This window comes from Reyranella sp., from assembly GCF_017305915.1.
In the GTDB taxonomy this organism is placed as follows: domain Bacteria; phylum Pseudomonadota; class Alphaproteobacteria; order Reyranellales; family Reyranellaceae; genus Reyranella.
In genome coordinates this window covers 1-114173 of the sequence record NZ_JAFKJN010000009.1, presented here as the reverse complement: position 1 = coordinate 114173, position 114173 = coordinate 1, and the positions used below count along the sequence as shown (strand labels likewise).

At 68.2% G+C, this 114173-nt stretch carries 102 protein-coding genes, 1 tRNA gene, 1 pseudogene and 1 riboswitch (1 of these 105 running past the window's edge); of the genes and pseudogenes, 54 read left to right on the top strand and 50 right to left on the bottom strand.

The window, feature by feature from the left end; all coding sequences use genetic code 11:
* The 5 genes in view from coaA to gcvT are tightly spaced (at most 23 nt apart) and all read right to left on the bottom strand, a layout consistent with a single transcriptional unit that may run on beyond the window.
* Positions 1-30: the start of a type I pantothenate kinase gene (coaA, locus tag J0J01_RS06920; RefSeq protein ID WP_296379515.1), read on the bottom strand. The gene continues 912 nt to the left of window position 1, outside the view; the window shows 30 of its 942 coding nt (coding positions 1-30); the start codon lies at positions 28-30; its stop codon lies beyond the left edge, outside the window.
* 23 nt (positions 31-53) lie between these two features.
* Positions 54-1625 carry an aminomethyl-transferring glycine dehydrogenase subunit GcvPB gene (gene gcvPB, locus J0J01_RS06915; RefSeq protein ID WP_296379514.1) on the bottom strand — a complete coding sequence of 524 codons (1572 nt, stop codon included), beginning with the start codon at positions 1623-1625 and terminating at the stop codon, positions 54-56.
* Positions 1625-2971, bottom strand: coding sequence for an aminomethyl-transferring glycine dehydrogenase subunit GcvPA (gene gcvPA, locus J0J01_RS06910; RefSeq protein WP_296379513.1), 1347 nt, complete (start codon positions 2969-2971; stop codon positions 1625-1627). Before gcvPA ends, gcvPB begins: the two co-directional genes overlap by 1 nt.
* 13 nt (positions 2972-2984) lie before the next feature.
* Entirely contained in the window at positions 2985-3359 is a 375-nt protein-coding gene (gene gcvH, locus J0J01_RS06905) for a glycine cleavage system protein GcvH (protein ID WP_296379512.1), read from the bottom strand.
* A 9-nt stretch (positions 3360-3368) separates the two neighbouring features.
* Complete coding sequence (gcvT, locus tag J0J01_RS06900; RefSeq protein WP_296379511.1) at positions 3369-4475, bottom strand: glycine cleavage system aminomethyltransferase GcvT; 1107 nt, start codon at positions 4473-4475, stop codon at positions 3369-3371.
* Positions 4476-4636: 161 nt separating this feature from the next.
* A riboswitch (glycine riboswitch) is annotated at positions 4637-4729 on the bottom strand.
* A gap of 141 nt (positions 4730-4870) precedes the next feature.
* Between gcvT and J0J01_RS06895 the strand changes: the two genes are divergently transcribed.
* Genes J0J01_RS06895 through J0J01_RS06885 form a run of 3 tightly spaced genes read left to right on the top strand, consistent with a single transcriptional unit; the run spans position 4871 to position 6719 of the window.
* The gene (locus J0J01_RS06895) at positions 4871-5059 is read left to right on the top strand and encodes a hypothetical protein (protein ID WP_296379510.1); all 189 of its coding nucleotides are present in this window, start codon (positions 4871-4873) and stop codon (positions 5057-5059) included.
* Complete coding sequence (locus J0J01_RS06890) at positions 5056-6120, top strand: acyl-CoA desaturase (protein ID WP_296379509.1); 1065 nt, start codon at positions 5056-5058, stop codon at positions 6118-6120. The genes J0J01_RS06895 and J0J01_RS06890 overlap by 4 nt, the downstream gene beginning before the upstream one ends.
* 23 nt (positions 6121-6143) lie before the next feature.
* Positions 6144-6719, top strand: coding sequence for a TetR/AcrR family transcriptional regulator (locus J0J01_RS06885; RefSeq protein WP_296379508.1), 576 nt, complete (start codon positions 6144-6146; stop codon positions 6717-6719).
* On the opposite strand, the gene J0J01_RS06880 is transcribed toward J0J01_RS06885, so the two are convergent.
* Together J0J01_RS06880 and J0J01_RS06875 are read right to left on the bottom strand one after the other, a co-directional pair.
* Positions 6706-7053: a hypothetical protein gene (locus J0J01_RS06880; RefSeq protein ID WP_296379507.1), complete on the bottom strand. Its 348-nt coding sequence runs from the start codon at positions 7051-7053 to the stop codon at positions 6706-6708. The two genes, J0J01_RS06885 and J0J01_RS06880, sit on opposite strands and share 14 nt — an antisense overlap.
* 59 nt (positions 7054-7112) lie before the next feature.
* Positions 7113-8453 carry a (Fe-S)-binding protein gene (locus J0J01_RS06875; RefSeq protein ID WP_296379506.1) on the bottom strand — a complete coding sequence of 447 codons (1341 nt, stop codon included), beginning with the start codon at positions 8451-8453 and terminating at the stop codon, positions 7113-7115.
* A gap of 105 nt (positions 8454-8558) precedes the next feature.
* Here J0J01_RS06875 and J0J01_RS06870 point away from each other — a divergent pair, with 105 nt between their 5' ends.
* On the top strand, positions 8559-8867 hold the full coding sequence (locus tag J0J01_RS06870; protein ID WP_296379505.1) for an NIPSNAP family protein: 309 nt from the start codon (positions 8559-8561) through the stop codon (positions 8865-8867).
* A 43-nt stretch (positions 8868-8910) separates the two neighbouring features.
* Here the strand turns inward: J0J01_RS06870 and J0J01_RS06865 are convergent, their stop codons facing one another.
* Positions 8911-9444, bottom strand: coding sequence for a hypothetical protein (locus tag J0J01_RS06865; RefSeq protein ID WP_296379504.1), 534 nt, complete (start codon positions 9442-9444; stop codon positions 8911-8913).
* An 88-nt stretch (positions 9445-9532) separates the two neighbouring features.
* Here J0J01_RS06865 and ispH (J0J01_RS06860) point away from each other — a divergent pair, with 88 nt between their 5' ends.
* The 3 genes from ispH (J0J01_RS06860) to rnhA are packed head-to-tail and all read left to right on the top strand — an operon-like array spanning position 9533 to position 11885.
* Positions 9533-10483, top strand: a complete 951-nt coding sequence (gene ispH / locus J0J01_RS06860) for a 4-hydroxy-3-methylbut-2-enyl diphosphate reductase (RefSeq protein WP_296379503.1) — start codon at positions 9533-9535, stop codon at positions 10481-10483.
* A complete protein-coding gene (locus tag J0J01_RS06855) occupies positions 10483-11433 on the top strand; it encodes a homoserine kinase (protein ID WP_296379502.1) in 951 nt (316 codons plus the stop codon). Before ispH (J0J01_RS06860) ends, J0J01_RS06855 begins: the two co-directional genes overlap by 1 nt.
* Complete coding sequence (gene rnhA, locus J0J01_RS06850) at positions 11433-11885, top strand: ribonuclease HI (RefSeq protein WP_296379501.1); 453 nt, start codon at positions 11433-11435, stop codon at positions 11883-11885. Before J0J01_RS06855 ends, rnhA begins: the two co-directional genes overlap by 1 nt.
* A gap of 172 nt (positions 11886-12057) precedes the next feature.
* Here rnhA and J0J01_RS06845 read toward each other — a convergent pair whose 3' ends face one another.
* Complete coding sequence (locus tag J0J01_RS06845) at positions 12058-12696, bottom strand: hypothetical protein (RefSeq protein ID WP_296379500.1); 639 nt, start codon at positions 12694-12696, stop codon at positions 12058-12060.
* Between the two features lie 134 nt (positions 12697-12830).
* Positions 12831-13646 carry a tetratricopeptide repeat protein gene (locus J0J01_RS06840; protein ID WP_296379499.1) on the bottom strand — a complete coding sequence of 272 codons (816 nt, stop codon included), beginning with the start codon at positions 13644-13646 and terminating at the stop codon, positions 12831-12833.
* 36 nt (positions 13647-13682) lie between these two features.
* Here J0J01_RS06840 and J0J01_RS06835 point away from each other — a divergent pair, with 36 nt between their 5' ends.
* Positions 13683-14543: an SDR family oxidoreductase gene (locus J0J01_RS06835; protein WP_296379498.1), complete on the top strand. Its 861-nt coding sequence runs from the start codon at positions 13683-13685 to the stop codon at positions 14541-14543.
* Positions 14544-14628: 85 nt separating this feature from the next.
* On the opposite strand, the gene J0J01_RS06830 is transcribed toward J0J01_RS06835, so the two are convergent.
* Positions 14629-15390: an alpha/beta hydrolase gene (locus J0J01_RS06830; RefSeq protein WP_296379496.1), complete on the bottom strand. Its 762-nt coding sequence runs from the start codon at positions 15388-15390 to the stop codon at positions 14629-14631.
* A gap of 21 nt (positions 15391-15411) precedes the next feature.
* Here J0J01_RS06830 and J0J01_RS06825 point away from each other — a divergent pair, with 21 nt between their 5' ends.
* The 5 genes from J0J01_RS06825 (at position 15412) to J0J01_RS06805 (ending at position 20754) form a co-directional block, all read left to right on the top strand.
* Positions 15412-16542, top strand: a complete 1131-nt coding sequence (locus J0J01_RS06825) for a glycosyltransferase (RefSeq protein ID WP_296379495.1) — start codon at positions 15412-15414, stop codon at positions 16540-16542.
* A 1-nt stretch (position 16543) separates the two neighbouring features.
* The gene (locus J0J01_RS06820; protein WP_296379494.1) at positions 16544-17014 is read left to right on the top strand and encodes a hypothetical protein; all 471 of its coding nucleotides are present in this window, start codon (positions 16544-16546) and stop codon (positions 17012-17014) included.
* A gap of 201 nt (positions 17015-17215) precedes the next feature.
* The gene (gene thrS / locus J0J01_RS06815) at positions 17216-19159 is read left to right on the top strand and encodes a threonine--tRNA ligase (protein WP_296379493.1); all 1944 of its coding nucleotides are present in this window, start codon (positions 17216-17218) and stop codon (positions 19157-19159) included.
* A 61-nt stretch (positions 19160-19220) separates the two neighbouring features.
* Complete coding sequence (infC, locus tag J0J01_RS06810) at positions 19221-19757, top strand: translation initiation factor IF-3 (RefSeq protein WP_296379685.1); 537 nt, start codon at positions 19221-19223, stop codon at positions 19755-19757.
* Positions 19758-19767: 10 nt separating this feature from the next.
* Positions 19768-20754: an alpha/beta hydrolase gene (locus J0J01_RS06805; RefSeq protein ID WP_296379492.1), complete on the top strand. Its 987-nt coding sequence runs from the start codon at positions 19768-19770 to the stop codon at positions 20752-20754.
* Here J0J01_RS06805 and J0J01_RS06800 read toward each other — a convergent pair.
* The 7 genes from J0J01_RS06800 to J0J01_RS06770 all read right to left on the bottom strand — a co-directional run bounded on the left by J0J01_RS06800 (position 20717) and on the right by J0J01_RS06770 (position 28266).
* On the bottom strand, positions 20717-21790 hold the full coding sequence (locus tag J0J01_RS06800; RefSeq protein WP_296379491.1) for a helix-turn-helix domain-containing protein: 1074 nt from the start codon (positions 21788-21790) through the stop codon (positions 20717-20719). The two genes, J0J01_RS06805 and J0J01_RS06800, sit on opposite strands and share 38 nt — an antisense overlap.
* Positions 21791-21888: 98 nt before the next feature.
* Positions 21889-22644: an SDR family NAD(P)-dependent oxidoreductase gene (locus J0J01_RS06795; protein WP_296379490.1), complete on the bottom strand. Its 756-nt coding sequence runs from the start codon at positions 22642-22644 to the stop codon at positions 21889-21891.
* Positions 22645-22654: 10 nt separating this feature from the next.
* On the bottom strand, positions 22655-23626 hold the full coding sequence (locus J0J01_RS06790) for an oligopeptide/dipeptide ABC transporter ATP-binding protein (RefSeq protein ID WP_296379489.1): 972 nt from the start codon (positions 23624-23626) through the stop codon (positions 22655-22657).
* Positions 23623-24597 (bottom strand): ABC transporter ATP-binding protein, encoded by a 975-nt coding sequence (locus tag J0J01_RS06785; RefSeq protein WP_296379487.1) that lies wholly within the window; start codon positions 24595-24597, stop codon positions 23623-23625. Before J0J01_RS06785 ends, J0J01_RS06790 begins: the two co-directional genes overlap by 4 nt.
* The gene (locus J0J01_RS06780; RefSeq protein ID WP_296379485.1) at positions 24594-25499 is read right to left on the bottom strand and encodes an ABC transporter permease; all 906 of its coding nucleotides are present in this window, start codon (positions 25497-25499) and stop codon (positions 24594-24596) included. Before J0J01_RS06780 ends, J0J01_RS06785 begins: the two co-directional genes overlap by 4 nt.
* A gap of 195 nt (positions 25500-25694) precedes the next feature.
* The gene (locus J0J01_RS06775) at positions 25695-26612 is read right to left on the bottom strand and encodes an ABC transporter permease (RefSeq protein ID WP_296379482.1); all 918 of its coding nucleotides are present in this window, start codon (positions 26610-26612) and stop codon (positions 25695-25697) included.
* Between the two features lie 13 nt (positions 26613-26625).
* The gene (locus J0J01_RS06770; protein ID WP_296379480.1) at positions 26626-28266 is read right to left on the bottom strand and encodes an ABC transporter substrate-binding protein; all 1641 of its coding nucleotides are present in this window, start codon (positions 28264-28266) and stop codon (positions 26626-26628) included.
* Between the two features lie 221 nt (positions 28267-28487).
* On the opposite strand from J0J01_RS06770, the gene rpmI reads away from it, so the two are divergent.
* The 5 genes from rpmI to lepA all read left to right on the top strand — a co-directional run bounded on the left by rpmI (position 28488) and on the right by lepA (position 34531).
* Positions 28488-28691, top strand: coding sequence for a 50S ribosomal protein L35 (rpmI, locus tag J0J01_RS06765; protein WP_296379478.1), 204 nt, complete (start codon positions 28488-28490; stop codon positions 28689-28691).
* A 6-nt stretch (positions 28692-28697) separates the two neighbouring features.
* A complete protein-coding gene (gene rplT, locus J0J01_RS06760; RefSeq protein ID WP_296379476.1) occupies positions 28698-29054 on the top strand; it encodes a 50S ribosomal protein L20 in 357 nt (118 codons plus the stop codon).
* A gap of 84 nt (positions 29055-29138) precedes the next feature.
* On the top strand, positions 29139-30218 hold the full coding sequence (gene pheS / locus J0J01_RS06755) for a phenylalanine--tRNA ligase subunit alpha (RefSeq protein ID WP_296379474.1): 1080 nt from the start codon (positions 29139-29141) through the stop codon (positions 30216-30218).
* Positions 30215-32611, top strand: coding sequence for a phenylalanine--tRNA ligase subunit beta (gene pheT / locus J0J01_RS06750; protein WP_296379473.1), 2397 nt, complete (start codon positions 30215-30217; stop codon positions 32609-32611). Before pheS ends, pheT begins: the two co-directional genes overlap by 4 nt.
* Before the next feature lie 117 nt (positions 32612-32728).
* Positions 32729-34531 carry a translation elongation factor 4 gene (gene lepA / locus J0J01_RS06745; protein ID WP_296379472.1) on the top strand — a complete coding sequence of 601 codons (1803 nt, stop codon included), beginning with the start codon at positions 32729-32731 and terminating at the stop codon, positions 34529-34531.
* A gap of 317 nt (positions 34532-34848) precedes the next feature.
* On the opposite strand, the gene J0J01_RS06740 is transcribed toward lepA, so the two are convergent.
* From J0J01_RS06740 to J0J01_RS06725, 4 genes are all read right to left on the bottom strand, one after another.
* The gene (locus J0J01_RS06740; protein WP_296379471.1) at positions 34849-35199 is read right to left on the bottom strand and encodes a hypothetical protein; all 351 of its coding nucleotides are present in this window, start codon (positions 35197-35199) and stop codon (positions 34849-34851) included.
* Between the two features lie 19 nt (positions 35200-35218).
* Entirely contained in the window at positions 35219-35980 is a 762-nt protein-coding gene (locus tag J0J01_RS06735) for an SDR family NAD(P)-dependent oxidoreductase (protein ID WP_296379470.1), read from the bottom strand.
* A gap of 4 nt (positions 35981-35984) precedes the next feature.
* A complete protein-coding gene (locus J0J01_RS06730; RefSeq protein WP_296379469.1) occupies positions 35985-37085 on the bottom strand; it encodes an LLM class flavin-dependent oxidoreductase in 1101 nt (366 codons plus the stop codon).
* Positions 37086-37149: 64 nt separating this feature from the next.
* On the bottom strand, positions 37150-37497 hold the full coding sequence (locus J0J01_RS06725; RefSeq protein WP_296379468.1) for a hypothetical protein: 348 nt from the start codon (positions 37495-37497) through the stop codon (positions 37150-37152).
* A gap of 106 nt (positions 37498-37603) precedes the next feature.
* Here J0J01_RS06725 and J0J01_RS06720 point away from each other — a divergent pair.
* Together J0J01_RS06720 and J0J01_RS06715 are read left to right on the top strand one after the other, a co-directional pair.
* Positions 37604-37693: transfer RNA gene (locus J0J01_RS06720), tRNA-Ser, on the top strand.
* Positions 37694-37755: 62 nt separating this feature from the next.
* Positions 37756-38022: a hypothetical protein gene (locus J0J01_RS06715; protein ID WP_296379467.1), complete on the top strand. Its 267-nt coding sequence runs from the start codon at positions 37756-37758 to the stop codon at positions 38020-38022.
* A 31-nt stretch (positions 38023-38053) separates the two neighbouring features.
* On the opposite strand, the gene J0J01_RS06710 is transcribed toward J0J01_RS06715, so the two are convergent.
* Entirely contained in the window at positions 38054-39031 is a 978-nt protein-coding gene (locus J0J01_RS06710) for a tripartite tricarboxylate transporter substrate binding protein (protein ID WP_296379466.1), read from the bottom strand.
* A gap of 222 nt (positions 39032-39253) precedes the next feature.
* Between J0J01_RS06710 and J0J01_RS06705 the strand changes: the two genes are divergently transcribed.
* Entirely contained in the window at positions 39254-40417 is a 1164-nt protein-coding gene (locus tag J0J01_RS06705; protein ID WP_296379465.1) for a glycosyltransferase family 87 protein, read from the top strand.
* On the opposite strand, the gene J0J01_RS06700 is transcribed toward J0J01_RS06705, so the two are convergent.
* Positions 40400-41146, bottom strand: a complete 747-nt coding sequence (locus J0J01_RS06700) for a DUF1849 family protein (RefSeq protein ID WP_296379464.1) — start codon at positions 41144-41146, stop codon at positions 40400-40402. The genes J0J01_RS06705 and J0J01_RS06700 overlap by 18 nt on opposite strands.
* A gap of 131 nt (positions 41147-41277) precedes the next feature.
* Here J0J01_RS06700 and J0J01_RS06695 point away from each other — a divergent pair, with 131 nt between their 5' ends.
* From J0J01_RS06695 to J0J01_RS06660, 8 genes are read left to right on the top strand one after another with little or no spacing between them, the layout of a single operon-like run.
* Positions 41278-42321, top strand: coding sequence for a hypothetical protein (locus J0J01_RS06695; RefSeq protein ID WP_296379463.1), 1044 nt, complete (start codon positions 41278-41280; stop codon positions 42319-42321).
* On the top strand, positions 42296-43309 hold the full coding sequence (gene hpnA / locus J0J01_RS06690; protein WP_296379462.1) for a hopanoid-associated sugar epimerase: 1014 nt from the start codon (positions 42296-42298) through the stop codon (positions 43307-43309). The genes J0J01_RS06695 and hpnA overlap by 26 nt, the downstream gene beginning before the upstream one ends.
* Positions 43306-44457: a glycosyltransferase gene (locus tag J0J01_RS06685; protein WP_296379461.1), complete on the top strand. Its 1152-nt coding sequence runs from the start codon at positions 43306-43308 to the stop codon at positions 44455-44457. Before hpnA ends, J0J01_RS06685 begins: the two co-directional genes overlap by 4 nt.
* A complete protein-coding gene (gene hpnC, locus J0J01_RS06680; protein WP_296379460.1) occupies positions 44454-45338 on the top strand; it encodes a squalene synthase HpnC in 885 nt (294 codons plus the stop codon). Before J0J01_RS06685 ends, hpnC begins: the two co-directional genes overlap by 4 nt.
* Positions 45335-46183 (top strand): presqualene diphosphate synthase HpnD, encoded by an 849-nt coding sequence (hpnD, locus tag J0J01_RS06675; RefSeq protein WP_296379459.1) that lies wholly within the window; start codon positions 45335-45337, stop codon positions 46181-46183. Before hpnC ends, hpnD begins: the two co-directional genes overlap by 4 nt.
* Positions 46180-47430, top strand: coding sequence for a hydroxysqualene dehydroxylase HpnE (hpnE, locus tag J0J01_RS06670; RefSeq protein ID WP_296379458.1), 1251 nt, complete (start codon positions 46180-46182; stop codon positions 47428-47430). The genes hpnD and hpnE overlap by 4 nt, the downstream gene beginning before the upstream one ends.
* Positions 47427-49358 (top strand): squalene--hopene cyclase, encoded by a 1932-nt coding sequence (gene shc, locus J0J01_RS06665; RefSeq protein WP_296379457.1) that lies wholly within the window; start codon positions 47427-47429, stop codon positions 49356-49358. The genes hpnE and shc overlap by 4 nt, the downstream gene beginning before the upstream one ends.
* A complete protein-coding gene (locus J0J01_RS06660) occupies positions 49358-50041 on the top strand; it encodes a phosphorylase (RefSeq protein WP_296379456.1) in 684 nt (227 codons plus the stop codon). Before shc ends, J0J01_RS06660 begins: the two co-directional genes overlap by 1 nt.
* Here J0J01_RS06660 and hpnH read toward each other — a convergent pair.
* The 3 genes from hpnH to J0J01_RS06645 form a co-directional block, all read right to left on the bottom strand.
* A complete protein-coding gene (gene hpnH / locus J0J01_RS06655; RefSeq protein WP_296379455.1) occupies positions 49964-51112 on the bottom strand; it encodes an adenosyl-hopene transferase HpnH in 1149 nt (382 codons plus the stop codon). The genes J0J01_RS06660 and hpnH overlap by 78 nt on opposite strands.
* Positions 51113-51123: 11 nt before the next feature.
* Positions 51124-52077 (bottom strand): 4-hydroxy-3-methylbut-2-enyl diphosphate reductase, encoded by a 954-nt coding sequence (gene ispH, locus J0J01_RS06650; RefSeq protein WP_296379454.1) that lies wholly within the window; start codon positions 52075-52077, stop codon positions 51124-51126.
* Positions 52078-52315: 238 nt separating this feature from the next.
* On the bottom strand, positions 52316-53218 hold the full coding sequence (locus J0J01_RS06645) for a hypothetical protein (protein WP_296379453.1): 903 nt from the start codon (positions 53216-53218) through the stop codon (positions 52316-52318).
* A gap of 146 nt (positions 53219-53364) precedes the next feature.
* On the opposite strand from J0J01_RS06645, the gene J0J01_RS06640 reads away from it, so the two are divergent.
* Positions 53365-55959 (top strand): MMPL family transporter, encoded by a 2595-nt coding sequence (locus J0J01_RS06640; protein WP_296379452.1) that lies wholly within the window; start codon positions 53365-53367, stop codon positions 55957-55959.
* Positions 55960-56070: 111 nt separating this feature from the next.
* A complete protein-coding gene (locus J0J01_RS06635) occupies positions 56071-57117 on the top strand; it encodes a hypothetical protein (protein WP_296379451.1) in 1047 nt (348 codons plus the stop codon).
* A 39-nt stretch (positions 57118-57156) separates the two neighbouring features.
* Here the strand turns inward: J0J01_RS06635 and J0J01_RS06630 are convergent.
* Positions 57157-57240, bottom strand: a pseudogene (locus J0J01_RS06630) (2Fe-2S iron-sulfur cluster-binding protein); the annotation flags it as partial.
* Between the two features lie 134 nt (positions 57241-57374).
* Here J0J01_RS06630 and J0J01_RS06625 point away from each other — a divergent pair.
* The 9 genes from J0J01_RS06625 (at position 57375) to J0J01_RS06585 (ending at position 71456) form a co-directional block, all read left to right on the top strand.
* The gene (locus J0J01_RS06625; protein ID WP_296379450.1) at positions 57375-58571 is read left to right on the top strand and encodes an efflux RND transporter periplasmic adaptor subunit; all 1197 of its coding nucleotides are present in this window, start codon (positions 57375-57377) and stop codon (positions 58569-58571) included.
* 9 nt (positions 58572-58580) lie between these two features.
* Positions 58581-61736, top strand: coding sequence for a multidrug efflux RND transporter permease subunit (locus J0J01_RS06620; RefSeq protein WP_296379449.1), 3156 nt, complete (start codon positions 58581-58583; stop codon positions 61734-61736).
* A 142-nt stretch (positions 61737-61878) separates the two neighbouring features.
* Complete coding sequence (locus J0J01_RS06615; RefSeq protein ID WP_296379448.1) at positions 61879-63039, top strand: phytanoyl-CoA dioxygenase family protein; 1161 nt, start codon at positions 61879-61881, stop codon at positions 63037-63039.
* A gap of 114 nt (positions 63040-63153) precedes the next feature.
* Positions 63154-65019 carry a dihydroxy-acid dehydratase gene (locus tag J0J01_RS06610; RefSeq protein WP_296379447.1) on the top strand — a complete coding sequence of 622 codons (1866 nt, stop codon included), beginning with the start codon at positions 63154-63156 and terminating at the stop codon, positions 65017-65019.
* Positions 65020-66480 (top strand): 4-hydroxyphenylacetate 3-hydroxylase N-terminal domain-containing protein, encoded by a 1461-nt coding sequence (locus J0J01_RS06605; protein ID WP_296379446.1) that lies wholly within the window; start codon positions 65020-65022, stop codon positions 66478-66480.
* 62 nt (positions 66481-66542) lie between these two features.
* Entirely contained in the window at positions 66543-67304 is a 762-nt protein-coding gene (locus J0J01_RS06600) for a dienelactone hydrolase family protein (protein WP_296379445.1), read from the top strand.
* 9 nt (positions 67305-67313) lie between these two features.
* On the top strand, positions 67314-67619 hold the full coding sequence (locus tag J0J01_RS06595; protein WP_296379444.1) for a DUF6295 family protein: 306 nt from the start codon (positions 67314-67316) through the stop codon (positions 67617-67619).
* Complete coding sequence (locus J0J01_RS06590; protein ID WP_296379443.1) at positions 67616-69673, top strand: hydantoinase/oxoprolinase family protein; 2058 nt, start codon at positions 67616-67618, stop codon at positions 69671-69673. Before J0J01_RS06595 ends, J0J01_RS06590 begins: the two co-directional genes overlap by 4 nt.
* A gap of 148 nt (positions 69674-69821) precedes the next feature.
* Positions 69822-71456, top strand: coding sequence for a hydantoinase B/oxoprolinase family protein (locus J0J01_RS06585; protein WP_296379442.1), 1635 nt, complete (start codon positions 69822-69824; stop codon positions 71454-71456).
* Here the strand turns inward: J0J01_RS06585 and J0J01_RS06580 are convergent.
* From J0J01_RS06580 to ppk2, 8 genes are all read right to left on the bottom strand, one after another.
* Positions 71444-71686: a DUF5681 domain-containing protein gene (locus tag J0J01_RS06580; RefSeq protein WP_296379441.1), complete on the bottom strand. Its 243-nt coding sequence runs from the start codon at positions 71684-71686 to the stop codon at positions 71444-71446. The two genes, J0J01_RS06585 and J0J01_RS06580, sit on opposite strands and share 13 nt — an antisense overlap.
* Positions 71687-71998: 312 nt before the next feature.
* On the bottom strand, positions 71999-73171 hold the full coding sequence (locus tag J0J01_RS06575) for an acetate/propionate family kinase (RefSeq protein ID WP_296379440.1): 1173 nt from the start codon (positions 73169-73171) through the stop codon (positions 71999-72001).
* 3 nt (positions 73172-73174) lie between these two features.
* Entirely contained in the window at positions 73175-74134 is a 960-nt protein-coding gene (locus tag J0J01_RS06570; protein ID WP_296379439.1) for a phosphate acetyltransferase, read from the bottom strand.
* Complete coding sequence (locus J0J01_RS06565) at positions 74127-74435, bottom strand: hypothetical protein (RefSeq protein WP_296379438.1); 309 nt, start codon at positions 74433-74435, stop codon at positions 74127-74129. Before J0J01_RS06565 ends, J0J01_RS06570 begins: the two co-directional genes overlap by 8 nt.
* Before the next feature lie 178 nt (positions 74436-74613).
* Positions 74614-75975 carry an OprD family outer membrane porin gene (locus tag J0J01_RS06560; RefSeq protein ID WP_296379437.1) on the bottom strand — a complete coding sequence of 454 codons (1362 nt, stop codon included), beginning with the start codon at positions 75973-75975 and terminating at the stop codon, positions 74614-74616.
* Positions 75976-76030: 55 nt separating this feature from the next.
* Positions 76031-76774, bottom strand: coding sequence for a Crp/Fnr family transcriptional regulator (locus J0J01_RS06555; protein WP_296379436.1), 744 nt, complete (start codon positions 76772-76774; stop codon positions 76031-76033).
* 84 nt (positions 76775-76858) lie between these two features.
* Entirely contained in the window at positions 76859-77245 is a 387-nt protein-coding gene (locus tag J0J01_RS06550) for a hypothetical protein (protein WP_296379435.1), read from the bottom strand.
* Positions 77246-77268: 23 nt separating this feature from the next.
* Positions 77269-78069, bottom strand: a complete 801-nt coding sequence (gene ppk2, locus J0J01_RS06545) for a polyphosphate kinase 2 (protein WP_296379434.1) — start codon at positions 78067-78069, stop codon at positions 77269-77271.
* A 101-nt stretch (positions 78070-78170) separates the two neighbouring features.
* Here ppk2 and J0J01_RS06540 point away from each other — a divergent pair, with 101 nt between their 5' ends.
* The 3 genes from J0J01_RS06540 to J0J01_RS06530 all read left to right on the top strand — a co-directional run bounded on the left by J0J01_RS06540 (position 78171) and on the right by J0J01_RS06530 (position 80765).
* Positions 78171-79253, top strand: coding sequence for an LLM class flavin-dependent oxidoreductase (locus tag J0J01_RS06540; protein WP_296379432.1), 1083 nt, complete (start codon positions 78171-78173; stop codon positions 79251-79253).
* Between the two features lie 434 nt (positions 79254-79687).
* The gene (locus J0J01_RS06535; protein WP_296379431.1) at positions 79688-80014 is read left to right on the top strand and encodes a hypothetical protein; all 327 of its coding nucleotides are present in this window, start codon (positions 79688-79690) and stop codon (positions 80012-80014) included.
* A 133-nt stretch (positions 80015-80147) separates the two neighbouring features.
* Complete coding sequence (locus tag J0J01_RS06530; protein ID WP_296379430.1) at positions 80148-80765, top strand: exopolysaccharide biosynthesis protein; 618 nt, start codon at positions 80148-80150, stop codon at positions 80763-80765.
* Between the two features lie 5 nt (positions 80766-80770).
* Here J0J01_RS06530 and J0J01_RS06525 read toward each other — a convergent pair whose 3' ends face one another.
* From J0J01_RS06525 to J0J01_RS06485, 9 genes are all read right to left on the bottom strand, one after another.
* Positions 80771-81064 (bottom strand): hypothetical protein, encoded by a 294-nt coding sequence (locus J0J01_RS06525; protein WP_296379429.1) that lies wholly within the window; start codon positions 81062-81064, stop codon positions 80771-80773.
* A 140-nt stretch (positions 81065-81204) separates the two neighbouring features.
* A complete protein-coding gene (locus J0J01_RS06520; RefSeq protein WP_296379428.1) occupies positions 81205-81495 on the bottom strand; it encodes a hypothetical protein in 291 nt (96 codons plus the stop codon).
* A 27-nt stretch (positions 81496-81522) separates the two neighbouring features.
* Complete coding sequence (locus tag J0J01_RS06515) at positions 81523-81768, bottom strand: hypothetical protein (RefSeq protein WP_296379427.1); 246 nt, start codon at positions 81766-81768, stop codon at positions 81523-81525.
* 177 nt (positions 81769-81945) lie between these two features.
* Positions 81946-83256, bottom strand: a complete 1311-nt coding sequence (locus tag J0J01_RS06510; RefSeq protein ID WP_296379426.1) for an amidohydrolase family protein — start codon at positions 83254-83256, stop codon at positions 81946-81948.
* 2 nt (positions 83257-83258) lie between these two features.
* Positions 83259-84257, bottom strand: coding sequence for a bile acid:sodium symporter family protein (locus J0J01_RS06505; protein WP_296379684.1), 999 nt, complete (start codon positions 84255-84257; stop codon positions 83259-83261).
* 106 nt (positions 84258-84363) lie between these two features.
* Entirely contained in the window at positions 84364-85389 is a 1026-nt protein-coding gene (locus tag J0J01_RS06500; RefSeq protein ID WP_296379425.1) for an LLM class flavin-dependent oxidoreductase, read from the bottom strand.
* Complete coding sequence (locus J0J01_RS06495; RefSeq protein WP_296379424.1) at positions 85386-86141, bottom strand: hypothetical protein; 756 nt, start codon at positions 86139-86141, stop codon at positions 85386-85388. The genes J0J01_RS06500 and J0J01_RS06495 overlap by 4 nt, the downstream gene beginning before the upstream one ends.
* Complete coding sequence (locus J0J01_RS06490) at positions 86142-87287, bottom strand: Gfo/Idh/MocA family oxidoreductase (protein ID WP_296379423.1); 1146 nt, start codon at positions 87285-87287, stop codon at positions 86142-86144.
* Between the two features lie 15 nt (positions 87288-87302).
* Positions 87303-88151: a 3-keto-5-aminohexanoate cleavage protein gene (locus J0J01_RS06485; RefSeq protein WP_296379422.1), complete on the bottom strand. Its 849-nt coding sequence runs from the start codon at positions 88149-88151 to the stop codon at positions 87303-87305.
* A 44-nt stretch (positions 88152-88195) separates the two neighbouring features.
* Between J0J01_RS06485 and J0J01_RS06480 the strand changes: the two genes are divergently transcribed.
* A complete protein-coding gene (locus tag J0J01_RS06480) occupies positions 88196-89752 on the top strand; it encodes a GMC family oxidoreductase N-terminal domain-containing protein (protein ID WP_296379421.1) in 1557 nt (518 codons plus the stop codon).
* Between the two features lie 62 nt (positions 89753-89814).
* Here J0J01_RS06480 and J0J01_RS06475 read toward each other — a convergent pair whose 3' ends face one another.
* Genes J0J01_RS06475 through J0J01_RS06465 form a run of 3 tightly spaced genes read right to left on the bottom strand, consistent with a single transcriptional unit; the run spans position 89815 to position 94141 of the window.
* On the bottom strand, positions 89815-91488 hold the full coding sequence (locus J0J01_RS06475) for an amidohydrolase family protein (protein ID WP_296379420.1): 1674 nt from the start codon (positions 91486-91488) through the stop codon (positions 89815-89817).
* Between the two features lie 32 nt (positions 91489-91520).
* Positions 91521-92825, bottom strand: coding sequence for an NtaA/DmoA family FMN-dependent monooxygenase (locus tag J0J01_RS06470; RefSeq protein WP_296379419.1), 1305 nt, complete (start codon positions 92823-92825; stop codon positions 91521-91523).
* A gap of 8 nt (positions 92826-92833) precedes the next feature.
* Positions 92834-94141, bottom strand: a complete 1308-nt coding sequence (locus J0J01_RS06465; protein ID WP_296379418.1) for an NtaA/DmoA family FMN-dependent monooxygenase — start codon at positions 94139-94141, stop codon at positions 92834-92836.
* Positions 94142-94208: 67 nt separating this feature from the next.
* Between J0J01_RS06465 and J0J01_RS06460 the strand changes: the two genes are divergently transcribed.
* From J0J01_RS06460 to J0J01_RS06425, 8 genes are all read left to right on the top strand, one after another.
* Entirely contained in the window at positions 94209-97352 is a 3144-nt protein-coding gene (locus tag J0J01_RS06460) for an alpha-1,4-glucan--maltose-1-phosphate maltosyltransferase (RefSeq protein ID WP_296379417.1), read from the top strand.
* Positions 97349-100648: a maltose alpha-D-glucosyltransferase gene (gene treS / locus J0J01_RS06455; RefSeq protein ID WP_296379416.1), complete on the top strand. Its 3300-nt coding sequence runs from the start codon at positions 97349-97351 to the stop codon at positions 100646-100648. Before J0J01_RS06460 ends, treS begins: the two co-directional genes overlap by 4 nt.
* Entirely contained in the window at positions 100648-102825 is a 2178-nt protein-coding gene (gene glgB, locus J0J01_RS06450; protein WP_296379415.1) for a 1,4-alpha-glucan branching protein GlgB, read from the top strand. Before treS ends, glgB begins: the two co-directional genes overlap by 1 nt.
* Positions 102826-102827: 2 nt before the next feature.
* Positions 102828-104927, top strand: coding sequence for a glycogen debranching protein GlgX (gene glgX, locus J0J01_RS06445; RefSeq protein WP_296379414.1), 2100 nt, complete (start codon positions 102828-102830; stop codon positions 104925-104927).
* Complete coding sequence (treZ, locus tag J0J01_RS06440) at positions 104924-106624, top strand: malto-oligosyltrehalose trehalohydrolase (protein WP_296379413.1); 1701 nt, start codon at positions 104924-104926, stop codon at positions 106622-106624. Before glgX ends, treZ begins: the two co-directional genes overlap by 4 nt.
* Complete coding sequence (gene malQ, locus J0J01_RS06435) at positions 106621-108456, top strand: 4-alpha-glucanotransferase (protein WP_296379412.1); 1836 nt, start codon at positions 106621-106623, stop codon at positions 108454-108456. Before treZ ends, malQ begins: the two co-directional genes overlap by 4 nt.
* Positions 108453-108659 (top strand): hypothetical protein, encoded by a 207-nt coding sequence (locus tag J0J01_RS06430; RefSeq protein ID WP_296379411.1) that lies wholly within the window; start codon positions 108453-108455, stop codon positions 108657-108659. Before malQ ends, J0J01_RS06430 begins: the two co-directional genes overlap by 4 nt.
* Positions 108660-108888: 229 nt before the next feature.
* Positions 108889-109635 carry a glutathione S-transferase family protein gene (locus J0J01_RS06425; RefSeq protein WP_296379410.1) on the top strand — a complete coding sequence of 249 codons (747 nt, stop codon included), beginning with the start codon at positions 108889-108891 and terminating at the stop codon, positions 109633-109635.
* Positions 109636-109806: 171 nt separating this feature from the next.
* Here J0J01_RS06425 and J0J01_RS06420 read toward each other — a convergent pair whose 3' ends face one another.
* The gene (locus J0J01_RS06420) at positions 109807-110673 is read right to left on the bottom strand and encodes an isocitrate lyase/PEP mutase family protein (protein WP_296379409.1); all 867 of its coding nucleotides are present in this window, start codon (positions 110671-110673) and stop codon (positions 109807-109809) included.
* A gap of 12 nt (positions 110674-110685) precedes the next feature.
* The gene (locus J0J01_RS06415) at positions 110686-111231 is read right to left on the bottom strand and encodes a nuclear transport factor 2 family protein (RefSeq protein ID WP_296379408.1); all 546 of its coding nucleotides are present in this window, start codon (positions 111229-111231) and stop codon (positions 110686-110688) included.
* A 63-nt stretch (positions 111232-111294) separates the two neighbouring features.
* Here J0J01_RS06415 and J0J01_RS06410 point away from each other — a divergent pair, with 63 nt between their 5' ends.
* Positions 111295-112944, top strand: a complete 1650-nt coding sequence (locus tag J0J01_RS06410; protein ID WP_296379407.1) for a GMC family oxidoreductase N-terminal domain-containing protein — start codon at positions 111295-111297, stop codon at positions 112942-112944.
* A 2-nt stretch (positions 112945-112946) separates the two neighbouring features.
* A complete protein-coding gene (locus tag J0J01_RS06405) occupies positions 112947-114050 on the top strand; it encodes a phospholipase (protein WP_296379406.1) in 1104 nt (367 codons plus the stop codon).
* Positions 114051-114173: the final 123 nt, after the last annotated feature.

Genomic DNA, 114173 nt, shown 5'->3' with positions numbered 1-114173 from the left:
CGTGAACGTCCGATAAGCGTCGGCGCGCATCTACCGCTCCGCGCGGCGGGTCCCTACTCCGCCGCCTGCTTGAAGCTGTTCGACGGCCGCCAGCGCAGCACCGGCTTGCGAGCGGCCAGGGTCTCGTCGAGGCGGCGGCGCGGAGCAAAGCGCGGGGCGGCCTTGAAGTCCTCGGCGGCCGTGCCGCTCTTGGCGCGCTCGGCGAGCGAGCGCAGCGCGCCGATGAACAGGTCGAGGTCTTCCTTGGCCTGGCTCTCGGTCGGCTCGACCAGCATCGCGCCGTGCACCACCAGCGGGAAGTACATGGTCATCGGGTGGTAGCCCTCGTCGATCATCGCCTTGGCGAAGTCGAGGGTGCTGACGCCGGTGTCCTTGAGGAAGCCGTCGTCGAACAGCGCCTCGTGCATGCACGGGCCCTCGAAGGCCGGCGTCATGACGTCCTTCAGCGCGGCCATCACGTAGTTGGCCGACAGCACGGCGTCCTCGGCCACCTGCTTCAGGCCGTCGGCGCCGTGGCTCATGATGTAGGCGAGTGCGCGCGTGAACATGCCCATCTGGCCGTGGAAGGCCTTGAGCCGGCCGAGCGGCGTGCCGTCGACCGTGCTGCCGTCCTCGGCCACCGACCACGTATCGCCGTTCTTCACGATCCAGGGGTAGGGCGCGTAGGGCGCCAGCGCCGCCGACAGCACGACGGGACCCGCGCCCGGCCCGCCGCCGCCGTGCGGCGTCGAGAAGGTCTTGTGCAGGTTGATGTGCATGCAGTCGACGCCGAGATCGCCCGGCCGCACCCGGCCGACGATGGCGTTGAAGTTGGCGCCGTCGCAGTAGAAGTAGGCACCCGCCTCGTGCACCGCCTGCGAGATCTCGATGATCTCCGATTCGAACAGGCCGCAGGTGTTGGGGTTGGTCAGCATGATCGCCGCCACCTCGGGGCCGAGCGCCGCCTTGAGCGCGGCGAGATCGACCCGCCCGCGATCGTTGGCAGGGATCGGCTTCACGATGAAGCCGAGCGCCGCCGCCGTCGCGGGGTTGGTGCCGTGCGCCGATTCGGGCGCGAGCACGATCTTGCGCTCCGCGCGCTCGCCCTTGGCCTCGAGGGCGGCGGCGATCGCCATCATGCCGCACATCTCGCCATGCGCGCCGGCGGCGGGCGACATCGCCACGGCCGGCATGCCGGTCAGGGTCTTGAGCCAATGCGCCAGCGCATCGATCAGCGCCAGCGCGCCCTGCACGGTGGAGACCGGCTGCAGGGGATGCAGGTCGCCGATGCCGGGCAAGCGCGCGACCTTCTCGTTGATTCGCGGGTTGTGCTTCATGGTGCACGAGCCCAGCGGGTAGACGCCCATGTCGATGGCGTAGTTCTTCTGGCTGAGCCGCGTGTAGTGCTGCACCACCTGCGGCTCGCTGAGGCCCGGCAGGCCGATCTCGCCGGTGCGACGCAGGCCGTTCAGGCGGTCCTTTACTTTCGGCGGCTCGGGCAGGTCGACGCCGCAGCGTCCCGGCTGGCCCATCTCGAAGATCAGCGGCTCCTCGATCTGCAGCGCCTTGTTGCCGGTGAAGGTGGCAGGCGCCGCCGACGCGCCGTCCGAGACGATGCCGCCAGTGCGGCCCTGGGAGCGGTCCATCACAGCACCTCCTTCAGGCCGGCGACCAAGGCGTCCATGCCTCGGTCGGTCGACGTCTCGGTAGCGGCGAGCAGCAGCAGGTTGGCGACCGAGGGGTCATCGGGAAGCAACCGCGACACCGGCAGGCCGCCCAGGATCTTCTTTGCCGCCAGCGCCTCGACCACCGGCGCGACGGGCTTCGGCAGGCGCACGGTGAACTCGTTGAACAAGCTGTCGTTCAAAACCTGCACGCCCGACACGCCCGCGAGCTTGTCGGCAAGCTGCGAGGCCTTGGCATGGTTGAGCTCGGCCAGGCGCTTGAAGCCCGCCTCGCCCAGCAAGGTCAGATGCACCGTGAAAGCGAGCGCACAGAGGCCCGCGTTGGTGCAAATGTTGGAGGTCGCCTTCTCGCGCCGGATATGCTGCTCGCGGGTCGAGAGCGTCAGCACGAAGCCGCGCTTGCCGTCGGCATCGACGGTCTCGCCGCAGAGGCGCCCCGGCATCTGGCGCATGTACTTCTCGCGCGTCGCGAACAGGCCGACATAGGGGCCGCCGAAGCCCAGCCCATTGCCGATCGACTGGCCCTCGCAGACCACGATGTCGGCGCCCATGTCGCCCGGCGGCTTGATCAGGCCGAGCGACACCACCTCGGTCACCACCACGATCAGCAGCGCGCCCGCCGCGTGGCAGGCCTCGGCGAGCTTCCCGAAGTCGCGGACATGGCCGAAGAAGCTCGGGTTCTGCACGACGACGCAGGACGTCTCCTTGTCGATCGCGGCGATCAGGTCCTCGAGGCCGTCGACATCGGGCTTGCCGACGACGGCGTGGAAGCCTTCCCACTTCGCGGTGGTCTCGATGATGCTGCGATACTGCGGATGCAGGCCGCCGGAGATCAGCGCCTTCTCGCGCCGCGTCACGCGGTTGGCCATCAGCACCGCCTCGGCCGCGCCGGTCGAGCCGTCGTACATCGAGGCGTTGGCCACCTCCATGCCGGTGAGCAGCGTGACCTGGGTCTGGAACTCGAACAGGTACTGCAGCGTGCCCTGCGTGATCTCGGGCTGGTACGGCGTGTAGGAGGTCAGGAACTCGCCGCGCTGGATCATGTAGTCGACGGTCGACGGCACGTGATGGCGATAGGCGCCGGCGCCGATGAAGAACGGCGCGCTGGCCGGCGACACGTTCCGCGCCGCATAGGCCTGGAAGGCGCGCTCGACCTCGAGCTCGCCGGCGTGATCGGGCAGGCCCGCGACCTTGCCGCCGAGCCGCGCCGACTGCGGCACGTCGCGGAACAGCTCGTCGACCGACCTGGCGCCGATCTTGGCCAGCATCTCGCGGCGGTCGGCTTCGGTGAGGGGAAGGTAACGCATCAGCCCAATCCTCTCAGGAAAGGCTCTTCACGAAGGCGTCGTACGCGGCCTGGTCCATCAGCCCGTCGAGATCGGCCGGATTGCCGAGCCTGAGCTTGAAGAACCAGCCCTTGCCCATCGGGTCGGCGTTGACGTCGCCCGGCGTCTCGGCGAGCGCGGCGTTGGCCTCGATCACCTCGCCTGCGGCCGGCGAATAGATGTCCGACGCGGCCTTGACCGATTCGACCACGGCCACGGATTCGCCCTTGGTCACCTTGCGGCCGGCCTGCGGCACGTCGACGAACACGACGTCGCCCAGTTGCTCCTGGGCGTATGGGCTGATGCCGACCGTGCCGACATCGCCCTCGACGCGGATCCACTCGTGCTCGTTGCTGTACTTGACGCTCATCGGAGTCTCCTATCCGCGGTAGTAGGCGTGCTTGACGAAGGGCATGGGCACGATCTCGGCCGGCACCGGCTTGCCGCGCACGACCAGATCGACCCTGGTGCCGTTGGCTGAAAGAGCTTTCTCGACGGTGCCCATGGCGACGGCGCGCCCGAGCGTCGGCGCGAAGCCGCCCGACGTGACCTTGCCGATCACCCGGCCGGCGAGCGCGATCTCCGCGCCCTCGCGCGCGATCGCCTTGCCTTCGGGCAGCAGGCCGACGCGCTTGCGCGGCGCACCCTCGGCGATCTGCTTCTGGATGACGCCAGCACCGGGGAAGCCACCTTGTGCGCGGCGCTCCTTGCCGATGCTCCACAGCAGCACTGCCTCGATCGGCGTGGTCGTGGTGTCGATGTCGTGGCCGTAGAGGCAGAGGCCGGCTTCGAGCCGCAGCGAATCGCGCGCGCCAAGGCCGATCGGCTTGACCTCGGGCTGTGCCAGCAGCAGCCGCGCGATCGCCTCGGCCTTGTCGGCCGGGGTCGAGATCTCGTAGCCGTCGCCGCCGGTGTAGCCCGAGCGCGTGATGTAGCACTCCGCACCGTCGACCATGACGAACGCGCCGGTCATGAACTTCATCGTCGCGACCGAGGGCGCGAGCCGCGCCAGCGCAGCCGAGGCCAGCGGGCCCTGTAGCGCAAGCAGCCCGCGGGAAAACATCGGCTCGATCTCGCAGGCGGCCGACAGGTGCCTGGCGAGATGCGCGAGGTCGTCGTCCTTGCAGGCGGCGTTGACGATCAGCAGCAGATGATCGCCGGTCGAGGTCACCATCAGGTCGTCGAGGATGCCGCCCGTCTCGTTGGTGAACTGCGTGTAGCGCTGCTGGCCGGGCTGCAGGCCCGCGATGTCGCCCGGCACCAAAGTCTCGAGTGCCTTCGCCGCGTCGTGGCCGGGCTTCGCGGTCAGCCGCACCTGGCCCATGTGCGAGACGTCGAACAGGCCGGCGGCGGTGCGCGTGTGCGCATGCTCGGCCAGGATGCCGATGGGATACTGCACCGGCATCTCGTAGCCGGCGAACGGCACCAGGCGCGCGCCCAGTTCCTGGTGCAATGCGTGAAGCGGCGTGCGTTTGAGGTCGGACAAACAGGTCTCCAGCGGTCGCCTTCACGACGCAAGGATTGCGCCGCTCGCGACCCCCTCTGTCCGGAGACCTGAAAGATTCGGCCAAGCCCCTTCCGAGGGGCGAAGAGCCTTACTTCGTCGGTGGGCCTGACCCGCGAAGGCCTGCCACTTTCCAGAGACCCAATCCTCCTGCGGTCCTTTTGCCTGAGAGTTTCCGGGGCCGGTTGCTCCTTCGGCGCCGCCGTTCGTTTGGCGGTCTCTTCCACAGGGATCGTCTGGGTGCCGCGACCTTACGGAGGCCCTCCCAGCCCGTCCACAGGGAAAATCGCGGTCGTTCCGGGCTTTGGTGTCCTCTTGAAATTGAGTGATTGCTCACTTACAGTTTTGAGCGGTCACTCACTTTTGAGGAGAGTCCGATGCTGCTGCGCAAGTCTTTCCAGGAGTTCCTCGTCCTGCACAGCGAGGCCGAGCCGATGCCGCTCTCGCAACCGCGTCCGCAACCCGCGCCACAACCCGCGCCGCAAGGCGAGGACCGCGAACCGGCACCGCCGCGCCGCCGAGTGATCGACTGGCGCTGGCTCGCGGCCCGCGAGGACGTGCCGTGAGGTTCGACCGACCGCGCGACGACCGCTTCTGGCGCGCGCTCAACGCCTGTATCGGCCCGGTGATGCGCGCGCCCTTCGCCCCGCCGGCGCAATGGGCCAAGGGCGCCCTCTACCTGGTGCTGGCCGCGACGGCCTACGGCTGGCTCGCCAGCGGCCCCGCGACCTTCGCCACGACGCTCGCGGCCTACAGCCTGTTCAACCTCGCGGCGCTATTGCTCGTGCTGAACCTCGGCCACGACGGCGCGCACGACGCGCTGACCCCGAGCCGTCTCGCCAACCGCGTCATCTGCGAGGCGACCTTCGCGCTGCTCGGCCTCGACGGCCATCTGTGGCGCATGCGGCACGTGCTGTCGCACCACGTCTTCCCCAACATCAACGGCTGCGACGCCGACATCGACCACAATCCGTTCCTGCGGCTGTCGCCCAATCATCCGTGGCGGGCGCGCCATCGTTGGCAGCATCTCTACGCGCTGCCCTTCTACCTGACCGTCCAACTGCACGCGATCGTCGTGCAGGACGCGATCTACATCAGGCAGAAGCAGCTCGCCAACCTGCGCGACATCCGCCATTCGCCGGCGCGCGTCGCAGGCTTCGTCGCGCTGAAGGTGCTGTATTTCACGGCCCTGCTGGCATTGCCGATCGCGCTGTCGCCGCTGCCGTGGCTCGAGGTCGTGCTGGCCTACGGGCTCGCGACCGCGGTCGCCTCGCTCGCCTTCGTGCTGCCGCTGGTCGGCACGCACTTCGCCGACGGCAACGTCTTCCCCGAGCCCGCGCCGGACGGCCGGCTCGGCTGCACCTATGTCGAGCACGTGCTGGCCTCCTCGCTCGACTGGTCGCCGACCAGCCGGCTCGCCACCTTCCTGATCGGCGGGCTGAACGCGCACGTGGCACATCATCTCTTCCCGCGGGTGAGCCACGCCCACTACCGGCGGATCTCCCCGGCGGTCGGTGAGTTGGCCGCGCGCCACGGCGTCGACTACCACTGCACCGATCCGCCGGGCATCGTCGCCGCCCATTTCCGCCATCTGCGGCGCATGGGCCAACCGGCCTTTCAAAAGTGAGCGACGCCTCATACACTGACGGGATGGGGAAAGCCGAGGACACCAAGGCGCGGGTCGAGCGCGCCGCGCTGACGCTGTTCGTGGCGCGGGGCGTGGCCGAGACGACGACCAAGGAGATCGCCATGGCGGCCGGGGTCGCCGAGGGCACGATCTACCGCTACTTCCCCAGCAAGGAGCAGCTCGCGCTCGACCTCTTCGTCGGCCATCACCGCGCGCTCGCCGAGGCGCTGACCGCCGCCCACAAGCCGCTCAAGGGGCTGAAGGCCAAGGTCGAGGCGATCGTCCGCTGCTATTGCGACTGGGCCGACCGCGACTGGACGCTGTTCGCCTATCACCTGCTGAACCAGCACTCCTTCCTGATCCAGGTGCCCGAGGGCACGCCCAGCCCAGTGAACGTGGTGCGCGAGGTGATCGCCCAGGCGATGAAGGCGGGCGAGATCCCGCGCCGCAACACCGACGTGGTCGCCGCCGCCGCGATCGGCGTGGTCCTGCAGCCCGCCGCCTACAAGGTCTATGGACGATTCAACGGGCCGCTCTCGGCCCATGTACGGTACTTCGCCGACGCCGCCTGGGCGGTGCTGTCGATCAAGGAGAAGTGAGCTTGTCGGTGAGCGGCGCGCAGGCCTGACGGCTGCCGTCGCGCACGAAGTCGGTCACCCGGCCCGCACCATCGACCGTCAGGATCAGCGTGCAATACGCGGTCTGCGGCTCGAACGTCGTGACGGGCACGACCGTCGGCACACCTCCCGACGCATAGCTGACGGTCGTCGTCGTGGTCGGCGCGCTGTTCTGGAGGACCGAGGTCCGCCAGCGATAGACTGCGCCGCCGCCGACGCTCGCCTGCGAGTCGGGCGGGCCAAGCTTGGCGAGGATCGGCTGGCCCGCCTGGCCCTTGAAATTGCCGACATCCGGCGGCGCATTGCCCGTCGTCACGCAGCCCCCCGTCATCCAGCCCATCGCGGCAAGCAGGACCACGAGGGCGGCGCGCCGGATCACGATTGCCGCGCCAGCCCGGTGAAGGCTTCGGCGAAGGCCTTGCGGCCGCCCGCCAGCCCGGTCTCGTTGAAGATGTCGGCGGTCAGCGACTGCACCGAGCTTTCGTCGACGCGCACGCCGTTGTCGGCGAGGAACTTCCGCGCCGCGGCAACCGCCTCGTCCATCGCTCCGCCCTTCTTGTAGAGCTGGTAGTAGTCGGGATGCCCGCCGCGGCCCAGCGCCTCGGCCAGCACGTCGGTGAAATTCACCACCCGCAGCGGATAGACCGCCTCCGCGCCCGAGAGAGCGCGATGGCAGGAGTGGTACATCGTGACGATGGTGTCGGACCCGGCCGCCACCGCGCCTTCGGCCAGCGCGCGATGGATCGCCTGCTCGCGGCCCTTGAACTTCGCCGCCTGCCCGCCGCAGGCATAGGAGAAGCCCGAATCCTGCGGCAGCTCGATCAGCTCGAGGTTGGGCACCGCCTTCAGCAGGGTCGCGATGCTCGAGAGCGTGGCGCCGATGCCGAGATGCTCGTGGATCACCACGCGGCGCTTCGGCTGGTCTGATTTGAAGCGCGCCTTGAGCGTCTCGAGGTTGCCGGCGAGGAACTCGCTGACATGGCCGAGATCGAAGCTCGCGGGCTCGGCCGCCTGCTCCAGCTCGTCGAAGTTCTTGGTGCAGGTCGGGCACCAGGTCAGCACCGTGGCGGCGCCGGACTGGCCGAAGCGCTGGAAGGTGCGATGGCCCATTCGCTCGTAGGTCGGCAGGTCGGCTTCCTGGAACTGGTAGACGCCGCAGCAATGCGCGGTGCCGCCGACCACGTCGAAGTCGAGCTCCAGCGCGTCGAGGATGTCCATCACGTTCAGCACGATGTGCGGCGTGCGCAGCACGTTGCAGCCGGTATAGAACAGCACCTCCGCGGTCCGCCGCTCGGCCGGCGCCAGGATGCGCTGCAGGGTCTGCGACGGCAGCTGCATGCTGGCCAAGAGCCGCACCGCCTGAGCCATGTGGCGGAAGCGGCCGGCGGCATTGGCGGCGCCCTCGGCCCGCGGCCGCGTCGCCTCCAGCGCCTTCATCTTGGCGATGGTCACCCACTGGCGGACGTTGATCTCCTCCGGGCAGGCGTCGCTGCAGCGGGCGCTGCCGTCGCAGGCATTCAGCCACTTCATCAGGCCCTCGGCCGGAGCCGCGCCATGCGTCAGTGCCGACAGCTCGCCGACGCGAAGCTTGGCCTCGCCGGCATCCATGCCGATCTCGCGCGCGGTCGGGCAGACCTCGAAACACCGGCCGCAGCCGGTGCAACGATCTGCCGCCTCGGCCGCCAAAGCCTCCAACCGGTCCGCGTAAGCGCTCACACCGCTCTCCTTGCGTAACCCGCACAGTGTAGCGCTTCGGCAGCCGCCGAAACATCCGCATGCAGGGTGAGTTTAGCTTGGGCACACCCCCAAAGGAGCCTGCCCATGACCGTCACCTGCGCCATCCGCTACGTGCTCGACCCGTTCAAGCGCGAGGCCTTCGAGACCTATGCCCGCAACTGGCTGACCATCATCCCGGCCTGCGGCGGCGACCTGATCGGCTATTTCATGCCGCATGAGGGCACCAACAACATCGCCCATGCGCTGATCTCGTTCGAGAGCCTGGCAGGCTACGAGGCCTACCGTATCCGGCTCAGGGCCGATCCGGCGGCGATGGCCAACTTCCGCTACGCCCAGGAGCAGCGCTGCATCCTGGTCGAGGAGCGCACCTGGCTGACGCCGGTGACGAAGTGACTCTTTCTCCTCTCCCCCTAGCGGGGGAGAGGAACATGAGTCGTTACCGCGCCTCGGCGCGGCGGTTGTACTGGAGCTCCTCCGGCGTCGGCTTCAGGCCGACGGCGATGCGGTAGGCGCCGAGATCGCGCACCTCGCTGAACGGCAGGGTTACCGCGACCGTCTCGTCGCTCACGCCGCGCGGGCTGGTGGTGCTGATCTTGTAGTCGGCCAGCTCGTCCTTGCCGACGATCACCGAGCCGCCGCCATCGAGCACTCGGACGAAGAACGGCACCCGGGTCACGCCGCCCGCGACCGACGGGCCGGCGTTGACAGCGATTCGCATCACTACCTCGACCTCGAGCTTGTTGCGGCCCATCGAGCAGGTCGTGCCGGCGCCCAGCATGCTTGCCTCGAACACCACGTCGCGGGGATCGCGGCCGGCGCCCTCCTTGAAACGGGTGATCCGCGAGGCGTCCTGCACCGTCAGCGGCTGCGGGCAATAGGCGGCGGCCGCCTGCTCCTTCGTCGACCGGCCTCCGCAGGCCGTCAAAACCAGGGCCACCACGGCCAAACCAGCGACTGTACGCAGCCTCATGCGCTCATAAACCCCGTTGCGTTGCGGCCGGACTCTAGGCAATGGTCCTTTGGCCCGCAAGGGAACGGGCCATACCACGCTTTTTCTCATGACCAACGCCAAGACGCCGCTCACGATCCTGCTCGCCAGTCCGCGTGGCTTCTGCGCGGGCGTCGACCGCGCCATCCAGATCGTCGAGCGGGCGATCGAACGCTACGGCGCGCCGGTCTATGTCCGTCACGAGATCGTGCACAATCGCTTCGTGGTCGAACGCCTGGAAGCCAAGGGCGCGATCTTCGTCGACGAGCTCGACGCGGTGCCCGGCGACCGGCCGGTGGTGTTCTCCGCCCACGGCGTGCCGAAGACAGTGCCGGCCGAGGCGTCGCGCCGCCAGCTGCTGTTCCTCGATGCAACGTGCCCGCTGGTCTCCAAGGTCCATCGCGAGGCCGAGCGCCATGCCGATCTGGGCCGCACCGTGATCCTGGTCGGCCATGCCGGCCATCCCGAGGTGATCGGCACCATGGGCCAGCTGCCGCCGGGCAGGGTGCTGCTGGTCGAGGACGTGGCCCAGGCCGAGGCGCTCGCGGTGCCCGATTCCGGCAATCTTGCCTACGTCACCCAGACGACCTTGTCGGTCGACGACACGGTCGGGATCGTCGCCGCGCTGCGCCGCCGCTTTCCGGCGATCCACGGCCCGAAGACCGAGGACATCTGCTACGCCACCACCAACCGCCAGGCCGCGGTCAAGGCGATCGCCGAGCGCTGCGATGCGCTGGTGGTGATCGGCGCACCCAACTCCTCCAATTCCATGCGCCTGGTCGAGGTCGCGGCCAGCCGTGGCTGCGTCCGGTCGCGGCTGGTGCAGCGCGCCGCCGACATGGACTGGGAGTGGCTGGGCGATGCGCGGCGGCTCGGCATCACCGCCGGCGCCTCGGCGCCCGAGCTGCTGGTCGAGGAGCTGATCGCCGCCTGCCGCGAGCGCTACGACGTCACGATCGAGGAAATCCGCACGACCGACGAAAGCGTGGTGTTCAAGCTGCCGCGTCAGCTGGTGGCCTGATGGCCGTCTACACGGAAGTCAGCGACGCCGAGCTCGAGGCCTTTCTCCAGGACTACGACATCGGACAGGCGCAGTCCTTCAAGGGCATCGCCGAGGGCGTCGAGAACACCAACTACGTGCTGGCCACGACGCGCGGCCAGTACATGGTGACGCTTTACGAGAAGCGCGTCGATCCCAAGGACCTGCCGTTCTTCCTCGGCCTGATGGATCACCTCGCCGAGCGCGGCATCAGTTGTCCGCGGCCGGTCCACGGCAGGGACGGCAATGCCTTGCGCACGCTTGCCGGCAAGCCGGCGGCGATGACCAGCTTCCTGCAGGGCATGTGGCCGCGCCGCATGACGGTGAAGCATTGCGGGCCGGTCGGCGAGGCGATGGCGGCGCTGCACCTTGCCGGCCGCGACTTCGCGATCAAGCGGCCCAACGCCTTGTCGGTCGGCGGCTGGCGGCCGGTGTTCGGCGGCTCGCGCCAGCACATCGACAAGGCGCTCGAGAGCGAGCTCCGCGCCGAACTCGACTTCTTCGACGCCAACTGGCCGAAGGACCTGCCGGCGGGCGTGATCCATGCCGACCTGTTCAACGACAACGTCTTCTTCCTCAACGACAAGCTGTCGGGGATCATCGACTTCTATTTCGCCTGCAACGACTTCCTGGCCTACGACGTGGCGATCTGCCTGAACGCCTGGTGCTTCGAGCCGGACAATGCGTTCAACGCCACCAAGGCGCGCGCGCTGCTGCAGGGCTACGACAAGGTACGCAGGCTCAACGAGGACGAACGGAAGGCCCTGCCGACCCTGGCGCGCGGCTCGGCGCTGCGCTTCATGCTGACGCGGCTCTACGACTGGGTGCACACGCCGGCGGGCGCGCTGGTGAAGCGCAAGGACCCCAACGAGTATCTCGCCAAGCTGCGCTTCCATCGCAGCGTGACCTCGCTCGCGGACTACGGCCTGTGATGCCTCCTGCAAGTGCGCCCGAGGTCGAGCTGTTCACCGACGGCGCCTGCAGCGGAAATCCAGGCCCCGGCGGCTGGGGCGCGATCCTGCGGATGGGCGAGAAGGAGCGCGAGCTGTCGGGCGGCGACCCGGCGACCACCAACAACAAGATGGAGCTGATGGGCGCCATCTCGGGTCTCGAGGCACTGAAGCGGCCGTGCGTGGTGCGGCTCTACACCGACAGCAAGTACGTGCTCGACGGCGCCACCAAGTGGATCCACGGCTGGAAGAAGAACGGCTGGCGCACCGCCGACAAGAAGCCGGTCAAGAACGTCGAACTGTGGCAGCGCCTCGAAGCCGCCGCCAAGCCGCACCGCGTGCACTGGTCCTGGGTGAAGGGCCACAGCGGCCATCCCGAGAACGACCGCGCCGATGCGCTGGCCAGAGGCGAGATCGAGAAGCTGAGGTCATAGCCCTCCCCTTCGCGGAGTCCGCGAAGGGGAGGTGCCCGCGTCATACGCGGGCGGAGGGGTCATGAGTCACGCACGTGATGCGACTCATGACCCCTCCGTCGCGGATAGGGCACTTTCGCACGAAGTGCGAAAGTGCCGACGCGCCACCTCCCCAGCAGACTGGGGAGGAGTTCTAAGTGCGCTTCCCCTGCGCCGGAACGGGCTTCTTCTCGGCCGGCTTGTCGTGGATCAGGTCGAACTGCTCCTGCGTGCCGTCGCACGGATTGTCGCCCTCGACCAGGCGCCAGACCTGCGACTTGCCGGAGCGGCGGAAGTGCATCGTGCCGGCGACCTTGCACGGTGCGCCGTTCATGATCTTGGCGACGCGGAAGGCGACCTCGCCGCGGATCTGCACCTTGCCGGCCTCGATGCGCTCGACCACGCCGTCGATCGACGCCCAGTCGCCCTCGGTGCCGGGGGCCACGCTCTCGAGCTTGCCCTTGATCGTCCACAGCGGCCCCTGTTTGGTCACGACCGCGGTGCCGGGCTTGGCGCCCTTGATCTTGCTGTAGCGACCCCAGCTCATCTTGGTCGCATAGAGGAAGAGCTGCGCTTCGGCTTCCGAATCGATCTTGGTTTGGGTCGGTTTGGTCTGGTCGGCCGCCAGCGGCGAGGTGAGATTGCCGACCGGCGCGCCCTTGTCGACCTCCGGCGCCTTCAACGGCGGCGGCGCGGGATACATGGGCGACGGCGCCTGCTCATTGGACGGCGTTTGGGCGACCGCCGCGCCGGCGATCATCAGGAGAGCGAGCGAGAGGGCGAGACGTTGCATTGCCTTCGGTCTTAACCCACGGTCTGACGGCTTTCTAGAGCACATTCTGTCCGGCCGATTCGGCCGGACAGAATGTGCCCTGTGAGATCAACATCGCGAGTACGCGCGTTTCCGGCCTCCGGCCGGAAACCGCCCTAGCGCTTGCTGGCCGCAGGCGGTGGCGCTGTGGTGGATGACCGCTCGCCATTCAGGGCGGCCTCGGCCCGCTTGGCCGTGTCCGAGCCGGCCTTGGCGACCTTCAGCACCTTGTTCAGATCGACGCTCGCGGCCTTGTGATTGCCCTGCGCCTGCAGGGCCAGGGCGCGCTCGAGCAGGATCTCGGGATTGTCAGGTGCGATGGTCAGCGCCCGGTCGGCGTCCGCCTGCGCCCTGGCCGGGTTGCCGGCGTTGCGCCAGGCAGCGGCGCGCAGCACGTAGATCTCGACCTTGTAGGGCTCGATGGTGAGTGCCTGGTCGAAATCGGAGATGGCGCGCGGCCAGGCGCGCATGGCCGCGTAGCTGAGGCCGCGATCGATCCACAGATCGGCATCCTGCGGCTTCAGGCCGAGCGCGCGGCTCTGCACCTTGGCGGCATTCTCCGCCTGATTGGCCTGGTTCCAGGCCTGCCCGGCCTGAGCCAGCAGCTCGGCACGCAGGCCGGGCCGCTCGGTGCCCATGTCGCGCTCGATCTGCTCGAGCTGCATCGCCGCCGGCACGTACTGTCCCGATTCGAACATCGCGATCGCCACGCAATGGCGCGCGCCCAGCCCGCCGCCCTCGGCCTTCCACTTCTCGGCCAGCGGCAGCGCCTTCAGCGGCTCGCGCCGCGCCTGCTGCATGCATTCGGCATAGCGGCGGGCGTGGTTGGCCGTCGGCGCGAAGGGGTCGAGCGGACCGACCGGCTCGACCTTCTTCTGCGCCAACGCGGGTGTCGCGAGTATCACGAGGAACAGGGCACGCCAGAACAACATGGTTGCAAAGAACCCTGCGCGAGCGATTCTGACAAGATGACCGGACGTCTTTTCATCTTCGGCCTGGGCTACAGCGGCCTTGAAATCGCCAAGCTCGCGCGGGCGGCGGGTTGGGAGGTCGCGGGCACCGTGCGCGATGCCGACAAGGCGGGGCAGTACACGGCCGAGGGGATCAAGACGCATCTGTTCGACGGCACGGCGCCGCTGGCGGCTGAGGGGCTTTCGAAAGCGACTCACGTGCTCTGCACCATTGCGCCCGGCACCACAGGCGATCCTGCGCTCAGACTCTGCGCGCCGCGCCTGCGCGAAGCGCGCTGGTTCGGCTACCTGTCGACGACCGGCGTGTACGGGGATGCCGGCGGCGGCTGGGTGGACGAGACCACGCCGGCGCGGCCCGGCCAGCCGCGCAGCCTCTCGCGCCTCGCCACCGAGCGCGCCTGGCAGGTGATGGCCTTCGAAGCGGGCGCGGCGCTCGACATCTTCCGGCTGCCAGGCATCTACGGTCCCGGGCGCAGCGCCATCGACCAGGTCAAGGCCGGCACGGCGCGCCGGATCGACAAACCCGACCATCCGTTCTCGCGTATCCATGTCGCCGACATCGCCAACACCGTGCTCGCCGCGCTGACTGCCTCGCGCGGCGCGATCTACAACGTCGCCGACGATCTCCCCGCGTCGACCGCCGACGTCGTCGCCTATGCCTGCGAGCTGCTGGCGATGCCCGTGCTGCCGCTGATCCCGTGGGCTGAGATCGCGCCGACCATGAGCGAGATGGCGCGCTCCTTCTACGCCGAAAGCCGCCGCGTGAAGAACGACCGCATCAAGCAGGAGCTCGGCGTGACCCTGCGCTACCCGACCTATCGCGAGGGATTGAAGGCGATCGCAACTACCTCACCCTGAGGAGCATCGCGCAGCGACGCGTCTCGAAGGGTGAGAACGAGCACCTTGCCTGCCGCCATCCTTCGAGACGGCGCTTCGCGCCTCCTCAGGATGAGGTGGTGAGCTCCTCGACCGTTGCGATCAGGCGGGCGATGTCGGCGGGCGTGCTGAGGCGATGGTCGCCGCCCTTGACGAACGTGGTGATCACCTCCGGCGCATCGAGATGCTGCGCGATCTGCAGCGAATATTCCCACGCCACGTCGGGATCGCTCTGGCCGTGCAGCAGCCGCACCGGGCAGGGCAGCGCGAGCGGCTTGTCGAGCACCAGGTGATGGCGCCCCTCCTCGATCAGCTTCCAGGTGAAGACCGAGGGTTCGGGCGAATATTGTGACGGCCGCTCCAGTCGGCCCTCGCGCTGCAGCGTCTCGCGATCGGCAGGCGACAGGCCCTTGAGCAACATGCGCTCGGTGAAGTCGGGCGCAGCGGCGATCAGCACCAGGCCGGCGAGCCGCTCGGGCCGCTGCAATGCGGCCAGCAGCGACAGCCAGCCGCCCATGCTCGATTCCACCAGCACCAGCTTGCCGTTCGTCTGCGCATCGATCACCGCCAGCGAATCGTCGAGCCAGCGGCCGATCGTGCCGTCTTCGAAGCGGCCCGAGGATTGCCCGTGGCCGAGATAGTCGAAGCGCAGATAGGCGCGTCCGGTGCGGCGCGCCCACGCCTCCAGCGCCATCGCTTTCGTCCCGGTCATGTCGGATCGAAAGCCGCCCAGGAACACAACCGTCGGCCCGCTTCCGTCGGTTTTTGCATAGGCCACCGTATTGCCATCGGGTCGGGGCAGCCGTTGCGTGCTATGTCCGTTGTCCATGTCGTGTTAGGTGCCATAGACGTGACGCCCCCGCACCTGCTTCAGATCGTGCCGTCGCTCGACAGCGGCAGCCTGGCCCGCGCCACGATCGATTCGGCCCAGGCCGCGATCGCCGCCGGCGGGAGCGCCACCGTCGCCTCGGGCGGCGGCATGCTGGTGCCGATGCTGCTGCGCCTGCACGGCAAGCACATCGACTTCCCCAACGACCGCAATCCCCTGTGGGCGCGCTATTGCCTGCCGGCGCGCCTGGTCGCCAGCCTGCGCGATACAGAGGTCAGCGTCGTGCAGGCCCGCACGCCGTCCACGAGCTGGATCGCGCAGTCGGTGGCGCGGCGGCTCAAGGTCCGGAGCATCGCCACCCTGCATCAGCCGTTCATCGGCACCACGCAGATCGCGCGCTTCGTCGAGCGCCGCCAGACCAATGCCGACGCGCTGGTCGCGGTATCCGACCACATCGCGACCGACGCGCTGGCCCGCCTGCCCGCGCTCGAGAGCAGGCTCGAGACGATCAAACCCGGCATCAACCTCGACCGCTTCGATCCTGCCGGCGTGCGCGCCGAGCGGTTGATCCGGCTCGCCGCTCAGTTGCGCGTGCCGGACGACTGCCATGTCATCCTGTGCGCGGCACGCGACGAGCCGGGGCGACTGACGCTGATCCAGGCGATCAAGCAGCTCAAGCGCGACGACGTGTTCTGCCTGATGCTGGGCCAGGTCGACGGCATGACGCCGTTCGAGAAGGAGCTGGAGCGCCAGATCGTGCAAGCCGACCTGCTGGGTAAGGTGCAGATCGGGCCCTACGTCGACGACATGCCCGCCGCCTACATGCTGGCCGACGTGGTCGTCGCGACCGGCGGCATTCGCCGCGGCTTCAGCCGCTCGCTGGTCGAGGCGCAGGCGATGGGGCGGCCGGTCATCGCCGAGGAAGGCGGAGGTGCTGCCGAGGCGGTGCGGCCGGGCATCACCGGCTGGCTCGCGGCGCTGGCCGACCCGGGCTCGCTCGCCCAGGCGATCGAGCAGGCGATCTCCCTGAGTAATGAGCGCCGTGCCGAGCTCGCTCGCGCGGCGCAGGAGCATACGCGGCAGAACTATGCGCTGGCGAGCAGCAACAAGCGGCTGCTGGCGCTGTACGATCGGCTGTCAGGGGGAGACTGACATGGACTTGCGTTCCGCATTGCTTGCCCCGCTGCTGGCGACGGTGCTGGCGACGGTGCTGGCGACGGCGACGGTGCACGCCCAGCTGTCCGGCCCGCCGGCCGGCGGGCCGACCGGCCAGTTCCTCGGGCCGCCTTCGGGCAGTGCCGGCAACTTCCTCGGCGTCTGGGACCTGACCTGGGTCGGCCCGATCGACGCGCGCTGCCCGTGCCGCGGCAGCCTCACCATCTCGACCAACGCGCAGGGCGAGCTGATTGGAACATGGAAGAGCAAGGGGCCGGCGGCGAACCTGAGCGGCTCGATCGGCTTCAACCAGGATGTCTGGATCGGCCGCTTCGCCCAGTCCGACGAGGCCGACTTCCCGCTGCGCGGGCATTTCCGGCTGGAGTACCGCGGCGAACGCTCGCTGACCGGCTCCTATCAGCCCGACGGCACGGCGATTCCCTTCCGCTGGGCCGGAACCCGGTTGTGAGCGTTGACTTGACGGGCCTGCCCTCGATCTCTATTTCCGAGCGCATGGACCGGATGTTTTTCCCCGTCCCGACGTTACTGACCACCGTTCGAACTTGATTCGGCCGGGCGCGCGCCTTCGTGCCGCCTCCCGGCCTGGCGCCGCCGACGTTTTGCGTCGGCCGCATGCCTCTGTTCGAATTCTTCTTTCCTAGTGGTAGCGATGATCAATATTTCCTTGCCGGACGGGTCGGTCCGGCAGTTCGACAAGCCGGTGAGCGGCGCCGCTATCGCGGCCTCGATCGGCCCCGGCCTCGCTAAGGCAGCCCTTGCCGTCAAGATCGACGGCAAGCTCAGGGACCTGTCCGCAGTGGTCGACCGCGACGCCAAGATCGGCATCGTGACGTCGCGCGATCCGGAGGCGCTCGAGCTGCTGCGCCACGACGCCGCGCACGTGCTCGCGCAGGCGGTTCAGGAGCTCTATCCCGGCACGCAGATCACGTTCGGTCCGGCGACGGAAGAAGGCTTCTACTACGATTTCGTGCGCGACCAGCCGTTCACGCCCGACGACTTCGCCAGGATCGAGCAGCGCATGGCCGAGATCGTCGACCGCGACCTGCCGATCACGCGCGAGGTGTGGGACCGCGCCAGGATCAAGCAGTACTTCGTCGACCACGGCGAGAAGTTCAAAGCCCAATGGGCCGACGAGCTGCCGAAGGACGAGGAGATCTCGGTCTACAAGCAGGGCGACTGGCTCGACATGTGCCTCGGCCCGCACCTCCCCTCGACGGGGAAATTGGGTAAGGCGTTCAAATTGACGAAGGTCTCGGGCGCCTACTGGCGCGGCGACGCCAAGAACGCCCAGCTGCAGCGTGTCTACGGCACGGTGTTCTTCACGACCGCGGACCTCAAGGCGTACATCAAACGCATCGAGGAAGCGGAGAAGCGCGACCATCGCCGCCTCGGCAAGGAGATGGGCCTCTTCCATCAGCAGGAAGAAGCGGCCGGCATGGTGTTCTGGCATCCCAAGGGCTGGACGTTCTGGCGCACGATCGAGGGCTATCTCCGGCGCAAGCTCGAGGCCGGCGGCTATGTCGAGGTGAAGACGCCGCAGCTCGTCGACCGCAAGCTGTGGGAGGAATCGGGCCACTGGGAGAAGTTCCGCGAGAACATGTATCTCAGCGAGAACGAGGAAGGCCTGAAGGAGTTCGTCGACGATCCGACGAAGCGCATCTTCGCGCTGAAGCCGATGAACTGCCCGTGCCACGTGCAGATCTTCAACCAGGGTCTGCGCAGCTACCGCGAGCTGCCGCTGCGCATGGCCGAGATGGGATCGTGCCATCGCTTCGAGCCGTCGGGGGCGCTGCACGGCATCATGCGCGTGCGCAACTTCACGCAGGACGATGCCCACATCTTCTGCAGCGAGGACCAGATCGAGGCCGAAACGATCCGCTTCTGCGAGCTGCTCGGCTCGATCTATCGCGACCTGGGCTTCCCGGACTACTTCGTGAAGTTCTCCGACCGGCCGCCGGTGCGCGCCGGCTCGGACGCGGTGTGGGATCAGGCCGAGGGTGCGCTCAAGTCGGCGTCGAAGGCGGCCGGGCTCGACCTCATCCTCAATCCCGGCGAGGGCGCGTTCTACGGGCCCAAGCTCGAGTTCGTGCTGCGCGACGCGATCGGCCGCGACTGGCAGTGCGGCACTCTGCAGGTCGATTTCGTGCTGCCGGACCGGCTGGGCGCGGAGTACGTTGCCGAGGACGGCGCGCGCAAGCGGCCGGTCATGCTGCACCGCGCGATCTTCGGCAGCTTCGAGCGCATGATCGGCATCCTGATCGAGCACTATACCGGTCGGTTCCCGCTGTGGATGGCGCCGACGCAAGCTGTGGTAGCCACGATCGTCAACGACGCCGACAGCTATGCCGAGGAGGTCGCTGCGAAATTGCGAGCCGCGGGCATGCGGGTCGACACGGACCTCAGCAACGAGAAGATCAACTACAAGGTCCGCGAGCATTCGCTGGCCCACGTGCCGCTGATCCTGGCGGTCGGCCGCCGCGACATGGAGAACAAGACGGTCGCGATCCGGCGTCTGGGCTCGGAAAAGCAGGAGGTCCTTGAATTGGGGGCCGCCGTCACTACACTTTCCAAGGAGGCCCAGCCGCCCTTCTAGGGGCGGTTGCGGCCTCGTTTTCCGCCCTCGGGAGAGGGCATCAACGAGGGAGAAGTTAGCCATAGCACGTCCGGCACAACAGAGCGCGCCGACCCGCGACGGTCCGCGCGTCAACAACGAGATCAAGGCACCACAGGTGCGATTGATCGACGAGAACGGCGACATGGTCGGCGTGCTCAGCACCCGCGAAGCGATCGAAATGGCCGAAGAGGCCAATCTCGACCTGATCGAGATCTCGCCCAACGCGGTTCCGCCCGTCGCCAAGATTTCCGACTACGGCAAATACAAGTACGAGGCGCAGAAGAAGGCGCACGAGGCCCGAAAGCACCAGAAGGTGATCGAGGTCAAAGAGATCAAGATGCGCCCGAACATCGACGACCACGACTACGAAGTGAAGATGAGGGCGATGAAGCGCTTCATCGAAGAAGGCGACAAGGTGAAGGTCACCCTGCGCTTCCGCGGTCGCGAGATGGTCCATTCCGAGCTCGGCCTGCAGGTCCTCAACCGCGTGCGCGGCGAGATGGATCCGCTCACCAAGATCGAATCGATGCCGCGCATGGAAGGCCGGCAGATGGTCATGGTGCTGGCGCCCAAGTAATGGCGGCCAGATGATCGCGGCTGCGGTTTGGCGGGCGATGGCGGTGGCCGTCGCGCTCGCCGCCGTTCCGGCATCCGCGCAACTCGGCGCCGATGCCCAGAAGACCTACGACGACTACCAGCGGCTCGGGCCGCACCGCGCGTTCGCTCTGGCCGCGGACGGCAAGGGCTACATCTGGGCGGGCTCGAGCGGCACCGACCCGGCGCGCGCCGTCGACGGCGCGATGAAAGCCTGCGAGGAGCGCAACAAATCCACGTGCACGCTCTACTCGATCAACAACATCGTGCTGGCGGGCCGCGACTGGAAAAGCGCGGCGCCGCCGCCGTTGCCGGCGATCGGGCGGCTCAGGCCCCAGCCCTACTGGGAGAACAAGGGCCCGCAGGCAGCGGCGGGCCTGATCGTCTGGAGCCACGGCTACATGTCGGGCAAGGACAGCACCGGAAGCGCGCCGCAGGGCCAGGTCGCCAACTTCACCCGCCAGGGCTACGACCTCTACCGCTTCGACCGCGAATGGATCCGCGACTGGCCGGGCGACGCCACTGCGCTGGTCGATGCCGTCAAGCAGGCCAGGGCGATGGGCTACAAGCGGGTCGTGCTGGCCGGCCAGTCGGCCGGCGCCTGGGTGTCGATGGCGGCGACCTTCCGCGGCGCCCCGGTCGACGGCGTGATCTCGGTCGCCGCCGCCCACCACGGCTACGTCAAGGACATGCGCGACGTCTCGGTCGCACGCTCGGAGTGGCAGCAGATCGTGCGCGGCATCAAGCCCGGCCCGCGCCTCGTCGTGGTCAACTTCGCGGGCGACGACTACGACGTCGGCGGCCGCATGGACGATGCCCGCGCCGCCTTCGCGGCCTCAGGCGTGCAGGCGCTGGTGATCTCCGATCCGCCGGGCTTCAACGGCCATGGCGCGGCGAACGCCAATACTTTTCCGCGGCAGTACGGCGCCTGCATCAACGCCTTCATTGAGACGGGGGCGCACCAACCTCCGTGTCCATGAGCCGTGCGCCGGCATCGCCCGCGGCGAGCGCCAGGCTTTCGTAATCCAGGATCTCGACCAGATTGCGCCGCGAGCGGATGGTCCGGCGCGATTCCAGCATGTGCAGCGCCACGGTGATGCCGGAGCGGCGCACCGCCAGCAGGCGAGCCAGCGCCTCGTGCGTCAGCGCAAGCTCGCGATTGCCGAGCCGCAGCGAGGCCATCAGCAGGCGGCGCGCCAGCCGCTGCTCGATCGTGCCGCTGCCCATCGACACGGCGGTGTCCGACATCTCGCCGACGAAGGCGTGCACCGCCGCCAGCAGCTCGGCGCGCAGGCCTGGCCGATCGGCCAGCAACGGCATCAGCTCGCTGGCCGCGATTCGCCAGGCCGTGCCGGCGACATGGACCACGCTCTCCAGCCCCGCGCTCTGCGTCTTGCCCAGGATCGGCGCGACGCCGGTCGCGCCTTCGCGGCCGACCAGCGCGACCTCGACCGCCTTGCCGCGGCCGTTGCGCGCGAACACCGAGACCAGGCCAGTGGTGGGAAAGTAGACGTGGCTCACGACGTCACCGGCGGCATTGAGGATCTCGCCGGCCGACAGGGCGACCTGCTCGAGATGAGGCTGCATCGCCGACCAGTCCTCGTCGCGCAGCCGCTCGAGGATCAGGTTGCCGCGGCTGCCTGGCGCGACGGCCGGACGAGCAAGGCCCGCCAGCGCGAGGCCGAGCTCGCGGTCATCGACCGGCTTGTGCAGCCACGGTGCGGTGCGGAACTCCTCCGGTCCGTCGAAGGCACCGGTGCCGGTGAGCACGAACGGGATGTCGCGCTTACGGAGCTGCTCGCAGATCGGGAAGCTCGCCGTGCCACGCAGATCGGTGTCGATCACTGCGCCATCCAGCGCGTTGTCGCGCGCGAAGGCGATCGCCTTGTCGAGCTCGCCGACCATGCCGGCGATGTCGCAACCGTGCTTCACGACCATGTCGCACACCGCGACGGCGGCCGGATAGCTGCTTTCCACCACCAGGATCTTCGGTCGGGACGGCTCGGCAATACCCATGCGATCCTCCTGGCGATACGCTTCCTGAGCGAAACAACGCCGGAACAGCACAAAAGGGACACCGCTGCGACAAAAACGGCGGCACGAACTGTGGCCGCTCAGGGCATGTACGAACCGCCGTTGACGTGCAGCACCTGCCCTGTGACCGCACTCGCTTCATCGGAAGCGAGAAAAACCGCGGTTTGCGCGATCTGGTCGGGGGTCAGCAGCTTGCCGCCGAGCGGAATGCTGGTCCGCGCCATCTCGATCAGCTCAGCGTCGGTGTTGCCATAGCGTGGCTGGGCGGTGTCGGTGGTCCCGGGCGCGATCGCATTCACCCGGATATTGTGGGGGGCGAGCTCGAGGGCCATGGCGCGGGTCATGGAGACGATGCCGCCCTTGCTCGTGCTGTAGTGCACACCGCGCACCGCGCCGCGGACCGCCTGCGAGGAGAGATTGATGATCGCGCCCGGCTTGTTGGCCGCGACCAGCGCCCGCGCGACCGCCTGGGCCGCGAACAGGCCGCCCTTGAGATTGATGTCGATCAGATAGTCCCAGTCGCTTTCGCGCATCTCCAGGAATTTCACACGCGGATAGACGCCCGCGTTGTTGACCAGGATGTCGATGGTCCCGAGCTGGCGAGCGGCCTCTGCCGCCATGGTCTCGACCTCTGGCAGCTTGCCGACGTCGGCCTTGATCAGGGCGGCGCGCCGGCCCTTGTCGCGGACACCCTTGGCGACGGCTTCGGCGTCGGCCTGGTTGTCCAGCCAGTTGACCGCCACGTCGGCGCCCTCGCTCGCCAGCGCCAACGCGATGGCCGCCCCGATGCCCTGCTGCGCGCCGGTCACCAGCGCCACTTTTCCTGTCAGCCGCATGTCGCTCTCCCTATTCGAACAGGTGACAGGCGACCGCATGGCCGCGCGAGACCTCGCGCAACGGCGGTTCGACCTCTGCACACTGCGGCATGGCATAGGGGCAGCGGGTATGGAAGCGGCAAGCGGCCGGCGGATCGAGCGGCGACGGCACCTCGCCCCGCAGCTCGATCTCGTCGGCCTGCCGACCCGGCTCCGCCATCAGCACGGCCGAGAACAACGCCTTCGTGTAGGGATGGCGGACCTCGGCGAACAGCGACGCGGTCGGCGCCTGCTCGACGATCCTGCCGAGATACATCACCACCGTGTAGTCGGCCATGTGGCGCACGGTGGCGAGGTCGTGCGCCACCAGGAGATAGGCCACGCCGTCCTCGGCCTGGATGTCCTTCAGGAGGTTCATCATCTGGGCGCGGATCGACACGTCGAGCGCCGAGACCGGCTCGTCGAGCACGATCAGCCGCGGCCGCGAGGCGAGCGCCGCCGCCAGCGCCACCCGCTGGCGCTGACCGCCGCTGAACTCGTGCGGATACTGCTCGGCCTGCTCGGGCCTCAGCCCGACCTGCAACAGCAGTTCGCGCACCCGCGCGGCGATCTTCGCCCGGTCGCCCCAGCGGTTGACGATCAGTGCCTCGGCGATCGTGCGTCCCACCTTCATGCGCGGGTTGAGCGACGACCACGGATCCTGGAACACCGCCTGCACCTTGGCCCGGTAGACCGCGAGCGCCTCGCCCTGCAGGCCGCTGATCGGCTCGCCCTCGAGCAGGATGCGGCCCTCGGTCGGCTCCTCGAGATTGAGGATCATGCGCGAGGTCGTGGTCTTGCCGCAGCCCGATTCGCCGACCAGGCCGAGCGTCTCACCGGCCCGGATCTCGAACGAAACGTCGTCGACCGCCTTGATGTGGCCGAGCGTCCGGGTGAACAGGACGCCCTTGGTCAGGGCGAAATGCTTGCGCAGGTTCTCGACCCGCAGCAACGGGGCGTTCATGCCGGCACCACCTTCCAGCAATCGGCGGTATGCTCGCGGCCGACCTGGACGGTGCGCGGATAGGCCTCGAGGCAGCGCGGCTCGGCCTGGACGCAGCGCGAGGCGAAGCGGCAGCCGACCGGCAGGTCCATCAGCGACGGCGGCTGGCCCTCGATCGTCGTAAGCCGGCCGATCGGACCGGTCATCTTGGGCACCGAGGCGATCAGCGCGCGGGTATAGGGGTGCTGCGGCGCCTCGAAGATCCGGCGCACCGGCCCGCATTCGACGATGCGGCCGGCATACATCACCGCAACCCGGTCGCACATCCGTCCGACGACGCCGAAATCGTGGGTGATGAACAGGATCGCCATGCCGGTCTCGACCTGCAGGCGCTTGAGCAGCTTGAGGTACTGGAGCTGGATGGTGACATCGAGCGCCGTGGTCGGCTCGTCGGCGATCAGCACCGCGGGCTGCCCGGCGATGGCGATCGCGCCGACCACCCGCTGCTTCATGCCGCCGCTCATCTGGTGCGGGTACTGGCCGAGCCGCTGCTCGGGGGCGGCGATCTCGACCCGCCGCAACGCCTCCACCGACTCCTGCGTGAGCTGCGGGCGTGGCGCACGATGGCGGCGCAGGAGGGCTTCGCGCAACTGGTCGCCGATCGAGAACACAGGATTGAGCGAGGTCTGCGGATCCTGCAGCACCATCGAGATCCTGCGGCCGCGAATCTCGCGCATCGCCGCCGGCGAACGCTCGAGGATGTTCTCGCCGTCGAGCAGCACCTCACCCTTGATCGTGCGCGCGCCGCCCTTGGGCAGCAGGCGCATCAGCGACAGCGCGGTGAGGCTCTTGCCGCAGCCCGATTCGCCGACCAGGCCCAGCACCTCGCCGCGCCGCAGCGAGAAGCTCACCCCGTCGACCGCCTTGACCACGCCGCGGCGCAGGAAGAAGTGGGTGTGCAGGTCGCGCACGTCGAGAACGGTCTCGCTCATAGCTGGCGCAGCCTCGGATCGAGCCGGTCGCGCAGCCAGTCGCCGAACAGGTTGACCGACAGCACCATCAGGGTGATGGCGATGCCCGGGATCAGGGCCACCCACCAGGCGTCGGTGAGGCGGCCGCGGCCCTCCGAGATCATCAGGCCCCAGGTCGGGGTCGGCGGCGGGATGCCGGCGCCGAGGAAGGAGAGCGTCGCCTCGGCGATGATCACCACGCCGATGTTGAGCGTCACCAGCACCATGAAGGTGTTGAGCACGTTGGGCAGGATGTGGGTCAGCATGATGCGCGGAGCGGAACAGCCCCGCACCTTGGCGAGCGCCACGAAATCGCGCTGCCGCAGCGACAGCACCTCGCCGCGGATGACCCGCGCGAAGCTCGCCCACAACAGCAGGCTGATGGCGATCACCAGGGTGCCCAGGCCCTGGCCCATGGTAACCGCCAGCAAGAGCGCGAACAGGATCGCCGGGAAGGTGAAGGCCGCGTCGACCAGGCGCATCAGCAGGCTGTCGACCGCGCCGCCGACATAGCCCGCCACGATGCCGACGAGCAGGCCGATGCCGCCGCCCGCGATCAGCGCCAGCAGCGCCACGATCAGGCTGACCCGCGCGCCGTAGATCAGGCGGCTCAGCACGTCGCGGCCGAAGGCGTCGGTGCCGAGCAGGTACTTCGGGCTGCCGCCGTCCAGCCAGACCGGCGGCAGCAGCTTGTCGCGCAGGGTCTGGTCGATCGGCGAATGCGGCGCCAGCAGCGGCGCGAACACCGCCATGGCGACGATCGCCGAGATGATGACGATGGGAATCCACGGCACGCGCGCGGTGCGCCGGAAACCGGCCGGCACCCGCGCCGGCCAGAGCAGGCGCCACAGCGACGCGCGCGAGGAGGGATCGACGACGGCCATGGCTACCTTTCCTCCCCATTCATATGGGGAGGTGGCGCGTCGGCACTTTCGCGCGAAGCGCGAAAGTGCCCTATCCGCGACGGAGGGGTCAGAGGCCTCAGTCCGGGACTCATGACCCCTCCGTCGGCGTAAGACGCCGACACCTCCCCATATGAATGGGGAGGAGATGACGCCGCGGGCACTCCATCGCCATGGTCACGCCAACCTGATTCTTGGATCGACATAGGCATAGAGGATGTCGACGACGAGGTTGATCGACAGGATGAGGATCGATTTCAGGATGATCACCGCCTGGAGCAGCGGAAAGTCGCGATAGATCACCGCCTCGTAGGTCAGCCGGCCGATGCCGGGCCAGGCGAACACGGTTTCGGTGACGATGGCGCCGGTGATCAGGTTGCCGACGAACACCCCCCACAGGGTCAGCACCGGGATCAGGGCGTTGCGCAGGCAATGCTTCCAGATCACCACGCCCTCGCTCAGGCCCTTGATGCGCGCGAGCTTGACGAACTCGCTCTCCATCACCTCGAGCATCGCCGAGCGGGTGATGCGCATGAAGCCCGCCACCAGAAACGTGCCGAGCGTGACGACCGGCAGGATGAAATGCTCCGGCCCGCCCATGCGGCCCGACGGCAGCCAGCCCAGCTCGACGCTGAACACGAAGATCAACAGCACGCCGAGCCAGAAGCTCGGTACGGCCACCCCCAGCACCGCGACCGTTCCGGCCGCGCGGTCGAGGAGGCCGCCGCGATTGAGCGCCGCCACCACGCCGAGCGGGATGCCGAGGATCATGCCGAGCAGCAGCGCCCAGGGGATCAGCACCAGCGTGTTGGGCAGCCGGTCGAAGAAGGCCTCCACCGCCGGCTGCTTCATGCGGATCGACCGGCCGAGGTCGCCGTGCAGTGCGTTGCCGACGAAGATCACGAACTGGTCGCCGAGCGAGCCGTCGAGCCCGAGCGTCTTGGTGAGGGCGGCGCGGTCCTCGGCGGTGGCGTCCTCGGGCAGCATCAGGTCGACCGGGTTGCCGGTCAGCCGGCCGAGAAAGAAGACGATCGTCGCGACCATGCAGATCAGGACCGCCCCCTGCATCAGGCGGCGCGCGATGAAGCGCTTCATGACGCGCCTACGCTCACTTCTTCCAGGGCTTCTGCTCGGGGCGCGGGATGCGCTCGAACACGTCGCCCAGCTCGTGCCGGCCGGCGATCGCCTGGAACTGCCCGACCTTCTTGGTGTTGATCGCGTAGTAGCCCATGCCCTCGATGATCGGGATCACGGTCCACGCGTTCGTCACCAGCTCGACCATGCGGTCGGTCAGCGCCGTGCGCTTCTCGCGATCGAGCTCGGCGAGAAGCGCGCGGTAGGTCTTCACGAACTCCTGGCACGTCTCCTGGCAATTCTCCTTGTCGCCCAGCAGGCGCTGCGTGCTCTCGGGCGAGAAGGCGCCGTCGTAGCGCCACGGCGCATCGGGCCGCCCGGCCGTGCGGTACATCGAGGCCCAGCCGACCAGCCCGGCCTGGTCGCCGCGCTCCATCGGCGCGAACGAACCCCATTCGTAATGCTTGATCGTCACCTTGACGCCGACCTTGGTCCACATGTCGGCGATCGCGGTGCCGATATCGACCATGAACTGCGTGCCGGGCAGAGCGGTGTTGGCGAACTTGAGCTCGAAGCCGTTGGGATAGCCTTCCTCGGCGAGGATCTTCCTGGCCAGCGCCGGATCGTAGCGATAGGCCTCGTCCGCCCACTTCTTCCAGCGATCGGCGCTGAGATAGTCGGTGTAGGCGAAGGTCGAGAACGGATACGGCATCTGCGCCTTGCCGTTCATGACGTGCTCGATCACCTGCTTGCGGTCGATCGCCAGCGACAGCGCCTGGCGCACGCGCACCTTGGCGATCGGCGAGTCCTTCACCTCCGGCTTGTAGGTGCCCCAGAACTGGAAGATCGCCTGCATCGTGCCCGGCACCGACAGCACCTCCAGGCCGGCCCGCGTGGCGCCCAGCATGGTCTCGGGACCGATCGACGCGATCGACGCCTCGCCGGTGCGCACCATCGCCACCCGCGTGCTCTCCTCCGGCACCAGCAGGATCGTCAGATCCTTGAAGTTGGGCCGGCCGCGCCAATGCGGCGTGGTCACCGCGGTGAACTCGATGCGGTCGCCGGGCACGTTGCGCACGAACTTCCAGGGGCCGCTGCCGACCGGCTTCTTGCGGAACTCCTCCTCGCCGACCTTCTCGATATAGGCCTTGGGCATGATCGCGCCCTCCGGCGCGACCGCGCGCGACAACCCCGCCGGCAGGCCGATCTGTGGGCTGGTGGTGTGCACCTTGACCGTCAGGTCATCGACCACCTCGATGCTCTTGATCGTGCGCCGCATGCTCGCCGCCGCGGCGGCGAGCGAGCCCGGCCCCATCTGGCGCTCGAGGCTGAACTTCACGTCGTGACCGGTGAGCTTGTCGCCGTTGTGGAAGGTCTGGCCCGGCCGGATATGGAAGGTCCAGGTGAGGCCGTCCGGGGCGAGTTCCCAGCGTTCGGCGACACCCGGCCCGACGCCGCCCTTCTCGAGATTGAAGCCGACCAGGGAATCGTACATCGCCGCCTGGTAGACGGCGTTGCCGGGACGGCCTTCGAGGATGGGATCGAGGGTCTGGGCGCCGAGCGTCTCGACGGCGAAGACAAGGGTGCCTTTCTGGTCCTGGGCGTTGGCGGGCGCCGCCCAGGCGAACCCCAGCAAAAGGACAAGCGTCGCCACTCTCGGCATCAGCCGCGCCATGCGAACCTCCCTACTGGCTCGATTATCTCGTTCTTGCTCTGCAGCCAGCGTGAATCGACTATCCGTCGCGTCCGAAGAAACTGCAATACGTCGCGACGCGGGTGCAGCTCACCCTGCTTGCACCGCGGGATTGCCATCGCTATAAGCGCGCTTCTTCCGGCGGTCTGGCCCAAAGGGCATTGCCTCGATCGCCTAACGTAACCCTTTGAAAAGGAAAGAAAATGCCCAAGATGAAGACCAAGAGCGGGGCCAAGAAGCGTTTTCGCTTCACGGCGTCCGGCAAAGTGAAGCATGGCGTGGTCGGAAAGCGCCACGGCATGACCAAGCGCAGCACCCGCTTCATCCGCCAGGCGACCGGCATGGCGATCGTCTCCGAGCCCGATACGCGCATCATCAAGCGCAACTTTTTCCCGTACGAGAGGTAATCCGCCATGGCACGCGTCAAGCGGGGCGTGGCTGCACACGCTCGTCACAAGAAGGTCCTGAAGCTCGCCAAGGGCTATCGCGGTCGCGCCAAGGCGGCGTTCCGCGTCGGCATCGAGAAGGTCGAGAAGGGCCTGCAGTACGCCTATCGCGATCGCCGCAACAAGAAGCGCGCGTTCCGCGGCCTGTGGATCCAGCGCATCAACGCCGCGGTCCGCGAGCACGGCATGACCTACTCGCAGTTCATGAACGGCATCCTGAAGGCCGGCGTCGAAGTCGACCGCAAGGTGATGGCCGATCTCGCCGCGCGCGAGCCGGCGGCGTTTAAGGCCCTGGTCGATCAGGCCCAGGCCGCCCTCAAGTAATCCGCGCGCGCCGCACGGCGCACCGGAAACGAAATCCAGAGGGAGCCTGTGCCACAGGCTCCCTCTTTTCGTCTGGAGTTGGCGATGGATGATCTTGCGACGATCCGTAACGAGGCGCTGAGCGCCGTCGAGCAGGCGGCCGATCTCGGCGCGCTCGACGCCGTGCGCGTCGCCGCCCTCGGCAAGAAGGGCAGCGTCACCGGCCTGATGAAGACGCTCGGCACTCTCGCCCCCGACCAGCGCAAGGAATTCGGCGCGCGCGTGAACCAGCTCAAGGGCGAGATCGAGGCGGCGATCGAGGCACGCAAGTCGACGCTCGGCAGCGCAGCGCTCGCGGCCAGGCTCGTCAACGAGAAGGTCGACGTCACCCTGCCGGCGCGGCCCGAAACCCGCGGCACCTTGCATCCGATCGGCCAGGTGATGGACGAGCTGGCGGCGATCTTCGGCGAGATGGGCTTCACCTGGGCCGAAGGTCCCGACATCGAGGACGACTGGCACAACTTCACCGCCCTCAACATCCCGCCCGACCATCCGGCGCGGCAGATGCAGGACACCTTTTATCTGCCGCCGCGCGCCGACGGCACGCCGATGGTGCTGCGCACCCACACATCGCCGGTGCAGGCGCGCACCATGCTCGACAAGGACGTGCAGAAGATGCTGTCCGACGGCGGGTCGCTCCGCATCATCGTGCCGGGCCGCACCTTCCGCATCGACAACGACGCGACCCATACGCCGATGTTCCATCAGGTCGAAGGCCTGGTGATCGACCGCACGACGCACATGGGCCATCTCAAGGGCTGCCTGTACGATTTCTGCCGCGCCTATTTCGAGGTCGACGAGCTGCCGATCCGCTTCCGCCCGTCCTACTTCCCGTTCACCGAGCCGTCGGCCGAGGTCGATATCGGCTGCTCGTGGAAGGACGGCGAGCTCCGGGTCGGTGCCGGCGATTCGTGGCTGGAGATCCTGGGCAGCGGCATGGTGCATCCCAATGTGATCCGCAGTTGCGGCCTCGATCCTGCGGTGTACCAGGGCTTCGCCTTCGGCATGGGCATCGATCGCATCGCCATGCTGAAGTACGGCATCCCCGACCTGCGCAGCTTCTTCGACAGCGATCTCAGGTGGTTGCGCCATTACGGCTTCTCCGTGCTGGAGGGCGTGCGATGAAGTTCACGCTCTCCTGGCTGAAGGAGCATCTCGACACCCACGCGACGCTCACGGAAGTGCGTGACGCGCTGACCATGCTCGGCCTCGAGGTCGAGGGCATCACCAACCCGGCGGAGGCCTTGAAGGGCTTCGTGGTCGGCTACGTGGTCGAGGCTATCCAGCATCCGAATGCCGACCGCCTGCGCGTCTGCAAGGTCGACACCGGCTCGGGCGTGCTCCAGGTCGTGTGCGGCGCGCCCAACGCGCGCACCGGCATGAAGGGCATCTTCGCGCCGACCGGCAGCTACATCCCCGGCACCGACCTGCACCTCAAGGCGAGCAAGATCCGCGGCGAGGAGAGCAACGGCATGCTGTGCTCCTCCCGCGAGCTGCAGCTCGGCGACGATCACAGCGGCATCATCGACCTGCCGCCCGAGACCAAGACCGGCCTCCCGGCCGCCGAGGCGCTCGGCCTCGACGATCCGGTGATCGAGATCAAGGTCACGCCGAATAGAGGCGATTGCCTCGGCGTGCACGGCATCGCCCGCGATCTCGCGGCGGCGGGCCTCGGCACCCTGAAGCCGTTCAAGACCGAGCGGGTGAAGGGCAGCTACGCGAGCCCGATCCAATGGACGCACGGCTACGAAGCCAAGCCCGACAGCCCCTGTCCGATCGTGGTCGGCCGCCATTTCCGCGGACTGAAGAACGGTCCCTCGCCCGACTGGCTGCAGCGCCGGCTGAAGGCGATCGGCCTGCGTCCGATCTCGACCCTGGTCGACATCACCAACCTGGTGACCTTCGACCTCAACCGTCCGCTGCACGTGTTCGACGCAAAGAAGCTCTCCGGCAACCTGGTCATGCGCCAGGCGCGCGAGGGCGAGACGATCCTGGCGCTCGACGGCAAGACCTACACGCTCGACCCGAGCGTGGCGGTGATCGCCGATTCCAAGGCGCCGCACGGCATCGGCGGCGTGATGGGCGGCGAGGAGACCGGCGTCCAGGCCGACACCACCGAAGTGTTCCTCGAGGTCGCCTATTTCACGCCGATGAACGTCGCCTCGACCGGGCGCAAGCTCGGCGTCCAGTCCGACGCACGCTATCGCTTCGAGCGCGGCATCGATCCTCAGTCGGTCGAATGGGGAACCGACGTCGCCACCCGCCTGATCCTCGAGCTGTGCGGCGGCGAGACGAGCGAGATCACGCGCAGTGGCGTGATGCCGAATTGGCAGCGCAGCTACGCCCTGCGCCCCGACCGCGTGAAGAGCCTGACCGCGATCGACGTGCCGGCTACCAAGACGACCGACATCCTGAGCAAGCTCGGCTTCGGCATCAGCGGCGATGGGCCATGGACCGCCGCGGTGCCGTCGTGGCGCCCGGACATCATCGGCGAGGCCGACCTGGTCGAGGAAGTGACGCGCGTGCACGGCTTCGACCACATCCCGACCACGTCGCTGCCGCAGCTCTCCGCCACCTCCAAGCCGGTGCGCACGCCGATGCAGCGCCGCGTGCCGCAGGCGCGCCGGGCGCTCGCCGGCCGCGGCATGAGCGAGGCCGTTTCCTGGTCCTTCCTGCCGCGCGCCAAGGCCGAGCGGTTCGGCGGCGGCGGCGAGGATCTGCGCCTCTTGAACTCGATCGACGCCACGCTCGACACCATGCGGCCGTCGATCCTGCCCAACCTGATCGATGCCGCGTCGCGCAACGAGGCGCGCGGCCTCGTCGATCCGGCGCTGTTCGAGGTCGGCCCGATCTACAAGGACGCCACGCCTACCGGCCAGCGCATGGTCGCCGCCGGCGTGCGCCACAACATGGCGGTGCCGCGCAACTGGGCGGGCCCGACCCGCACGGTCGATGTGTTCGACGCCAAGGCCGATGCGCTCGCGGTGCTCGCCGCGATCGGCGCGCCCGACAATCTCAGCGCCACGACCGGCGCGCCGGACTGGTATCACCCCGGCCGATCCGGCGTGATCAAGCTCGGCGATCGCGTGATGGCGCATTTCGGCGAGCTGCATCCGCAGATCCTGACCGGGACCGACCTCACGGGCCCGGTCGCGGCCTTCGAGGTGTTCATCGAGGCGCCGCCGCTGCCCAAGGCCAAGGCGACCAAGGCGCGGCCCAAGCTCGTGCTGTCGCCGTTCCAGCCGGTCGAGCGCGACTTCGCCTTCCTGGTCGACGCCGAGGTCGAGGCCGACAAGCTGGTCCGCGCCGCGCGCAACGCCGACAAGGCGCTGATCGCCGGGGCGCGCGTGTTCGACGTCTATGCCGGCAAGGGCGTGCCGGGCGGCAAGAAGTCGCTCGCCATCGCCGTCACGCTGCAACCGATGGAGCGCACGCTCACGGATGCCGAGATCGAGGCTGTTTCGAACAAAGTTGTCGCTGCCGTCGCCAAGGCAACGGGGGCAGTATTGCGTGGTTAGCCCTTGTCGTCCTGAGCGAAGCGAAGGACCTAAGGGTCCGACAACGCGGTGTCGAAGCGCTAGATCCTTCGCTTCGCTCAGGATGACAGAATTCCTTTGGTGTAAGTGCCCAGTCCAATGACCGACCTGTCGTTGATCCGCAATTTCTCGATCATTGCCCATATCGACCACGGCAAGAGCACGCTGGCCGACCGGCTGCTGCTGCGCTGCGGGGCGGTGACCGAGCGCGAGTTCCACGACCAGATGCTCGATTCGATGGACATCGAGCGCGAGCGCGGCATCACCATCAAGGCGCAGACCGTGCGGCTCAACTATCCGGCGCAGGACGGCAAGACCTACGTCCTGAACCTGATGGACACGCCGGGCCACGTCGACTTCGCCTACGAGGTCAGCCGCTCGCTCGCCGCCTGCGAGGGCTCGCTGCTGGTGGTCGATGCCTCCCAGGGCGTCGAGGCGCAGACCCTGGCCAACGCCTATCACGCGATCGACGCCAACCACGAGATCATCCCGGTCCTCAACAAGATCGACCTGCCGTCCGCCGATCCCGAGCGCGTCGCCAAGGAGATCGAGGACGTGGTCGGCATCGACACGTCGGACGCGGTCAGGGTCTCGGCCAAGACCGGCATCGGCATCGACGATCTGCTCGAAGCGATGGTCAAGCGCCTGCCGCCGCCCAGGGGCGACCGCAACGCGCCGCTCAAAGCCCTGCTGGTCGATAGCTGGTACGACCCGTACCTCGGCGTCGTAACGCTGGTGCGGGTGCAGGACGGCGTGCTGAAGAAGGGCCTGCGCATCCGCATGATGGCGGTCGGCGCGGCCTACGACCTCGACAAGGTCGGCATCTTCGCGCCCAAGCCCACGGACGTGGCCGAGCTCGGCCCGGGCGAGATCGGCTTCATCATCGCCGGCATCAAGACCATCGCCGACTGCAAGGTCGGCGACACGATCACCGACGACCGCAAGCCCGCGACCGAGATGCTGGCCGGCTTCAAGCCGTCGGTGCCGGTGGTGTTCTGCGGCCTGTTCCCGGCCGACGCCGCCGAGTTCGAGACCCTGCGCGAGTCGCTGAGCAAGCTCCGGCTCAACGACGCCTCGTTCCATTTCGAGCCCGAGACCAGCGCGGCGCTTGGCTTCGGCTTCCGCTGCGGCTTCCTCGGGCTGCTGCATCTCGAGATCATCCAGGAGCGGTTGGAACGCGAGTTCAACCTCGACCTCGTCACCACCGCGCCCTCGGTCGTCTACAAGGTCAAGATGACCGACGGCACGGAGATGGAGCTGCACAATCCGGCCGACTACCCCGATCCGATGAAGATCGAATCGATACAGGAGCCGTGGATCAAGGCGACCATCATCACGCCGGACGAACATCTCGGCTCGGTCCTCACGCTCTGCCAGGAGCGGCGCGGCCAGCAGATCGAGCTGACCTACGCCGGCACCCGCGCCATGGCGGTCTACAAGCTGCCGCTGAACGAGGTGGTGTTCGATTTCTACGACCGGCTGAAGTCGGTGACGCGCGGCTATGCCAGCTTCGACTACGAGATGATGGGCTACGAGGAGAGCGAGCTGGTGAAGCTCACCATCCTGGTCAACTCCGAGCCGGTCGATGCACTCTCGATGATCGTGCACAAGGCCGCCGCCGAAAGCCGCGGCCGCGCGCTGTGCGAGCGGCTGAAGGACCTGATCCCGCGCCAGCTCTTCAAGATCGCCATCCAGGCGGCGATCGGCGGCCGGGTGATCGCCCGCGAGACGATCAGCGCGCTGCGCAAGGACGTGCTGGCCAAGTGCTACGGCGGCGACATCAGCCGCAAGAAGAAGCTTCTGGAGAAGCAGAAGAAGGGCAAGAAGCGGATGCGCCAGATCGGCGACGTGGAGATTCCGCAGTCCGCCTTCATCGCGGCGCTGAAGATGGACAGCCGCTAGCGCCCGCTTAATCGGTGATGTCGCCAAAAACGGCGAAAACGGCTGAAACCGCTGAGGGGAAGCGCGTGAACGCATGCAGGCGCAGCGTACGCGCCCTCGCGTCGTTCCCCTATTATGGGCAATGGAACGCCAGAAAAGCCTCGAAAAACGTGGCAAAAATCGCGTTCTATTGCCCATAATGAGTTGCTGGGAGAGCGGCACTCCAGTGCCGCTCATGCCTTCGAACGCAAAACCCCAGCAATCACGCGGCTCGGGCGCCGACGATTTTCATTTCAACAAAAAGAAAAGAGCGGCACTGGAGTGCCGCGCTCCCGGCGTCAGAGCACCTGCCGCACGACGTGGCTGCGGTTGAGGGTGTAGGGCCGCACCTCTTTGGGCCAGCGGCCCTTCTCGCCGGCTTCCGCCCATTCCTTGCTGAGCAGCACGTCGGGGCTGTCGAGCTCGTAGATCGCGACGTAGTGCGCCATGCCGGCGCCGTCGAGCGTCTTGCGCTCGCCGCCGATGTTGAAGGCGGCCGGCACGGTCTTGAGCCGGGTGATCGCGCCGACGCCCGGCACCTTGCCGAGCAGCGGCACATGCTCCTTGTCGTAGACCTCGTTGAACAACGCTTCCTTGTCCGCCTGCACGTCCATGCTGACGATGAACAGGTACTTCTTGGCGATCGGCATGTTCAGTCCTCTTTTTGCGTTAGACGCCGCCGGTGACGTCGATCGTGAGTCCGGTGACGAAATCGGCATCGGCCGAGGCCAGGAAGCAGATCACCCGCGCCTGGTCCTCCGGCAGGGCGACGCGGCGCAGCGGCGTGCGCTCGATCTCCTCGGCCTGGGCCGCCTGCGAGCGCTTCTCCCAGTGCGGCCGGATGCGCTCGGTCAGCGTCACGCTGGGCGCGATCGCGTTGACGTTGATGCCCTCGGGCCCGAGCTCGTGCGCGAGCTTGCGGGTGAAGGCGATGATGCCGCCCTTGGCCGCCGCATAGGCGCTCGAGCTGTTGACACTGAGGCCGCGGCCGGCGATCGAGGCCAGGTTGACGATCTTGCCGCTGCGCTGGCGCTTCATCACCGGGATGACCGCGTGCGTCACCAGGAAGGTGCCGTCGAGATTGAAGGCGATCAGCTTCTGCCAGTCGGCGAAGCTCATCTGCTCGGTGGTCGCCTGCGGGTTGGCGATCACCGTGCTGCCGCCGACCGCATTGACCAGGATGTCGATCGCCCCGTGCTGCTTGGCGACGTCCGCCACCAGCGCATCGACCTCGGCCGGCGCCAGCGCGTCGGCCAGCCGGCCCTCGGCGCGGCCGTGGCGCTTCAGCGACGCCATCGCCTCCTCGAGGCGATCCTGGTGGTTGTCGACGGCGACCACCGTGGCGCCCTCGCGGACCATGATCTCGGCGGTCGCGCGGCCGATGCCGTTGGCCGCCGCGGTGATCAGCGCGACCTTGTTGGTGAAACGCATGGTGTTACTCCGCCGCCTGGGCGGTCGCCTTGGCCGGACCCCACTTCTTGACCACCGGCAGCACTTCCTTGGCGAACAGTTTTAGCCCGCGCTCGGCCACCTCGTAGGGCGTGCCGCCGAAGCGGAAGGCGACGTTCATCTCGAAGTCGCCGAGCAGCTTCCGCCGCGCCTCGAGCCCGCGCAGGATCTTGTCGGGCGTGCCCCAGGACGCGGCCTGCATGAAGCCGGCGATCGCGCCCTCCAGCCCGCCGCCCTTGCGGGCGAGATCGGCCTTCTGCTGGTAGGAGTCGTAACCCTTCACCGTCTTGAAGTGCTCGCCGAGGAATTCGTAGTGGTGGAAGTTGCTCTCGACGAACTTGCCCTGGTAGCGCCGCGCCTCGTCTTCCAGCCCGATCGGGTTGGGGCCGCAGACGCAGAACTCGGTCAGCATCGCCGTCGGCGGCTCGGTGCCGTGATACTGGCGATGCAGGGCGCGGCCGCGCTCGATGTTGGGCGCGCGCATCTCCCACGGCCGGTCGGCGAACATCACCATGTGGGCGCCTAATTTGGCCGCCGAGTCGATGGAGTCCTCGCTCGAGGCAACGGCATAGATGCGGCCGTCGAAGGAATGCTGCGGCCGCGGCCGGATCTCGGTGCGCGGCTGCCGGTAGTACGGGCCGTTGCCCTCGATGAAGCCGGTCCGGAGCGCATTGACGATCATCGGCGCAGCTTCGTCGAAGCGGCCGCGCGATTCGTCCATGTTCTGGCGGAACACCGCGAACTCGCGCCGCGCCAGGCCGCGGCCCATGCCGAAGCGCAGCTTGCCGCCGCTCAGCAGGTCGAGCACGGCGGCGTTCTCGGCGACGCGCAGCGGGTCGTGCCACGGCAGGATGACGGCGGCCGTGCCGACATCCATGTGCGGATGGCGCGCCGTCAGGTAGCTCATGAGCTGCAGGTTGTCGGGCACGAAGGAGTAGTCGTTGAAATGGTGCTCGGCCGACCACAGGCAGTCGAAGCCGCTATCGGCGGCCAGGCGGGCGAGGCGGATCTCTTCCTTCCAGACGCGATCGTCGGAGCAATCCTCCCAGCCGTAGCTGGCGAAGACCATCATCATGCCTACGTCCATGGTGCTTCCTCCGCGTCGTTCTTGACCCGGAGGGTTTCACGGACGGCCGATCAAGACAATCGGCTCAGGAGAGGCCGCGGCTCCGTTTCCGTCTCGGCGGGCGGCTGCCGCCCAGGAAGCTCGGCTCGGCCCGGCTGCCGACGCGCCGGCCGAGCCACAGGAAGAGGACGCCGGCGATCACGAAGGCCGGCAGCGCAGGCACCCTGAGGATCGGCATCAGCAGCCGGCTCCAGACCGCGCCCGAGAGATCCTGCTGCAGGGCGTTCAGCGAGCCGAGATCGAGCCGCGACCACAGGTCGCCCAAGGCCAGCAGCCGGAAGGCGCCGTCGGACCACCAGCTGAGGGCGTCGAAGACGACCGCGCTGATGGCCAGTGCCAGCAGAATCCATCCCAAGGCCCGGAACAGGACCATTACAACTCCCCAAAACCCCGTGGCGACAGGGTACCCCAGGCGGCGGCATGGGGGGAAGATGGCGTTGCCCCCAGCCCCGGCCGCGCTATAAGAGCGGCCGTTACCGGGACAGGTGGCCGAGTGGTTTAAGGCACACGCTTGGAAAGCGTGCGTGGTGTAACAGCCACCGCGGGTTCGAATCCCGCCCTGTCCGCCATTTCAGAACCGAACTGCGAACGCCGGCCTTCGGCGGTATACGGTGCAGATCCGGGGCCAACCATGATCCTGACCGACTGGCGGTACGCGGCCATTGCGATATTCGTCGTGATGGCGATGCCGGGGCCGGCAATGCTGCTCGGTCTGGCGGTCGCTACTCAGCACGGCGTTCGGCGCAGCCTGTACGTCGGAGGCGGAATACTCGCTGCCTTCTCCGTCTTTGCAGTCATCCGCGAATACGTTCGCCATTCATCGGCAACGAGGTGGCTGCATTTGTTGAGCGGCACCGTCTACTTCGCGGCGGCCGGTATGTTGGGGCTCAGGCGATGACAGACGCCGGTTTCGCAACCGGCGACCCGGCCTATTCCGCCTTGATGCCCGCGACCTTGATCACCTTCGCCCACTTTTCGGTGGCCTCCGAGATGATCGTCCCGAATTCCGCGGCCGAGCCCCCGATCACCGTGCCGCCCAGCTCGACGATCCGTTCCTTGATCCTGGCGTCGGCGAGGGCGGCATTGATCTCCTTGTTCAGCCTATCGATGATTTCGGGCGGCGTGTTCTTGGGCACGCCGATGCCCGCAAAGCCGCTGGCCTCATAACCCGGCAGGAAATCTCCGATCGGTGGCAGGTCCGGCAACACGTCCAACCGTTTCGCGGTCGTTACCGCGAGCGCCCGCAGCTTGCCGGCCTTGACGTGCTGGATCGCTTCCGACACCGGTGCGAAGATCACCTGCACCTGGCCGGCCATCAGATCCTGGACCGCAGGCGCGCCCCCGCGATACGGGACGTGCACCAGATTCACCCCGGCCATCATCTTGAAGAGCTCGCAGGAAATGTTCTGCGGCGTGCCCTGGCCGGCCGACCCGTAGTTGATCTTGCCCGGGTTGGCCTTGGCATAGGCGATGAGCTCGGGGATTGTCGTGACGGGGACCGACGGATTCACCACGACGATGTAAGCCAGCCGCGCGACATAGACGACCGGCGCGATGTCCCGGATGAAGTCGAACGTGAGGTTGCTGTAGAGCGCCGAATTGATCGCGTGGGGGGTCACGACCTGCAGCAGCGTGTAACCATCCGCGGGCGCCTTGGCGACCGTATCGGTTCCGATGTTGCCGCTGGCACCGGGCTTGTTCTCGACGATGAATTGCTGGCCGAGGCGCCCGGTCAGCCATTCGCCCATCAGGCGCGCCTGGATGTCGGTCGCCCCGCCGGGGGGAAAGCCGACGACGATGCGTACCGCCCGTGACGGCCAGGCTTGCGCCTGCGCAAGACGGGACAGGCCCGGCAACGCCGCTGCACCCGCAGCCAGATTCAAGAATGTGCGGCGGGTAAACTTCACGATGCGCCTCCCCTGTCTGCGCTACCTCGCGGACTTGCCATCCATCTGAGCGCACGACGGAAAAAGATTACACCCGGTGCGCGAGAAAGTAGAAGGGGCTCGCTCTTCCAGGCGGAATGACTTGAGCGGATGAAAAACCTGCGGGAATGTCCGCCTCACATGCAGTCCGCGGCAACCCGCTATCCGATCGCCTCCAGCCAACGCCTCTTGCGGATGATGGCTATGGCCGGGGTCCTGTTGATGGTGGTGTCGGCCATTCTTTTCCAGGCACCGCAACTGCTCGGACGCGAAAAGGACCTCAACGACTTCGACGCCTTCAGCATTTCCGGACGGCTGGCGCTGGAAGGGAAGACCGAGCAGGCCTACTCCACGCAGCTCCTCTTCGACGCCCAGAAGCGGATGATCGGGCGCGCCGAGTTCATGCCCTGGACCTATCCGCCGCAATTCACCGCCGTCGCCATGGCGCTCGCGATCCCGCCGGTCGGTGTGGCCTTCGGCCTGTTCACCGGGCTCACGCTCGCGCTCTATCTGCTGGTGCTCTCGCGACTAGCGGGACCGCTGTTGCCCGGTGTCGCCATCGCCACGGTTATGACGTTCGTCCTGCTGATCCGGACCGGGCAGAACGGTTTCCTGACCGGCGCCTTGATCGGCTGGTTCCTCCTGGCGTTCGACAAGCGCAAGGCCAGCGCCGGCATTCCGCTCGGCCTCATGGTGATCAAGCCGCATCTCGCCGTCGGCAGCGCGCTGCTGGCTCTCCTGGGCAAACGCTTGGCCGCCCTGGCCATCGCGGCCGCGGTGGTGATCGTCACCTCCCTGCTGTGCACGGCGATGTGGGGCGCCGGCATCTGGACGGCGTTCGCGAATGCGGCGCGCGAATCGACCGCCCTCCTCGAAGCGGGTCACTATCCCCTCTTCCGGATGACCTCGATCTACGCGTGCGTTCGGTCCTTCGGGCTCGATGCCGCAACCGCACTCGGCGTTCACGCCCTCGGCGCTCTCGTTGCGGTGTTCGGCATCGTCGCGCTGTGGTTCAGGGCCACGGACACCCGGCTGGTCATGGCCGGGACGACGGTCGGCTCCCTGTTCATCAGCCCCTACAACTACGACTACGATCTTGCGATCCTGGGACTGGCGATCGCCTATGTCCTGCCCGACCTGCTGGCGCGGACGAGAACGTGGGAGAGTGTCCTGCTGTGCGGCCTGACCTGGCTGACGACCGGCTGGGGAATCCTCATCTATTCGATCGTCCTGTCCGGCGGCCGAACCGACCCTTCGGGGATCGGCAACGACACCGTGTACTGGTCGCTCCCCGCCATTGGCCTGATCGTTCTCGTGATCGCCGCCGCCGCGATCCTGCGGCGCAAGCCTTTAGCGGCAGCGGGGTAGCGGGCGCATCTCCAGCGCCTGCAGATCGGCCGACACCGTGACGACGTCGGCGTTGACCGTCACGTGGTCCAGCACGCCCGAGTCGAAGAGCCGCGCGCTGAAGGCGAAGAGCGGCTTCTGCTGCTCGTTGACGCCTTTCGTGAAGCTCATCGACACCGGCCACGACCGTCCCGGCACGACGACCGGCTTGTCCGCCGGCGGCCGGCGGCGAATGGCGCTGTCGTCGATCTGCGTGACGTCGACGCGCGAGGCGTCATTGGTCCCCTGGGCATCGAACGTCAGCGCGGGAAACGCCCCCGTGCCGGTGCGCAGCTTGTCGATGATGTAGTCGATCGACGCGACCGGCATCATGGTGAGCGGCGGCAGCCGCAGGTGCGCCGGGCCGTCCGGCGACGTGATCTCGGCGCGCAGCTCGCCGTTGGCGCGCCGCACCGTGCCGCGCACCTCACGCTCGGTGCCGTTCTGGACCTGCAGCGCGCGGTAGCGCAGGTCGTCGCCGGAGCGGCGCTCCTCGCTGTCGAGCAGGGAGACGAGGCTGAATTTCCATGTCGAGGTCAGGGGCACCTCACCCTTGACGTCGCGCTTGAGATGCCAGCCAGCGCAGTCGAGCGCGAGATCCTGCGTCGCGGTGCCGACGCGCGGCGCGTTGATCGCCGAACCCAGTCGCAGGACGTATTCCGCCCGGTGTGGCTGCACCTGGGCTGCGGCACCTTGCGCAAGAAGCAGCATGGCCACCGGGAGGACGCACAACAGCGCTCGCATCGAGGTTTACGATGAGGGTGGGATGCCGACCGGTCAATGCCGGCATATCCTCGAGCAGACTGGACGTTCCGGCCGCGAATGCTCACATTCGTACCGACATGACCGATAACAGCGACCTTTTCACCGCCAAGATGGCGGCGATCGGTTTTGCGCCTCCCGAGCTGCCGGATGGACTGCCGCCGCCCGAGGCTCTCGAGGCGGCGGATCGCACTTCGCGCTTCTGGACCAGCGACCATGCCGGAGAGTTGCGCGTGGGCACGCCGGACCATCGGCGCGAAGCGTGCAAGATGTTTCGCGAGACCTTCAATCCGTATCGGCCGGCCGTCATCGCCTGGCCCCAGCTCAGCCCCGACATGCTGCGGCGGGTGACGTCGCTGCCGATCTGGGACATCGCCGTGCATACGGAGGGCCGCGCGCGGCTGCGCTTCGCGTCGTACGCCGCCATCACTCCGACACCCGAGATCCGCGACGCCCTGATGCTGAACGCCTGGGAGGAGAACCGGCACAAGGAGGTACTGTCGAATCTGGCCAAAACCTACGGCATCGCGCTCGGCCCCGAGCCCGCCTATCGCGTGCCGCGCGATCCGGAGTGGATGTATCTCGTCACCGGCTACTGCGAATGCATCGACAGCTTCTTCGCCTTCGGCCTGTTCGAGCTCGCGCGACGGTCGGGCTTCTTCCCTCTCGCGCTGGTGCAGACCTTCGAGCCGGTGATCCAGGAGGAGTGCCGCCATATCCTGCTGTTCGCCAACCTGGTGGCCTGGCAGAGGGCCTCTTTGCCGTGGTGGCGGCGCATCGTCTTCGAGCTTCGCGTCGCGGCCGCCTGGGTCTACATCGCGTGGGAGCGGCTGGTCCTCGCGCGCAGCATGAAGTCGAACGGCATGGGCACCGGCCAGGACAGCAATTTCACCATGAGCAGCGCCCAGGCCGTCACGCCGGTCGAGATCGGGGTGCGCGATCTGATGACCATCTGCCTGGAAGAGAACGACCGTCGCTTCGCCGGGTATGATGCGCGCCTCGTGCGGCCGAAGGCGATCCCGGCTCTCGTGAGACTAGGTCTCTTCCTGACGAGGCCATGGACGCGCAAAAGGCGGAGCGACGACGCAGGTCGGATCGATGAAGGCAGCCCTGCAGGCGGGTGATCGCGTCCTGGTGACGGGAGCGTCCGGCTTCCTCGGGTCGGCGGTCGCGCGCGCGCTGGTTGCCCGCGGCGCCGAGGTGCGCGCGCTCGTCCGTCCGACCAGCCCGCGCGACAACCTTGCGGACCTGGCTTGCGAGATCGTGGCCGGCGACCTCACCGACCGGCCGTCGCTCGGCACTGCGCTGCAGGGAGTGCGCTATCTCTTCCATGTCGCGGCCGACTATCGGTTCTGGGCGCGCGATCCCTCGGTCATCCTGCGCGTCAACGTCGAGGGCACCCGCACCCTGATGCAGGAAGCGCTGGCCGCGGGCGTCGAGCGCGTCGTCTACACCAGCAGCGTCGCCGCCCTGAAGGTGGCGGGCGCAACGAAACCGGTCGATGAAAGCGCGCCGCTTTCCCCCGACGAGGCGATCGGCACCTACAAGCGGAGCAAGACCCTGGCGGAGCGCGCGGTCGAGGCCATGGCCCAGCGCGACAGGCTGCCGGCCGTCATCGTCAACCCGACGACGCCGATCGGCCCGCGCGACATCAAGCCGACGCCGACGGGGCGCATTCTTCTCGATGCGGCGCGCGGCCGGATCCCGGCCTTCGTCGACACCGGCCTGAACTTCGCGCATGTCGACGACATCGCGGAGGGCCATCTGCTGGCCTTCGAGCGCGGCCGGATCGGCGAACGCTACATCCTGGGCGGCGAGAACGTGCCGCTGCGCAAGTTGCTGGCGACGATCGCCGATGCCGCCGGTCGGCGCGCGCCGCGCATCCGCCTGCCGCGCGCGCCGCTCTTTCCCCTCGCCTACGGCGCCGAAGCGTTCGCGCGCATCACCGGCAAGGAACCGCTGCTGACTGTCGATGCCCTGCGCATGTCGCGCTATCACATGTTCTTCACCTCGGCGAAGGCCGAGCGCGAGCTGGGCTATCGCGCCCGCGCCTATCAGGAGGGCGTGATCGACGCGCTCGCGTGGTTCCGCAAGGCCGGTTACCTGACATGAGCGCGGTGACGGCTCTTGGCCTGCTGGCGTTCGCGATCTGGCTCTGCCTGGTGGCCGCGCGCGGCGGCTTCTGGCTGACGCGCGAGCGTGACGACCGCGAGAACCTTCCGCCGCCGGCGCGATGGCCGAGCGTCGTGGCCGTCGTGCCCGCCCGCAACGAAGCCGACGTGATCGCGCACTCGATCTCGAGCCTGATGCGCCAGGACTATCCCGGTTCCTTCCGCATCGTGCTGGTGGACGACGGCAGCGAGGACGGCACCGCGGCCAAGGCCCTGGCTGCTGCCGGCAACGATGAACGCCTGCAAGTTCTACGCGGGTCGGCGCTACCGGCGGGATGGACCGGCAAGCTGTGGGCCCAGCAGCAGGGCGTGCAGCAGGCCACCGCGTCGGGCGAACCGGACTACATTCTGCTGACCGATGCCGATATCGGCCACGCGCCCGATGCGCTGCGCTCCCTGGCGGCCCGCGCCGAGCGCGATGGCCTCGTCCTGGTGTCGCTGATGGCCGAGCTCTCCTGCCGAAGCTGGGCCGAACGTTTTCTGATCCCCGCCTTCGTCTTCTTCTTCCAGATGCTCTACCCCTTCGCCTGGGTGAACGACCGGAAGCGGCACCTCGCGGCCGCTGCCGGCGGCTGCATGCTGGTGAAGCGCGACGCGCTGCAACGGGCCGGCAGCATCGCGGCGATCCGCGCCAATATCATCGACGACTGTGCGCTCGCCCGCCAACTGAAGGCCGAGGGCCCGATCTGGCTCGGCCTGACGCGGCGCGCCACGAGTCTCAGGCCCTACGGCGGGCTATGGGACATCGGCCACATGGTCTCGCGCTCCGCCTACGCGCAGCTCGACTACTCGCCGCTGCTGCTGGCCGGGACCGTCGCCGGCATGGTCGTCACCTATCTGGTGCCGGTCCTCCTGGCGCTGTTCGGCTCCGGGCTCGCGCAGATGGCCGGACTTGGCGCCTGGCTGCTGATGGCGGTGGCCTTCCAGCCGATGCTGCGCTTCTACCGCATCTCGCCGCTCTGGGGACTTGCGCTGCCGGCGACCGCCGCTTCCTACACGCTGTTCACCGTGCAGTCCGCGCTGGCGGTCTGGCGCGGTCGCGGCGGCATGTGGAAAGGCCGCGCCCAGGCGATGGTGAGCGAGCCGTGACGTCCGCCGATTTCGCTTCGGGTAAGGGCCATCGGGACGAGAACTTCCCGGTCGCCTCGTGGCTCGTGCGCCGCGAGCTGCGGGCGCCGATCCTGGCCTTCTATCGATTCGCGCGCGCCGCCGACGACGTCGCGGATCATCCGCAGGCCGACGAGCGGCAGAAGCTCGACCAGTTGGCGCGCATGGAAGCCGCGTTGCGCGGCGATGCCGGCGCCAACGCAGAAGGCGCGGCGCTGCGCGTCGTGCTGCAGGCGCGCGGCGTCACCGACCAGCACGCGCTCGATCTCCTGGAGGCGTTCCGCCGCGACGTCACCAAGCGGCGCTACGCCGACTGGTCCGAGCTCATGGACTACTGCCGCTATTCGGCGTCGCCGGTCGGGCGTTTCGTGCTCGACCTGCACGGCGAGCCGACGACACTGTGGCCCGCCAACGACGCGCTCTGCACTGCTTTGCAGGTGATCAACCACCTGCAGGATTGCGCCAAGGACTATCGCGCGCTCGATCGCGTCTACATCCCGCTCGATGCGCTGGCGGCGCAGGGCGAGACCGTCGAAGCTCTTGCAGCCGCGCAAGCCTCGACCGGATTGCGGCGCACCCTCTCGGCCCTGGCGAACCGCACCGGCAGCCTGCTGGAACAGTCGCGCTCCTTTGCCGGTGGAATCGCCGACCGGCGCCTGGCCCTGGAGGTCGGCGTCATCCAGGCTCTGGCGGAGGACCTCGTCGTTCGCCTCAGGCGCCGCGATCCGCTGTCGGAGCGTGTCCATCATCGCCCGATCGAGGCCGTCGGCCTCTCCCTGCGCGGCGCGTTCGGCGTCGCGATCGGCTGGCTCGGCGGGATAGGGCGCCACAAGCAACCCCGGTTGCGTGGTGGGCGCGGATGACCATCCAGCAGGCCGACGCCGATGACCAGGCGCTGCAGGCGCAGGTGTCCGGCAGCTCCTTCTACCTCGCCATGCGCATCCTGCCGAAGGCCGAGCGCGCAGCGATGTTCGCCATCTATCGCTTCTGCCGCATGGTCGACGACATCGCCGACGACGGCACACGCCCCAGGCCGCTGCGCGCGGTCGAGCTCGACGACTGGCGCACCGACCTCGCCGCGCTCTACGACGGAAAGCCGGCGGGGCGGGCCGCGTTCCTCGAGGAGGCCGTGCGGGCCTTCGGCCTGCAACAGGCGGATTTCCTGGCCGTCGTCGACGGCATGGAGATGGACGTTGCCGCCGACATCCGGGCGCCCGATCTCGCCACGCTCGATCTCTACTGCGACCGGGTGGCGTCGGCGGTCGGCCGCCTGTCGACGCGCATCTTCGGCATGGAGACCCAGCCCGGCCTCGAGCTGGCGCATGAGCTGGGCCGGGCCCTGCAGCTCACCAACATCCTGCGCGACCTCGACGAGGATGCCGCCATCGGCCGCCTGTACCTGCCGCGCGAGCTGTTGAAGCAGGCCGGCATCGCCACGACCGATCCGCAGGCCGCGATCGGCGACGCAAGGGTCGACGGCGCCTGCCGCGCCTTGGCCGCACGGACCCTCGATCACTTCGCGGCCGCCGGCCGGCTGATGCGCGGCAGGCCGAAGGGCCGGCTGCTGGCGCCGAGACTGATGGCCGCCGTTTACGGCACGCTGCTGCAGGACATGCTGGCGCAGGGCTGGGCGCCGCCGCGCCCGCATCTCCGCATCGGCAAGCCGCGGCTGCTGTGGATCGTCGCGCGATGCAGCTTGCTGGGATGACCTCCAGGCCCGGCTGCGTCCATGTCGTGGGAGCGGGACTGGCCGGATTGTCGGCGGCGGTCGCGCTCGCGGACCGTGGCGTGCGCGTCGTGCTGTCGGAAGCGGCGCGACAGGCCGGCGGACGCTGCCGTTCCTATCACGACGGCCAGCTCGGGATGGTGATCGACAACGGCAATCACCTCGTGCTGTCCGGCAACCCGGCTGTCGGCCGCTATCTGCGCGCCATCGGGGCAGAGGATCGGATCATGGGGCCAGCCACGGCCGCCTTTCCTTTCTTCGATGTCGCCGCGCGCCGCACATGGACGCTGCGTCCCAACGACGGCCTCCTTCCCTGGTGGATCCTGGATGCCAAGCGACGCGTGCCCGCCACGCGTCCCTCCGACTATCTCGCCATCGCCAGCCTGATCCGGCGCCATCCCGGCCGGCGCATCGACGAAGTGCTGCCGTGCCGCGGAGTCCTCTGGGAGAAGTTCCTGCGGCCGCTGCTGGTGTCCGTGCTCAATACGCCGCCCGAAGACGCATCGGCGGATCTCGCCGGCGCGGTGATGCGCGAGACCTTCGCCAAGGGCGGCCGCAGCATCCAGCCCCGTGTCGCCACGCCGAGCCTGGCCGCGGCGTTCGTCGACCCGGCGCTGCAGCACCTCGCCCGATCGGGAGCGGACGTCCGCCTCGGGCGTCGCCTGGCCGCGCTGAAGCTGAAGGATGGCAAGGTAGCGGGTTTGGCTTTCGCAGACGGCGAAGAGGAACTGGGACCGCACGATCGCATCATCCTCGCGGTGCCGCCCTGGACCGCCCAGGAGCTGCTGCCCGGCCTCGTCGCGCCCGACGCGTTCTGCGCCATCGTCAATGCGCATTTCAAATCGGTTCCGCCGGCCGGGACACCGCTCATCACCGGCCTGATCGGCGGCACCGCGGAATGGGTCTTCGCCTTCGACGACAGGCTGTCCGTCACCGTGAGCGCCGCCGACCGCCTGATCGACACCGATACACAGGCCCTGGCCGACCTGCTGTGGCAGGACGTCGCTGCGGTTCATGACCTGCCCCGCACGACGCCGCCTTGTCGCATCGTCAAGGAGAAGCGCGCCACCTTCGCCGCCACGCCGGCGCAGGAGGTGCGACGCCCTGCATCGGCCACACGCTGGTCCAACCTCTTCCTCGCAGGCGATTGGACCGCTACAGGGTTGCCGGCGACGATCGAGGGCGCTCTGCGTTCCGGAGAGCGTGCCGCAGCACTTGTTTCATCATGAACGACAAACCCGACGATCTCGAATTTGCCATCGGCCGTGCGACGCAGGCGCTGCTCGGAGAACAGCGTGGCGATGGGCATTGGGTATTCGAGCTCGAGGCCGACGCGACGATTCCCTCGGAGTACGTCCTGCTGCGCCAGTATCTCGGCGAGCCGGACGACCCGGAGCTCGAGCGCAAGATCGGCGTCTACCTGCGCCGCATCCAGGGCGGCCATGGCGGCTGGCCGCTGTTCCATGGCGGCGCCTTCGACATCAGCGCGTCGATAAAGGCCTATTTCTGCCTGAAGACGATCGGCGACAGCTCGGACGCGCCGCACATGGTGCGGGCGCGCGACGCGATCCTGGCGCATGGCGGCCTGCTGCGGGCCAACGTCTTCACGCGCATTCTGCTGGCGCAGTTCGGCGAGCTCTCGTGGAACGACGTGCCGACCATCCCGGTCGAGCTGATCCTGCTGCCGCGCTGGTTCCCCATCCACCTGTCGCGCATGTCCTACTGGGCGCGCACCGTGATGGTGCCCTTGCTGGTGCTGGCCGCGCTCAAGGTGCGGGCGCGCAACCCGCGAGGCGTGCGCCTCCCCGAGCTTTTCGTGCCGGCCGACAAGCTGCCGCCCAAGCCGCCGAGCCATCAGAAGCGCGGCTGGGCTCTCTTCTTCAACGGGCTGGATCGCGTGCTCAAGGTGGTCGAGCCGTTCTGGCCCAAGTCGATGCGCCGTCGCGCGATCGACCGCTGCCTGCAGTTCGTCACCGAGCGGCTCAACGGCGAGGACGGGCTGGGCGCTATCTATCCCGCCATGGCCAACGCGGTGATGATGTACGACGCCCTGGGCTACCCGCCGGAGCATCCTGACCGCGCCATCGCCCGCCATGCGCTCGACAAGCTTCTGGTGATCCGCAAGGACGAGGCCTATTGCCAGCCCTGCGTCTCGCCGGTGTGGGATACGGCGCTGGTCAGCCACGCCCTGATGGAGGTCGGCGGCAAGGATGCGGTCGCCGCCGCGCAACGCGGCCTCTCCTGGCTGCTGCCGCTGCAGGAGTGCGAGGTGAAGGGCGATTGGGCCGAGCGGCGGCCGGAGGTGCGGCCGGGCGGCTGGGCCTTCCAGTACCGCAACGCGCACTATCCCGATCTCGACGACACCGCCGTGATCGTCATGGCCATGGACCGCGCGCGCTGCGACTTCGCGGCCGGCACCGGCTACGACGAGGCGATCGACCGCGCCACCGAATGGACCGTCGGCCTGCAGAGCCGCAACCGCGGCTGGGCCGCCTTCGACGCCGACAACGTCGACCATTACCTGAACAACATCCCGTTCGCCGATCATGGCGCGCTGCTTGATCCGCCGACCGCCGACGTGAGCGCGCGCTGCATCAGCATGCTGGCGCAGCTCGGCGAATCCGACAGCGCACGCATGCGGGACGCGCTCGGCTATCTCGAACGCGAGCAGCTGGCCGACGGCAGCTGGTTCGGCCGGTGGGGCGTCAACTACATCTACGGCACCTGGTCGGCGCTGTGCGCGCTGAACGCCGCCGGCCTCGACGCCACCGCGCCGAGCGTCGCCAAGGCCGTAGACTGGCTCGTCTCGATCCAGAATGCCGACGGCGGCTGGGGCGAGGACTGCTCCAGCTACAAGCTCGACTATCGCGGCTACGAACCGGCGCCGTCCAACGCGTCACAAACGGCCTGGGCATTGCTGGGACTGATGGCGGCAGGGCAGGTCGCGCATCCCGCCGTCGAGCGCGGCATCGCCTGGCTGCAGCGCACGCAGGATGGGTCGGGCCTGTGGCCGCAGGACGCCTATACCGGCGGCGGTTTTCCGCGCGTGTTCTATCTGCGCTATCACGGCTACCCGAAGTTCTTCGCGCTCTGGGCGCTGGCGCGTTATCGCAACCTGCGGCGCAGCAACGTCCAGCACGTCGCGCACGGCATGTGATGATCCTCGCTGCCACCGGGCTGCAACGCGAACGGCGCATCGTCGCCGGACCGGACATCGAGGCGGTGGCGGGCGGCGGCGATCAAAAGCGGCTCGAGGCCACGCTCGACGCGCGCGCCGCCGCGGCACGGGGCATCATCAGCATCGGCATCGCCGGCGGCCTCGCCCCCGGCTTGCGCGCGGGCGACTGGGTGCTGGCCGACAGCGTGCTTGTCGACGGCCAATCGATTGCAGCCGATTCCCGTTGGACGGAGCGCCTCGCGGCGCGCCTGCCCGAAGCCGTCCGGGGCCTGCTGCTCGGCGTCGACACCATCGTGGCGGATGTCACGCAGAAGGCCGCGCTGCATCGCGCGACCGGCGCGCTTGCCGTGGACATGGAATCGCACGTCGCGGCGCGCGTGGCCGCGCGCCATCGCCTGCCCTTCGCGGTGGCGCGCGTCGTCTGCGATCCGGCGCACCGCACGCTGCCGCCGGCCGCACACATCGGCATGAAGCCGGACGGTCGGATGGATCTGCCCGCTGTCCTGCGCAGCCTGCTGGCGCAGCCGGGCCAGCTTCCCGGCTTGATCGTCACGGCCTGGGAGGCCGAACGGAGCTTTCGCGCGCTACTCCGCGGGCACCGCCGGCTTGGACCCGGACTCTGCGGTCCGGATCTCGGCGAGCTTGTGCTCGACGTGCCGTGAGAAGACGAATTCCGCCGGCCGCTGACGGTCGATCGGAATGTCCTTCGCCATCGGCCCGTCGGTGCGCACGCCGCGCAGGGCGATCGCCGCCGCCTTAACGGGGTGACGCATCATGTCCTTCACCGCCGAGGCCTCGAAGCCGGAATGGACCATGCAGTCGGCGCACTTCTCGTAGTTGCCGACGCCGTACTTGTCCCACTCGGTGTCTTCCATCAGCTCGCGGAAGGTCTTGGCGTAGCCTTCGCCCAGCAGATAGCAGGGCTTCTGCCAGCCGAACACGGTGCGCGTCGGGTTGCCCCACGGCGTGCAGTGATAGGCCTCGTTCCCCGCGAGGAAGTTCAGGAACATGATCGACTGGCTGAACGGCCACTTCCGCCCGCCCCGCCCGCGCGCCAGGACACCGCGGAACAGCTCCTTGGTCTTGGTGCGGTTGAGGAAGTGCTGCTGGTCGGGCGCGCGCTCGTAGGCATAGCCCGGCGAGACGGTGATGCCGTCCAGCCCCAGCGTCTTCATGTCGTCGAAGAAGGCGGCGACCGCCGCCGGATCGGCATCGTTGAACAACGTGCAGTTGATGCTGACTCGGAAGCCCTTCGACTTGGCGAGCCGGATCGCCTCAACCGCCTTGTCGTAGACGCCGCCCTGGCAGACCGACTTGTCGTGCATCGCCTGGTTGCCGTCGAGATGGATCGACCAGGTGAAGGACGGATGCGGCTGGAAGTCGTCGATCTTCTTGGCCAGCAGCAGCGCGTTGGTGCACAGGATCACGAACTTCTTGCGCGCAAGGAAGCCCTTGACGATCTGCGGCATCTCGCGATGGAGCAGCGGCTCGCCGCCGGCGACCGAGACCACCGGCGCGCCGCATTCGTCGATCGCCTCCATGCACTCGTCGTACGACAGGCGCTGATTGAGGATCTCATCGGGGTAGTCGATCTTGCCGCAACCGGCGCAGGCCAGGTTGCAGCGGAACAACGGCTCCAGCATCAGCACCAGCGGATAGCGCTTGCGCCCGACAAGATGCTGGCGCAGCACATAGGCCCCGATGCGGGCCGCCTGCAGCAGAGGAATTCCCACGACGCCGCTCCTTACCGGTCCGTCACCAAAGCTTCATCGGCAGGCTCGCGCAGCTCCCGGGGCAACCGGAACTCGAGCGTCTCGCGCACGCCGTCCATTTCCTCGACCTCGACCGGGCCGTGCCGGCGCAGCGCCTCGATGACGTCGAGCACCAGCTCTTCGGGCGCCGAGGCGCCGGCCGTCAGGCCCACGGTCTTCACGCCCTCGAGCCATGCCGGATCGAGCACGCTGCCGTCGGCTATCAGGTAGCTCGGAATGCCGCGCTCCACACCGATCTCGCGCAGGCGGTTGGAGTTGGAGCTATTCTGGCTGCCCACAACCAGCAGCAGTTCGACCATGTCGCACAACTGCCGCACGCCCGACTGGCGATGCTGCGTGGCATAGCAGATGTCCGCGACATCCGGGCCCTGCAGATCGCTGAACCGCGCCTGCAGCGACGCGATGACGCCGCGGGTATCGTCGACGCTGAGCGTGGTCTGAGTGACGTAGGCCACCGGCGCATCGTTGGGAATGTCGAGACGCACCACGTCCTCGATCGTGGAGACGAGGTGAACCGGCCCGCCGACCTGCCCGATCGTGCCCTCGACTTCGGGATGGCCGGCATGGCCGATCAGGATCAGGGTCCGGCCGCGCGCGACATAGCGCTTGCCCTGGATATGCACCTTGGTAACCAACGGACAGGTCGCGTCGAGCACCGGCAGGCCGCGACCCTTGGCCTCGTCGATGATCGACTGCGCCACGCCGTGGGCGCTGAAGATCGTCACCGCCCCGTCCGGAATCTCCTCGAGGTTCTCGACGAACACCGCGCCCTTGCGCTCGAGCGTTTCAACCACATGCCGGTTGTGGACAATCTCGTGACGCACATAGACCGGCGGCCCGAACTTCTCGAGCGACCGGTTGACGATATCGATTGCCCGCACGACGCCCGCGCAAAAGCCCCGAGGTTGAGCCAGAAGAACCCGCATCCAGATCGACTCCTTAGATGGGCTGTCGTGGTCGAACTACGACTAGATGGGATGCTTTTCCCAGAGTCGCAATTGCAGATCTGCCAATTACCCATGGTCTTCGGGCCGCGCGAGGTCCTGGATCAGGCCTCGCCCTACCAATACCAAATATTCCGATACCGCTGCTTCAGATACAAGCCTCGGGGTGACGGGACGGTATGCGCATTTGGCATACAAAGCGCACAAAAAGCAGGCGCGGCTAGAAGTCGGTCTTCTCCCGGATGCGGGCGCCGCGCAGGGGCGGCAACGAGACGGTGTTGGGCTCGACCTCGGCACGCACGCTCCACAGGCGCAGCGCCTTGAGGGCCACTTCCGCGAGCTGCGGCAGGAAGCTCGGCCGCAGCAACTCCGGCTCGAACACGCTCATGCGGCGGCGATTCTCGGCGTAGCAATCTTCGAGGAAGCGCCGGAAGTTGAAACCGTCCAGGAACATGCCGACCTGCGTGGCGGCGAAGTTCTTGCCGTCATTCAACTGCTTGCCGCGGTGCGCCAGGCCCGCCATGCGATTCAGGGCCCGCAGATAGTAGTGCAGGCTGGTCAACGGCGAGACCGTGCGGGCGAGCCAGCCGCGCCGCGCTTCCGTATAGGCCATCCAATTGATGAAGAAGACGATATGGCGCGTCTCCTCGAACATCAGCGTCTCGAAGATCTTCAGCAGCTCACGCGGCAGGAACTCGGCCTGCCACGCGATCTTGAACAGGCCGAAGCCCAGGAATGAATCGAGGCATTCGCCGAAGCCGAAGTCCTTGAAGCGTGTCTCGATGTCCGAGCCGAGATTCTCCATCGGCCGCTCCGGCGCATCGAGGCCGTAGCGGTCGATCATCACCCGGATCAGGTTGGCATGCCGCGTCTCCTCCTCGCCCTGCAAGGCCAGCGCCTCCTTGAGGACGGGATCGCTGACGGTTTCGGTGAAGGCAGCGACGATCGCGCCGGCACGGCGCTCGGTATAGAAGACCTCCTCCCAGAACGGCACGGCCTGCAGGCGGCGCAGCCCGTCCGCATCCAGCTCCGGCCAGGGCAACGTCTTGGGATCATAGTCGATGTAAGTCTGCATGAAGTGCGCGCAGAACGCATCGCGATGTTCTTGCGAGCCAATTTTCATGCTAACTCACCTTGCTTCGCTGCTGCCATTGAAAGCCGCCGGTTTGGTCTTGTCCATGCACGGAACCGCCGTCAACGACTCTTGACAGGTCCGGTGCACGGACTTGGCTCAACCCAGCCCCATCGCATCCCCTCTCGAGGCTCTTCTTGTCCACCCCTATCCCGCTGATCGGCCGTATCGTTGCCGTCAGCACCCGTCGTCCGGCAATCGTCGTGCTCGTCGCCGCCCTGCTGACGGCCGTCGCCGGGGTTTACGCCGCGCGGCATTTTACCATGACGGCCAATACCGAAGAGCTGATCTCGCCCAGGATCGATTGGCGGCAACGCGTCCTCGACTTCCAGGCGGCTTTCCCGCAGCTCGGGGGCCTGACCATGGTCGTGGTCGACGGCAAGACGCCGGAACTGGCCGATCGCGCCGCCGCGCGCCTGACCGAGGCGTTGAGGGCCAAGCCGCATCTGTTCAAGAGCGTGGAGCAGCCGCAGGGTGGCCCGTTCTTCGCGCAGAACGGACTGTTGCTGCCGCCGCTGGCAGAGGTTCGCGCGAGGACCGAAGGCCTCGCGCGCGCGCAGCCGATGCTGGCGGCGCTGGCGGCCGATCCGAGCCTCCGGGGCGTGCTCGCCACGCTGTCCGGCGGCCTGCAGGGCGTGAAGTACGGGCAAGTGAAGCTCGCCGACCTCGAGCCCACGATGACGGCGCTGGCAGAGACCTTCGAAAAGGTCGCCGCCGGACAGCCCGCCTTCCTGTCGTGGCGACGATTCCTGATGGGCACCGCCACCGACCTCGCGGACACCCGACAGGTCATCCTGGTTCAGCCCGTCCTGCAATTCGCCGAATTGCAACCGGGCGCCGCGGCAAGCGCCGTCATTCGCGAGACGGCCCGCTCGCTGGGCCTCGATCCGGCACATGGCGTCACCGTGCGCCTCACCGGCCAGGTGCCGCTGGCGGACGAGGAGTTCGGCTCGCTGGCCTCGGACGCCGACACGCTGATGGGCGGCATGGTCACGGCGTTGCTGGTCATCCTGTGGCTGTCGGTGCATTCGGCCCGCACCGTCATCGCCATGCTGCTGACCACCTTCATCGGCCTGGTGATCACCGCCGCCATCGGCCTGCTCGTGATCGGCCGCTTCAACCTGATCTCGGTCGCCTTCATCCCGCTCTTCGTCGGCCTCGGCGTCGACTTCAACATCCAGTACAGCGTGCGCAGCCGTGCCGAGCGGCTCACCCATCCGAAGCTTGCCGGCGCGTTGATTGCCGCCGCCGGCGGCGTCGGGCCGGCGCTGGCCCTTTCCGCGGCGGCGATCAGCGTCGGCTTCTTTTCCTTCCTGCCGACGACCTATGTCGGCGTGGCCGAGCTCGGCGCGATCGCGGGCCTCGGCATGGTCGTGGCCTTCGTGCTGACGATCGTCCTGCTGCCGGCACTGCTGATGGTGCTGCGCCCGTCCGGCACGGGCATGGCCGAGGTCGGCTTTCCGATGCTGGCGCCCGTCGACACCTTCATCCAGCGGCGCCGCCGCGCCGTCCTCGGCGTGGCGGTCGCGGCGGCGGTGGGCTCCCTGGCCCTGCTGCCGTGGCTGCGCTTCGACTTCGATCCGCTCAACCTCAAGAGCCGCACCGTCGAGTCGATGACGACGCTCGACGCGCTGGCCGACGATCCGGAATGGACGCCCAACGCGATCAGCGTGCTCGCGCCTTCGCTGGACGACGCAAAGCGCCTGGTGCCGCGGCTCGCGGCCCTGCCCGAGGTTTCCAGGACGGTGACGCTCTCGACCTTCGTTCCAACCGAGCAGCCGGAGAAGCTGGCGCTGATCGGCGACGTCGCCAAGCGCTTAGAGCCGGTTCTCGCCGTGCCGCCGCGCGCACCGCCGTCGGATGCGGAGGTGCAGGAGGCCTTGTCCGCAACCGCGACGGCGTTGCGGCAGGGGACGGACGAGGTGAACAACAGCGGTGCGATCGCTGCCCGCCGTCTCGCCGATGCCCTGGAAAAATTGCGGGGCGCAGCGCCTGAAGCCCGCGCCGCGGCAGCGTCGGCCGTGGACACGCCGCTGAAGGTCCTGCTCGATCAGGTCCGGGCGATGCTCAAAGCCCAGCCGATCACGCCCGAAAACCTGCCGCGCCAACTGGTCGCCGACTGGGTCGCCAAGGACGGCCGGGTCCGCATCCAGGTCCTGCCGCGCGGCGGCCAGGACGAAGCGTCCCTGCGCCGCTTTGCCCTGGCCGTGCAAAGCGTCGCGCCCGATGCGACCGGCTCGCCGATCGACACCCGAGCCTCGGGCAACAGCGTGGTCCGCGCGTTCCTGGAGGCCGGCGTCTATTCGCTGGTCTCGATCACGGTGATCCTCGTGCTGGCGCTGCGACGGGCGCGCGACGTCATCTTGACGCTGATCCCGGTGCTGCTGAGCGGCCTGTTGACCTTCGCCACCTGTGCGGCGCTGGACCTGCCGCTGAATTTCGCCAACATCATCGCCCTGCCGCTGCTGTTCGGCGTCGGCGTGGCCTTCAACATCTACTTCGTCCTGGCCTGGCGCGCCGGCGAGACGGCGATGCTGCAGTCGAGCCTGATGCGCGCCGTGGTCTTCAGCGCGCTCACGACCGCCACGGCGTTCGGCGCGCTGTGGCTGTCGAGCCATCCCGGCACCGCCAGCATGGGCCGGCTGCTGATGATCTCGCTCGGCTGGGAACTGCTGGTCACCTTGCTGGTCCGCCCGGCGCTGCTCGCGCGGCCGCCGTCCTTCACACAGTGAGCAGCGGCGCGCCGTTGCGACGGTATGCGCCAGGATTTTGCACATGCAGTCCCGCGTGATCTTTGCCAGCCTGCAACCCATGCGGTCTAAGGTAGACTTCGCATGAGAGTGGTGGCGCGCGTAGTCCGGCAGGTCTTCGCCGTTCTGCTGATCACGCTGGCTCTCGACTACCTCCTGCTGGCCACGGTGTTCTCGGACCTGAAGCGGAATTGGTCGGACTCGGCGACGGCCTACACGCGCTCCTACATCTCGGTGCCCTGGCATCACGACCTCGCCCCCAACGTCTCGTCGGAGCGCGCCTGGGGCGACATCGTCTATCCCTTTCAGACCGATCGCTACGGCTTCAGGACCGGGCAGTGCGCGCCCGGCGAGGGCCAGAAGAGCTGGCCGGCCATCTTCGTGATCGGCGATTCGTTCACCGAGGGCATCGGCACGAGCTACGAGAACAGCTTCGTCGGCCACATGGCGTGCTACGCCGGGAAGCACGGCCGGGCGGTGTGGAATCTCGGCGTCACGTCGTACAGCCCGCTGATCTACTATCGCAAACTCCGTTCAGCCGCCGAGCGGCTGGGCATCACACCCGCCGAGGTCTACGTCTTCATCGATCTTTCCGACATCGACGACGAGGCCAACGTCTATCGCGTCAAGGACGACGGCACGGTCACCATGGCGCCGACGCGTCACTGGTTCGATATCGGCCAGTTCCTGCTCGGCAATTTCGCGACCTTCAGGCTGACCTACGACCTGTACCTCGCCTCGCCGTTCAGCACCGCGGGCTCCTTCGGACGCGAGCGCGCGGCCTGGTCGCTGGATCCCGAGGCCATGGAGGAATGGGGCCGCCGCGGGCTGGCGCTGGCCGATGCCAACATGAACAAGATCGCGGGCCTCTGCCGGGAGTGGAAGTGCGCCCTCACGGTCGTCGTCTATCCCTGGCCGGACAACGTCGCGGCAGGCGACCGCAACAGCATCCAGGTCACCCACTGGCGGCAGTGGGCGGCCGCGCGCGGTGTCCGCTTCATCGACGGCTTTGCCCCGTTCTTCCGCGAACCCGCCGCCGTGGCGGTGCCCAAGTATTTCATCCGCGGCGACGTGCATTTCAGCGAGCTCGGCAATCGCCTGCTGTTCGAGGAGGTGAGGAGCGCCCTCGGCGACTATTGACGAGGGCGATAGCCAGGCGCGGAAGACGACGAATTCTGCGATGGCGGCGCGGATGCGCGGACAGGTGCCGCAGCGGCAGACGTTGCCCGACATCGCATCGTCGATGTAGGCGTCGGTCGGCTTGGATTGTCGGTCGGCAGGGCGGTCACGGTGTGATGAAGGCAAGTTTGTTCACGGATGCATGACAAGATATCGTGGTGTCGCATCGTCGACGCTGACCTGCGCCACCGCAATTTAAGGGCACGAGGAGACGAACGATGTCCTACGCATCCCCATCGCCGCGCGCCCGCCCCCGCTGGCTCATGATCTCCGGCATCGTCGTCGCTGGCATCGTCGTGCTGGGCGGCGTGGCCTGGTTCACCCTGGGGGCGACAAGCAAGCCCGCCGCCAACGCCACGATGGCGCCGCCACCGGCGGTCGGCGTCCGCCTGGTCACCCAGCGCGGCGTCACCCGCTCGTTCGAGTTCGCCGGCCGCATCAAGGCGGTGAACAAGGTCGAGGTGCGGGCGCGCATCGAGGGCTTCCTCGACAAGGTGCTGTTCACCGAAGGCCAGGACGTCAAGGCGGGCGACCTGCTCTATCAGATCGAGAAGGTGCAGTTCCAATCGGCGCTCAGCCAGGCCGAAGGCAATCTGCTGATCGCCGACGCCACGGAGACCAATGCCAAGCTGGACTACAGCCGCCAGGTCGACCTGGTGAAGCGGCAGTACACGCCGCAGTCGGTGCTCGACAAGGCCAAGGCCGATCTCGATTCGGCGGCCGGCAAGGTCAAGCAGACGCGTGCCGCCGTGATCCAGGCGCAGGCCAACCTCGACTACACCGACATCAAGAGCCCGATCGACGGCCGCATCGGCCGCACCATGTACACGCAGGGCAACCTCGTGAACCCGGCGAGCGGCGTGCTGGCGACCATCGTCAGCCAGGACCCGATCTACGTCCTGTTCCCGGTCAGCATGAAGGACCTCGAGACGATCCGCGAAGCGCGCCGCCAGGAAGGCGGCGGCCTCACCAAGATCGACATCCGCGTACGCCTCGCCAACGGCTCGGAATACCCGCTGCGCGGCACCTGGAACTTGACCGATCCGCAGGTCGACGAGACGACCGACAGCCTGATCATGCGCGCCACCATGCCCAATCCCGAGCGTACGCTGGTCGACGGGCAGTTCGTCACCGCCATCATCCGCGAGCGCGCCGAGCAGCCGCGGCTGGTCGTGCCGCAGGCCGCCCTGCAGGTCGACCAGTCGGGCTTCTACGCGCTGGTCGTCGACAGCCAGCACAAGGTCGAGCGGCGCCAGCTGCAGACCGGGCCGAACAGCGGCACCGACATCGTCGTCACCTCGGGCATCAACGAGGGCGACAAGGTGATCGTCGACGGCATCCAGAAGGTCCGCGCCGGCATCGTCGTGCAGGAGACCGTCCTCGCACCGGCCGCTCCGGCGTCGAGCAATCGCTAGGAGGCAGCCATGATCTCCGACATCTTCATCGACCGGCCGCGGCTGGCCTTCGTCGTCTCGATCGTGATCACGCTGGCGGGCCTGCTGGCGATCGCCGCGATCCCGGTGGCGCAGTTTCCCGACATCGTGCCACCGCAGGTGTCGCTCACCACGCTCTACCCGGGCGCCGACGCCGAGACGGTCGAGCGCACCGTGGCCCAGCCGATCGAGCAGCAGATCAACGGCGTCGACAACGCCCTCTACTACCAGTCGGCGAGCGGCGCCGACGGCAGCTACACGCTCACCGTCACCTTCGCGCTGGGCACCGATCCCGACATCGACACCGTGAACGTGCAGAACCGCGCCCAGCTTTCCACGCCGCAACTGCCGGTCGAGGTGCAGCGCCAGGGACTGGTGATCCGAAAGAAGTCGGCGGCGCTGCTGCAGATCGTCACCATCAACTCGCCCAAGCACAGCCGCGACGCGCTCTTTCTCAGCAACTACGCCACCATCAACGTGGTCGACCCGCTGGCGCGCATCCGCGGCGTCGGCCAGGCGATCCTGTTCGGGCCGCTCGACTATTCGCTGCGCGTCTGGGTCGACCCCGACAAGCTCACCAACTTCAACCTGACGCCGGCCGACGTGGTGAACGCGATCCAGAGCCAGAACCTGCAGGCGGCCCTCGGCCGCATCGGCTCGGCGCCGCCGCCGAAGAACCAGCAGCTGCAGCTCACCATCAACACCGAGGGCCGGCTGACCGATCCCAAGGAGTTCGAGAACATCATCGTGCGCGCCAACCGCGACGGCTCGATCGTTCGCGTCAAGGACGTGGCGCGGGTCGACATGGGCGCCAAGACGCAGGAGCGCTACAGCCGCTTCAACGGCGTTCCCACGGCCGCCATCGGCATCTACCAGTCGCCCGGCGCCAATGCGGTCGACGTCGCGAACCAGGTGCGCCAGACGATGGAGGACCTGAAGAAGGCCTTCCCCGACGACGTCTCCTACGACCTGCTGTGGGACAACACGGTGTTCGTGACCGCCACGGTGACCGAGGTCGCCCACACGCTGGTCATCGCCTTCGTCCTGGTTGCGATCGTGGTGTTCCTGTTCCTCGGACGCCTGCGCACGACGCTGATCCCGCTGGTCGCGGTGCCGGTGTCGATCGTCGGCACCTTCGCGGTGATGCTGGCGATGGGCTACACGGCGAATACCGTGTCGCTGCTCGCCCTGGTGGTCGCCATCGGCATCGTGGTCGACGACGCGATCGTGGTCATCGAGAACGTCGAGCGCGTGATCGAGGAGCGGCCCGACCTCTCGATCCCGGAGGCCACCAAGCTCGCGATGGCGGAGATCACCGGGCCGGTGATCGCCATCACCCTGGTCCTGCTGTCGGTGTTCGTGCCGGTGGCGTTCATTCCCGGCCTGAGCGGCCAGCTGTTCCGCCAGTTCGCGGTCGCCGTCTCGACCTCGATGGTGATCTCGGCGATCAACGCGCTGACGCTCTCGCCCGCGCTATGCTCGGTGCTGCTGAAGCGCGGCGACGGCAAGCGCGGCATCATGCGCTACGTGCTGGGCGCCATCGACAAGACCCGCGACGGCTATGCCGCCGTCGTCCGCCGCCTGGTCCGCTGGTCGGTGGCGGGGATCCTCATCGTGCTGCTGGTCGCCGCGGGGGCGTTCGGCGTCTACAGGATGACGCCGCAGGGCTTCCTGCCGTCGGAGGACCAGGGCGGCTTCTTCGCCGCGCTGCGCCTGCCGGAAGGCGCCTCGCTCAACCGCACCGAGACGATCGTCGCCCAGGTCGAGGACATGATCAAACCGATCCCCGGGGTGCAGGGCGTGCTGTCGGTGGTCGGGCTGAACTTCATCGACTACGTGGCCGCCCCCAACCAGGCCTTCTTCGTCGTCCGCATGAAGCCCTACGACCAGCGGGCCGACCCGTCGCAGAGCGTCGACGCGGTGATCGCCAGGTTGCGGCCGCAACTGGCAGCCGTCCAGGGCGCTATCGTCTTTCCGTTCAACCTGCCGCCGATCTTCGGCCTCGGCAACGCCGGCGGCTTCCAGTACGTGCTGAAGGCACTGCAGGGCCAGTCGCCGACCGATCTGGCCGCGGTCATGCGTTCGCTGCAGGTCGCGGCCAACGGGCAACCCGAGCTCGCCGGCGTGTTCAGCACCTACGCCGCCGAGACGCCGCAGATCCATCTCGACATCGATCGCGACAAGGCGCAGGTGCTGGGCGTCAAGATCAGCGACATCTTCAATGCCCTGCAGTCGACCCTGGGCGGCTTCTACATCGACGACTTCAACCTTTTCGGCCGTACCTGGCAGGTGAACATCCAGGCCGATGCGGGCTTCCGTGACGCGATCGAGGACATCTACCGCGTCTATGTCCGCACCGGCTCGGGCTCAATGGTGCCGATCCGCGCCTTCGCCCAGGCGCGGCTGGTGCAGGGGCCGCAGGCGGTGATCCGCTACAACGGCTCGCGCGGGGCCATCATCAACGGCGGCCCCAAGCCCGGCTTCAGCTCGGGCGAGGCGATCGCCGCCATGGAGCGTCTGTCGGCAACGACCCTGCCGCTCGGCTACGGCTACGAATGGACGGGCACGGCCCTGCAGGAAAAGATCGCCGGCGGCAAGGCCGGCATCGTGCTCGGACTTGCGGTGCTGTTCGCCTACCTCTTCCTGGTGGCGCTGTACGAAAGCTGGAACATCCCGCTGCCGGTGCTGCTGTCCGTCGTGGTCGGCCTGCTGGGCGCGATCACCGCCACCCTGGTGGCGGGCCTGGCGTTCGACATCTACGCCCAGATCGGCCTGGTCGTGCTGGTGGCGCTGGCCGCCAAGAACAGCATCCTGATCGTCGAGTTCGCGGTGCAGCAGCGCCACGCCGGCAAGTCGATCGTCGAATCGGCGATCGACGGCGCGCGGCTGCGCTTCCGGCCGGTGATGATGACCAGCTTCGCCTTCATCCTCGGCCTGCTGCCGCTGGTGATCGCGGTCGGCCCCAGCACGCTCAGCCGCCGCGCCATCGGCACGCCGGTGTTCGGCGGCTTGATCGGGGCGGCGGCGTTCGGGATCTTCCTGACGCCGATGCTGTACGTCGTGTTCCAGGGCCTGCGCGAGCGCTTCGCGCCCAAACGCGAACCGGCCAAGCCCGAGCCGGCCGCCGAACCCCGCCCGGCGCCCTGAGGGGCGCGGGGCGGGCGGGCACCCTTCATGCCCGTGATGAAGGCCGACAACGCCCGCCATTCACGGACTTAAGGCAGGTGGGTTGGTCGGCGGTCCCCGGCTGCGGTATCGTCTGGGAAGGCTATTTGCCGGGAGCCCTGACATGTCCCTCGCCACCGCATCGCCGCTCAGTGCCGCCGACCATGGGCGCGCCATGGGCGAATACGGCCGCCGCGCCGAAGCGCGCGCCCATGCCCTCGGCAATCGCGGCCCGATCCGCACCGGCGCCGACGGCAAGCTGCTGCCGGAGATCGTGGAGTCGTACGGGACGCACGGCTTCTACGTCTTCCAGGGCGTCGTCGGGCCCGAGGAGCTGGCCGAGCTGCGCGCCGACATCGACGCCGTGCTGTCGCGCGCGCCGGTGGCGCCCGACGCGACGGTCGACTTCCGCGGCCGGCCGGTGATCGACCACGGCATCATCAAGCCGCCCTACCGCTGGGCCCGGCCATTGAGCGATCCGGTCGGCGGCACCGACGCCAACAACGGCCGCCATCCGGCGGAGATGCTGCAGCCTGTGCCGGACGGCGATGCGCCGGCCTGGACCGTCGAGCTGCTCGACGGCAACCTCCATCTCAGCGACGCCTGCCTGCGGCTCTATGGCCATCCCGGCCTGCTGACCGTGGCCGCCTCGATCCTCGGCGACGACTTCGTGCCCTACAACGAAGTGACCTTCGTGAAGGAGCCGGGCCTCGGCCCGTCGGTCGCCTGGCACCAGGACGGCACGACGCACTGGACCGCGCCCGACTGGGACCAGGGAGCGCACGGCTTCAACTTCATGACCCAGCTCTATCCCAGCACGGCGGCGAACTGCGTCTGGGTGCTGCCCGGCAGCCACCGGCGCGGCAAAGCCGACATCCGGAAGATGGTGGCCGAGGCCGGCTCCGACCGCATCGAGGGCGCCGTGCCGATGCTGTGCGACGCCGGCGACACCATCGTCACCAACCGGCAGATGGTGCACGGCTCGTTCGCCAACAGCTCGCTCGACCGGCGCATCACGCTCAACGAGGGCTTCTTCCCGCGCAAGCGCGTGCTGAACGTCACGGCGCGGCGCCTCACCGGCAAAACCGAGACCTACGACCAGGCCCGCATCGATGCGCGCACCCGCATCCTCCAGATCGCGATCGACGCGCGCCGCCAGCGCTTCCCGCAGGAGCGCGCCTACGTCTACCGGCCGCTCGCCGGCCGCGAGGACGAGAACCGCTGGAACGAGGCGACCCGCGCCGGCGTGCTCAAGAACTACAACCAGCTCGACATGTTCATTTGAGCGCCTGCCGCCGTCGTCCCGACCGAAGCGACGGAGGGAGTAGGCCCGCGATTTCGCTTCTCTGACGTCTTTTGCTAGAAGGACGGCGACACGTCCTGCACGAGAAATTGCCAGATGAAATCGCCCACCGTCCTCATCGACCGCCATCCCGGCCGCTCCACGCAGACAATCGGCATTGCGCGTGCGATCGGCACCGACCCCGACCTGATCCATGAACCGTCGATCGGCGTCGTCGGCACCAAGGGCGACAGCCAGTGCTACCTGGGCGTCATGGCCAAGGTCGAGGCCATCCATGACAAGCTCAAGAGCCGCGTCGGCGCGGGCCAAGGCCAGCTCAAGCTGCGGCTGGTGCAGCCCGAGTACACGATCGCCACCTCCGACGGCATCCGCAACGGCACGCGCGAGATGCGCTACTCGCTGATCGGCCGCGAGGTGACCAACGACGCGCTGTGCGAGCATCTCAGCGCCACCGGCCTGCTCGGCACCATCGCGGTCGTCGCCTGCGACAAGCCGCCGGTCGGCACCCTGTCGGCCCTGCTCGAGCACAACCGGCCCTCGATCATCATGTCGGACGGCCCGATCCATCCCGGCAAGGACCCCAAGACCGGCGAGGCGCTCGACATCGTCAGCGCCTACCAGGTCGCCGGCCATCCCGACGCCGAGTACCGCCATCACATCGCCTGCCATGCCTGCCCCGGCATCGGAAGCTGCGGTGGCATGTTCACCTACAACACCATGCAGACCTTCATCGGCGTGGTCGGCATGGAGCCGCTGCACATGGTGGCGCCGCCGTCCGACGACCCGCGACGCACCAATCAGTTCGCCGGCGAGCTGGTCGACCTGCTGGCCAACCTGATCGACAAGGACCTCAAGCCGCGCGACATCGTGGTGCGCGATTCGATCCGCAACGCGGTGATCGTCGCCATGTCGATCGGCGGCTCGACCAACGTCACCCTGCACGCGCCGGAGATCGCGCGCGCCGCGGGCTACGGCGACTTCTGGAAGGACATCATGACGCCGGAGGAGTTCAACTACCTCTCGCAGCATATCGTCCCCGTGCTCACCGATGCGCGGCCCTACGGCAAGTATTCGATGGTCGACATCGACGCGGTCGGCGGCGTGCAGGTGATCGTGCGCGAGCTGCTCGAGGCCGGGCTGCTAAACGGCGACGTGCTGACCTGCACCGGCGAGACGCTGGCCAGGCAGGTCGAGCGGCTGGGCTCCAAGAAGGCCGACGGCAAGGTCGTCTACACCGTCGACAAGCCCTACAAGCCGACCGGCGGCCTGCGCGTGCTGGGCGGCAACCTGTCGCCCGACTTCTCGGCGATCCTCAAGCTCGCCGGTGTCGAGGGCGGGCTGGAGAACAACACCTTCCGCGGCAAGGCGCGCGTCTTCGAGGGCGAGCAGGCGCTGCTCGATGCGCTCGACCGGCATCCCGAGAAGTTCCAGAACCACGACATGGTGATCGTGCGCTACGAGGGTCCGAGCGGCGCACCGGGCATGCCCGAGATGCTCGACCCGACCTCGCGCATCACCACGCTGTGCCGCGAGCGCGGCATCACCGTGGGGCTGATGACCGATGCCCGATTCTCCGGCGGCTCGGTCGGCCTGGTGATCGGCCATGTCGGACCCGAGGCGGCGCTGGGCGGCCCGATCGCCTTCATCGAGGATGGCGACGAGATCGTGGCCGACCTCAACACGAACGAGCTGACCTGCACCGCGCTCACCGATCCCGCCACTTTGGCCAAGCGCAAGGCGGCCTGGGAGAAGGTCGTCGCCGACAATGGCGGCATCCATCCCAACTGCGGCGCGGCCGATACCCGCCTGCTGCACCGCGCGCGCGCCACCGCCGTGCCGGCGACGCGTGGCGGCGGCCTGCACCCCAACCGCGAGGTCTGGGTGCGCGAGCCGCGCAAGGCCGAGCGGTCGACGTTCGTGCTGAAGAACAAGCACCGGCCGCAAGCCAACAAGACCTTCTAGATGGGCGCGCGGACCGGCTCGCAGTTTCTCGACGGTCTGCGCAGGACCCGACGGGAGATCTGGGTCGACGGCGAGAAGATCGCCGACGTCACGGCGCATCCCAAACTGCGCGGCGGCGCCGAGAGCCTCGCCGCGCTCTACGACCGGCAACACGAGTACGCGTCGGAGTGTCTCTACAAGGATCCAGATAGCGGTGAGCTGACGAACGTCAGCCACATGACGCCGCGGTCGAAGGACGACCTGTGGCGACGCCATGCCGGGCTTGTGCGGCTGTCGGAAGCCTCGATGGGCATCATGGGCCGCACGCCCGACTACATGAACATGAAGTTCGCGGCCTTCGCCTCGGCGCCGAAGGTGTGGGCCGGTGCCGACGGCCGCAACGAGCGCGGCGCCCGCAACATCGTCGCCTTCCAGCGCCATCTCGCCCGCGCCGACGTCTCGCTCACGCATACCATCATCCAGCCGACCATCGACAAGCGCACCGACGGCAAGGTCGCCGGCAATAAAGTGATGGTGCGCAAGGTCAGCGAGACGGCCGACGGCATCATCGTGCGCGGCGCCAAGGTGCTGGCCACCCTGGCTCCCTACGCCGACGAGCAGACGGTCTATCCCGGCCAGCCCCTGCCGGCCGACGCGAAGGAACATGCGCTGGCCTTCGCCATCCCGCTCGACACGCCGGGCCTGAAGTTCATCTGCCGCGATTCGGTGGCGGCGCCGGGCGCCGATCCATTCGACAAGCCTTTGTCATCGCGCTTCGACGAGCAGGATGCCTTCTGCATCTTCGACGACGTGCTGGTGCCGTGGGACCGCGTGTTCATCGACGGCGACATCGCGATCTACAACTCCCTGCGCGACACTGGCTACCACATCAACATGGTCACGCAGTCGTCCATCCGTGCCCTGACCAAGCTCGAATTCGCCTATGGCCTCGCCTCCCGCATGGCCGAGCTGATCGGCGACCAGTCGCCGGCGACGACGGAGATGCTGGGCGAGCTCGCGGCTTATGTCCGCCTGACCGCCAACGCGATCGAGCTGTCGCTGGAGCAGGCCCGGGAACGCAGCGACGGCGTGTGGTTCCCCAACGGCGCCGCACTCGACCCGATGCGCTCGATCCTGCCGATGTGGATGCCGCGGGTGGCCGAGATCATTACCCTGATCGGCAGCCACAACCTGCTCACCACACCCAGCCGCGCCGAGCTCGCGGACCCGACGCTGCGGCCCCTGATCGACGAGATGCTGCACGGCGCCGACGGCGCCACCGCCGACGAGCGCGCCCAGGTGTTCCGGCTGGCGTGGGACTTCGTCGGCTCCGCGTTGGGCGGCCGCGGCTTCCTCTATGAGCGCTTCTATCTGACGTCGGCGGCCCGCAACAAACAGATGCTGCACACGCGCTTCTTCGACCGGACGCGTTCACAGGCTCTGCTCAAGGACATGCTTTCGCGGGGCCGGCGCGCCGATTGACTCGTCCTCCATGAGGCCGTCGAATACCGCCCGCACGACCCACGCGCATGGAGGAAACACCGATGTCTTTCTACCGAGGCATGACCTGCGAGAACGTCACTCTCAAGGGCGACAAGGGCACGCCGATCACCGCCTACGTGGCCAAGCCCGAGGGTTCGGGCAAGTTTCCAGGCGTCGTACTGATCCATCATCTGCCGGGCTGGAGCGAGCTCTACATCGAGACGACCCGCCGGTTCGCCCATCACGGCTACCTCGCGATCTGCGCCAATCTCTATCAGCGTGAGCAGGGCGGCGGCAGCGACGCCAATCCCGACGATGTCGCGGCCAAGGTGCGCGCCGAGGGCGGCATCGCCGATGCTCAGATGGTCGGCGACACCGCGGCGGCCGTGGCGTGGATGCGGGCGAATCCCAGCAACAACGGCAAGGTCGGCCTGTTCGGCTCCTGCTCGGGCGGCCGGCACGCCTTCATCTATGCCTGCCAGAAGAAGGACGTCGATGCCTGCATCGATCTGTGGGGCGGCCGCGTCGTGATGGGCAAGGAGGAGCTCAACGCCAAGACGCCGGTCGCGCCGATCGACATGACCAAGGACCTCAACTGCCCGCTGCTCGGGCTGTTCGGCAACGACGACCGCGCGCCCAGCCCCGAGCAGGTCAACCAACACGAGGCCGAGCTCAAGAAGCTGGGCAAGAACTACGAGTTCCACCGCTACGACGGCGCCGGCCACGGCTTCTTCTACTGGCACCGGCCGCTCTACCGGGTCGAGCAGGCAATGGACGGCTGGAGCAAGGTCTTCGGCTTCTTCGGCAAGCACCTCGGGAAGTAGGAGCAGCCCATGTGCACGTCGATTGTCGAGATCACCGAAGCCGAAGGCATGGCCAAGCGCGGCGACGAGTGGTTCCCGCTGACGCAGGCCGTGGTCTCCTATGACCATGCCCGCCACGCTTTGCTGGGCGACGTCATTACGCTCGACTTCTTCAACCACGACCTCGACGCCAGCGCCCGCGCCGGTGTTGAGATCACCCTCGAATCGGCCAAGGCGTTGCGGGCCGCATTGGACCGCGCGATCGCCGCGGCCGAGTTCGAGGAGGCAGAGGTGCGCGGCAAGGGCGCGCCCATCAGCCTCGTCCGGGCGGCGTGACGCAACGCTGGCGCGTCGGCGTCGATTCGGGTGGGACGTTCACCGACGTCTGCCTGTTCGACGAGGAGCAGGGCCGCGTCGAGGTGTGGAAGGTCCCGTCCACACCCGATGATCCCTCGCGCGGCATCGCCCAGGGCGTCGAAGAAGGCCTGCGCCGGGTAGCGCCCGACGCAGGCGACAAGCCGGCGTCGGTCGTCGCCTATTTCGGCCACGGCACGACGGTCGCGACCAACGCGCTGATCCAGCATCGCGGCGTGAAGACCGGGCTGGTCACCACCGAAGGCTTCCGCGATCTCCTGGAGATCGGCCGGCAGAAGCGGCCCGATCTCTACGACATCCAGGCCGACAAGCCGCCGACCCTGGTGCCGCGCGACCTGCGGCTGGAAGTGCCGGAGCGTGTGCTGCATACCGGCGACGTCGCCACCGCACTCGACGAGGAGGCCGTACGCGCCGCGGCACGCCGGCTGAAGGCAGCCGGTGTGAAGGCGGTCGCGGTGTCCTTCCTCTACGGCTTCGTGCGGCCCGATCACGAGAAGCGCGCGCTCGCCATCCTGCGCGAGGAGCTGCCCGACGCCTTCCTCTCGGCCGGCCACGAGATCGCGCCCGAGTTCCGCGAGTTCGAGCGGCTGTCGACGGTGGTGCTCAACGCCTATCTCGGCCCGGTCATGGCGGGCTACATCGAGCGGCTGAAACAGCGGCTCGAGGCGCTGGGCCTCGCGACCGCGCCGCATCTCACGCAATCGAACGGCGGCGTCATCGGCTTTGCGACAGCCGCGGCCATGCCGGTGCGCACGGTGCTGTCCGGCCCCTCGACCGGGGTGGTCGGCGCGCAGGCGATCGGCCGCGCGGCGGGAATGCCCGACCTCATCACCTTCGACATGGGCGGCACCTCGACCGACGTGGCGCTGCTGCAGGACGGCCAGTGCAAATTGGCCTCGGAGGCGACGGTGCACGGCTATCCGATCAAGGCGCCGATGCTCGACATCCACACCGTCGGCGCGGGCGGCGGCTCGATCGCCCATATCGATGCCGGCGGCCTGCTAAAGGTCGGTCCGCGCTCCTGCGGCGCCGATCCCGGGCCGGTCTGCTACGACAGGGGCAACCGTGAGCCCGCGGTCACCGACGCCAACGTGGTGCTGCAGACGCTGAACCCCGAGCACCTGCTGGGCGGGCGCATGCCGATCCGCCGCGAGCTCGCCGTCGACGCCGTTCAGGGGCTGGCCGACCGGCTCGGGCTCGGCCTGATGGAGACCGCGCAGGGCATCCTCTCCGTCGTCACCGCGAACATGGCGCGGGCGATCCGTGTCATCTCGGTGCAGCGCGGCCACGACCCTCGTCACTACACGCTGATGGCGTTCGGCGGCGCAGGGCCCTTGCACGCCGCGCGGCTCGCCCGCGAGCTCGACATGCGCTGCGTGCTGGTGCCCGCCAATCCCGGCATCCTCTGCGCCATGGGTCTGCTGCTGACCGACCTGCGCGCCGACTTCGCGGTGACGCGGCTGTTGCCGGCCAAGGACAGCGCGGCAACCGAGCTCGCCGAGGGCTTCGCCGCTCTCACCGCACAAGCCGAACGTTGGTTCGAGCAGGAAGGCATCGCGCCCGCCGACCGGCGGCTCAGCCGCACCGTCGACATGCGCTATCACGGCCAGAACTACGAGCTGGGCATCGCGTACGAGGGCGCGACCATGGCCACTCTCCTCTCACGCTTTGCCGAGGCGCATCGCCAGCGCTACGGTTTTGCGACCGACGAAGACCCGGTCGAGATCGTCACCCTGCGGCTGGAGGCCAACGGCGTGGTGCGCAAGGCGGAGCTCAAGACGCATCCCGAGGCGGGACCCGACGCCTCCGGCGCCATCGCGACCCATCGCGACGTCTGGCTGGCCGAGACCAAGGGTTTCGCCGCGACGCCGATCTATGCCCGCGAGCGGCTGCGGCCGGGCCACCGCTTCGCCGGCCCCGCGATCGTCGAGCAGATGGACGCCACCACGCTGGTGCCGCCCGGCATGACGGCGCGGGTCGACCGCTGGCTCAACCTGATCCTGGAGGCCGCATGAGCACCTCACGACTTCCTCCCTGGCGGAGCCGGGGAGGTGGCCGCGCAGCGGCCGGAGGGGTCATGGGCCCCAACCGTGGGGCGGCTCATGACCCCTCCGCCGCCTTCGGCGGCACCTCCCCGCGCTTCGCGCAGGGAGGAACATCGCGATGAGCGTCGATCCCATCACGGTCGAGGTGATCGGCGCCGCCCTGGCGTCGATCGTCGAGGAGACCGGCGAGACGCTGATCCGCGCCTCGCACTCGACCAACATCAAGGAGCGGCGCGACTGCTCGACGGCGCTGTTCAACGCCCGCGGCGAGACGCTCTGCCAGGCCGAGCACATCCCGATCCATCTCGGCAGCTTCCTTGACCTGGTGCCGCACATCATGCGGCGCTATCCGACCCAGGACATCAGGCCGGGCGACGCCTTCATCGGCAACGATGCCTACGAAGGCGGCGGCACGCACCTGCCCGACATCGTGATCGCCGAGCCGATCTTCATCGACAACACGCTGGTCGCCTGGACGGTGAACCTGGCGCACCACGCCGACTTCGTCGACCGCGGCCACGCGCACATCTACCAGGAGGGACTGCGCATCCCGCCGGTGCGGCTGTATCGCGGCGGCGAGCTGCAGAAGGACGTGGCCGACCTGATCCTGCTCAATTGCCAGGTTCCCAAGGAGCGGCTGTCCGACTTGCGGGCGCAGATGGCGGCCAACCGGGTCGGCGTGCAGCGCTTCCAGGCGCTCGCCGCCAAGTACGGCACGGCGACCGTGCTGTCGGCCGGCGAGGCGCTGATGGACTATGCCGAGCGCAAGATGCGGGCGGCGATCGCGGCGATCCCCGACGGCACCTGGCGCTTCGAGGACGTGTTCGACAACGAGGAAGTGCCCGAACCGCTGCCGCTCGCCGTCGAGGTCACGGTGACGGGCGATCAATTGGCGCTCGCCTTCGAGGGGCCCGAGCAGCGGCGCGCCGGCGTCAACATGACCTACACCGCCCTGCTCGCCACCGCCTACTACGTGGTGAAGTCGGTGATGGACCCTTCTATCCTGCCCAATGCCGGGCTGGCGCGGCCGCTCTCGATCACCGCGCCGCTCGGCAGCATCCTGAACTGCACCGCGCCGGCCGCGGTCAACGGCCGCCTGCAGACCTGCCAGCGGGTCGCCGACATGATCCTGGGGGCGCTGGCGCAGGTGGTACCGGAGCGCGTCATGGCCTGCTCCAACTCGGCCTGCACCGTGGCGTACTTCATCGGCAAGCGGCCCCCCAATACCCCTGGCGCCGGCTCGACCTGGGTCTATCTCGAGACGATCGGCGGCGGCAGCGGCGCGCGCTCGCTCAAGGACGGGCTGGACGGCGTGCATGTCCATACCACCAACACCTCGAACCTGCCGGTCGAGGCACTGGAGATCGAATACCCGCTGGTGCTGATGCGCTACGAGCTGGTCGCCGATTCCGGCGGCGTCGGCCGCTACCGCGGCGGTATGGGCTTGCGGCGCGTCTACCAGGCGACGCACGACTGCCGCGTGCGGGTCGATCTCACCCGCCAGCTTTCCCGGAGCTGGGGCCTGTTCGGCGGCGGCCCGGGCGCCCATGGCAAGGTCGAGGGCGGACCTGGCGTCGTCTTCGACGGCGACCAGGCGGTGCTGAAGGCCGGGCATTGGTTCGCCCTGGTGACGCCGGGCGCCGGCGGCTACGGCCCGCCCGACGAGCGCACGGCGGACGCGGTGGCGCGCGATCTCGCCGAAGGCGTGATCACGCCCGCCTCCGCGCACGAGGCCTACGGCTATTCACCCTGAGCGGGCCTCCTTCCATCAGCCCGATCGCGCGTTTCCTCGGCCAGCTTTTCATCGAGGTACAGGTCGAACAGCGCCAGCCAGGTGAGCTTGCGCTCCTTCACCATCTGCAGGATCTGCTCATCGGTCAGTTCATCGGCGACGCGCGGTTGCCGCCCCGGCGGGCGGCCTCTGGGATTGCCCGACATACCCTTCTTGAAGCGCGACGCGATCGGCGGCTTGCCGTAGCCCACTTTGTACTGTCCCGCGTCTTCGCCTGCGGGAGCTCGGCCCACAGGCTTGCGCGTCCCGGCTGCCCGAGTCGGCCCTGAGAAAGGCGACGCCATCATGTCCCCCTCTTCGGCTTCCGCTAGCCGGGCATGATCGCGGCACGCGTCGACTCGTCCGCCGCGCTTCGGCTCGATCCCCCTTCGGAAGCACAGCGACGCTATGGCGAACCGATTTCATGCCGATTACGTCCGACACGAAAATCGTTACGTCCGTATCGTTCACTCGCTTGAGCCGCTGACGGTGAAAATCGCTGTTATTTCCCTGTTATCCGATCGTCAGCGCGTCACCACCGCCATCGTGTGGCGGGCGATCATGCGTTCCTCGTCGGTCGGGATGACCCAGGCCGCGATCGACGACGACGCGGCGCTGATGCGGCCCTCGCCTTCCTCGTTGCGCGCCTCGTCGAGGACAAGGCCCAGCCATCCGCATTGCGCGGCGACCTCGGCGCGAGTCGCGACGTCGTTCTCGCCGATGCCGCCGGTGAAGACCACACCGTCGAGCCCGCCGAGCGCCGCCGCCATCGAGCCGATCTCGCGAACGATACGGTATATGAAGAGGTCGATCGCCTCGCGCGCCTCGAGTGCCGACAATTGCCGCAGCGTGCGCATGTCCGACGAGAGGCCGGAGACGCCGAGCAGGCCCGACTCGTTGTAGATCAGCGACTCGACGGCGCGCGCATCCATGCCGCGGCTGTCCATCAGGTACAGGATCACGCCGGGATCGATGGAGCCGGTGCGCGTGCCCATCATCAGCCCGTCGACCGCGGTGAAGCCCATGGTGCTGGCGACGCTGCGGCCGTCCCTGACCGCGGCGAGGCTGGCGCCGTTGCCGAGATGGGCGATCACCAGCCGCCTGGCCGCCAGCGCGGGATCGAGCTCACGGAGCCGCGTGACGATGAACTCGTAGCTGAGGCCGTGGAAGCCGTAGCGGCGCACGCCCTCTTCGCTCAGCTTGCGCGGCAGGGCGAAGGCCTGGGCGAGCGGCGGCTGGCTGCGATGGAAGGCGGTGTCGAAGCAGGCGACCTGCGGCAGGTCCGGCATCGCCTGGGCGATCACCCTGATCGGCTCGAGATTGTGCGGCTGGTGCAGCGGCGCCAGCGGGATCAGCCGGGCCAGCGTCTCGACGACCTTGGCATCGACTCGCACGGGCACCGCGTACTCGGCCCCGCCATGCGCCACGCGGTGGCCGACGGCATGGATCTGCGCATCGCCGATTAACTGGCGGCCGGTGCGGACGATCTCCTCGGTGGCGGCGCGATGGTCGAGGTCGTTACCGGCCCATTCGCGCTCGACCACCGGCTTGTGCGCGGCATCGAACACCCTGAGCCGCGGCTTGCTGCCGATCCGCTCGATCTGGCCGCGGAACATCAGGTCGAGCCCGTCCGCCCGGTAGATCGCGAACTTGATGCTCGAGGAGCCGGCGTTGAGGACCGCGACGCAGCCGCTCATCGGTCAGGCGATGACTGAATTGGCATTAGCCCGGCGCGCCGCGGCGGACAGCACGGCGACGGCGCAGGAGGCGAGCCGGGTCGGCAGCGAGTCGGCGCGGCTGGTCAGCACGATCGGCACCCGCGCGCCCAGCACGATGCCGGCGGCGTCGGCGCCGGCCAGGAAAGAAAGGCTCTTGGCCAGCATGTTGCCGGCCTCGAGGTCGGGCACCACCAGCACGTTGGCGCGGCCGGCGACCGGCGAGACGATGTGCTTGATCGCTGCCGCATCGGGGCTGATCGCATTGTCGAGCGCCAGCGGCCCGTCGAGCAGCGCGCCGGTGATCTGGCCTCTATCGGCCATCTTGCACAGGGCGGCTGCCTCGACGGTCGACGGCACCTTGGGGTTGACCGTCTCCATCGCGCTCAGGATGGCGACCCGCACCTCGGCCGCACCCATGGCGTGCGCGAGGTCGATCGCGTTCTGGACGATGTCGACCTTGGCCTCGAGGTCGGGCGCGATGTTGACGGCAGCGTCGGTGATGATCAGCGCGTCGGCGTGGCCCGGCACGTCCATGATGAAGCAGTGGCTGATGCGGCGCGCGGTGCGGATGCCGTCGCTGCGCGACACCACGGCGCCCATCAGCTCGTCGGTGTGCAGGCTGCCCTTCATCAGCGCCTCGGCCTTGCCCTCCTTCACCTGGAGGACGGCCTTGGCCGCCGAATCGTGACTGTGCTCGGACGCGACCTGCTCGAACCGCGAGATATCGAGCTTGGTCTTCTCGGCCGCGGCGCGGATGCGATGCGGCGGCCCGACCAGGATCGGCCGGATCAGGCCGAGCTTCGCCGCCTCGACCGCGCTCTCGAGCGAGACCTCGTCGCAGGGGTGAACGACCGCCATCGCGACGCCCTTGCGCTCGCGCGCCGCCGCGATCAGGCGCTCGTACTTGTCGTGGTGCTTTCCGGGAACGGCTTGATCAGGCATGGGCGCACCTTAGGCCAGTCGCTCTGGACGAGTCTTGACCTTCCGCGAGAAGATCCCGTGAACGCCGGCCCACCGTTTCGCCGTTTGTTTTCGGTAGTGCGGGCAGGCGCTGGTGCTCCTCGAGGGCCGTCATGCGGCGGTCGAGGTCGGCCACGTAGGCATGCGCCATCAGCACGCGCGCCGTGGCCGCGCCCTCCTGCGGCGTCAGCTCGCCGTTCAGGACCACGTCGGGACCGTCGGGACTGCCCTTGGCGAAGCGGCCGTTGGCCAGGCGGAAATCGAAAGACGGATCGTTGGACATGGCGGAATCCTGCGCGTCAAGCTGAATACCGCGGGCACCATAATCTGAGTCGATCCGCGCACCTATTATGGGCAATGGCCGCGAAAATTCTGCCGGAGACTCAACGCGCGAAACCCGGCCCATTGCCCATAATGGCGCTCCGCCACGAGCGCTTATCCGCAAGCTCTTTCGAGCTGGCTCAGTAGAGCTTGATGCCGTAGTTCAGGATCAGCCGCACCTCGTCGACGGTGGTGCGGACATTGTTCTGGTCGACCCTCGCCTGGCCATACTGTGCGCGCAGCCACAGGCCCTTCAACACGTCCCAGTTGGGCCGCCATTCGAGACTGAAGTTCCACTCGTCCTCGAGCACCGGGACGCCCGAGGCGGGCGCCTGGGTCCAGCCGCGAAAGTAGAACACCGAGGCGCCGACGCCCGGCAGGCCGAGCGGCGTCGCGACGTAGGACAGGCCGGCCATGAGCGCGGTCTCGCCGGCGCGATTGAAGGGTTGGATCAGGGCGTCGGTGTAGAACGGGTTGCCGCTCCACGGCGTCTGGATGTTGAAGCCCGCATTCACGGCGGTGATGGCCGCGGTCGCGATCGCCGATCTGTAGCCGAGCTGGAGCTGGGCCCCGAATTCGCTGGTGGCCCAATAGGTGCCGCCGTTCAGCAGGTTGCTCCCGGTGCTGTTCTGAGCGGCGAACTGCGTCGACAGCGCGGCCAGCAGGTCCGAGCCGAGCGCCGTCGCGATTTTCGCCTCGGTATAGAAGATGTTGATCGTGTCCTGGGCATAGTAATCGATCGCGCCGATGCGAAGCGGCCCCCAGCGGAACAGCCCGCCCAGCACGCCGGTACCGCGATCCTCGCCCGCTCCTGCCGCGCGCGACATCGAGACGAAGTCGGTCGCATTGCGGTCCTTCATGGCGGCGACATAGCCGCCGCCGTAGCGGAAGTACGGACCTCCGTCAGGACCGCCGAAGCTGCCGCGCAGGACGTAGCCGTAGAAGGTCTTCGGCGACATGCGGTTGTCTTGCGGGCCGAGAAACGGCGTCTCGAAGAGATAGCGCCCGGCGATGATCTCGTGGTCATCGGTGATATGAACCTTGCCGTAGAGCTGGCCGAGCACGCCGTACTGCTGTTGGCCGGGCTTGAGCAGGCCGGTGCCGTCGTGCTCGATCGGCGCATGGACCGGGAATGAGGTGTAGAGCACGAAGCCGCCCGAGATCAGGTCGAACAGCCGGCCGCTCTCGAAGGCTACCGAGCCGCCGCTTGCCCACGCCTCCAGCCAGCGTGCCCCGGTCGACGCGTCGCTCACCTGGTCGCGGTAGTAGCTGCGCACGTTGATCGCAGCCTTCGCATCGCGCAGGAAGGGCGGTGCGTCCTTGAGCTGCTCGCGGATCTGGGGAAACAGCATCGTCGGTTCCGCCTTCGGGACCGCGGCGAAAGCCTTCTCGATCGCCAGCAGGCTTTGATGCGGGGTCTCGGGGATCGGATCTTCCTGCTTGGCGCTTTGCGCCCGCACCGATGTTGCCGTGGCCGTGGCCGCCGCCGCGACCATGCTCATGATCGCAGCGAACCTCCGATACTGCTTCATCGTCTTACCGACAGCTCAGCTCGCCTCACACCTTCGCGATATGCGACAGCCTGTCCTCGTCGAGGATGGCCACGGCGTCGCCGCCGACCAGCGCGATCAGCCGCATGTCGCGCAGCCGGCTGAAGGAGCGGCTGACCGTCTCCAAAGTCAGCCCGAGATAGTCTGCGATCTCCTGCCGAGTCAAATGCAGGGTCAGCGGATGCGTGCAGATGTGGCGCGACACGTAGAGCTCGTGGATCTCGACCAGGAAATGCGCCACGCGCTCGGTCGACTTGAGCTGGCCGATCACCGTCAGGTTCCGCGTCGCCCGTCGCAGCCGGTCGGAGACGTCCTCGGCCAGCGCGCAAGCGAGGTCGATGTCGCGCCCGATGAAGGCGACGAACTTCTCGCCGTCGAAGGCGCAGGCCTCGACCTCGGTCAGCGCCTCGGCGCAGAACAGGTAGCGGCCGCGATGCTCGGGATAGCCGCACAGGTCGCCGACGGTGCGGATGCCGATGATCTGCCGCCGCCCGTCATCCAGCGTCCGCGATTCGGCGACGATGCCCTTGGTGATCTTGTAGACCGTGCGGGCGGGCTCGTCGGTGCGGTACATGAACTCGCGCTTGGACCAGCGCCGCCGGCCGCCCATCGCGAGGAGCTGCGCCAGCCGTTGATCGTCGAGGGGACGGCAGATGCCGAGCGAGCTGCCCAGGCACGAATCGCACAGCAATTTCCTGGGCGGGGACGAGAGGCGCCACGTCGCGGCTGGGCGGATCTGCTCGGTTTTCACATCGGCACTGTACCCTTCTGGGCATTGCCTGTCTGTGACGATGCGATTCGAGATTGTGGGTCAGCAGTGGCTTACCCGCTATTCCTAGAATTCAACGTGAACGTGCGGACAGTTTTCGCCGATCAGCGCCAGCCGATGGTGACAACGACATCGCGCGGCATGCCGCCGGGATAGTCGAGGCCCGCGTAGCGGATGTGGTAGCCGCGCGGCGGCCATGTCGGTGCAGAGGTGGTTCGGGAAGCGGAACACCTGCACCGACAACAGGCCGTTCTCGACGACGCGGCCGATGATCGCCGACGCCTTGTCCATGACCTCCCGGTCGGTCAGGCCGGACGGCTTGCCCAGCCGTTCCATCAGCGCGGCCTTCTCGGCCTTCTCGGCCTTCTCGGCCTTCTCGACGTGCAGGTGCTTCATCGCCTCCGACGCCTTGGCGGCGGCGATCTTGGCCTGGAGCTCCTTGGCGGTGAGCATCGGAGCACCTTCTGCTTTGACGATCAGTATTTCTCGGCGACCAGGCGGCGGCCGGCGAGCGAGGCATGGTCGTCGTAGCGGCGCTTGGTCGAGCGCTCCGGCAGCTTGACCTTGGCGCGGTCGACCTTCTTGTATGGAATCTGCGCCAGGATATGCGAGATGACGTTGAGGCGGGCGCGCCGCTTGTCGTCGGAGAAGACGATGTGCCACGGCGCGTCGTCGGTGTCGGTCGCCTCGAACATCAGGTCGCGCGCCTTGGAATAGTCGTACCAGCGCTTGAAGGACTCGATGTCCATCGGCGAGAGCTTCCACTGCCGCATCGGATCCTCGATGCGCGCGTGGAAGCGGCGCTCCTGCTCCTTCTGCCCGACCTCGAGCCAGATCTTGATCAGCCGGGTGCCGTTGTCGACCAGGAACTTCTCGACCGCGGGGCAGAGCTGCAGGAAGCGCTGGTGCTGCGCCGGCGTGCAGAAGCCCATGACGTACTCGACGCCGGCGCGGTTGTACCAGCTGCGGTCGAAGATCACGATCTCGCCGCCGGCCGGAAAGCGCTCGATGTAGCGCTGCATGTACATCTGGGTCTTCTCGCGGTCCGACGGCGCCGGCAGCGCTTGGACGCGGAACACGCGCGGGCTGACCCGCCCGGTGATCGCCTTGATGGTGCCGCCCTTGCCGGCGGCGTCGCGGCCCTCGAGCACGATGACGATGCGCTCGCGCGAAACCTTGACCCATTCCTGCAGATGGCAAAGCTCGACCTGCAGCTTGCGCAGCTCTTCCTCGTAGACCTTGCGCTTGAGCCGCTTTCTTCCCTCGGACTTCGGCATAGGGCTCTTCCCACCGGTAGCTGGCCAAGCTTAGCCGCGGGGACCGCGCCGGCTTTGACATTGATCAAGCCGCACGGTGAAGTCGGTCCCGGCAGGTGATCATGAAGTTCGGTGTCACGGTCGTTCCCAGCGTTTCCGACTGGAAGCTGTTCGTCGATCTCGAGGCGATGGGTTACGACTGCGCCTGGGCGGCCGATTCGCAGATGCTCTATTCGGACGCCTATGCCGTGCTGGCGCTGGCCGCCGCCAACACCTCGCGCATCCGCCTCGGCACCGGCGTCGCGGTGGCGCCGACGCGCCTCGCGCCGGTCACCGCCCATTCGATCGCTTCGATCAACCGGCTGGCGCCCGGCCGCGTCTTCCTCGGCATCGGGACCGGTCACACCGCGATGCGGGTGATGGGCCAGGACCCGATGAAGGCCGGCGGCTTCCGCGAATACCTGCGCGTGCTGCGTGCCCTGCTGCACGGCGAGGAGGTCGACTACGCGCTGAACGGCTGTAGCCAGTCGATCCGCTTCCTCCATGCCGATCGAGGCTTCATCGATGTCGCGCATCCGGTGCCGATCTATGTCGCCGCCGACGGGCCGCTGGCGCTCAAGGCCGCCGGCGCCTACGGCGACGGCCGCGTCTGCTCGCACAACCAGACCCGCGCCCGCCTGCAGAAGAGCCTGGAGACGATGCAGCAGGGCGCCTCGGCGGTCGGCCGCACCCTGCCCGACGACTTCCACACCGCCGCGCTCACCTTTGCCTGCGTGCTGCGCCCGGGTGAAAGCCCGACCTCGGAGCGCGTGATCGACACCATCGGCCCGATGGCCGCCGCGACGCTGCACTACTGGTGGGAGCTCTATCAGAAGGACGGCGACACCAGCACGATCAGCCAGCGCTGCCTCGGCCTGTGGGACGAGTACCTCGCCTTCACCGAGAAGATGGAGGTGCCGCTCGCCAAGCGCTACCAGCAGGTCCATTTCGGCCATTGCGCCTTCCTGCCGCTGGAGGAGCGCCGCTTCATCACCCCGGACCTGATCCGCGCCACCGGCGGCCTGGTCGGCGCGCCCGACGAGATCATCGCCATGATGCGCGAGCGCGAGGCGATGGGCCTCGACGAGGTCACCCTGCTGCCCGCCATGACCGAGGCGCGCAGTACGCTGAAGGACTTCGCCGAACAGGTGATCGCCAAGTACTAAGGCCCGGTTGAGAGTGACACGCAATCGGGTTTTGCCATCGGCCCGGCGCACCTGAAATGCACACGCGCCTGGATTTGGGCTCGTTTTGCCATTCGCCACTCCCCCGAAGGCGTGCCAATGGCGCGCAGCGATCGCCCTTGCAAATGAGGCTCGGCACCACCATATCAACCGTGCCGTTCGTTTCGGTCTCCGACAGATTCGACCGAAGCACCCGAGCCGCGGCGCGATACACTCCGAACAAAAAGGTTTCCTTTGCGCCCAGAACGCGTGCTCGCGCTCGAACGTTTCGTGCGGAACGAGCTCAGCCTTCAACGACTCCTCGCGACCAGCCGCCGGGCCGCTTCGACCCGCATGTCGGCGATTCGCCGGGCCGCGGCCGCTGCTCCGCCGGCCATCCGCATCCTCCTTCCGCTGCCCCGGCAGAAAGTCGCGTGATGGCGAGGACGTCCATGACCTACGTCGGCGCCCTGCGCGGAGAAGGCCTGTTGATCGGCTCAGCCGACGGCTGCGAGCTCGGCCGTGCCGAGTACGATATCGGCGGCTTCCTCAACCACACCAAGGCCATGGTCGCCTCGGGCGAGTTGCGCATGCATCCGGGATCGCTCAAGCGGGCCTTCGGACGTGTCGACCTGGTGCTGCAGACCGACACGGGCATGAACCTCGCGGTGCGTTTCAGCGGCAAGCTGCTGGCTGGCGGAAGCGCCGCGGCCCATGTCGATGTGACCGAAGGCTTGCCGACCCAGGCGGACTGGCCGCGTTGACGCCGGTCGCCGGCATGATGCCGCAGCGGCTGTCCGTGCTGCGGGCTCGGATGCTGCCGCCATTGCGGCGCAACTGACCCGGCCGGTCGATCTGGCGAAGCGGCGAAGGCGCGGCTACCTTCCGGCAGCGCCATTGCCGGCGCGGGTCGGCCTCGTGATGTACATTCCCACATCGGTCGAGCTGTCGAGGATGCTGGACCGCACGCAGGAGCCGCGCGTGCCGATCGCGTGGCTGATGGCGCAGCTCGGTCGGCGCTCCTTCGGCTTGACCTTTTTCGTGATGGGCATGGTCGCCCTGATTCCCGGCGCCTCGACCCTCGTCGGCGTGCTGCTGGCATGGCCAGCCGTTCAGCTCCTCCTCGGTCACGAGGCGACGGCCTTGCCGCGAATCATTGCGGGGCGGAAGGTCGGTGTCGACAGGCTGACGCGGGTCATACGCATCCTCACGCCGCGGCTCGAATGGCTGGAGCGGGTGATCCGGCCGCGCTGGCCGGAACTCTTCCAGACGATGCGGCGGATGATCGGCCTGACGATGCTGTTGCTCGGCCTGACGATGATCTCGCCGGTGCCTTTCTCCCACGTCGTGCCCGCGCTCGTGATCATGCTGCTGGCCGCCGCCTACATGGAGGAAGACGGCCTGGCGCTGCTGGTCTCGCTGCTGAGCGCGCTCACGTCGCTGGGGCTCACCGCAGCGACGGTTTGGGGTACGGTGGCGACGGTCGACTGGCTGGATCCGGCGTCACTCGGCTAGACCGGCTACGGGTCGCGCCGGGACAGCCGATCGAAATCGGCCAGGACAGCAACGATCAGGCCCCTCACCCGGGCATCGCCCGATGTCGCCTCGAGCAGCCCAAGCAGGTAGCGCGCCTTGTCCGCCGCCTCCTGCCAGGACTGCGCCGGCAGCGTCAGGAGGTGACGCTCCAGCGCTTCCTGCCTCTGCTGCAGGGCCGCGCGGTTGGCCTCGACCTCGGCGGTCAGCCGGCGCAAATCGGTCGCGTGCCGCAAGGTCGGGTCGCGACGATGGTCGAGATCGATCGGCTTGTCGTTCATGGCATCACGTCCTTGATCCCCGGCAGGCATCGCGTCGCCGGACGGTCGGTGTCACGGCCGGAGCCACGCATAGGCGAGGATGCCAACCACCAGCAGCGCTGGAAAAAGCACCGGCGGCACCAGCCAGTCCTTCAGATTTCTCATCTCGGCGCCTTGGGAGGCCCGCCAAGGCCTTGCAGGGCATCGACGACAAGCGCCGCCGCCAGCTCGATGGGATCGACGTCGACCACCTCGCGCGCGTGGCCAGCCAAGGCGATCGCGGGCAGGTAGAGCAGAGTCCGCATGCGCTGGAAGACTTCAAATGACAGCCCTTCGAGACGCTCCTCTTCGGTGATCAGCCGGTAGCTCCCGGCCGGCTGTGTCTCGTCGAATTGGCTCAGACGAAAGGGCCGGCCGAAATGGATGGTGCTCTCGGTGGATCGTATGAACATGCGCGCCTCCCGTGGCGGCGATGGCGCCTAGAGGGCCCGGCCGTTCAGCAGGTCGGCGACGTCGCGTTGCGCGATGGCTTTCTCGATACCGTACTTCGCGGCGACCTGGACGGCGAGGTCGTCCTCGTTCTTGAGGTCGGACAGTTCCTGCTCGCTGAACTTGCCCCACTTGCCGCCGATTGCCGCCAGGACCTCGCGCTTCTGCAGGGCCCGCTTCTGGCCGTCGGTCCGGGCCTGCATGCGGTTGGGCGCCGTCGAGGGCTGGTCGGTCATGTGGATTTTCTCCGGTCGAGCTGCCGGCCCAATGGGCGATCGGACGGCGCTTTCGACAGGTGGGGCGGCGCCGACGTCAATGTAAGGACCGGCGGCGCTATTTAATTCCGGCGCTTGAAGGGATAGGGCTGGACTCTTGCGCGAATGAAGCGACGGTAGCGCGCGGGTGATACCGGTTTAACGGGCCACGATCCGCAGCCGCGATTCGCGGACCATCGCCGCCGCGCGCTCGGCATCGAAGCCGTCGAGCTTGCCGCCGCGCATGCGGATCCTGCCGTCGACCATCACTGTGTCGATGTCGCGCGGGCTGGTCTGCAGCAGGACGTGGGCGCAGGGATCGTCGGCGATCGACTCGCCGAACGGCCCCTTGCGGATCAGCACGATGTCGGCCCGCTTGCCGACCGCCAGCGAGCCGATGCGATCGTCCATGCCGAGCACCCGCGCCGCGGTGATGGTGGCGGTCTCGATCAGCTTGCGCGGCGTCAGCAGCGGCATCCCCGGCCGCACCGCCGGCCGGCGGCCGAGCACGGTCGAGAAGCTGCGCTCCATCGCGCCGTCGAGATAGCCCTGCACGTTGAACATAACCCGAAGCTGGCCGAGCGTGTCCGAGGCGATCGAGCAGGGGATGTCGCAGCCGAACACGACGTCGACGCCGCGATCCATCGCGCGCCGCACCACGTCGGCCGGCGTGCCTTGGGTATCGGCGGTCGGCGTGAAGCAGAGCGGCATGCGCGCCCTGGCCATCGCCTCGAGCTCGGGATTGCCGATCAGGTTGCCGTGGATCACCAGCAGGTCGGGGCCGAGCAGGCCGGCCGCCTTCAGCTTGTCGATCGTGCCGGCCTCGTTGACATGGATGCAGCTCGGCGCCTCGAGCTCGCGCGTGAAGCGGAGCTGCAGCGGCAGCCCCTCCGCGCCGATCGATTCGACGCCGAAGCCGATCGTCGTGATGCCTGCCGGGTCGTGGTAGCGGTCGTAGATCCGCCGGGCGTCGTTGAACCGGGCGGCCGGCGGGAAATTGTCCGGCTGGAAGGTCATGAACGAATACTCGAACAGATGCCGGATGCCCGTCGTCTTCAGCGCCTCGAGCGAGCGCGGCGCGTGGTCGGGCGTGCCGATGTTGTGGCAGTAGTCGACGACCGTCGTGGTGCCGTAGGACAGCATCTCGAAGCCGCCGACATAGGCGGCATTGAAATTGTCGTCGGGCGTGTAGCGGGCACGCAGAGGCAGCAGGCCTGTATTATAAGTGCCCTGCCATAGATCGGGCACGTAACCGCGCAACACGGTCTGCCACAGGCACGTATGCGCGTCGATGATGCCCGGCAGGGCGATCATGCCCGAAGCGTCGATCCGTTCGGCATCGAGCGACTGCAGCGACGGGCCGATCGCCGCGATCGCGCCGTTCTCTATCAGGATGTCTGACTCGGCGAGGTCGCCCAGCGCCAGATCCATGGTGACGATGTCGGCGCCGCGAATGATCGTCCTTGCCATGCTCACGCTCCCTCCCCTGCCCCGACGGCGAGAACCCGCTGACGTTCGCGCGCAGCGTAGCGCCGGGCAAGGGCGGCGCAGGCCATGAATTGCATCTGGTGATAGACGATCATCGGCAGCACGACGAAGCCCAGGGTCGAGCCGGCGAACAGCGCGTTGGCCATCGGGATGCCCATGATCAGGCTCTTCTGCGTGCCGCAGAAGGCGATCGGGATCTGGTCCTCGCGCGTGAAGCGCAGCCGGCGGGCGGTGAAGACGTTGAACGACAACATCACCGCCAGCAGGACTCCGTCAACCAGCACCAGGGCGAGGAAGCTCTGTACCGGCAGCAGGCGCCACATGCCCGACAAGGTCGCCGCGCTGATCGCGCCATAGACCATCAGCAGGACCGAGCCGAGATCGACCCGCCGCACCGTTTTCTGGTTCCGCTTCATCCAGGGCTCGAGCCAGCGCTGCAGTACCTGGCCGGCGATGAACGGCGGCAGGAGCTGCAGGGCGATCGACACGACGCCGTTCACCGAGGCCTCGCCATGGGCATGCAGCAGCAGCCCGACCAGCAGGGGCGTCAGCACCACGCCGATGATGCTCGACAGCGAAGCGCTGCACAGCGCCGCCGCCACGTTGCCGCCGGCGATCGAGGTGAAGATCACCGAGGCCTGGACGGTCGACGGCAGGCAGCAGAGGAACAGCACGCCGACATAGAGCGGCGCCGCGATCAGCGTGCCCGACACCGGCCCCAGCGCCAGCCCGAGCAGCGGGAAGACGACGAAGGTCGAGCTGAAGATCATCAGATGCAGCCGCCAGTGCAGGATGCCGGCCAGCACTGCGGCACGCGACAGCCGTGCGCCCTGCAGGAAGAACAGCAGGCCGATGGCGATCTTGCTGGCGATGCCGACCCAGCGCGCCGCCTCGCCGCCGCAGGGAAGGAAGGCGCCGAGCACCACGATCGCCAGGATGGCGAGCGTGAACCCATCCGGCAGGAAACGGGCGAGGGTGCGCATCACTCCGTCGTCCCGGGCGTAGCCGAGGGACCTCTCTCATTACCGCAACCGATAAAAATAGATCCCTCCACTCCGCTTCTCTCCGGTAGGGACGACGGGGTGGGCATCACGAAAACCGCGCCCGCAGTCGCGGCGCGACATCGCGGGCGAAGTGCTCCAGGCTTGAATTGGTCTGGTCGGGCCGCATGCCGGGAGGCACGGCCCAGGTCACGAGGTCGGTGAAGCCGTATTCCTCGATGAAGGCCGAGAGCTCGGCGACGCAGTGATCGACGTCGCCGACCACCCAGGTCTGCGGGATGCGCTTGCCTTCGCTGATGCCGGCGACGCCGCCATGCCCGCCCGCCTCCTCGCGGAACTTGTTGTAGATCTCCATGCGCCGCCGCTCGGCCGCGCGCACCGCGCCCCAGTCGCGCTCGCGATCGTCGGTCACCAGGCAGGACTTGATGATGCCGATGCGATGGTCCGCGGGATCGCGCCCCTCCTCCTTGAGCTTGGCCAGCCACGGATCGAGCGAACGCTCGCGCTCGCCCTGCGGCAGCAGGTTGGTACCGAACTTCGCGGCCCGCAGCGCGCCCGCCTCCGCCATCGAGGCGATCCACAGCGGCGGGCCGCCCGGCTGCACGTAGCCCGGCGCGATCTTCACCTGATCGAACTGGTAGCGCTTGCCGGCGAAGCTGAAGGTCTCGCCGGTGAAGGCGCGCTTCAGCACCTCGATCCCCTCGTCGGTCAGCGACACACGGCGCGCCACCGGCATGCCGAAGCCGCGGAACTCGTGCGGCGCGTAGCCCATGCCGACGCCCATCTCGACCCGGCCGCCGCTGATGTTGTCGAGCACCGCGAGATCCTCGGCCAGCCGGATCGGATGGTTGAACGGCAGCAGGCAGACATCGCAGGAGAAGCGCACCTTCTTCGTGCGCGCCGCCATCGCCGCCGCCACGGGAATCCACGACGGCAGGTAGCCGTCGTCGACGAAGTGATGCTCGGTGAACCAGACCAGGTCGAGCCCCAGCCCGTCGAGCCAGGCGACCTGATCCATGATCGCGGCATAGAGCTGCTGATGGCTGAGGCCCGATTCGGGCGGATTGCGGAAGTCGTATGCCACGCCCAGGCGCAGCGGCTTGCGAGTGCTCACTTCAGGGACCCCTGCAGGGCGACAAGATTCTGGGGCACGATCTTGATCAGGCCGAGCCGCGGCGTGTCGATGTCGAAGATCAGCGCGAAGGCGAGCGCCACGAACAGCGGCAGAATCGTCAGCAGGCGCTTGTGCAGGGGAGCGGCCTTCGCCCCGTAACCGATCAGCACGTTGCACATGAAGGCGATGGCGCCCATCAGGGTCACGGCCGACATCGGCACGTGGTTCCACCAGGCCGCCTGGGTATAGCCCTGTGCGTTGATGACGTCGTTCATGCCCGCGACCACCAGCGCCACGACGGGGTCGGGTTGCCGCTTGGCCGGTCCCACGACGGCCGTCCACAGCTCTGCCTGGAGGCGGGCGGTCGCCGGATCCAGGACCCGCGCGCCCTCGGCGTCTGCAACGTAGTAGCGGACGCGCAGGTCGAGATAGCGCTTGAGCGCATCGCGCACCTTGTCGGCATCGGCGGCCGGCAGGAGATCGGCCCGCAGATACTCGGTGCCGATGGCGTTGGCTTCGGCTTCCTCGAGGTTCTTGCGCTGGTCGTAGCGGTTCGCCGCCATCGAGAAGCTGAAGCCGATGAGCAACCCCAGCAGCGTCAGGGTGGCGGCCAGGATCAGCGAGAAATCTTCCTGCTGCTTTTCATCGAGGCCCGCCCGGCGGCGCAGCCACGAGCCGAGCCATCCGGCCACCAGCAGCGCGACCAGCGTGAACAGGAAGACCGACACCGGCCGGAAGAAAATCGTATCCATCTAGAGACTGAGCTCCGGCACATCGATCCAGCGCCGCTCGGCAACGCTCTTGTACGCAAGGTCGGCGAGCTGCACGGCCTTGGCGCCCTCGACCAGCGTCGGCACGAGCGGCGCGTCCTCCGCAACGTGGCGCAGGAAGCTCTCCCAGAGCTGCCGGAAGGGCGGCAACAGGTCGATCGTGTCGGGCACTTCCTCCCAGTGCGCCTGCAGGTCGACGCCGCCCGGCCGCGCCGCTTTGATGAAGGCTTCCGGCGTGTTGACCGCGGCCTGGGTGAAGCACTGGAAGCGGCCGGCCGAGGCCGAGCCGTTGGTGCCGTCGATATGGACCATCATGGTGTCGGCGCGGCGCGGCCGGCTCGCCCAGCTGTTGGTGATCTGGCCGATCGCGCCGTCCCTGGTCCGCAGCATCGCGTAAACCGTGTCCTCGGCATCGACCTTGTAGCGCTGGCCCTGCTCGTCGACCCGTTCGGGAATGGCGGTGTCCATCAGCGCCGACACCGCCGTGATCGGCGAGACCAGGCGGTCGATCATGTAGCGCCAGTGCGCCATCATATCGAGCGCCAGCCCGCCGCCGTCCTTCTTGCGGTAATTCCAGCTTGGCCGCTGGCACTCCTGCGTCGTGCCGTCGAAGATCCACGAGCCGGCATCGACCCGCACCGACAGGATGCGGCCGAAGAAGCCGGAGTTCTTGACGAACAGCAGCTTGGCGTAGCCCGGCAGGTAGAGCTTGTCCTGGATCACGCCGTGCTTGAGGCCGGCCTTGTGGGCGAGCCGCGCCAGCTCCATCGCCTCCTCGACGGTCGGCGCGGTCGGCTTCTCGATGTGGATGTGCTTGCCTGCCGCGATCGCCTTGCGCACGCGCTCCGGTCGCCCGCCGGTGGCCGAGCAATCCATGAAGATCCTGTCCGGTCCGGCCAGCGCCTCGTCGAGGTTGGTCGTCGCGCGCTTGACACCGTGCGCCGCCGCCAGCGCCTTGATGCTGTCAGCGTTGCGGCCGACCACCGTGAGTTCGGGGATCAGCCGGTCGCCGTTCTTGAGCTTCAGCCCGCCTTCCTTGGCGATCGCCAGGAGGTGCGCCATGTGCTGGGTCGTGCCCATGCGGCCGGTCGCGCCGTTGATGATGACGCCGATAGGGATGTTGGCCATCGCTTCCTCCGAACTCTAGTGCAGTGCCGCGCGCACGTCGGCCGCCGTCGCCGGCTCGCCGCCGGCCTCGCGCACCAGCCGCACCGCCTCCTCGACCCAGGCGACATTGCCGGTCTGCGTGCCGAGCGGCGCATCCTCCAGCCCGACCCGCACATGGCCGCCGCGCGCCACCGTCTCGCCGATCAGCGGCCGGACGTCGACGCTGAGACCGGCAATCATCCACGGTGCCGAGGCGTCGAGCTCCTGCAGCAGCGCCACGTGGGCGGCGAGCGCGTAGGGCTTGGGCGGAAAGCCGAAGGCGAAGCTTTGGGAAAACATGAAGCGATACATCGGCGTCTTCACGCCCGCGGCCCGCGCGAGCGCAGCACCCGCGCGGGTGAAGCCCGGCTCGTAGATAGCGTAGGCCGGCGGCAGGCCGCGGCGCGCCGCAAAGGCCAGCGCGTAACGCACATGCCCCTCGGGATTGAGATAGGTGAAGGCGGGCTTCGCCTCGGCCGTGGTGATGGCGGTGGTGAAGTTGACGCTGCCGGGATCGACCACAGCGAACTCCAGCAGGCCGCGCTCGGCCAGGGCCTCGACATGGGCAAAGCGCTGCTCGGCCGTCATGCCGGGCTCGGCGGCGGGATAGGACGGGTAGACCGGCACGTCGATCTCGGCGCGGATGCCCTCGATGATGCGGGCGTAGACCTGCCAGTCGAAGACGTGGCGGCCATCCCGGTAAGCGTGGGTGTGCACGATCGCAGCACCGGCCCGCGCGCAGGCGATGCCGTCGGCGACGATCGCCTCGACCGTATCGGGGATGCGGGGCTGGAGCTTGCGGCTCCACGCGCCGTTCAACGCCACCTCGATCCAGACCTTGTGCATCGCAGCCTCCTTGCCGGATTGCCCGGCGATAATAGGATGGCGGCGTGGAAAACGAGTACGACTTCGTCATCGTCGGCGGCGGTTCTGCAGGCGCTGTGCTGGCCGCCCGCCTCTCCGAAAACCCCAGGATCCGCGTCCTGCTGCTGGAGGCCGGCCGCGACTTCCGCACGGCGGAGACTCCCGAGCACATCCGCATCCCCAATCCGCTGCGGGCGATTGCGGACGACGACTACCGCTATCCCAAGCTGCTGGCGCGCCGCACCGAGCGGCAGGAGCCGAAGCTGCTGTGGAGGGGCCGCGCGATCGGCGGCAGCTCGACCATCAACGGCCAGATCGCGATCCGCGGCATCCCCGACGATTTCGAGGATTGGGCGCGCGAAGGCTGCACCGGCTGGGGCTGGACCGACGTGCTGCCGTACTTTCGCAAGCTCGAGAGCGACGGCGACTTCGGCGACAAACCCTATCACGGCAATCGCGGCCCGATCCCGGTCTATCGGGCGCCGGTCGAGCAATGGGGCCATGTCGACCGCGCCGTGATGAAGGCGGGCCTCGCGCTGGGCTATGGCTGGTGCGAGGACCACAACGCACCCGAAGGCACCGGCGTCTCGCCCTACGCCATCAACAGCCGCGCCGGCCTGCGCATCTCGACCAACGACGGTTATCTCGAGCCGGCGCGCGGACGCCCGAACCTGACCATCGTCGGCAACGCCATCGTCGACACGCTGTCGTTCGAAGGCAATCGCCCGCATGCCAACGGCGTGATCGTTCACGTCGGCAACGGCGAGGCCCGCAGCGTGCGGGCGCGGCGCGAGGTGCTGCTGTGCGCCGGCGCGATCCATTCGCCGGCGGTGCTGCAGCGCTCGGGCATCGGGCCGCGCACCTGGCTGGAGCCGCTCGGCATCGAGGTCGTGGCCGACCGGCCGGTCGGGCAGCACCTGCTCGACCATCCGATCCTGAGCGTGCTGCTCGACCTGCGTGACGGGGCGCAGGCCAGCACGCTCGCCCATCGCCACACCAACTGCTGCATCCGCTACGGCTCGGGCCTTGCCGGTGCGGGCGTCAACGACATGATCGTGATCGCGGGCAACCTGCGGCCCGCCGAGGACGGCGGCACGGCGCGTGCCCGCATCGCGGTGTCGGCCTTCCAGGCGCTGAGCGAGGGCACGGTGCGCATCACCGAGCGCGATCCGGCGATCGACCCGCAGGTCGACGAGCGCATGCTGTCGGACGACAGCGACCTGGTGCGCATGCGCGACGGCGTGCAGCGGTTGCGCGATCTCGGGAGGCATCCCGAGATCGCGGCCATCTCGACGCGGGTCGAGTACGGCGTGACCGGGCGATCGATCGAGGACGAGCTCAACGGCACGGCGCTCGACGACTGGATGTTCGCGGAATGCTCCGATGCGCAGCACGCCAGCGGCACCTGCCGCATGGGCGCGGCCGACGACCCGCGCTCGGTGGTCGATCCCGAGTGCCGGGTGATCGGCGTCACCGGCCTGCGGGTGATCGATGCCTCGGTGATGCCCACCGTGGTGCGCGCCAACACGCATTTCACCACGGTGATGATCGCCGAGAAGATGGCGGATCTGTTGAAGCGCTAGTCTTGCCGGACCGCCGGCCTCCGGCCCGCATCATGACTCATGAGCGGGCCGGCAAGAGAAGTCTACCCCCGCAGCACCTTGCCGGCCTTGGCTTCGGTCAGCTTGCCCTGTTCCCACGTCGGCGCGCCGTTGACGATGGTGTACTCGACGCCGCGCGACGGCATGACGATGCGCTTGGCGCCGCCCGGCAGGTCGTAGCGGCGCTCGCCGTGGTTCGACGAGCCGATGCTATCGGCATCGAAGATCGCGACGTCGGCCGGCGCGCCCTCGACCAGGCGGCCACGGTCCTTCAGGCCGAACAGGTCGGCCGGATCGGAGGTCAGCTTGCGCACGCCCTCCTCGAGCGTGATCGCCTCTTTCTCCCGAACCCACGTGCCGAGCAGGTAGGTCGGGTAGCCGGCGTCGCACAGCATGTCGACATGCGCGCCGCCGTCGCCCAGCGCCATCAGGATCGCCTTGTTGTTCAGCAGCTCGCGCATGCGGTCCTCGCGGGTGTTCCACGAGGCCATGGTCAGCTCGCACTGGAGATTGTCGGCCAGCACCAGGTCGAGGAAGGTGTCGACGCCGTCCTTGCCCTGCTTCTGGGCTATGTCGGCGATCGAATGGCCCTCCATCGCCTTCAGCGCCGGGTTCTTCACGGCATAGACGCCGATGCGGCCCCAGTTGCTGAAGCCGGTCGGGTTCTTGAGGTCGTGGCGGAACTGGTCGCGGAAGGTCTTGTCGGCATAGACCTTCTTCTGCGCCTCCTTGTCGGTATCGGCGAACACCCGCTTCCACGACGGGAAGGAGGCGAAGGAGAACGGGTTGTTCATGTCGACTTCGCGGGTCAGCGGCAGCGGCGAGGTCTGCGGCCGGGCGCCCTTGGCGATCATCGGCGCGGCGCGGCGCAGGGTGTCGCGCACCGCCTCGGGGATGTCGTCACGGTCGAACAGCGCGATGAAGGTGACCGGCCGGCCCGAGGCGTCGAGCAGGAAGTCGAGCAGCTCGCACTGGTCCTGTTCGAGCACGCCGACCTGGCGGGTCAGCGCGATCTCGATCGCGCCCTTGTTGCGCCGCTTGAGCTCGCCGGCATAGGCCTTCAGCTCCTCGCGGCTGGCGTTGCGGCAGGCCAGCGGCTTGGCCTCGTAGCCGATGTGCTGGTTGAGCGTGGTCGAGGAGAAGCCGAGCGCGCCCGCATCCATCGCCTCGCCGATCAGCGCGGCGATCTTCGCGGTCTCCGCGGGCGTCGCCGCGCGGTCCATCGAGGCCTCGCCCATCACGTAGTGGCGGAACGGCGTCAGCGGCGCGATGAACGCCAGGTTGAGCGACGGCTTGCGTGCCGCCGCGGCGTCCATGAATTGCGGGAAGGTTTCCCAGTCCCAGGTGATGCCCTTGTTCAGCACATCGAACGGGATGCCCTCGACGTTGACCAGATCCTTCATCGCGATCTCGCGCGTCTCGGGCTTGCACGGCGCGATGCCGACGCCGCAATTGCCCATCACCACGCTGGTGACGCCGTGCCACGACGACGGTGTCACCGCGCCGTCCCAGCAGATCTGCGCGTCGTAGTGGGTATGCGGATCTACGAAGCCCGGTGCCACGACCAGGCCGTGCGCATCGATGGTGCGCTTGGCGCCCTCGGTCACCTTGCCGATCTCGGCGACGTGGCCGTCATGGATGGCGACGTCGGCCTGGTACCGCTTTGCACCGGTTCCGTCGACCACGGTGCCGTTCTTGATCACGAGGTCGTAGCTCATCGTTTCCTCCCGAAGAAACCTGGCCAGCCGGATTAGAACTCCAGCAGGTTATCCCGCAAGAGCTTGTGGGCATAGGCCTTGCGAGTCAGTCCCCGACGCTGCAACTCAGGCACCAGCCCATCGCAGATCTCCATGACGTAGCGCCTGTCGAAATAGGTGTTGAAGATCAGGAACCCGTCGCCGCCCGTCTCCTGGACGATGTCCTGCATCCGGCTGGCGACGCTGTCGGGCGTGCCGACCACCTCGAAGCCCTGGCGGCGGCTGCCGGTGGCGAGCGAGCGCGGCGTCTTGCCGATCCAGTTGGCGAGCGAGGACTGGTGGCCGTTGGTGGTGAGGCCCTCGGGCAGCGGCTGGTCGAGATCGAACTGCGCGAAGTCGATGTTGGTCAGCCGCGACAGGCCCGACAGGTTGAGGTCGAGATGGCGGCCGTCCTCCTCGGCCAGCAGGCGGCGCCGCTCGCGCGCCGCCTCCTCGGTGACGTCGACGATCGGATAGGTGAGGTACAGCACCTTGATGCTGTCAGGATCGCGGCCGTAGCTGGCGGCGAGGCGGCGCACTTCCGCGCGGAACGCCTTCATCGCCTCGACGGTGATAGCGTTGGTGATGATGGTGTCGGCCCAGCGCGCGGCGAAGGCCTGGCCGCGCGGCGAGCCGCCGGCCTGGCAGATCGGCACGCGGCCCTGCGGCGAACGCGGCGCGTTCAACGGCCCGCGGACCTTGAAGTATTTGCCCTCGTGGTTGATCGCATGGACCTTGGCGCCGTCGGCGAAAAGGTGGTTCTCGCGGTCGAGCACGACGGCATCGGGCTCCCACGCTTCCCACAGCCGCGTCACCACATCGGTGAACTCGTCGGCGACGTCGTAGCGCTCGTTATGCGGTCGCTGCGCGTCGTGGCCGTAATTCTCGGCGGCGCCGTCGTTGCTGCTGGTCACGCAGTTCCAGCCGATCCGGCCCTCGGTCACATGGTCGAGCGTGTTGACCAGGCGGGCTAGCAGATAGGGCGGGTATTCGCTGGTCGAGAGTGTCGGCACCAGGCCGAGATGCTTCGTCACCGGGGCGAGGTAGGAGACCAGCACGGCAGGGTCGAGCTTGGGCGTGCTGGCGGCATACTTGAGATAGGTGTCGTGGCTGCCCTTGTAGGTGTAGGGCACCATCGAGGAATCCTCGATGATCATGTAGTCGAAGCCGCCGCGCTCCAGCCCCTTGGCGAGATCGATGAACAGGTCCGGCATCATCCAGCGCCTGAGGTCGCTGTCGCTGCCCGGCCAGGCTGAGCGCCAGGTCTTCGGGCCGTAGCCCTGCGACAGGAACCAGGCGAGATGGAAGTGGTCCTTCATCGCCGGCTTTAGAACTCCAGCAGGTTGTCGCGCAGGTGCCTGTGGGCGTAGGCCTTGCGGGTCAGGCCGCGGCGCTGCAGCTCGGGCACCAGCCCGTCGCAGATCTCGACCACGTAGCGGCGGTCGAAGTAGCTGTTGAAGATCAGGAAGCCGTCGCCGCCGACCTCCTCCATCAGCTCCTGCATCACGCCGGCGACATGGTCGGCGGTGCCGGTGAAGTCGATGCCGTCCTTGCGGGCGTAGGAGAGCACCAGGGTGCGCGGCGTCTTGCCGATCCACTTGGCGAGCGCCGACTGATGGCCGTTGGTGGTGAGATGCGCCGGCAGCGGCTCGTCGAGATCGAACCGATCGAAATCGATGCCGGTCAGCCGCGACATGCTGGAGAGCGCCATGTCGATATGCTCCTCGGCGGCGGCCGCCTCGCGGCGCTGGCGCTCGCGCGCGGCCGCCATCGTGGTGTCGATGATGGGATGGGCGAGGAACAGCACCTTGATGTCGTCGGGATTGCGGCCGAGCGCCGTGGCGCGTTTGCGGATGCCGTCGCGATAGGCCTTCATGCTCGCCGCACTGCCGCCGCCTTCGGTGATGATCGTGTCGGCCCAGCGCGATGCAAACTCCAGGCCGCGCGGCGAGCCGCCGGCCTGGCAGATCGGCACGCGCCCCTGCGGCGAGCGCGGCGCGTTGAGCGGCCCGCGCACCTTGAAGTACTTGCCGGCGTGATTCACCGGATGGACCTTGCTGCCGTCGGCGAAGACGTGATTCTCGCGGTCGAGCACGACGGCATCGGGCTCCCAGGCCTCCCACAGTCGGGTCACCAGGTCGGCGAACTCGTCGGCCACGTCGTAGCGCTCGTCGTGCGGGCGGTGCATGTCGTGGCCGTAGTTCTGCGCCGCGCCGTCGTTGCTGCCGGTGACACAATTCCAGCCGATCCGGCCTTCGGTCGTGTGGTCGAGGGTGTTGACCAGCCGCGCCAATAGATAGGGCGGGTACTCGCTGACCGAGAGCGTCGGCACCAGGCCGAGATGCTTCGTCGCCTGCGCGAGGTAGGGCACCAGGACGGCGGGATCGAGCTTGGGCGCCGAGGCGGCATACTTCAGATAGGTGTCGTGCGATCCCTTGTAGGTGTAGGGAACGTTCGATGAATCTTCGATGATCATGTAGTCGAAGCACGCCCGTTCCATGCCCTGTGCGAGGTCGATGAACAGGTCGGGCATCATCCAGCGCGCGACGTCGGCGCCCGGGAAGTCGGAGCGCCAGCTCTTGGGGCCGTAGCCCTGCGACAGGAACCACGCCAGATGAAAGGGCTTCTTGCTCATGGCGCGAGCGTAGAGCCTTTTTGCCGCTTCGACGGAACTATTTGGCCGTTCGCGACTTTCTATCAGGATGGAGCGGCAGCCTGAGATTTCGGGGGCGATCCGTGCTGCCAGCGCGGCCCTCTACTACCTGCCCGGCGCGCTTGCCGGCCAAATCACCGCGTGGCCTGCGCATTTGCAACGCGCCCGGCGGCTGGGCTTCCGCCAGATTTGCACCGCACCCTTCACCCGACCCGGACAGCGCGGCGACCTCTTTCTTGCCGGCGACCTTGACCGGCCCGACCCGCGGCTCGGCACTTATGACACCACCGAAGCGGCCCTCGCGGCTGCGGCAACGGCGGCGAAGCGGGCCGGCCTCGAGCTGTTGGTCGACGTCGTCCTCGATCGCGTCGCCGTCGATGCGGCGGATCGCACGGGCTATGAGCCGCCGGTCGGCCCCGCCGCCCTCGATCCTCGCCGGCCCAGCGCCGACATCGACGCCGCCTTCGCCCGGTTCGACCGCGCCGACCTGCTCGAGCGGTGGTCGAACCGCCTCGGCGCCTGGAAGAAGGAAGGCGTCGCCGGCTTTCGCGTGCTCGGCCTGGAGCATGTACCGCCGGAGTTCCTGCGCGGGCTGATCGCGGCCGTCGGCGGCCGCTTCTACGGCTGGACGCCGGGCCTGGACTGGTCGCGGCTCGCGCCGCTCGCGGGCCTCGGCCTCGACGGCGTGTTCGCCTCGACGCCGTGGTGGGATCGCCGCGCGCCCTGGTACATCGAGGAGCACGAGCTGCTGCGCCGCATCGCACCGATCATCGCCCCGGTCGAGGCGCCGTTCGGCCCGCGGCTGGCGCAGCGGGTACAGGGCGAGGCACGACGCCGGCTCTACGAGCAGGAGCTGAAGCTCGCCGCCGCGACGTCCGATGGCCTGCTGGTGCCGATGGGCTTCGAGTTCATGGCCGACCATCCGCTCGATTCACGCTTCCCGTCGGCGCTGCCGAAGATGGACGGCGAGCCACCGCTCGCCGAGGCGATCGCGTCAGCGATCGCGCTGACCGGCGGCGGCAAGATGCGCAGCCTGACCGGGGCCGGCCACAAGGTGACCGCGCTCGAGATGAGCGGGCGCGACCGGCTGGTGCTGATCAACACCGACCTCGCCAACGACCGGCCGTCGCCGATCGCGCTCAAGCCCGACGAGACGCTGTTGAAGGCGGGCGAAGTCAGGATCGTCGCCCATCCGCCGCTGCGTCCCGTCATGGCCGGCGCGGCGCCCAAGGCGGCGGTGCTGGATGCCGCGATGGCGCCGCGGACGATCATCGAGAACATCGCGCCGCAGGTCGCGGGCGGGCCGTTCGCCGCCAAGCGCATCGCCGGCCAGAGCGTCACGGTGGAAGCCGACGCCTATGCCGACGGCCACGACGTGCTGTCGGTCGAGCTCCTGTGGAAGGCAGCCGACGAGCCGGACTGGCAGCGCACGCCGATGGCGGCGTTGGGCAATGCCCGCTGGCAGGGGCGGTTCACGCCGTTCCGGGTCGGCCGCTACCTCTACACGGTCGAGGCCTGGATCGACGAGTACGCCACGCTCTGCCGCGCCATCCGGCTGAAGCAGGACGCCGGCGTCGACATCGCCGTCGAGCTGGAAGAAGTCCGGCTGGCGCTCGAAACCGCGATCTCGCGCAAGTCCTGCACCCGCAGCGGCCTGTCGGACGTGCTCGCGACCCTGCGCAAGGGCGATATCGCGGAGAGCGTGCAGGCGCTGATCTCGCCCGAGACCCGCAGGGTCATCGCCGATTCGGGCGAGCGGCCTTTCCTTGCCCGGCATGAGCCGCTGACGCTCGAGGTCGAGCGCCAGGCGGCGGGCTTCGCCGCCTGGTACGAGCTCTTCCCGCGCTCGCTGACCGACGATCCCAGGCGCCACGGCACCCTCGCCGACGTGATCGCCCACCTGCCGCGCGTGCGCGACATGGGCTTCGACGTCCTCTACTTCCCGCCGGTCCATCCGATCGGCACCACGGCGCGCAAGGGCAAGAACAACACGCTGACCCCCGCACCCGACGACGTCGGCAGCCCCTACGCCATCGGTAGCCCCGACGGCGGCCACGACGCACTGCATCGGCAGCTCGGAACCTTCGAGGACTTCAAGCGGCTGGTCGTGGCGGCGCGCGAGCACGGGCTGGAGCTGGCGATCGACTTCGCCATCCAGTGCTCGCCCGACCATCCGTGGCTCAGGCAGCATCCCGACTGGTTCAAGCACCGGCCTGACGGCACGATCAAATACGCCGAGAACCCGCCCAAAAAGTACGAGGACATCGTCAACGTCGATTTCTATGCCGGCGGCGCCATCCCGAGCCTGTGGGAGGCGCTGCGCGACGTGGTGCTGTTCTGGGCCGATCACGGCGTGAAGATCTTCCGCGTCGACAATCCGCACACCAAGCCGCTGCCGTTCTGGCAGTGGATGATCGCCGACGTGCGCGGACGCCACCCCGACGCGATGTTCCTGTCGGAGGCCTTCACCCATCCGAAGATGATGTACCGGCTGGCCAAGGTCGGCTTCTCGCAGAGCTACACGTACTTCACCTGGCGCAACACCAGGCAGGAGCTCGAGGAGTACCTGACCGAGCTGACGACGACCGCGCCGGCCGAGTTCTTCCGGCCGAACTTCTTCGTCAACACGCCGGACATCAATCCGATCTTCCTGCAGAGCTCGGGCCGCCCGGGCTTCCTGATCCGCGCCGTGCTGGCCGCGACCCTGTCCGGCCTGTGGGGCGTCTATTCCGGCTTCGAATTGTGCGAGGGCGCGCCGCTGCCGGGCCGCGAGGAGTATCTCGATTCGGAGAAGTACGAGATCCGCATCAGGGACTTCGACGCGCCGGGCAACATCGTCGGCGAGATCACCCGGCTCAACCGCATCCGCAAGGCACATCCGGCGCTGCACAGCCATCTCGGCGTGCGCTTCTACAATTCGAGCAACGACCAGGTGATGGCCTACGGCAAAGCGCTGCCCAGCCACGAGGACATGGTCTTCGCCGTCGTCAGCTTCGACCCGCACAACGTCCAGGAGACCAGCTTCGAGATCCCGCTGTGGGAATGGAAGCTGCCCGACAGCGCCTCGCTCGCCGCCGAGGACCTGATGACCGGCCGCCGCTTCACCCTGCACGGCAAGCGGCAATGGCTGCGGCTCGATCCTGCACGGTCGCCGTTCGTGCTGTGGCGGCTGTCGCCCGAGGAAACCGCATGAACGCGCCGTCCCCCGAACTCGCCCGCGCGCTGGCCGCCGACCAGCTCTGGTACAAGGATGCGATCATCTACCAACTTCATGTGAAGTCGTTCTTCGATGCCAACAACGACGGCATCGGCGATTTCCCCGGCCTGCTTTCCAAGCTCGACTACGTCGCCGATCTCGGCGTCAACGTGATCTGGCTGCTGCCCTTCTATCCCTCGCCGCGGCGCGACGACGGCTACGACATCGCCGAATACACCGGCGTCCATCCCGAGTACGGCCATCTCGGCGACGTCAGGAGGTTCATCGCCGCCGCGCACAAGCGCGGCATCCGCGTGATCACCGAGCTGGTGATCAATCACACCTCCGACCAGCATCCGTGGTTCCAGCGCGCCCGCAAGGCAAAGCCGGGCTCGGTCGCGCGCAACTTCTACGTCTGGTCCGACACCGACCAGAAGTACGCCGAGACGCGCATCATCTTCATCGATACCGAGCGCTCCAACTGGACGTGGGACCCCGAAGCCAAGGCCTATTACTGGCATCGCTTCTACGCGCATCAGCCCGATCTCAACTTCGACAACCCGAAGGTGCTCGAGGCGGTGCTCGACATCATGCGCTTCTGGCTCGACCTCGGCGTCGACGGGCTCAGGCTCGACGCGGTGCCCTACCTGGTCGAGCGCGAGGGCACCAACAACGAGAACCTGCCCGAGACGCACGAGGTCCTGAAGAAGATCCGCGCCGAGCTCGATCGCTCCTATTCCGACCGCCTGCTGCTGGCCGAGGCCAACCAGTGGCCGGAAGACACCAAGGACTACTTCGGCGACGGCAACGAATGCCACATGGCGTTTCATTTCCCGCTGATGCCGCGCATGTACATGGCGCTGGCGCGCGAGGACCGCTTCCCGATCACCGACATCATGCGCCAGACGCCGCAGATCCCCGACAACTGCCAGTGGGCGATCTTCCTGCGCAATCACGACGAGCTTACGCTCGAGATGGTGACCGATTCCGAACGCGACTACCTCTGGCAGACCTACGCCACCGACCGCCGCGCCCGCATCAATCTCGGCATCCGGCGCCGCCTCGCCCCACTGCTCGAGCGCGATCGCCGCCGCATCGAGCTGATGAACTGCCTGCTGCTCTCGATGCCCGGCACGCCGGTGATCTACTACGGCGACGAGATCGGCATGGGCGACAACATCCGGCTCGGCGACCGGGACGGCGTGCGCACGCCGATGCAATGGTCGCCCGACCGCAACGGCGGCTTCTCGCGCGCCGACTGGAACGCGCTGGCGCTGCCGACCATCCAGGACCCGCTCTACGGCTACGAGACGGTGAACGTCGAGGCGCAGTCGCGCGATCCCTACTCGTTGCTGCACTGGATGCGCCGCATGCTGACGGTGCGCCGCAGTCACGTTGCCTTCGGCCGCGGCACGCTCCGCTTCCTCTATCCGAAGAACCGCAAGGTGCTGGCCTATCTGCGCGAGTACCAGGAGGAGACCATCCTCTGCGTCGCCAACGTCTCGCGCACGCCGCAGGCGGTCGAGCTCGACCTCTCCGAGTTCAGCGGCCGGGTGCCGATCGAGCTGAACGGCGGCTCGGTGTTCCCGCCGGTCGGCCAGCTCACCTACCTGCTGACCCTGCCGCCCTACGGCTTCTACTGGTTCGTGCTGGCCCAGGAAAGCGAGGCGCCGTCCTGGCATACGCCGGCGCCCGAGCCGCTGCCCGACTACGTCACGCTGGTGCTGCGCGACGGCCTGGGCGCCGGTCTCCGCCATCCGGAGGCCGCCAGCCTGCTCGAGCGCGACGCCCTGCCGGCCTATGTCCCCAAGCGGCGCTGGTTCTCGGCCAAGGACCAGAAGATCGACTCGGTGCACATCGCCTATACGGCGCCGATACCCGGCGGCGACCGCGAGCTGCTGCTGGCCGAGATCGAGACCAGGATCGACGGCGCCATCCAGCGCTGGCAGATGCCGCTCACGGTGTTCTGGGACGAGGAGCCTACCGCGCCGCTGCCCAACCAGCTCGCGCTGTCGCGGGTGCGCCGCGGCCGGCGGGTCGGGCTCGTCACCGACGCCTTCGCGCTGCCGTCCTTTGCCCTGCAGATGCTGAGGGCGATGGCCGCGCGGTGGGAAATCGAGACCGCCGAGGGCCGCATCGTCTTCCAGCCGATGCCCGGCAACGACGAGGTCCTGACCCCGAAGCCCGACGCCACGGTGAGCTGGCTGAGCGCCGAGCAGTCCAACAGCTCGCTGATCGTCGACGATCAGGTGATGCTCAAGATCTTCCGTCGCGTCACGTCCGGCGAGCATCCCGAGGCGGAGATGGGCCGCTACCTGACGGCACACGGCTACGCCAATTCGTCGACCCTGCTGGGCGAGGTGATGCGCATCGACAAGGACGGCGAGCGCCATTCGCTGGCGGTCGCCCAGGCCTTCATCCGCAACCAGGGCGACGGCTGGGTCTGGACCTTGAACATGTTCAAGCGCGCGGTCGACGACCTCGCCACGCACGAGGCCGCGGTCGACGCGCGCGCCGACAATGTCGAGGACTACCAGACCTTCACCGCGACCATCGGCCGCCAGCTCGCCGCCATGCACGTGGTGCTGGCGCGCGACACCGACGACGAGGCCTTCAAGCCCGGCATCGCCGCCGGCGACGACGTGAAGCGCTGGATCGAACGAGCGCGCAAGCTCGTCGACAAGGCGTTCGACATCATTGCCACCCGCAAGGCCGGCGAGAACGAGTCGGACGACACCGCGATCGCCGCGCTGACCCAGAACAAGGACGCGCTGATCGGCGCGCTGCACAGCCTCGCCGAAACGGGCGTTGGCGGCCTGATCACCCGCGTCCACGGCGACTTCCATCTCGGCCAGGTGCTGGTGGCGAGCGGCGACGCCTACATCATCGACTTCGAGGGCGAGCCCGGCCGGCCGCTCGCCGAGCGCCGCGCCAAGATGAGCCCGATGGTCGACGTGGCAGGCCTGATGCGCTCGCTCGACTATGCGGTGGCGACCACGCTCGATCCCAAGACGCCGACCTCGGCGCCGCTGCCCGAGGCGACGCGCGCCAAGTTCGTCAAGCGCCTGCGCGACGGCGCGCAGGAGGCCTTCCTCGACGCCTATCGCGCCGGCGCGAACGGCCTGCCCGGCCTCGACAACATGGACCTGCTGAATTTCTTCATGCTCGAGAAGGCGGCCTACGAGCTGGTCTACGAGGCGGCCAACCGGCCGGCCTGGCTCACCATCCCCTTGCACGGCCTGCATCGCCTGATGGGCCGCATCCTGGGCGAAGAGACGCGGAGTGCCGGCTGATGGCCGCGGCGATCTCGACCCTGGCCTCGCCCGAAGCCGAGGCATTGGCGCACGGCCGCCACGGCGATCCCTTCAAGCTGCTGGGCCCACGCGATAGCTCGTCGGGCCGGGCGATCCGCGCCTTCCTGCCGGGCGCGCAGGGCGTCGAGGTCCTGCGGCGCAGCGACCGCAAAGGGATCGGCCGGCTCGAGGGCACCGCGCCCGACGGCTTCTTCGAAGGCCGCGTGACCGATCGCGCGCCCTACCTGCTGCGAATCAAGTGGCCCGGCGCCGTGCAGGAGACCGAGGACCCGTACTCCTTCGACCCCTTGCTGGGCGACGTCGACCTCCATCTCTTCAACGAGGGCCGCCACTTCGAGATGGCGCGCGTGCTCGGCGCCAACGCCATGACCTTCCAGGGCGTGCCGGGCGTCGGCTTCTCGGTCTGGGCGCCCAATGCCACGCGCGTCGCCGTGGTCGGCGACTTCAATGCCTGGGATTCGCGGCGCCATCCGATGCGGCTGCGCTATCCCTCTGGCGTGTGGGAGCTGTTCGTGCCGCGGGTGGCGCCCGGCGCCCGCTACAAGTTCGACGTCGTCGGCGCCGGCGGCGTGCCGCAGCCGCAGAAGGCCGATCCGCTCGCCAAGCAGGCCGAGCCGCCGCCCGCGACCGCGTCGGTCGTCGCCTCGCCCGAGCCGTTCGACTGGAACGACGCGGACTGGATGGCCAAGCGCGCGCAACGCCAGATGCGCGACGCGCCGATCTCGATCTACGAGGTCCATGCGGGCTCGTGGATGCGCGCCAGCCAGACCTGGGACGACATGGCCGACCGGCTGATCCCCTACGCCGTCGACATGGGCTTCACCCATCTCGAGCTGCTGCCGATCACCGAGCATCCGTTCGGCGGCTCGTGGGGCTATCAGCCGCTCGGCCTGTTCGCGCCGACCGGCCGCTACGGTTCGCCCGAGGGCTTCGCCCGCTTCGTCGACCGCGCCCACACCGCGGGCCTCGGCGTCCTCCTCGATTGGGTGCCGGCGCATTTCCCGACCGACGCCCATGGTCTCGCCCGCTTCGACGGCACGGCGCTGTACGAGCATCTCGATCCGCGCGAAGGCTTCCATCGCGACTGGAACACCTTCATCTACAATTTCGGCCGCCGCGAGGTGCAGGGCTTCCTGATCGCGAGCGCGCTGCACTGGCTGGAGCACTTCCACGTCGACGGCCTGCGCGTCGATGCCGTGGCCTCGATGCTCTACCGCGACTACAGCCGCGGCAGCGACTGGATCCCCAACGTCTATGGCGGCCGCGAGCATCTCGAGGCCATCGACTTCCTGCGCCATCTCAACGCCGTGGTGCAGGAGCGCTGCGCCGGCGCGGTGGTAATTGCCGAGGAATCGACCGCCTGGCCCGGCGTCACCCAGCCGGTCTCCGAGCTCGGCCTCGGCTTCGCCTTCAAGTGGAACATGGGCTGGATGCACGACACGCTGCATTACATGGAGCGCGATTCGATCTATCGCCAATACCACCATGACGGCCTGACCTTCGGCCTGATCTACGCCTTCTCCGAGCGCTTCATCCTGCCGCTCAGCCATGACGAGGTCGTGCACGGCAAGGGCTCGCTGCTCACTCGCATGCCCGGCGACCGCTGGCAGAAGTTCGCCAACCTGCGCGCCTATTTCGGCTTCATGTGGACCCATCCCGGCAAGAAGCTGCTGTTCATGGGCGGCGAGATCGCCCAGGAGCGCGAATGGAACCACGACGGCGAGATCGACTGGCTCCTGCTCGACGACCCCAACCATGCCGGCATCCAGCGCCTGGTGCGCGACCTCAACGGCCTCTATCGCCGCGAACCTGCCCTGCATCGCCGCGACGCGTCGGGCGAGGGCTTCCGCTGGATCATCGGCGACGATCGCGCCAACTCGGTCTTCGCCTTCCTGCGCTCCGGTGACTCCGGCGATTCGCCGGTTCTGGTGGTCTGCAACATGACCCCGGCGCCGCGCCATCACTATCGCATCGGCGTGCCGCGCGAGGGCCGCTGGCGCGAGATCGCCAACACCGATTCGCGCTTCTACGGGGGCAGCGACATGGGCAACGACGGCGGCGTGTCGACCTCGTCCGAGCCGGCGCACGGCGAGCTGCAGTCGCTCGACCTCACCCTGCCGCCGCTTGCCACCATCGTGCTGCGAGCCGAAGGCTAAGCGTGGCGTTCTCCCCCGATAAGCTGCTGCCGGGCAGTCCCTCTCCGCTCGGCGCGACCTGGGACGGCCTGGGCATCAACTTCGCCGTCTTCTCGGCCAACGCCCATCGCGTCGATCTCTGCCTGTTCGATCCGGCGGGCCGCCGCGAGGTCACGCGTCTTACCCTGCCCGAATGCACCGACGAGGTCTGGCACGGCTACCTACCTGACGCGCGGCCCGGTGTGATTTACGGCTTCCGCGCGCACGGCCCCTACGAACCGCAGCGTGGCCATCGCTTCAACTCGCACAAGCTGCTGCTCGACCCTTACGCCCGCCGCATCGTCGGCGAGTACCGGACCTCCGACGCGATGTTCGGCTATCGCGTGAACTCGCCGCGCGGCGACCTCTCGCTCGACCGCCGCGACAGCGCCCCCGGTGTCGCCAAGGGCATCGTGGTGTCCGACGACTTCAACTGGGGCGACGACCGGCCGCCCAACGTGCCGTGGTCCGACACGGTGATCTACGAGGCGCATCTCAAGGGGCTGACCGAGCTTCGGCAGGACCTGCGACCGCGCGAGCGCGGCACCTTCGCCGCCCTGGCCGATCCCGCCACCATCGACCATCTGCGGCGGCTCGGCATCACCTCGGTCGAGCTGATGCCGATCCATGCCTTCCTGCAGGACCGCCATCTGCTGGTGAAGGAGCTGCGGAACTACTGGGGCTACAACACCCTCAGCTTCTTCTCGATCGAGCCGCGCTACCTCTCCGACGGCACCGTCGACGACATGCGCATCGCCGTGCGCCGCCTGCATGCGGCGGGTCTCGAGGTCCTGCTCGACGTCGTCTACAACCACACCGCCGAGGGCAACGAGTTCGGGCCGACGCTCTCCTTCCGCGGGCTCGACAATGCCAGCTACTACCGGCTGGTCCCCGACAATCCGCGCCACTACATCAACGACACCGGCACCGGCAACACGGTGAACCTCTCCCATCCGCGCGTGCTGCAGATGGTGATGGATTCGCTGCGCTACTGGGTGACCTCGTTCCATGTCGACGGCTTCCGCTTCGATCTCGGCACCATCCTCGGCCGCGAGGGCCCGGGCTTCGATCCCGGCTCGGGCTTCTTCGATGCCGTCCGCCAGGACCCGGTGCTGTCGAAGGTCAAGCTGATCTCCGAGCCGTGGGATCTCGGACCGGGCGGCTACCAGCTCGGCAACCATCCGCCGGGATGGGCCGAATGGAACGACCGCTTCCGCGATGGCGTGCGCCGCTACTGGCGCGGCGACGAGGGCCAGCGCTCCGACTTCGCGGCACGGTTGGCGGGCTCCAGCGATCTTTTCGAGCGCCGCCGCCGTCGGCCGTGGGCCTCGGTCAACTTCGTCGCCAGCCACGACGGCTTCACCCTGCGCGACGTCGTGAGCTACGCCGAGCGCCACAACGAGGCCAACGGCGAGAACAACAAGGACGGCCATTCGGAAAATCTCTCCGCGAACTGGGGCGCCGAGGGCCCGACCGACGATCCGGCGATCAATGACACGCGCTTCCGCCTGCAATGCGCGATGATCGCAACGGTGTTCCTCGCCCAGGGCACGCCGATGCTGCTGGCCGGCGATGAGCTCGGCCGCACCCAGAACGGCAACAACAACGCCTATGCCCAGGACAACGAGAGCTCGTGGATCGACTGGCGCCTGGCCGACAGCGAGCAGGGCCGCCTGCTCACCGACTTCACCGCGCGGGTGATCGCGCTGCGCCACCGCCATCCGGTGCTGCGCTGCGCCAACTTCCTGCACGGCAAGGACAAGCCGGCGCCGGACGTGCTCGACATCGCCTGGTTCGACGAGCATGGCCAGGGGCTGTCGCCCGACGCGTGGAACAACCCGCAGGAGCGCACCCTGGTGCTGCGCCGCGCCGTGACAGAGGCCGACGGCCGTGTGCCGATCCTCACCTGCCTGTTCAATCCGATGCCGGACGACCGCACCTTCAAGTTGCCGCCGCCCCGATTGCCGACGCGCCTGCTGCTCGACAGCACCGATCCCGCCGGGGCCGAGCGCGACATCGACGGCGAAACCGTCGCGGTCAAGTCGCGCAGCGTGGTGCTGGTCCGCAGCGTTTATCGCAAATGAGATTCGGTGCCACGGTTCTCGCCAACGATCGCACGCGCTTCCGGCTGTGGGCGCCGGGCGTGACGGCGGTCGGCCTCGAGATCGACGGCCGACCGGCGCAGCCGATGACACCGCAGCCCGGCGGCTGGTTCGAAACCGAAGCGCGCTGCGGTGCCGGTGCCGCCTACCGATATCGACTGCCGTCCGGCCAGGCCGTTCCCGACCCGGCTTCGCGCGCCCAGGCGGACGACGTTCATGGCCCGAGCCTGGTCGTCGATCCCGAGGCCTATCGCTGGCGTCATCCCGACTGGAAGGGCCGGCCGTGGCCCGAGACGGTGCTCTACGAGCTGCACCCGGGCACCTGTGGCGGCTTCGCCGGCATCCAGGCCGATCTCGGCCGGCTCAGCGATCTCGGTATCACCGCGGTCGAGCTGATGCCGGTCAGCGACTTCCCCGGCGCGCGCAACTGGGGCTACGACGGCGTGCTGCCGTTCGCGCCCGACCGCGCCTACGGCACGCCCGACGAGCTGCGCGCCCTGGTCGATGCCGCGCACGGGCTGGGGCTGATGATGTTCCTCGACGTCGTCTACAACCATTTCGGGCCGGACGGGAACTATCTCGGCCTCTACGCCCCGCCGTTCTTCCGCCGTGATCTCCACACGCCGTGGGGCGTGGCGATCGATTTCCGCCAGCCGCCGGTGCGCCGCTTCTTCATCGAGAACGCGCTCTACTGGCTTCGTGAATACCGCTTCGACGGGCTGCGCTTCGACGCGGTGCACGCCATCGAGGACCGGACCTTCCTCGACGAGATGGCCGCCGAGATCCGCGCCACCATCGCCGACCGCCAGGTCCATCTGGTGCTCGAGCACGACGGCAACGAGGCCGGCCCTCTGCGCCACGGCTTCGACGCGCAGTGGAACGACGATGCCCATCACGTCCTGCATGTGCTGCTGACCGGCGAGCGTAACGGCTACTACGGCGACTATGCCGAGACGCCGGCCAAGCAGCTCGCGCGCTGCCTCGCCGAGGGCTTCGCCTTCCAGGGCGATCCGTCGCCCTACCGCAAGGGCGCGCCGCGCGGCACGCCGAGCGCCGATCTGGCCCCGACCGCCTTCGTGCTGTTCCTGCAGAACCACGATCAGGTCGGCAACCGGCCGTCCGGCGACCGGCTGACGACGCTCGCCCATCCCGAGGCGCTCAAGGCCGCGGTCACCCTGCAGCTTCTCGCGCCCAACATCCCGCTGCTGTTCATGGGCGAGGAGCGGATGAGCCGCGCGCCGTTCCAGTTCTTCACCGATTTCCGCGGCGAGCTGGCGACCGCGGTGCGCGAGGGCCGGCGGCGCGAGTTCGCGGCCTTCGGCGGCTTCGGCGGTACCGACATTCCCGATCCCAACGCCCAAGAGACGTTCGAGCGCAGCCGCGTGCCGCCGACCGGCGACGACAGCTTCCATCGCTCGCTGCTCAGGCTGCGCCACAAGACGATCGTGCCGCGCCTCGCCGGCACCAAGACCCTCTCGGCCAAAGCGATCGGCGAGGCCGCCGTTACCGCGCGCTGGCGGCTGGGCGACGGCGCAGTACTGGCGCTGGCCGCAAACTTCGCCGAGCACCCCTGCACCCTCGATCCGCCAACTGACCGCTGCCTGTTCGCCAGCCGCGACGGCGCGCTCAACGGCACACGGCTCGGCGGCCGCAGCACGGTCGCGTTCCTCGCCTCATGAACGACGAGGCGATCCTCGAGCGCGCGCGCCGGGCGGGCATCGCCGTCGACTGGATCGACGCCAACGGCTGGCCGCAACGCGTGTCGATCGCCTCGCTCGTTCGCCTCCTCGACTCGCTCGCCGGCGCGCCGCCGCCGGTGCCGCGCTTGGTGACGGCGACGGCCGGCGAGCCTGTTCATCTTCCCGAGATCGACGATGCCGCCGGCGAGCTGCAGCTCGAAGACGGCTCGACCCGACCCGTCGCGATACGGGCCCAGCGCCTGGCGCCGATCGACACGCCCGGCTATCACACGCTGCGCTTCGGCGGGCGCGAGCTTGGCGTCGCGGTCGCGCCGAAGCGCTGCTTCACCATCGCCGACTTCGCCCCGGGCGAGCGGCTGTGGGGCCTCGCGGTGCAGATCTATTCGCTGAAGCGCGCCGGCGACCTCGGCATCGGCGACACGACAGGCCTTTCGATGCTGGCCAAGGCGGCCGCCGGCTGCGGCGCCGATGCCCTGGCACTCAGCCCCGCGCACAGCCTGTTCCCCGACGACCTCGCGCGCATCGCGCCCTATTCGCCGTCGAGTCGGCTCTTCCTCAATCCCCTGCTGATCGATCCGGCGGCGGTGCTCGGCGAGCAAGCCATCGAGAACGCCGCCGACTCAGGCCTGATCGATTGGCCGACGGCATCGGCGAACAAATACGCCCTCCTGCGCCGGCTGTACGACGGCTTCCGCACCGAGCATCCGCCGCTCGCCGCTTCGTTCGAGGCCTTCATGAAGGCCGGAGGCGCGAGCCTCGACGGCCATGCCCGCTTCGAGGCGCGCAACGGCGATCTCGGCTACTACGCCTTCCTGCAATGGCTGGCCGATCGAGCTTTCGCCCGGGCGCAGCGGGCCGCCAAGGAGGCCGGCATGCGCATCGGCCTGATCGCCGATCTCGCGATCGGCCTCGATCCCGGCGGCGCGCAGGTCGGCGCTGCGCCGGCTGAGTTCCTGAGCGGCCTCAGCATCGGCGCACCGCCCGACGCCTTCAATCCCAACGGCCAGGATTGGGGCCTCACCTCGTTCTCGCCGCAGGCCTTGGTCGCCGATGGCTTCGCGCCCTTCATCGCCACCCTGCGCGCCAACATGCGGCATGCAGGCGGCGTGCGGATCGACCATGCGATGGGGCTGACGCGGCTGTGGCTGGTGCCGAGCGGCGGCTCGCCCCGGGACGGCGCCTATCTCTCCTACCCGGTCGACGACCTGATGCGGCTGCTGGCGCTGGAATCGCACCGCCACCGCGCCATCGTGATCGGCGAGGACCTCGGCACTGTGCCGTCCGACTTCCGTGCCCGCTGCCGCGCCGCCGGAGTAGCCGGTATGGACGTGCTGTGGTTCCAGCGCCACGGCGAGCGCTTCCTGCGGCCCGACGAATGGCGCGACGACGCCGTGGCCATGACCACCACACACGACCTGCCGACGGTCGCCGGCTGGTGGCGCGGCGCCGATCTCGAGCTGCGCCGTGGGCTTGGCACCGTCACCGAGCACGAGATCGCGCAGCGGCCGCAGGAGCGCCATCTGCTGTGGCAGGCCTTCGCCGAAGCCGGCGTCGCGCCAGGTCCGATGCCGGAGAGCTGGGACAGCGATCCCGTGGTCGATGCCGCCGTAGGCTTCGTCGCCCGCGCGCCGGGGCCGCTGACGATCGTGCCGCTCGAGGACATCATGGGCATCGCCGAGCAGCCCAACCTGCCGGGCACGATCGACGAGCATCCCAACTGGCGCCGCCGCTTCGCCCTGCCTGCCGACCAGCTCCTTCAGCAACCCGCGGCCGCGCGACGCGCGCGCCGGCTGAACGAGCGTCGCTCGTGACGCCGCACGCCACGCTCAGGCTGCAGTTCCACAAGGGCTTCACCTTCGCCGACGCCGAGGCGCTGGTGCCCTATTTCGCCGCGCTGGGGATCAGCCACGTCTACGCCTCGCCGATCACCTGCGCGCGGCCGGCGCGATGCACGGCATTGCAGCATCTTTGGCGGCGCTGGCCTGTGGCACTTTTGTCCACACGGCGGCCGTGAACGCCATTTCCCAAACGAGATTTGCCCCGTAGATAGAAGGTTCTCGCGGCGGCGTGGAACGCAGACACGCAGCTCGACGCACGGGAGCCGAGGGGAGGAATAAGAAACACCCAGAGCGGAAATCCGTTGGCTAGCGGTCATGACCTCACGGTGCGTAGGTAGCCCAAACATGACCAGCCGGAGTGGCGCCCGGCCCGCGAGTAAACTCTGCAAAGCCTGAGAGAGTCCGATGCTGGTGCTGCATCATGCCTGGAGATCGAGCGCGTCGCGGCGGGTGCGCCTCTGCCTCGCCGAGAAGGGGCTCGAGGTCCAGAGCCGCCTCGTCGACATGATGGCGATGGAACACCATTCGCCCGAGTACCTGAAGATCAACCCGCTGGGCGTGATCCCGACCCTGATCCTCGACGACGGCCGGTCGCTCTACGAGAGCGGCACGATCTGCGAGTATCTCGACGACACCTATCCCGATCCGCCGCTGCGGCCCGCCGACGCTTACGGGCGCGCGGTGATGCGTAACTGGATCCGCTATGCCGACGAGCGCATCGGCAACCTGATCATCTTCAACTGGGTCCATTCGCTGGCCAAGGTCGCCGCGACGTGGACCGACGCGGAGCTGGCCGAGAAGCTCAAGAGCGTGCCGAGCAGGGAGCGGCAGGAGGCGTGGACCCGCGCCGCCCGCAAGCCCTACACCGACGAGGAGCGCGCGACGGCGCGGGGCAAGCTGGTCGGCATGCTCGACAAGATGGAAGAGACCATGCGCCAGACGACGTGGCTGGCCGGCAATGCCTTGTCGATCGCCGACATCGCCGTGGTGCCGTTCATCAAGCGCATCGACGAGGAGATCGCGCCCGACGAGATGACGCCTGCGCGCCATCCCCGGGTCGCCGAGTGGTGGGCCAGGGTCCAGGCACGCCCGGCCTTCGCCAAGGCGCGCATCGAAAGCTTCTTCGACGAAGTGGCGAAGGCTCAGTCCTGAGGCGTCCGGCCGGGATTGCGGCGGACTCCCGGACACCTCCGATGCCGATTCCATAAGGGTTTTAGGCGAGAATCCGGGAATCCGGCCCCACCCCCCAGGGCGGACACTGGCGGACGCCCCGGACGCGGCGGACGAGAGACTGCAAATTGTCCCGCGCCGCCGCCTCTCGCGTCAGCTCTTGACGATGAACGGCTTGGCCGCCGTGTCGTAGGCCGGATAGCCGAGCGTCGTGCGCAGCTCGGCCGGCGCCAGCGCGCCCTTCGATTCCGCCTCGCCCGCCTTCAGCGCCGCCAGGCCCGATTTCATGCCGGCGACCGCCGGCGACAGCATGCCGGTCGGATAGGTGCCGATCTTGAAGCCGAGCTTCAGCGCCTCGGTCTGCGAAGGCGTGGCGCGCGGCGCGCCGGGCGATAGCACGGCGAAGCTCGGCCGCCCCTTGGCGGCGTCGATACCGCGCTTGATCTCCGCATCGTCGGCCGGCGAATCCATGAACAGGATGTCGGCGCCTTCCGCGACGAACATCTCGATGCGGGCGACCGCCTCGTCGATGCCGGCGGTCGGGCGGCAGTCGGTGCGCGCCATCACCAGGATGCCGGATGCCTTGGCCGCCTGCACCGCGGCGCGAACCTTCATGCGCGCTTCCTCGCGCGGCAGGCACGGCTTGCCGGCGGCAGTCAGCGCGCGCGGCGTGATCTTGTCCTCGATCAGCACCGCGGCGGCGCCGGCGCGGCCGTAGCCCGCGACCGTGCGCTGCACGTTCATCGCATTGCCGTGACCGTGGTCGCCATCGGCCAGGACCAGCAGGTCGGGTGCGGCGCCGCGCACCATGTTGAACGAGTCCATCATCTCGCCGAACGAGACGAGATCGAGGTCGGGACCGCCCAGCCGGCTCGCCGCGACGCAGGAGCCCGACAGGAAGGCGGTCTTGAAGCCCGCCTCGTGGGTCAGCTTGGCGGTCAGCCCGTCCCACACCGCCGGCATCACCACCAGGCCCGGTTCGGCCAGGATCTTCCGCAGCTGATCGGGTGCGCTCGTCATGTCGTTCCCCCTCTAGATCGGCTTGCCGGCGCTGGACGGCCAGCGCGGCATCAATTCGTTGCTGGGACGGTCGTTGTCGGCGACCTTGCGCGCGGTCTCGACGCCGGCCGTCGGCAGGCCCTTCGGATCGAGCAGGCCGACCTGCACCAGCACCGAGGCCTGGTCCCAGTAGATGTGCTCGTGCGCCACCTTGTCTCCGACGAAACGCACGATCGCGACCAGCGGAATCTCGACCTTCCTGCCGGTAGGCGGAACGCCCGGCAGCATCCAGTCGACCTCGCTGGTATGCGTGAAGCCGAAGATCAGCTCGTCGACGATCTGGTCGGCGCCGACCGTGCGGCTGACCGGCGTCAGCGTCGTGTCGGGCGGATTGCCGCCGATGAAATGGTACTTGTAGAAACGCTTGAGCTGGTCGTGGCCGACGCCGCCGGTCATCGTCGGGACGTGGTTGACGTACGGCTTGGCCACCATGGTCGCCATGGTGGCATCGGCGTCGCGGGTCTCGAATTCATAGCGGCAGTGCGCTTCCCACAGCGCGACGAGATCGGGTTCGGGCATGTCAGGCATCCTCCCTGGGCAATCAGGATAGCCATTCGCCGGCCCGATTGCTAAGCCATGGCCATGGAAACGTTCGACTACGTGATCGTGGGCGCGGGCTCGGCCGGCAGCGTGCTGGCCAACCGGTTGAGCGAGGATGGCAAGACGACGGTCTGCGTGCTCGAGGCCGGGCCGCGCGACTGGCATCCCTTCATCCATATCCCGGCGGGCTTCATGTACACGCTGGTCAATCCCAGCGTGAACTGGCTGTACACGTCGGAGGCCAGCGAATGGACCGGCGGCCGCCGCATCGCCGCCCCGCGCGGCAAGACGCTGGGCGGCTCGAGCTCGATCAACGGACACATCTACAATCGCGGCCAGCGGCTCGACTTCGACGGCTGGGCGCAGCGCGGCAACCGCGGCTGGGGCTATGCCGACGTGCTGCCCTACTTCCGGCGCAGCGAGCGGCGCATGGCCGACAACGCGCACGCCGACGACGAGACCTTCCGCGGCAAGGAAGGCCATCTGCCGATCACCGACCTCGACTGGCGCGACCCGATCTGCGACGCCTTCATCGAAGGCGCCGTCGAGCAGGGCATCCCGCGCAACCGCGACTACAACGGCACGCAACAGGCGGGCGTGAGCTACGTCCAGCGCATCATCCAGAACGGCCGCCGGGTCAGCGCCGCACGCGGCTACCTCAAGCCGGCGATGAAGCGCGGCAATCTCGACGTGCGCACGAACGCCCATGCGACCTCGATCCTCTTCGAGGGCAAGCGCGCGGTCGGCATCCGCTACAACAGCGGCGGCCAGCACGGCCAAGCCCGCGACGTGCGCGCGGCCAAGGAAGTGATCCTGTGCGGCGGCGCGGTGAACAGCCCGCAACTGCTGCAGATCTCGGGCGTCGGCCCGGCAAGGCTGCTGGGCGAGCTCGGCATCCCGGTGAAGCACGGGCTCGCCGGCGTCGGCGAGAACCTGCGCGACCACTACGCGCCGCGTTTCGTCGCGCGCGTCAAGAACGCCGAGACCATCAACGAGCTGAGCCACGGGCCGAAGCTGGTCGGCCAGGTGCTGAAATACGCCTTCACGCGGCGCGGGATTCTCTCCCTCAATCCAACCTTGGTCTACGTGTTCTGGAAGTCCGACGAGGCGGTCGACAATTACGACCTGCAGCTCACCTTCACGCCGGCGAGCTACAAGGAAGGCGTGCAGTCCAAGCTCGACGACTTCCCGGGCATGACCATCGCCTCCTGGCAGCAGCGGCCCGACAGCATCGGCTGGGTGCGCGCCAAGTCGGCCGATCCCTTCATCGCGCCGCTGATCCAGCCGAATTACCTGGCCGCCGAAAGCGACCGCCGCGTGCTGCTGGCCGGCATGAAGCTCGCCCGCCGGCTGCTGCACTCCAAGGCGCTCTCCAAGTACTACGACCGGGAAGAATTCCCCGGCGATCAGGCGCAGTCCGACGCCGACCTGCTGGAGGCGGCCAAGAAGCGCGGCACCACGACCTTCCATCTCATGGGCACCTGCCGGATGGCGCCGGACAACGATCCGACCGCCGTGGTCGACGACCAGCTCCGGGTGCGCGGGCTCGAGAACCTGCGCGTGGTCGATGCCTCGGTCATGCCGACCATGCCGTCGGCCAACCTCAACGCCTCGGTGCTGATGATCGCCGAGAAGGCCGCCGACCTGATCCGCGGCCGCGCCCCGCTCGAAGCGGCGATGCTGAAGGACTGACGATGAGCGAGCCCGCCGTCGACACGATCGCGCGGCTGGTGCCTGCCATCCTGAAGGCGCTCTATGCGATCGAGTTCGCCGGCCGCCATCTCAGCCCCCAGACCCTGCCGCGGCTGATCGAGGCGATCGGGCAGCGCGGCAGCGACCTCGCCCCGGCGCTCGAGCAGTCGCGTGCGTTCGACTGGCCCGGTCGGCTGGCGCCGGCGCGCGACTGCCTGGAACGCGCCGCCGCCGAGACGATGCAGAGCCTGTCGGGGTTGCTGTCGGCGCCGCAGGCCGATCAACCGATCGTCGCTGCCTATCGCGCGATGCGCGGCTATGCGCGGGCCTGCGAGGCGCTCTATCCGATGGCGCCGCATCTCAGGCCCGTGAACCAGTTCTTCCTCGAAAAGTCGGCGCGCGACGACACCGCGCGGATCGATCGGCTGGCGGCGATCGATCCCGCGACGCCCGATGTCGGCGTGATGCATGTCGGCGGCTCGGCCGGCACGCGCGGCGGCTTCTCGCTCTACGTGCCGGAGGACTACGAGCCGGCGCGCGCCTGGCCGCTGGTCGCGGCGCTGCACGGCGGCAGCGGCAACGGCGGCGCCTTCCTGTGGAGCTGGCTGCGCGAGGCGCGCACCCGCGGCTTCGTCCTGCTGGCACCGACCGCATCCGGCCAGACCTGGTCGCTGACCGAGCCCGACCTCGACGCCGACAACATCAATCGCATGCTGGCCGAGATCGGCAGCCGCTGGAACCTCGATGCCACGCGCCGGCTGATGACCGGCATGAGCGACGGCGGCACCTACACCTACGTCTGGGGCCTGGCGGCCGGCTGCCCGTTCACCCACCTGGCGCCGATCGCGGCGGCATTCCATCCCATGCTGATGATGACCATGGCCGATGCCGACCGGGTGCACCGCCTGCCGATCCATATCGTGCACGGCGCGCTGGACTGGATGTTCTCGGCCCGCACCGCGCGGGTCGCCGAGCAGGCGCTCATCCAGGCCGGCGCCGACGTCGTCTATCGCGAGATCGCCGACCTCTCCCACACCTATCCGCGCGACGAGAACGGCGCGATCCTGGATTGGTTCCTGACTTATACCATCGGCCCTAAGTTCTGACCGATGCCCATTCGCGGGTAGTGATCGAAGCGAGGCGGACAGTGTCGGCGATGAGCCAGTTCCAAGCGTCGCAACAACCCTGGACGATGTCGTCATAAGTTTGCCAGACGCGTCTGCTGAGCT

Coding starts and splice junctions, on each gene's coding strand:
- J0J01_RS06845 (WP_296379500.1), bottom strand. CDS start 12,696: ATGCAACGTCTCGCCCTCTCGCTCGCTCTCCTGATGATCGCCGGCGCG.
- J0J01_RS06610 (WP_296379447.1), top strand. CDS start 63,154: ATGAAATCGCCCACCGTCCTCATCGACCGCCATCCCGGCCGCTCCACG.
- lepA (WP_296379472.1), top strand. CDS start 32,729: ATGACCGACCTGTCGTTGATCCGCAATTTCTCGATCATTGCCCATATC.
- J0J01_RS06495 (WP_296379424.1), bottom strand. CDS start 86,141: ATGGATACGATTTTCTTCCGGCCGGTGTCGGTCTTCCTGTTCACGCTG.
- J0J01_RS06835 (WP_296379498.1), top strand. CDS start 13,683: ATGACCGGACGTCTTTTCATCTTCGGCCTGGGCTACAGCGGCCTTGAA.
- J0J01_RS06460 (WP_296379417.1), top strand. CDS start 94,209: ATGGAGCGGCAGCCTGAGATTTCGGGGGCGATCCGTGCTGCCAGCGCG.
- pheS (WP_296379474.1), top strand. CDS start 29,139: ATGGATGATCTTGCGACGATCCGTAACGAGGCGCTGAGCGCCGTCGAG.
- J0J01_RS06740 (WP_296379471.1), bottom strand. CDS start 35,199: ATGCCGATCGCCAAGAAGTACCTGTTCATCGTCAGCATGGACGTGCAG.
- J0J01_RS06620 (WP_296379449.1), top strand. CDS start 58,581: ATGATCTCCGACATCTTCATCGACCGGCCGCGGCTGGCCTTCGTCGTC.
- malQ (WP_296379412.1), top strand. CDS start 106,621: ATGAACGACGAGGCGATCCTCGAGCGCGCGCGCCGGGCGGGCATCGCC.
- J0J01_RS06485 (WP_296379422.1), bottom strand. CDS start 88,151: ATGCACAAGGTCTGGATCGAGGTGGCGTTGAACGGCGCGTGGAGCCGC.
- J0J01_RS06490 (WP_296379423.1), bottom strand. CDS start 87,287: ATGGCCAACATCCCTATCGGCGTCATCATCAACGGCGCGACCGGCCGC.
- J0J01_RS06475 (WP_296379420.1), bottom strand. CDS start 91,488: ATGAGCTACGACCTCGTGATCAAGAACGGCACCGTGGTCGACGGAACC.
- J0J01_RS06865 (WP_296379504.1), bottom strand. CDS start 9,444: ATGAGGCTGCGTACAGTCGCTGGTTTGGCCGTGGTGGCCCTGGTTTTG.
- J0J01_RS06730 (WP_296379469.1), bottom strand. CDS start 37,085: ATGGACGTAGGCATGATGATGGTCTTCGCCAGCTACGGCTGGGAGGAT.
- J0J01_RS06470 (WP_296379419.1), bottom strand. CDS start 92,825: ATGAAGGACCACTTCCATCTCGCCTGGTTCCTGTCGCAGGGCTACGGC.
- J0J01_RS06425 (WP_296379410.1), top strand. CDS start 108,889: ATGCTGGTGCTGCATCATGCCTGGAGATCGAGCGCGTCGCGGCGGGTG.
- J0J01_RS06600 (WP_296379445.1), top strand. CDS start 66,543: ATGTCTTTCTACCGAGGCATGACCTGCGAGAACGTCACTCTCAAGGGC.
- J0J01_RS06420 (WP_296379409.1), bottom strand. CDS start 110,673: ATGACGAGCGCACCCGATCAGCTGCGGAAGATCCTGGCCGAACCGGGC.
- J0J01_RS06645 (WP_296379453.1), bottom strand. CDS start 53,218: ATGAAAATTGGCTCGCAAGAACATCGCGATGCGTTCTGCGCGCACTTC.
- J0J01_RS06415 (WP_296379408.1), bottom strand. CDS start 111,231: ATGCCCGAACCCGATCTCGTCGCGCTGTGGGAAGCGCACTGCCGCTAT.
- J0J01_RS06840 (WP_296379499.1), bottom strand. CDS start 13,646: ATGTTGTTCTGGCGTGCCCTGTTCCTCGTGATACTCGCGACACCCGCG.
- gcvPB (WP_296379514.1), bottom strand. CDS start 1,625: ATGGACCGCTCCCAGGGCCGCACTGGCGGCATCGTCTCGGACGGCGCG.
- J0J01_RS06605 (WP_296379446.1), top strand. CDS start 65,020: ATGGGCGCGCGGACCGGCTCGCAGTTTCTCGACGGTCTGCGCAGGACC.
- J0J01_RS06785 (WP_296379487.1), bottom strand. CDS start 24,597: ATGAGCGAGACCGTTCTCGACGTGCGCGACCTGCACACCCACTTCTTC.
- J0J01_RS06540 (WP_296379432.1), top strand. CDS start 78,171: ATGAAGTTCGGTGTCACGGTCGTTCCCAGCGTTTCCGACTGGAAGCTG.
- J0J01_RS06525 (WP_296379429.1), bottom strand. CDS start 81,064: ATGAACGACAAGCCGATCGATCTCGACCATCGTCGCGACCCGACCTTG.
- J0J01_RS06795 (WP_296379490.1), bottom strand. CDS start 22,644: ATGCGGCTGACAGGAAAAGTGGCGCTGGTGACCGGCGCGCAGCAGGGC.
- treZ (WP_296379413.1), top strand. CDS start 104,924: ATGAGATTCGGTGCCACGGTTCTCGCCAACGATCGCACGCGCTTCCGG.
- gcvH (WP_296379512.1), bottom strand. CDS start 3,359: ATGAGCGTCAAGTACAGCAACGAGCACGAGTGGATCCGCGTCGAGGGC.
- J0J01_RS06505 (WP_296379684.1), bottom strand. CDS start 84,257: ATGCGCACCCTCGCCCGTTTCCTGCCGGATGGGTTCACGCTCGCCATC.
- J0J01_RS06735 (WP_296379470.1), bottom strand. CDS start 35,980: ATGCGTTTCACCAACAAGGTCGCGCTGATCACCGCGGCGGCCAACGGC.
- J0J01_RS06560 (WP_296379437.1), bottom strand. CDS start 75,975: ATGAGCATGGTCGCGGCGGCGGCCACGGCCACGGCAACATCGGTGCGG.
- J0J01_RS06625 (WP_296379450.1), top strand. CDS start 57,375: ATGTCCTACGCATCCCCATCGCCGCGCGCCCGCCCCCGCTGGCTCATG.
- J0J01_RS06805 (WP_296379492.1), top strand. CDS start 19,768: ATGATCGCGGCTGCGGTTTGGCGGGCGATGGCGGTGGCCGTCGCGCTC.
- J0J01_RS06510 (WP_296379426.1), bottom strand. CDS start 83,256: ATGGCAAGGACGATCATTCGCGGCGCCGACATCGTCACCATGGATCTG.
- J0J01_RS06520 (WP_296379428.1), bottom strand. CDS start 81,495: ATGTTCATACGATCCACCGAGAGCACCATCCATTTCGGCCGGCCCTTT.
- J0J01_RS06790 (WP_296379489.1), bottom strand. CDS start 23,626: ATGAACGCCCCGTTGCTGCGGGTCGAGAACCTGCGCAAGCATTTCGCC.
- J0J01_RS06575 (WP_296379440.1), bottom strand. CDS start 73,171: ATGAGCGGCTGCGTCGCGGTCCTCAACGCCGGCTCCTCGAGCATCAAG.
- rnhA (WP_296379501.1), top strand. CDS start 11,433: ATGCCTCCTGCAAGTGCGCCCGAGGTCGAGCTGTTCACCGACGGCGCC.
- J0J01_RS06885 (WP_296379508.1), top strand. CDS start 6,144: ATGGGGAAAGCCGAGGACACCAAGGCGCGGGTCGAGCGCGCCGCGCTG.
- hpnA (WP_296379462.1), top strand. CDS start 42,296: ATGAAGGCAGCCCTGCAGGCGGGTGATCGCGTCCTGGTGACGGGAGCG.
- J0J01_RS06895 (WP_296379510.1), top strand. CDS start 4,871: ATGCTGCTGCGCAAGTCTTTCCAGGAGTTCCTCGTCCTGCACAGCGAG.
- J0J01_RS06700 (WP_296379464.1), bottom strand. CDS start 41,146: ATGCTGCTTCTTGCGCAAGGTGCCGCAGCCCAGGTGCAGCCACACCGG.
- J0J01_RS06585 (WP_296379442.1), top strand. CDS start 69,822: ATGAGCGTCGATCCCATCACGGTCGAGGTGATCGGCGCCGCCCTGGCG.
- ispH (WP_296379454.1), bottom strand. CDS start 52,077: ATGCGGGTTCTTCTGGCTCAACCTCGGGGCTTTTGCGCGGGCGTCGTG.
- hpnD (WP_296379459.1), top strand. CDS start 45,335: ATGACCATCCAGCAGGCCGACGCCGATGACCAGGCGCTGCAGGCGCAG.
- J0J01_RS06465 (WP_296379418.1), bottom strand. CDS start 94,141: ATGAGCAAGAAGCCCTTTCATCTGGCGTGGTTCCTGTCGCAGGGCTAC.
- J0J01_RS06595 (WP_296379444.1), top strand. CDS start 67,314: ATGTGCACGTCGATTGTCGAGATCACCGAAGCCGAAGGCATGGCCAAG.
- treS (WP_296379416.1), top strand. CDS start 97,349: ATGAACGCGCCGTCCCCCGAACTCGCCCGCGCGCTGGCCGCCGACCAG.
- pheT (WP_296379473.1), top strand. CDS start 30,215: ATGAAGTTCACGCTCTCCTGGCTGAAGGAGCATCTCGACACCCACGCG.
- shc (WP_296379457.1), top strand. CDS start 47,427: ATGAACGACAAACCCGACGATCTCGAATTTGCCATCGGCCGTGCGACG.
- J0J01_RS06660 (WP_296379456.1), top strand. CDS start 49,358: ATGATCCTCGCTGCCACCGGGCTGCAACGCGAACGGCGCATCGTCGCC.
- J0J01_RS06800 (WP_296379491.1), bottom strand. CDS start 21,790: ATGGGTATTGCCGAGCCGTCCCGACCGAAGATCCTGGTGGTGGAAAGC.
- thrS (WP_296379493.1), top strand. CDS start 17,216: ATGATCAATATTTCCTTGCCGGACGGGTCGGTCCGGCAGTTCGACAAG.
- J0J01_RS06775 (WP_296379482.1), bottom strand. CDS start 26,612: ATGAAGCGCTTCATCGCGCGCCGCCTGATGCAGGGGGCGGTCCTGATC.
- J0J01_RS06820 (WP_296379494.1), top strand. CDS start 16,544: ATGGACTTGCGTTCCGCATTGCTTGCCCCGCTGCTGGCGACGGTGCTG.
- J0J01_RS06405 (WP_296379406.1), top strand. CDS start 112,947: ATGAGCGAGCCCGCCGTCGACACGATCGCGCGGCTGGTGCCTGCCATC.
- J0J01_RS06535 (WP_296379431.1), top strand. CDS start 79,688: ATGGCGAGGACGTCCATGACCTACGTCGGCGCCCTGCGCGGAGAAGGC.
- J0J01_RS06780 (WP_296379485.1), bottom strand. CDS start 25,499: ATGGCCGTCGTCGATCCCTCCTCGCGCGCGTCGCTGTGGCGCCTGCTC.
- hpnE (WP_296379458.1), top strand. CDS start 46,180: ATGACCTCCAGGCCCGGCTGCGTCCATGTCGTGGGAGCGGGACTGGCC.
- ispH (WP_296379503.1), top strand. CDS start 9,533: ATGACCAACGCCAAGACGCCGCTCACGATCCTGCTCGCCAGTCCGCGT.
- J0J01_RS06715 (WP_296379467.1), top strand. CDS start 37,756: ATGATCCTGACCGACTGGCGGTACGCGGCCATTGCGATATTCGTCGTG.
- J0J01_RS06565 (WP_296379438.1), bottom strand. CDS start 74,435: ATGTCCAACGATCCGTCTTTCGATTTCCGCCTGGCCAACGGCCGCTTC.
- gcvPA (WP_296379513.1), bottom strand. CDS start 2,971: ATGCGTTACCTTCCCCTCACCGAAGCCGACCGCCGCGAGATGCTGGCC.
- rpmI (WP_296379478.1), top strand. CDS start 28,488: ATGCCCAAGATGAAGACCAAGAGCGGGGCCAAGAAGCGTTTTCGCTTC.
- J0J01_RS06570 (WP_296379439.1), bottom strand. CDS start 74,134: ATGCCTGATCAAGCCGTTCCCGGAAAGCACCACGACAAGTACGAGCGC.
- J0J01_RS06855 (WP_296379502.1), top strand. CDS start 10,483: ATGGCCGTCTACACGGAAGTCAGCGACGCCGAGCTCGAGGCCTTTCTC.
- ppk2 (WP_296379434.1), bottom strand. CDS start 78,069: ATGCCGAAGTCCGAGGGAAGAAAGCGGCTCAAGCGCAAGGTCTACGAG.
- glgB (WP_296379415.1), top strand. CDS start 100,648: ATGGCCGCGGCGATCTCGACCCTGGCCTCGCCCGAAGCCGAGGCATTG.
- rplT (WP_296379476.1), top strand. CDS start 28,698: ATGGCACGCGTCAAGCGGGGCGTGGCTGCACACGCTCGTCACAAGAAG.
- J0J01_RS06685 (WP_296379461.1), top strand. CDS start 43,306: ATGAGCGCGGTGACGGCTCTTGGCCTGCTGGCGTTCGCGATCTGGCTC.
- J0J01_RS06830 (WP_296379496.1), bottom strand. CDS start 15,390: ATGGACAACGGACATAGCACGCAACGGCTGCCCCGACCCGATGGCAAT.
- J0J01_RS06695 (WP_296379463.1), top strand. CDS start 41,278: ATGACCGATAACAGCGACCTTTTCACCGCCAAGATGGCGGCGATCGGT.
- J0J01_RS06550 (WP_296379435.1), bottom strand. CDS start 77,245: ATGCTCACCGCCAAGGAGCTCCAGGCCAAGATCGCCGCCGCCAAGGCG.
- J0J01_RS06870 (WP_296379505.1), top strand. CDS start 8,559: ATGACCGTCACCTGCGCCATCCGCTACGTGCTCGACCCGTTCAAGCGC.
- J0J01_RS06725 (WP_296379468.1), bottom strand. CDS start 37,497: ATGGTCCTGTTCCGGGCCTTGGGATGGATTCTGCTGGCACTGGCCATC.
- J0J01_RS06770 (WP_296379480.1), bottom strand. CDS start 28,266: ATGGCGCGGCTGATGCCGAGAGTGGCGACGCTTGTCCTTTTGCTGGGG.
- J0J01_RS06615 (WP_296379448.1), top strand. CDS start 61,879: ATGTCCCTCGCCACCGCATCGCCGCTCAGTGCCGCCGACCATGGGCGC.
- J0J01_RS06410 (WP_296379407.1), top strand. CDS start 111,295: ATGGAAACGTTCGACTACGTGATCGTGGGCGCGGGCTCGGCCGGCAGC.
- J0J01_RS06705 (WP_296379465.1), top strand. CDS start 39,254: ATGGCCGGGGTCCTGTTGATGGTGGTGTCGGCCATTCTTTTCCAGGCA.
- J0J01_RS06515 (WP_296379427.1), bottom strand. CDS start 81,768: ATGACCGACCAGCCCTCGACGGCGCCCAACCGCATGCAGGCCCGGACC.